The organism is Microbacterium mitrae (assembly GCF_008017445.1).
In the GTDB taxonomy this organism is placed as follows: Bacteria; Actinomycetota; Actinomycetes; order Actinomycetales; family Microbacteriaceae; genus Microbacterium; species Microbacterium mitrae.
The window spans coordinates 115,344-229,771 of sequence record NZ_VRSW01000001.1 but is presented as its reverse complement, the minus strand read 5'-3'; the positions used below and the strand labels follow the sequence as shown (position 1 = coordinate 229,771).

Below are 114,428 nucleotides of genomic sequence, written 5' to 3'. Positions count from 1 at the left end.
GTGACGCGCTGTTGCGCTCGAAAATCATCGTGCGCGTCATGAGTAACACCATGGTGAAGACGAAGAATAAAGAACTGCGCGCCTTCGTACACGAGCAGCATGATCTCTACTTCTCACGCTTCGCAGACCGCGATACGCTCCACGACGCGTTTGTCACCAGCGTTTCGCATGACGTGAGTCAGGTCGCACCGCAACTGCGGGTTCCGACTCTGTTGATCGCAGCGGAGAAAGACGACATCACGCCGATCGAGGCCGAGCGCATCCTGGTGCAGCGCATTCCGCAGGCGATTCTGGTGGAAATCCCTGGCGTCGGGCACCTGATCCATTACGAAACGCCCCGGCAGGCGGCCGGAGCGATCGAAGACTTTCTGTCGGGGCTTTAAGCCTCGCGGCGAGCAAGCTCCATCAGACCGCCAAGGCGAAACGGAATGACCTCGCCCATGACGAGCGATGTTTCGGTGCGCTCAACGCCCTCAATCGCCAAGATGCGGGCGTCGGTGTCAAAGAGGTGACGAGCGTCACGGCAGGAGACGCGCACCAGAAGATCAATCTGACCGGACAGGCCGTGAGCCTGAACGACCTCAGGAATGCGCGAGATCTCGGCGATGATGCGTGGCAAATCGCTCTGACGTACCCCGACACTCACGAAGGCCTCCAACGGATAGCCCAGCGCGGCTGACGATACCGAACGCTCGAACGAGAGAAACACGCCAGCCTTCTCGAGGCGGGCCATGCGCGCCTGCACAGTATTGCGGGAGAGTCCCAGTCGTTCGGCAAGGGCAACGACGGTTGCACGGTGATCCACTGCGAGGGCGTTCAACAGTTCGAGATCGGTGCGGTCAAGAGCGGTCATACTGCGAAAGAATAGCAGGATCATCGACCGTCTTCATGCGCAACATGCTCAGGCGAGGCTTAAATGCTTGAGCGAGGTGCTGGATCGGCATACGCTCAGAACGTCCGGCGGAGTTGCCGGTAACGCGAGGGGTGCCCCACAAGGGCGTCCGGAACGGAAGGTCGAGACGATGGTGTACGCCCTGAATCCGAGTGCAGAGCCCGCCACAGCGAGCACCGATATCTCCCAGGTGCTCACGCCCGATGGCGTGCGGGTCGAAAATGTTGAGCTTGATTCATACCTGGAGTCGGTGACTCCGCAGGAAGTGCTCGCGCTCTACCGTGACATGGCGATCGTTCGCCGCATCGACAAAGAAGGCTTCTCGTTGCAACGCCAGGGGCAGCTGGGCCTGTGGGCACCCAGCCTCGGACAGGAAGCGGCCCAGGTGGGCACCGCGCGCGCATTGCGCGACAGCGACTTTGTCTTCCCCAGCTACCGCGAGACCGGCGTCATCTACGTGCGCGGCGCAGAAGACCGCGATTTTGTCGGCACGTGGCGCGGCGAGACCAACTCAACCTATGACCCGTACCGCATCAACACCGCGACGATGCAGATCATCACCGGTGCGCAAACCCTGCACGCCGTGGGATACGCCATGGGCATCACGGCAGACAACGCCGACGACGTCGCCGTTACCTACTTCGGGGACGGGGCATCGAGCCAGGGTGATGTCAACGAAGCCATGATCTTTGCGTCGTCGTTCAAGGCGCCCGTCGTCTTCGTCTGCCAGAACAACCAGTGGGCAATTTCGGAGCCGGTGCGCGTGCAGTCAGAGTTTCCGATCGCTGGCCGCGCCCCGGCCTTCGGTATCCCCAGCATGCGCGTGGATGGCAACGACGTGCTCGCTTGCCTTGCCGCGATGCGCTGGGCAACGGAACATGCCCGCAACGGCCACGGACCGGCATTTATTGAGGCGGTCACCTACCGCATGGGTCCGCACACCACGAGCGATGACCCCACGCGCTACCGCGACGAGGCTGAGCTGGACAGCTGGCGTCAGCGCGACCCGCTTGACCGTGTGGAAAAGTACCTCCGCGACCTTGGCGTGCTGACCGAAGCGGCCGAGGCCGAGATCGCTGCCGAAGCCGACCGCGTCGGTGCCGCAGTGCGCGAGGCGGCGCTCACCATGCCAAACCGTGCCCCGATGGAAGTTTTTGATCACGCATACGCAACGCCTCACACCGGCGTTGACGCCGAGCGTCGCGCATACGCTGCGTATCTCGCTCAGTTCGAAGGCGGTGCGGCATGACCACCATGACGATGGGCAAGGCCCTTAACCAGGCGCTTCGCCAGGCGATGACAGACGACGACAAGGTCGTGCTGATGGGTGAAGACATCGGTCCGCTTGGCGGCGTGTTCCGCATCACCGATGCCCTGCAGGACGAGTTTGGCGAGCGTCGCGTGATTGACACGCCGCTGGCGGAGTCGGGAATCGTCGGAACCGCGGTCGGTTTGGCCATGCGCGGCTACCGTCCGGTTGTCGAGATTCAGTTCGACGGTTTTGTTTACCCCGCCTTCGACCAGATCGTGTGCCAGGTGGCAAAGCTGCACTATCGCACGCTTGGCCGGGTGAAGATGCCGATCACGATCCGCATTCCGTGGGCAGGCGGCGTCGGTGCTGCCGAGCACCACTCGGAATCACCCGAGGCGTACTTCGTGCACACCGCGGGCCTGCGCGTTATCGCGGTATCCAACCCGCAAGATGCCTACACCATGTTGCAGCAGGCCATCGCGTGCGATGACCCGGTGATCTTCTTGGAGCCCAAGCGCCTCTACCACGCAAAGGGTGAGGTTGACCTGGACGCGCACCACACGGATGCCGCGCCGATGGGACTGGCGCGTGTCGCTCGCGAAGGCTCCGACGTCACCGTCGTCACCTACGGTGCGCAGGTCAAGACGGCTCTCGATGCCGCCGAGGCCGCGTCTGACGAGGGCGTTTCCATTGAGGTTATTGATCTGCGCTCGCTGTCGCCGATCGACTACCCGACCATCGATGCCTCCGTGCGCAAGACCGGTCGCGTCGTGGTGACGCATGAGGCTTCTCGCGAGGCGGGTGTTGCCGCTGAGGTCATCGCGAGCATCACGGAGCGCTGCTTCGACTGGCTCGAAACGGCCCCGGTGCGCGTGACCGGCCACGATATTCCGTATCCGCCGTCAAAGCTGGAAAAGCAGCACATTCCTGACCTTGACCGCATTCTTGACGGTGTTGACCGCGCCCTCGGTCGCCGCAACAGCATGACGGGAGTGGAGCTGTGAGCACGTCTTTTCTCCTACCCGACCTGGGCGAGGGTCTTCCCGAGGCTGAGATCGTGTCGTGGCACGTTGCCGTGGGCGATGAGGTTGCGCTGAACCAGACGATCGCCGAGGTCGAGACGGCTAAGGCCATCGTTGAATTGCCATCGCCGTACGCCGGAACCATCGCTGAGCTGTTCGCGAACGCGGGGGATGTTGTGGAGGTTGGCAAGCCGTTGCTTGCGTTCAACCTCCCGGGTCAAGCCACGACGCCGACTGCCGCGCCGGCAGCCAACGCAGCCGATGACGACGAGGAGGAAGTGGTTCCGCCCAACCTGGTTGGTTACGGAGCAGCGCCCACCTCGAAGGCACGCCCCGCTCGTCGTGCCCGCGGTGGCGCACCGGTTGCGACCGCACCCGTTGCATCCGCTACGGCACTCGTGGCCGCGCCTGCCGTTGAGGTTCCTGCTGAACCCGCTGCGCCCCTCGAGCGGCCCCGCTCGACACCGCCCGTGCGCAAATATGCGCGCGACAACGGTGTCGAACTCACGGACATCGCGGGAACGGGGGAGTTCGGTCGCATCACCCGTGCCGACGTCGAGGCATACATTGCCGGCGAGGTTGCGCGCGTGAGCGATGCCCCGGTTGCGCAAATTCAGGCCGTCGGAGCACGTGAGACGCGCACCCCCATCAAGGGTGTTCGTAAGTTCACGGCCGCGGCGATGGTCTCCAGCGCCTTCACCGCACCGCACGTCACCTGCTTCCACACGGTTGACGTCACCGAGACGATGCAGTTCATCGCGCGGTTGAAAGAAGATCGTTCCCTCGCCGGCAGCCGTATTGGTGTCATGGCCGTGATCGCGAAGGCCGTGTGCCTCGCGCTTCGTGCCACGCCGTCGTTGAACGCGAAGTGGGACGAAGCTGCCGGCGAAATCGTCGAGTACCACTATGTGAATCTCGGCATTGCGGCCGCCACGCCCCGCGGGCTTGTGGTTCCGAACATCGTCGACGCCGATCGGCTCACTCTCGCCGGCATGGCACAGCACCTGGGCGAGCTCACCGCGACTGCTCGTGAGGGCAAGTCGACGCCGGCGTCACTGAGCGGAGGAACCTTCTCCATCAGCAACATCGGAACCTTCGGTATTGAGGCCGGAACACCCATTCTCAACCCCGGCGAGGCCGGAATCCTCGCCGTCGGTGCCGTTCAGCGCCGACCGTGGGAGTACCAGGGGGAGATCGCGTTGCGCGACATCATGACGCTGAGCCTGTCGTTTGATCACCGCCTGGTTGACGGACAACAGGGTGCAGAGTTCTTGCGTAACGTCGGCAACCTGCTCAGCGACCCGGGTCGCGCAATGCTGTTCTAAGACGCGAGCTGGCTCAGAAGGTGGCGGGTGCGAAAACGTACCCGCCATCTTCGCGCGAGGCCAGGAGCGCAGCCGTCGTCATGGCGATCAGCGTGGCCGCCGTGTCTGGCGCGTGGGTGTTGGAGCCGACGCTGTGAGGCGTGGAGTTGATGAGGCCGAACCCTGCCTGCACGCGCAATCGCAGTTCTGACGCGTCGAGCGACGGAACCACGTCGCTGAGCGCGTTCATCCACGACTGAATGTAGGCGCGCTGCAGGCGGCGAACGCTGTCGTGATCGGTCGGCGACAGCTGGGCGAGATCGCGATCCTGCACCCGAATCACATCGCTTTGGGAGAGCGCGAAGGTGACGTGAAACTGAATCAACTCGCGCAGGCGTTCGCGAGGCGTGACATCGCGCGCGATCACCGCGGCTCCGCCATCATGCAAGCGCTGACTGACGTCGATGAGGAGCGCTCCGAGCAGCGCCTGTTTGCCGCTGAAATGGCGATAGACGGCGGGTCCGGAAACGCCGACGGCCGCGCCAAGGTCTTCGAGCGACACCGCGCTGAAGCCACGCGTGGCGAAGAGTCGGGCAGACTCGCGCAACAGTGCCTCGCGACGGAGCGCCTTTGCTCGATCTCGATCAGTAACCTCGATTGCCATTTCAGTTAATCCTCGCTAACCTGAAATCTCAGTTAGTGAACACTAACCAATGAAGATCATGCCAGACAAGGGTGTGATCGGATTGTGACGTCGACGGAGACCCCATGATCACGCTTTCCAGCAGCGCAACCCGTGATGCCGCCTTCCTCGAAAACGAACGCGCGCAGCTTGCCCTCCGCGATGAACTGCGGGAGCGCTTGGCAACAGCCGCGCTCGGTGGGCCAGAATCGTCGCGCGCGCGCCACGTCGCGCGCGGCAAGATGTTGGCGCGCGATCGCATCACCAGACTCCTCGATGAGGGCAGCCCATTTCTGGAAATCGGAGCGTTGGCCGCCTTCGGGCTGTACAACGATGACGCGCCGGCCGCTGGAGTTGCCGCGGGTATTGGCGTCGTGCACGGCCGCCTCGTGATGGTCATCGCCAACGATGCAACGGTCAAGGGCGGAACCTACTATCCGATGACCGTGAAGAAGCATCTGCGCGCCCAGGAGATCGCCCGCGAAAACCGCCTGCCATGCATCTACCTCGTCGACTCGGGCGGCGCCTACCTGCCGCGGCAAGATGAGGTCTTTCCCGACCGCGAACACTTCGGCCGAATCTTCTTCAACCAGGCCAATCTGTCGGCCGCCGGAATCCCGCAGATCGCCGCGGTGATGGGCTCCAGCACAGCCGGCGGCGCGTACGTGCCCGCGATGAGTGATGAGACCGTCATCGTGCGCCGACAGGGCACGATCTTTCTCGGCGGCCCGCCGCTGGTGAAGGCAGCCATCGGCGAAGAAGTTTCTGCCGAAGACCTGGGCGGCGGCGATGTACACGCCAAGCGCAGCGGCGTCGTCGACCACCTCGCCGAAAACGACGAGCACGCGCTCGAAATCGTGCGCGACATCGTGAGCACATTGCCGCCGACCGCGAGCCCGATCTGGCCCGTCGCCGAGGTGCGCGAGCCCGTCGTGGCTCCCGACGATCTCTACGGTGTCATTCCGGTGGACGTCAACCAGCCATACGACCCGCGCGAAGTCATTGCGCGCCTTGTCGATGGTTCCGAATTTCGCGAATTCAAGCGGGAGTACGGCGACACCGTTGTTACCGGCTTCGCCCACATTCATGGTCACCAGGTGGGCATCGTTGCGAACCAGGGCGTGCTGTTTCGCGAGTCTGCGCTCAAAGCTGCGCACTTCGTTGAGCTGTGCGATCAGCGCGGCATTCCGCTGATCTTCCTGCAGAACATCTCGGGCTTCATGGTGGGCCGCGACGCCGAATCCGGTGGCATCGCGAAAGACGGCGCCAAAATGGTCACCGCGGTGGCGACCACCCGCGTGCCGAAAATCACCATCATCGTCGGAGGCTCCTTCGGCGCCGGAAACTACGCCATGAACGGGCGTGGCTACGACCCACGCTTTCTGTTCACATGGCCGAGCAGCCGCATCTCGGTGATGGGCGGCGCACAGGCAGCGCGCGTGCTGTCAACCGTCAAGGGCGATCAGCTCGAAAAGGCCGGAACGCCGTGGTCGGCCGAAGACGAGGCCGCATTCCAGGCGCCGGTGCTTGCCCAGTATGAACAACAGGGCAACCCCTACTACGCCACCGCCCGACTGTGGGACGACGGCATCATCGAGCCGGGCCAGACGCGCCGAGTATTGGGCCTCACTCTGGACATCGTCTCCCGTGTACCTCTCGCCGAGCCCCGCTTCGGCCTGTTCCGAATGTGAGCGCCATGTTTCGCACTGTCCTTGTCGCGAATCGCGGCGAAATTGCCCGCCGCGTGCTTCGCACGTTGCGCCAGGAAGGCATCCGTTCGGTTGCCGTTTACAGCGACGCCGATGCTGACGCGCCCTTCGTCGCCGAGGCCGATGTTGCCGTGCGGATTGGCCCGGCCGCCGCGCGCGACAGCTATCTGAACATCGAGGCTGTCATTGCTGCAGCAATCGAAACGGGTGCCGAGGCGATTCACCCCGGCTACGGCTTTCTCTCCGAGAACGTTGCATTCGCCGAGGCGTGCGAGCGCGCCGGCATTGTCTTTATTGGCCCTAGCACCGACGCGTTGACCGTGATGGCCGACAAGATCACGGCCAAAAACCACGTCGCCGAGCACGGCGTTCCGGTGGTTCCGGGGTTCAGTGCGGTCGGCATGGACGATGAGGCGATCGCCGCTCGCTGCGCCGAGGTGGGTTTTCCGCTGCTGATTAAGCCGTCGGCGGGCGGCGGCGGCAAGGGTATGCAGGTGGTTGAGGCGCCGGCAGACGTTCTCGAGGCGCTGGCCACGGCACGCCGCATCGCGAGCGCCTCATTTGGTGACGACACGCTGCTGATTGAGCGCCTGGTAGTGCGGCCTCGGCACATTGAGGTGCAGGTGCTCGGCGACAATTTCGGATCGGTCGTGCATTTGGGGGAGCGCGAGTGCACGCTGCAGCGTCGCCACCAGAAGGTGATCGAAGAGGCGCCGTCCGCGGTCATTACCCCCGAAATGCGTGAACGACTGGGCGCCGCGGCGGTGGCCGCCGCTCAGAGCGTGAACTACCGCGGCGCCGGAACCGTGGAGTTTTTGGCCTCGGGCGACGACGTCTCGGAATTCTTCTTCATCGAGATGAACACGCGCCTGCAGGTCGAGCATCCGGTGACAGAACTGGTGACCGGCGTTGACCTGGTGCGCGAGCAGCTGCGTATCGCGGCCGGCCTACCGTTGGACTTTACTCAAGACGAGGTCACCATCACCGGCCACGCGATTGAGGCACGCGTATATGCGGAGTCGCCCGAGCGTGGGTTCTTGCCTGCGACCGGAACCATTGTGCGGTTCACACCATCGGCACGAGCCCGCAATGACAGCGCCATCGAATCGGGTTCGACGATTTCAAGCGACTATGACCCGATGATCGCGAAGGTGATTACCGCCGGCCGCACCCGCGAAGAAGCCCTCACAAGCCTCATCAGCGCGCTGCAAGAGACGGTGGTGTTTGGCGTCGAGACCAACATCGAGTTTCTGATTTCGCTGCTGGCCCGCGATGAAGTTCGCGGAGCGACCTTTGACACCGGCCTCCTGGACCGACTCGGCACCCCCGAGCGCGTGCCGACGGCACCGGAGCTCATCACGGCGGCGGCCGACGCAATGGTGCGTCCGCCGGAGAACGGCACCTGGGGTGCGCGCGATGGTTGGCGCTCCGCTGGCCCTGCCGCTGTGATCGTCTCGCATTTTCTCGACGGCGACGAAGTTGTCTCGGGCACCGCAGACGACGGCAATGCGGCCGCTCAGGCAAGCTTCGCGGTCGATACGGATGGCGGACTCTGGGTGCACGCGGGGGCGCAGACGCGACGATTGGTTCCGCTTTCGCGACGTGCGCTCCTGGAGCGGCACCTGGCATCGCTCGAAGAGGCGGAGCATCCCTCAGACCCGCAAGCGCGCGCGCCGATGCCGGGCAATGTGGTCGCCCTCCACGTCGCCGACGGTGACACCGTCGCCGTCGGCGACCGCCTGGTCACCATTGAAGCCATGAAAATGGAGCACCCGGTGGTTGCGACCGCGGCCGGCATCGTCACCATTGACGTGGCGATGGGCGAGCACGTGCGCCGCGACCAGCCGCTCGCTCACATCACAGCACCAACCACCGATTCAGCCCCCACCACCGATGCAGGAGAAACCGATGCTTGATCTCACCCCCGACGAGCGCGATTTCGCCGAGCTCGTGCGCGACTTCGCCGACCAGGTCGTCGCGCCCCAGGCCTACGAGGCAGACCGCACCCACACGCTCAACCTCGATGTCGTCGCGCAGATGGGTGAGATGGGCCTGTTTGGCCTGCCCTTCCCCGAAGAGCTCGGTGGTCAGGGCGGCGATTACATGGCGCTCGGTCTTGCAATCGAGGCGCTCGGTCGGGTTGACCAGTCGATCGCCATCACGCTGGAAGCCGGCGTGAGCCTCGGCGCCATGCCCATCTTCCTGTTCGGCAACGAGGAGCAGAAGCAGCGCTACCTACCCGAGCTGTTGGCGGGTAAGGCACTCGCCGGATTCGGGTTGACGGAACCAGAAGCCGGGTCCGATGCAGGAGCCACGCGCACCACCGCGCGCCTTGACGGCGACGAATGGGTGATCAATGGTTCCAAGCAGTTCATCACCAACTCGGGAACCGACATCACCCGCTTCGTGACGGTGACGGCTGTGACCGGCGAGCGCGACGGCAAGAAGGAGATCTCGACGATTCTGGTGCCCAACGGCACCCCCGGGTTCACCGTCGAGCCCGCGTACGACAAGGTCGGCTGGAACGCGTCAGACACGCACCCCCTCACGTTTGTGGACGCGCGCGTGCCCGCCGAGAACCTCATTGGCGAGCGCGGACGCGGCTTCTCGAACTTTCTCAAGATTCTGGACGAGGGTCGCATCGCGATCGCCGCTCTCGCGACGGGAGCAGCAGAAGGGTGCCTCGAAGCAGCCGTCGACTACGCCAAGAAGCGCAACGTGTTTGGCACGCCACTGTCGACGCGGCAGAACGCCCAGTTCACACTGGCGCGCATGCAGTCGCGCGTACACATGTCTCGCCTGGCCTGGCACTACGCCGCTCGCTTGCGCGACGCGGGGGAGAGCTTCGCCGTTGCGGCCGCTCACGCCAAGTTGGTCTCCAGCGAGGCTGCGATGGACAACGCCCGCGATGCGACGCAGATCTTCGGCGGCAACGGCTTCATGAACGAGTACCCCGTCGCTCGTCACTACCGTGACTCTAAGATTTTGGAGATTGGCGAGGGAACCACCGAAGTGCAGTTGCTCGTGATCGCGCGCTCGCTCGGGGTAGCGTGAAACCATGACCGACACGCCCCGCGAGATCGTGCAACGCGGACTGTATTTTGACGAGTTCGAAACGGACGTGCTGTACCGGCACACGCCCGGTCGCACGGCGACCGAAGCCGACAACGTGCTGTTCACGACGCTCACCATGAACGCTCAGGCCCTGCATCTGGATGAGGCGTATGCCCAGACCCAGCCGTTTGGTCGGCGACTCATGAACTCGATGTGGACGCTCTCGACGCTGGTGGGCTTGTCGGTTGCGCAACTGACCCAGGGAACGCTGGTTGCGCAACTCGGGCTGAAGGATATTTCTTTCCCGCACCCGCTATTCGCGGGCGACACCCTCACCTGTGAGACCGTCGTCGTCGACAAGCGCCTGTCGAACTCTCGCCCCGGTGAAGGAATCGTGACGCTACAGCACACCGGTCGCAATCAGGACGGAACCGTCGTGGCGTTGGCAACACGCATTGCCCTGATGCGGGTGAGGGAGGCCGCATGACCTTCGTACTCGGACCATCGATTCTGTTCTGCCCGGCAGACCGACCAGAACGCTACGCCAAGGCCATCGCGGCAGCAGACACCGTCATCATCGACCTGGAGGATGCCGTCACCCCAGATGCGAAGCCTGCCGCTCGCGACGCGCTGCGCGCTGCCGAACTTGATCCCACCCGCGTCATGGTGCGCGTAGACCCGGCGTCAAGCCCCGAGTTTGCGCTCGACGTTGCGGCCCTCGCGCACACCGAGATCACAACGGTCATGCTCGCGAAGGCAGAATCTGTCGCCGACGTTGACGCGGTTCCGTCTCACCTGAACGTCGTCGCCCTCTGCGAAACCGCTGCCGGAGTGGTGAATGCGGCAGCGATCGCCGCTCACCCGCGTGTGATCGGCCTGATGTGGGGTGCAGAAGACCTCATCGCTTCGCTCGGCGGAACCGGCTCTCGCCACGCGGACGGAACCTACCGTGACGTCGTGCGGGCGGCCCGCTCGACCGTGTTGCTCGGCGCCGGAGCCTCGGGCAAGGCCGCGATTGATGCCGTCTACATGGCGATTGCGGATCACGCGGGGCTCGCGGCGGAGTGTGAAGACGCGGTGGCGAGCGGATTCAGCGCCACCGCCTGCATTCACCCATCGCAAGTGGCCGTGATTCGAGCCGCGTACCTGCCAAGCGACGACCAGATTGCGCACGCCACGGCGCTCCTCGGTGCGGCCGAGGGCGCGCACGGCGCGTTTCAGTTTGAGGGCGCGATGATTGATGAGGTCATGCTGCGCCACGCCCGCCGCGTGCTGGAGCGCGCAAACGGCTAATCAGCGACTACGGGTGAGAGCCAGCGGATGTCATCGTCGGTGACGAAGAAATCGTGGGCAGATCCGTTGGCAATGCCCTCACCGGGCAGCGGGTAGGCGCCGTCGGTGAGCGAACGCAGCAACTCGGCGATCATCGCGCCGTGACTGACAGCGATGAGACGCGTGGTGGGATCGATGCCGAGTGATTCGGCATGCGCGACGACGTCACGAAGCGCGGCAGAAATGCGAACCCGAATCTCGGCACGCGTTTCGGCACCCGGAACCTCTGCGGTAGCCCACGGCCCAAACCGCTCCAAGAATTCGTGATTGTAGAGGCCTTCGGCTTCGCCAAAAAACCGTTCGCGAAGCGGTGCGATGATGTGCGGTCCGTTCCATCCGTGGGCGGCGGCGATGATGCGAGCCGTCTCGTTCGCACGCTGAAGGTCGCTGGAATAGACAGCCGTGGCAATCGACGGATCCAGGGCAGCGGCGGCGTCGCGCGCCTGTTGCCTGCCCGTCTCGTTTAATGCGATGTCTGTTGAACCTTGAATGCGCCCCGCCAGGTTCCAGTCGGTCTGGCCGTGGCGGATGAGGGTCACAATCATGCAATCTCCATGGCTTCTGCCAGCGCTGTAAGGGTGGCGCTGGTTCCGTCGTCAATCTTCACGGCGGCCTGCGAGTCCCACTTGGTCGCGCCACGGTTGATGATCACGATCGGCAGACCGCGACGTCGTGCACGGTCAAGAAGGCGGATCGGGGTGTTGACCGTGAGCGAGGTGCCGGCGACCACGATGGCCTCGGCGGCTGCCACCATTCCCTCCGCCCTGGCAAAGCGTTCGCGCGGAATGTACTCGCCGAAGAACACCACATCGGGGCGCAGAATGCCGCCGCAAATGGTGCATTCCGGCACCACGAATTGGTCGACGTTTTCGGGGATTGAGTCGCCATCGGGGCCGAGCTCTGCGGCAGGTGCCGACAGCAGCCAGGGGTTGGCGGCTTCAATGCGTGCGCTGATATCGCGCCGATCAAAGACCTGACCGCACGTGGTGCAGACAATGCGCCGCGCGGTTCCGTGTAGTTCGACGACGTGGGCGCTACCGGCCTTGAGATGCAAACCGTCAACGTTCTGCGTGATCACGCCAAGGGCGGCGCCAGCACGTTCGAACGCGGCAATTGCCTCATGGGAGGCATTGGGCTGCGTAGCCGAAAACGCCTGATATCCGCGATGCCCGCCCGCCCAGTAACGCTGGCGCGCCTCGTGACTTGTCAAAAACGCCTTGATATCCATCGGTGAGCGCGGGATGCTGCCGGCACCGCGGTAGTCCGGAATGCCGGAGTCTGTCGAAACACCCGCACCGGTGATAAAGGCGATCTTTCGCCCCTGCAACACCGCCTTGGCATCGGCAATCGCGCGATCCGTATCTGGCGTCGGGGTGTCGGTCACCCGTCAAGTCTATGGCGAAATGAGCACCCGATCTCAGTGGGGACGGTGCGAGGGCGTGTATCGCATTTCTGGCCGACCCGCACTGCCGTACCGTGGTTCCACATCGGCGCGACCAGCGTCAACGAGGCGCTGCAGGTACCGCCTCGCGCTGACCCTCGACAGCCCGGTGGCCTCTGCAATATCAACCGCGGAGGCGGAGTCGGAGACGCCTGCGAGCGCCTCGGCGACGCGGTCAAGTGTGATCGAGGAGCCGTCGCTCGGAGCGGCGAGTGGTGCGCGAACGTCTGTCAGCAGCCGGTCGATATCGCCCTGGCTGAGTTCGGTCATGGTCAGCACCTGTTCGCGCTTCAACGACTGACTCACGGCATCAAGGCGCTCGTGCATCGCGCTCATGGTGAACGGCTTCACGAGGTAGTGCCGCACCCCGAGCTGGCGCGCGCGGCGCACAGTTTCGACCTCGCTGGCCGCGGTGACGGCGACCACCTCACCCGTGTAGCCGCGAGCCCTGGCGGCGCGCAGTACGGCGATACCCGTCATATCGGGCAGGTAAATGTCCAGCAGCACCAGATCGGGTACGAACGCGACGATGGCCTCGAGGGCTGCGCGCCCCGTGCCGGCTTCGGCGACAACCACAAATTCCGGGTGGCGCTCGACAAACCCGCGCGTTACCCGCGCGACGTCCTTGTCGTCCTCGACGATGAGAACGCGTTGCTTGGTCATGAGAGAGTCTCCACACGAGTTGGGGTGGGTAGCGTGACGGTGAATCGGGCGCCGCCCATGGGGGAGTCATCGATGATGACGGAACCATCGAGGCGGTCAACGACGCGGCGCACCAGGGTGAGTCCATAGCCGCGGGGGAGTCCGCCCGCCGGGCGTTTGGAGGATTGAGCCAGGTCAAAGACGCGCGGGCGAAGTTCTGGCGCGATACCTGGGCCGTCGTCTTCAACGATCACCGTGGTTGCGTCATCTGCCTCTCGCAGACTGACGACGACCGTTCCGCCAGAGCCGGCCGCCTCAATCGCGTTGTCGATGAGATTGCCGATGATGGTGACCCGATCGTCACTTCCGTGCTCAGCGTTGCCGCTGGGGGCGAGCGTTGACTCTGGCGCGACCACGAGATTGACCGACTGTTCGCGCGCCCACGCCCGTTTGACGAGCAGGAGGGCGCCGACCTCAATATCGCGCACGGCCGCGCCCGTCGGTCGTGGGCTATTGCCGGTTCCGGCGCCGGCGCGTTCCAGCACGCGGATCGCGGCCTCCGTTTCGCCCAGTTCTAGCAGGCCGCCGAGGGTATGCAGGGTGTTGGCGAACTCATGCTGCTGGGCGCGGAGCGCTTCGGTGAGGCTTTGCGAACCCGGCCAATTCCCGCATTGCCGTGTCGAGGTCGGTGCGATCCATCAGGATGATCACGATGCCCACTTGGCGTCCGCTCACCACGACGGCGTCGGCGCGGGCGAGGAGCACCCGTTCTCCCGCGAGCGCGAGCTGTTGATGACCGGAATGCTCCAACAACACGTCCATGTCGATGGCGAGCACGTCGTGCATTTCGCTGCCAATGGGCGAGTCGTTCTCACCGCGGCCTAGCAAACGCAGGGCGGCGTCATTACACATCGCGATGCGGTGATCGTTGCCGAGCACCACGATGCCGTCACCGATTCCGTGCAGGGTGGCATCGCGGGTGTCGAGCATGGCCTTGATTTCGTCTGGCTCAACGCCGTACGTCTTTCTCCGCACAAAACTCCGCCACGATCGTCGACAAGACAACGCCGATGAGGGTGGCGATGCCGAGGGCAATGGCCAGCAACACGATGTTGTCTTGGTTTTCTTCGGCGATCTGTGATTCCAGCGTTCCCACCGATACTTGCCCAATGACGCGATAGTCTGCGCCATACACCGGCACCTTCACGCGCCACGATTGCCCGAGCGTTCCGACCTCTGTGCCGCTCCACACGGTTCCGGTCTCTGCGGCCGTCGGCTTGGTAGAAACGGGCTCACCAATGCGATCTGCGTTGGGATGCGAATAGCGAATGCCGTCAACGTTAGACACGACGACGTAGGTGACGCCGGCGGCTTCGCGCACCAACTCTGCCAACGGCTGGATGACGAGCGATGGATCCGAGTCATCAAACGCGTTGATGACGGTCGGTACCTCGGCGACCGAGAACGCCAGCACCTTCATACGCTCGGTGTAGGCCTCGCGCAGCTGCGCCTGCTGAATGAGGGCAACGGTGACTCCGGTACCGACGATGACGACGACCATGATCACGGATTGCAACAGCGCAATCCAGGTGCGTAGCGTCATCGCCCGTTTCATGGTTCCATTCTAGATTTTCGCGCTGAACCAGACCGCGCGAGGTGACCACAACGACCACATCAATCACAAAGAACGAAATGCTCGTTACCTCCACAACCTCAAGCGAGCGCTGGCGCAACCGTAGCGTCTGGACATCGCAACTCAGCAGGGCGCTGAGTCGACTCAAGGAGGAGAAGTGCGATCTCACACTGCTGGCGCGCGAAACCGCGTCGCCACGGCTCTGGCACTGGGTGCCGTCACCGCTCTCGCGCTCACGGCGTGCTCGTCTGGAGCAGGCGGGCAGGATTCGGGCGCGAGCGCAGAATCTGACGCGCCGGTCACGCTCAGCGCGGTCAATGTCATCGCACCGGCCGATGCCGGCGGCGGATGGGACCAGACGGCGCGGTCGATCGCGCAGGTGCTGACCGACGAGAAGATCGTTGGCTCGGCTCCCATGACGAACATTGGTGGCGCCGGCGGAACCGTCGGCCTCGCGAAACTGGCAACGGAAAAAGACCCGGCAACGCTCATGATCACCGGATCGGTGATGATCGGCGCCGTCGAAACGAATGCCAGCAGCGTTCGCGTTGAAGACATGACGCCGATTGCTCGCCTCACGGAAGAGGCGCTCGTTGTCGTTGTTCCTAAGGACAGCCCCTACACCGACATCGAATCGCTTCTCGACGCGATCGTCGATAAGGGCCCCGAGGTTGCCGTCACCGGTGGTTCCGCCGGCGGTATCGACCACATTCTGGCGGGCCTGCTCGTGACTGACGCTGGCGTCTCGCCCGACAAGGTCACCAGCACCCTCAACTACATCCCCAACTCCGGTGGCGGCGAGGTCCTCACGATGCTGCTCGGCAACACCGTGCAGGCCGGAATCTCGGGAGTCGGCGAGTTCTCAGAGCAGATCCTCTGCGGCGATCTGGTCGCCCTCGCCGTTTCCGGTGGCGAGCGGCTCGAGCAGCTTCCTGACGTGCCGACCCTGACCGAAGAGGGGATCGACATCGAACTCACCAACTGGCGCGGCGTGATTGCACCCGCAGGCATCAGCGACGCCGAAAAGCAGGCGCTGCAGGACGTCGTGGCAGAGCTGCACGACTCGGCAGGCTGGACCGAGACCCTCGCCGCCAAGGGCTGGGCAGACGCCTACCTCGCCGGTGACGAATTCGAGACGTTCATCGGTGAAGAAATTGCGCTGACGCAGGAGACGCTGAAGACGATTGGTCTGATCGAATGACCTCCGCGCCTGTCGCCGCACCAGCAACTGGTGCGGCGACGGCGCCCTCTCGCGGTTTTCGCATTGAGGCGATGATCTTTGTCGGATTGTTCGTCATTCTCGCGATTGCCGTCATTGTGGGCGCCTTCAGCATTCGAGAGCCACTCGGCTCTGCCAACACGCTCTCAGCGCGTGTGGTTCCCATTGCGATCGGAGCCATGATGCTGATTGCCGCCCTCGCCGTGCTGATCGAACAGCTGCGCGGCAAGTTTGGTGAACCCGATGGTGGCGAAGACATTGATCTAGACGCCAGCACATCGTGGATCACGGTGCTGATCGTTATCGCTGCCTTTCTCTCCCTGATCGTCACGATTCCGGGCCTCGGTTGGCCGCTCGCGGTCACCATCCTGTTCTTCGCGACAAGCATCGCGCTTGGCGCGAAGGGGTGGGTAAAACCGCTCATCGTCGGCGTGGTGCTAGGAGCTATCACACAGTTCCTGTTTGGCACACTGCTCGGGCTTTCCCTGCCGATCACCGGCACCCTCACCCAGTGGATTGGACTGTAATGGACAGCTTCCAGGCTTTGCTTGAGGGCTTCGCCAACGCGGCCCAGCCCATCTACCTGCTGTACGCGCTGCTGGGCGTGCTGTTGGGAACCGCCGTCGGCGTGTTGCCAGGCATCGGCCCTGCCATGACGGTCGCGCTCCTGCTGCCGGTTACCTACGTTTTGGAGCCGACCGCAGCGCTTATCGTCTTCGCCGGCATCTACTACGGCGGCATGTATGGCGGATCAACCACCTCCATCCTGCTGAACACACCCGGTGAGTCTGCCTCGATCGTCACGGCGATGGAGGGCAACAAGATGGCGCGAGCGGGGCGCGGTGCTGCGGCCCTGGCAACCGCCGCCATTGGCTCCTTCGTCGCCGGAACCATTGCCACCGTGCTACTGTCGCTGGTCGCTCCCGTCATGGCGCGGTTTGCCGTTGGCCTCGGCCCGGCCGACTACTTTGCACTGATGGTGGTCGCCTTCCTCACGGTTGGCGCGCTGCTGGTTAGCAGCGTTTCGCACGGCCTGTTCTCGCTTGCGATCGGCCTGTTCATCGGCATCGTGGGTGTTGACTCGCTCACCGGGCAAACGCGCTACACCCTCGGTGTTCCCGAGCTCGGCGACGGTATTGATGTGGTTATTGTCGCTGTCGGTCTGTTCGCACTGGGCGAGGCGCTGTACGTCGCGTCCCGCTTGCGCAACGGCGAGATTCCGCTGATCCCAATCACGAAAGGCTGGCGCACCTGGATGCGCCGCTCCGATTGGAAGCGCTCGTGGAAGCCGTGGCTGCGCGGTACCGCTATTGGCTTCCCGATCGGAACCATCCCCGCCGGTGGCGCAGACGTGGCAACCTTCCTGTCGTACGCGACCGAGAGGTCGCTGGCCAAGCCCAAGTACAAGAAGCAGTTCGGCAAGGGCGCCATTGAGGGCGTTGCCGGCCCCGAGGCTGCCAACAACGCGGCGGCAGCCGGCGTCTTGGTTCCACTGCTCACCCTCGGCATCCCGACTACCGCAACCGCCGCCATGATGCTGTACGCGTTCACGTCGTACAACATCGCGCCGGGGCCGCGGTTGTTTGAAACCCAGCCGGTGCTGGTGTGGACGCTTATTGCCAGCCTCTACATCGGGAATGTGATGCTCCTGGTGCTCAACCTGCCGCTGGTGGGTGTGTGGGTGAAGCTGCTTCAGATTCCCCGCCCGTACCTGTACGCGGGCATCCTGGTGTTCGCGGCCCTCGGCGCGTACGCTGCGAACTTCACCGTGTTCGACATCGGTATTCTCGCGATTCTCGGTGTGCTCGGATTCTTCATGCGCAGGCAGGGTTTTCCGGTCGCGCCCCTCGTGGTCGGCGCGATCCTCGGACCCATGGCCGAAGAGCAACTGCGCAAGGCGATGCAGATCGGTTTGGGCAACCCGGCCTACCTCGTGCACTCCACGTTCTCGATCGTGGTGTACTCGATTCTCATTGTGATCGTCGTGCTCGCGCTGTGGCTGAAGAGCCGGCGCGCGCGCTTCGAGCGTGTCGTCGCTGAGGCCGCCGCAACCGCATCGACCGCGACCATTCGCACGCTTGACCTCGACATTGAGGCGACTGAGCCGCACCCGGAACCGGAGCGCGGCATTCTCGCCACGCGTACGGTGACGACGGTTGACCCTGACAAGCCTGCCGACGCGTCACAGAAGCGGAACAAGCCCCCGCGGAGCTGAGACGCCGCGGGAGAGGGAGGCGGGGCCTTGGGCTCCGCCTCCCTCGTTTTTCTTTGCCGCGCGCACCACAGACAATGGTGAGATGCGCGCAATTGCAATCGATGATGGTTCCGATGCCCGACTCGACGGTTTTCGCACGCTCACCGACCGGCAGGCGCGGCACAGTCATGAGGCAGCAACCGGCACCTACATCGCCGAATCGTTCGTGGTGCTTGAGCGGGCCATCGCCGCGGGACACCTCGTCATCGCGGCGTTGGCACAAGACAAATGGGTTTCGCAATTGGAACCGCTGCTTGCGGACGAGACACCGGTGTATGTCGTGCCCGCGCCCGTTGCGGAGGCAGTGACGGGGTTCGCGGTGCACCGCGGCGTGATGGCTGTCATGGAGCGACCGGCGCCTCGCGCGCTGGGTGACGTGCTGGCCGGAGCGCGCACCGTTGTGGTGGCCGACGACATCACCGACCACACGAACATGGGTGCGCTGTTTCGCGCGGCTGCCGCGTTGAACGCTGACGCCGTGGTGCTGTCGCGAGTGTGCGCTGATCCGCTGTATCGCCGCAGCGTGCGGGTGAGCATGGGCACGGTGTTTCAGGTGCCGTGGGCGCGCGCCGTGTCATGGCCGCTGCTTCGCACCGCGCTGACCAAGGCGGGTTTCGAGATCGTGGCGCTCGCGCTCACCACCGATGCCGTTTCGCTTCGCGATTTTCGTCCGGCAGAGAAGGTGGCGCTCGTGGTCGGCACCGAGGGTGACGGTCTCAGTGATGTCGCCCTCGCGCACGCTGATCACACCGTGATGATTCCGATGCGCGAGGGCGTTGATTCCCTCAACGTCGCGGCAGCGGCCTCCGTCGCGTTGTGGGCGGTGCAGGGCCGGTAGCCGCGGCTACGCCTGGTCGTCGTCGATCTTCGGCGGCACGATCGGCATTGCCTCGGGGCGTTTCGCCGTCATGTTGTCGCCGGAAGACTGGTGGCGCACGCGCCGAAGGACCCACGGAACCAGGTGGCCACGTGCCCACAGTAGGTCGTCGGTTCGTGCCGCGCGCCACGTACGCACCGGGTGGGGCTCTGGTTCCATTGGCTTCAGGTCGTTGGGCACGTTGAGCGCGCGAAGCACCATGCGAGCAACCTCGTGGTGGCCGAGCGCATTCATGTGAAGGCGGTCAGGCGCGAAGAATCGGGTGTCTTGAATCGTCTTGAGCGCCCACTGGTCGGCCACGATGCAGTCGTACTTGTCGGCCACCGCGCGGATGTTCTCGTTGTAAATTGCGACCTTGCCGCGGAAGGGACGAAACACCGGAGTGAAATTGACGTCGATGCCGGTAAAGACCACAACGGTGGCGCCATTGGCGCTGAGGCGCGCGACAACCGTTTCGAACTGCTGAGTAATTTCGTCTGGGTCTGTACCAACGCGAATAACGTCGTTGCCGCCGGCCGAGAGCGTCACCAAATCGGGCTTCAACGCGACAGCCGCGTCGAGCTGTTCGTTCATGATCTGTGCGATGAGCTTTCCGCGCACGGCGAGGTTGGCGTACGCAAAGTCGTCTGAGCTGGAACCCAGCACCTCGGCGACGCGGTCTGCCCAGCCGCGCACGCCATGCGGTGACGATTCGTCGTCATCTCCGACGCCCTCGGAGAACGAATCGCCCAGGGCAACATAGCGACGCCACGGATGCGGCTCGTTGTTTTCAACAAACGGGCTGCGTGTCTCGTCGTTGATCGATCGGTCGGTCATCACGTGCTCCTCGTACCATCGGCCTTCAGCAGTCCACCATAGTCCGGCTCGCCCAACTCACACCGACTTTTGAGCGAGTGTCCGCGCGGGCGACTATCGTTATGCAGGTGCTGTCACCGTCCTATCCTCAACGCGCCCCATGGGGTACGGCAGGAAAGCTTCGGGCGTGGCAGCAGGAGGCGCTTGAGGCGTACTTCGCGCAAGACAAACGCGACTTCCTCGTGGCCGCAACGCCGGGCGCCGGAAAGACGACCTTCGCGTTGACCCTGGCGCAAGAACTGTTGCGCATGCGAATCGTGAATCGCATCGTTGTTGTGGCGCCGACAGAGCATCTGAAGACCCAGTGGGCAGATGCTGCCGCGCGCCTTCACATCCGACTCGACCCACGGTTCCGCAATTCGCACGTCGCACCGTCTCGGCAGTACCACGGCGTTGTTGTCACCTATGCGCAGGTTGCCGCGCGCTCCTCGGTGCACAAACACGTCACCGAGGGCGCCCGCACCCTGGTGATTCTTGATGAGGTGCACCACGGCGGAGACGCGCTCAGCTGGGGTGATGCGATTCGCGACGCCTTTGGTTCCGCCGTCAAGCGCCTGTTGCTCTCCGGCACGCCATTTCGGTCAGACACCGCACCGATTCCGTTTGTCGAGTACGCGCCCGATGAAACCGGCGGCCGCGTCTCCCGCACCGACTACAACTACGGCTACGGGCGGGCGCTTGCCGATGGTGTTGTGCGCCCCGTGCTTTTTCACGTGTACTCCGGAACCATGCGCTGGCAAACCAGCATGGGCGACGAGTTGGAGGCGCACCTCAGCCAAGACAACACAAAAGACGTCACATCGCAGGCGTGGCGTACCGCGTTGGATCCGGAGGGGGAGTGGATTCAGGCGGTACTGAAATCTGCGAACGACCGGCTCACGGAGGTGCGCCAGCACATTCCTGACGCCGGCGGCTTGGTGATCGCTACCGATCAGACCGTGGCGCGCGCGTACGCGAAGATCCTGCACGGCCTGACCGGGCAATCGCCAACCGTCGTGCTCAGCGATGAGAAAGAAGCGTCGAGCCGCATCGAGAAGTTCGCCGAAGACACCAGCCGGTGGATGGTGGCCGTGCGGATGGTGTCGGAAGGCGTTGACGTGCCGCGCCTCGCCGTTGGGGTTTACGCGACGAGTTCGTCTACGCCGCTGTTCTTCGCGCAGGCGATCGGTCGCTTTGTGCGTGCGCGGCGCCGAGGCGAGGCCGCGAGCGTATTCTTGCCGCATGTTCCGCCGCTGCTCAAGCTCGCCAACGAGATGGAGCGAGAGCGCGATCACGCGCTCGATCGAAAGCAGAAAGACGACGACGGTCTTGAGGACTCGCTACTGGAGTCGGCAAACCGTGAAGACCAGGCATCAGACGCGCTGACCGAAGAGTTCAAGTACACGCCTCTGGGCTCGACCGCGCACTTTGACAGCATCGTATTTGAAGGCAAACAGTTCGGTGAGCTGGCGGAGCCCGGATCCGATGAAGAGCGTGAATTCATCGGCCTGCCTGGGTTGCTTGAGCCCGAGCATGTTCACGAACTCTTGATGCAGCGCCAAACCCGTCAAACCCGCCATCGCGAGGCGCGTGAAGCGCGGGAACAAGCGGGCGGCGAGCCCGAAACCACGCTCCCCGCGCCGCTTCACCGCACGCTTCGTGAACAGCGTCAGCTACTCAATAGCCTCGTCGGCCTGTACGCCCGCCAGACGGGGGAGCCGCACGGACTGGTACATGCGGAGCTTCGTCGCATTTGCGGTGGCCCAGCGGTGGGCACCGCAACCGTTGCCCAGTTGCAGTCTCGCATCGAGCACCTTCGGCGTCGCGTTCACTCCTAACCGTTGCCCCAGCGGCCTCTCAAGCGTTGTCTGATTTCGGGTCTCCGAATGATTCGGGGTGCCGAATCTACCGAAATCCCGGGGTTGAGGTGCGCCAAAACGCTAGCGTTGAAGCATCCCGAGAGACTTTATGGAGCACGATGAACGCGCCAACAAACGCTACCGCCGCCGATCGCAAACGGTGGGCAAAATACCTCGTCGACGAACGAGCAGAAGCCAAGGTTTACCGCCGACTCGCTGAGCGCAAGACCGGAGAAGAGCGTGAAATCCTTCTCGCCCTCGCCGATGCCGAAGGCCGCCACGAATCGCACTGGCTCACCCTCCTCGGTGGGGAGCCCGCGAAACTTCCGCGCCCCGGCCTTCGCACACGCATCCTGGGCAGCATGGCCAGCGGGTTCGGATCCATCTTCGTGCTTGCCCTGGCGCAAGCAGCCGAAGCCCGCTCGCCCTATGGTTCCGAGGCCGACGCCACCCCGGCCATGGCCGCCGATGAGCAGGTGCACCACGAGGTGGTGCGCGGACTCGCCGCTCGCGGTCGGCGTCGACTTTCTGGCACGTTTCGCGCCGCCGTATTCGGTGCCAACGATGGCCTGGTGAGCAACCTTGCCCTGGTCATGGGTATCGGCGCGACCGGCGTTGCGCCCGCGTTCGTGCTGTTCTCCGGCGTCGCGGGCCTTCTCGCGGGTGCGCTTTCGATGGGCGCCGGCGAGTTCGTCTCGGTGCGCAGCCAGCGCGAGCTCCTCGAAGCGACCAAGCCCAGCGACTTCGCCGAGGTTCCGCTGACCGAGGTCGATATTGATGCCAATGAAGTCGCCCTGATCTACCGTTCGCGCGGCGTTGACGCCGATGAGGCGTTGGATCGCGCCCGCAAGGTTCTCGCCGCCGCCCACAACGGTGCAACACCGCAACGCGTCGTCACCGTCGACGAAGACGATATCGTCGGCAATGCCTGGGGCGCCGCGATCTCGAGCTTCCTGTTCTTCGCGTCAGGAGCGATCATCCCGGTGCTGCCGTGGCTGTTCGGCCTGAGCGGCGTTGCGGCGCTGGTATTGGCGCTGGTGCTCGTCGGCATCGCGCTGATGGCAACGGGCGCGATGGTCGGCGTACTGAGTGGCACCTCGCCCCTGAAGCGCGCCCTCCGACAGCTCGCCATCGGCTTCGGCGCGGCAGCCGTCACGTACGTGCTTGGTCTGGTGTTCGGCGTCTCCGTGGCGTAGCGCGTCGGCGGAACCACTAGCGTGACGATCATTTTGTCGTCGCTTTTGGTTCCGCGGGCCGGATTCGAGCATTTTCCGACGACAAAATGATGTTCTGCCTGCAAAATGCGCTGGCGGAACCATGAAAGGCGCGGAACCTGGGAGTCGCGGAGCCTCGGGCGGCTGGGGCCCAACCCCGGAGTTGTGCGCGAAGGGGGACTTTCCCTGCCGCCTCTCCACCCACCGCTGCGCGGTGCGCGGAGCCTCGGGGCGGCCGGGGCCCAACCCCCCGAAGGGTTCGCGGCACCGCGTGCGCGAGAAAAATGAAAATGGCCCGGATCTTTCGATCCGGGCCATTCTCATTTTGTGCGCGAAGGGGGACTTGAACCCCCACGCCCTATCGGGCACTAGCACCTCAAGCTAGCGCGTCTACCTATTCCGCCACCCGCGCATTTGGGTGATTGGCTCTCACCAACGAGAACTTAGCCTAGCACGGCCGCAGGGTGCCGACGAACCCATACGAACGTCGGGCGTGGCGTAACGTGGAGCCATGACCGCTGAGCTCTCCGACGTTGTTCGCATCGCCCGTGACCTGATTCGTTTCGACACCACAAACTACGGAGGCGGCCGAGCACATTCGGAGCGCGCGGCTGCCGAATACGTCGCTGCCATCCTCGAAGAGCTTGGTATCACCGTCGAGCTGTACGACGCCGTTCCCGGCCGAACCAACGTGCACGCGCGTATTTCTGGCCAAGACCCCACCCTGCCGGCGCTCATTCTGCACGGCCATCTCGACGTGGTTCCGGCGATAGCAGAAGACTGGACACACGACCCGTTCTCGGGTCACATCGACGCCGATGGCTTGCTGTGGGGGCGCGGTGCGGTGGATATGAAGGGCATGGACGCGATGATTCTCGCGGCCGTCGCCGAGGTGCTTCGCGCCGGCGAGAAGCCGCGTCGCGACATTATCTTGACCTTCTTCGCCGACGAAGAAAACGGCGGCGTCGAGGGATCTACCCAGGTCGTTGCCCAACGCCCCGACTGGTTTGCCGGCGCGACCGAAGCGATCAGCGAGGTGGGCGGCTACTCCATCACGGTCGCGGGCCAACGCGCCTATTTGCTGCAGGTGGGGGAGAAGGCGCTGCTGTGGCTCCGGCTGTCAGCCAAGGGTCGCGCGGGTCATGGTTCCGGCTTTCACCCCGACAACGCCGTCACCCGGCTTGCCGAGGCGGTGGCGGCACTGGGCCGCACCGCCTGGCCCGTATCGCTCACCCCCACGACGGAGGCGTTGCTTTCGGAGTTTCAACGGATGAGCGGAACCACGGAGACAGACCCCGACGCACTGGCCGCGATGTCCGGCAACGCGCAGGGCTTCATCCGCTCCTCCCTGCGCACCACAACCAACCCAACCGGGCTTGAAGCGGGCTACAAGCACAACGTGATTCCCGACAAGGCTCACGCGCTCATTGACGTCCGCGTATTGCCAGGAACCGAGGCGCAAGCATTGGCCGACATTCAGCGCATCGTCGGCGAAGACATCGAAATTGACGTCGTCGTGGGTGAAGTGGGGCTGGAAGTGCCGTTCGCCGGCGACCTCGTTGACACCATGGTCGCGTGCATTGGCGATCATGACCCGGGTGTTCCGGTTATTCCGTATCTGCTGGGCGGCGGAACCGACAACAAGGCGCTGTCTTCGCTCGGTATCGCAGGCTACGGCTTCGCGCCGATGCGACTGCCCGAAGGTCTAGATTTCACCGGAATGTTTCACGGCGTCGATGAGCGAGTGCCGACAGAGGCGCTGGAATTTGGTCAGCGGGTGCTGGCTGACCTCATCCGCCGCTACTGACGCTCGCGAGGCTGCCCGCCGGTGCGGGCAGCCTCGTAGCCAACGCAAAACCTCGCTCGGCTGCCGCGCGCTGTTGGAATCCCCAGCGCGTGGCAGGTAATGTCCTACCTTGGCGTGCCCACCGGCTCGCGCAGAAGTACGGAGCACGTCTTGGAAATCATTGAAGTAATCATCCTGGGCATTGTTCAAGGGCTCACGGAGTTCTTGCCGATCTCATCGAGCGCGCACATTCGCATCGTGGGCGAGATGTTCCCCAATGCGGCAGATCCGGGCGCCACGTTCACCGCCATCACGCAGATCGGCACGGAGCTTGCGGTGCTGGTTTACTTCCGCAAGAAGATCGCCGCGATCATCAAGGCCTGGTTCTTGTCGTTGAGCGGCAAGGTGCCGCGCAACGACCCGGACGCACGCATGGGTTGGCTCGTGATCATCGGATCTCTGCCGATCGCCGCCCTCGGCTACTTCGGTCAGGAATACATTCGAGGCGCATTCCGCAACCTGTGGATCGTTGCGGTCGTGCTCATCGTGTTTGGTATCTTGCTCGGCATTGCCGACCGATACGGCAAGCGCACGCGTGACCTCAGCGACATCACCTACCCGCACGGCATCCTGATGGGCTTTGCTCAGGCGCTGGCACTGGTTCCGGGTGTCTCCCGCTCCGGCGCCACCACGACCGCGGCGCGCGCGCTTGGCTACAACCGCACCGCGGCGGCCGAATACGCGTTCCTGCTGGCCGTTCCCGCCGTGTTCGGTAGCGGACTCTACGAGCTGGTATCCAGCATCGACGAGCCGATGGTTCCGTACGGCATGTTTGAAACGGCCATCGCCACCGTCGTCGCCTTCGTTGTTGGCCTGCTGGTGATCGCGTACCTGATGAAGTACCTCAAGAAGGGCAGCTTCATGCCGTTCGTGATCTACCGCATTCTGCTCGGCATCGTGCTCATGGTGTTGCTGGCTACCGGCGTGTTGCACGCGTTCTAAACCCGCACGCCCATCTACGAACGACGAAGGCCGCGACAACAATCGCGGCCTTCGTCGTATGTGCAGGGTTAGGCAGGATCACCCGGACCCGAAGCCGGCCCTTTGCGTGGCCCATCGGTGTCGCGCCGCAGAAACTGTTCAAACTCGCGGGCAATCGCATCGCCCTTCGCAGCGGGCGTATCCCATGCGTCGCGGGCCGCCTCAAGCGAACGTATGTACTCGATCATTTCGGCGTCGTCATTCATGGCGGCGTCGATCGATGCCTCCCACTTCAGCGCCTCCGTATCGAGCTCGTCATGCGTCGTGACGATCCCGGTGATATCTGCCACCTTGTCCAGCAGTGCGATGGTCGCCTTCGGCGCCTTGGCCTGCATCGACAGGTAGTGCGGAATGCTGGCCCACTGGCTCATCGTCGGGATTCCGGCGGTCTCCAGCGCGTCAGCCATCACCGAGAGCATGCCGACCGGCCCCTCGTACCGGCCACGCTCAATGGTCGAGTTGGCGCGTACAAAGTCGTTCTCGCTCCACGCATGCACCAAAATCGGTCGCGTGTGGGGCACGTCTCCCATCATCGCGCCGAGCAGAATCACGCCGGTGATGCCCTCATCGCGGGCGGTCGCCACGAACTCAGAGGCAAAGCGCTTCCAGCGCCTGGCCGGTTCTTGCCCGCGCAGCAGCCACAGGCCGGAACCATGCCGAGGGCTCCAGAGCGTCGCGCCCGGCCACATCAGGCGGCGCACGCCCTCTTCGTCGCGGTAGACGCTGGGGCGCGTGTATTGAAAGTCGAAATACGATTCGGGGTCAACGCTGTGCGCCAACACATAGTCGCCGTTCTCCTTTATCACGTCGACGGCTGACGTTGCGGCTTCTGCCGCATCATTCCAGCCCTCAAAAGCGACGATGAGAACGCGGTCTCCTAGTAGCTGCACGGTACCTCCTTCCTTCAGCGTAGCGTCAGCGTCTGGGCGACGCGCGGGCTAGCATGGTGAAGTGAAATCGGCTTCAATGCGCGCAGTGCTCTGGGACATGGACGGCACCCTCGTCGACACGGAACCATATTGGATGCGAAGCGAGGAGGAGCTGGTGGGCGAGTTCGGCGGTCACTGGACCGACGAAGACGCGAAGAAGCTGGTTGGGCTTGGCCTGGACACCTCGGCACGCATTCTGCAGGGCGCTGGCGTTCGGATGGATGAAGACGCCATCATCAACCACCTCACCGACCAGGTGACGTACAAGCTCGCAACCGAAGGTGTTCCGTTTCGCCCCGGCGCTCGCGAGCTTCTTGCCGATCTCAAAGCGGCAGGTATTAAGACCGCGCTCGTCACGATGTCATTGCGCCGCATGGCGGCGGAGGTCGTAAACCTCATAGATTTTGATGCGTTCAACGTTATCTTTGCCGGTGACGATGTCACGCGCCCGAAGCCATTTGCCGACCCCTATCTGATGGCCTGCGAGGCACTGCAGGTGCGACCAGACGAATGCGTCGCGCTGGAAGACTCGCCCAACGGTGTCGCATCTGCCGTGGCCGCCGATATTGTCACCATCGGCATTCCACACATCGTTTCGTTGGACGACTCTGGCGCGACCGGAACCATTCCAACGCTGGTCGGGGTCACCGCCGCCGACCTGATCGCTTTCCACGAAAGGCACACTTCATGAGTTCTGCTCGCCCCAGCGGCCCGTTCCGCATCGGCGATCGCGTTCAGCTAACGGGTCCGAAGGGCAAGTTGCACACCACGACGTTGCGCGCCGGCGGTGAGTTGCACACGCACCACGGCGTACTTCGTCACGAACAGCTCATTGGCTCACCCGATGGTTCCGTGCACACCAACAGCGGCGGCCACGAGTATCTCGCGCTGCGCCCGCTGCTGCGCGATTTTGTGATGTCCATGCCGCGCGGCGCTGCGATCGTGTATCCCAAGGACGCCGCGATGATCGTCACGCAGGCCGATATCTTTCCTGGCGCTGTCGTCGTCGAGGCCGGCGTTGGCTCTGGCGCCCTGTCGCTTTCGCTGCTGCGCGCGATCGGCTCGGAGGGACGTTTGCACTCCTTCGAACGTCGCGAAGAGTTTGCCGATGTGGCCAAGGGCAACGTCGAAACCTTCTTCGGTGAGGTTCCCGAGACGTGGTCGGTTCACCTCGGTGACCTCGCGGAAGAGCTTGAAAACGTTGTTGAGCCCGGAACCGTTGATCGCGTCGTGCTCGACATGCTCGCCCCGTGGGAATGCATGGAGACGGTCGCTGAGGCGCTCACACCCGGCGGCGTTGTGATCTGCTACATCGCCACGGCAACGCAGCTGTCGCGCGTTGCTGAGCACATTCGCAACCTCGGGGTGTTCACCGACCCAGAAGCGAGCGAGACGATGGTTCGCGGCTGGCATGTCGAGGGGCTCGCCGTTCGCCCCGATCACCGCATGGTCGCTCACACCGGCTTCTTGCTCACGGCTCGTCGCCTGGCGCCCGGCGCGATCGCGCCCGAGGTCAAGCGTCGCGCCTCCAAGACCAGCTTCAGCGATGCCGACGTTGAGGCCTGGACCCCGGGAGCTGTCGGTGACCGACAGATCACCGATAAGAACCTCCGCAAGCGGGTGCGCGATGCAGAAAAGCATGCCGCCGCCGCGCGCATCGCCGCCGCCGCAAACCAAATTTCGGAAGACGAGAACTAAGCTGTGCACGTGCGTAAACCTGTTGTAGCTCTGACCGCTGTTTCTGCTCTGGCCCTGGCTCTGGTTGGGTGTACCGCTGAGACTCCCAACACCACGAAAGTCGCCGCCAGTAGCTGCGCCACGGCGTTCGACGCGGAGACCCCGCTGCTTGACACGCTGACCGTGAACAGCGAGGGGAGTGAGTCACCGTCCGTCGCGCTGCCGAACCCGCTGCAGGTGCCGCGCAACGAGCGCAAGATCGTCGTCGAGGGTGACGGCCAACGAATCACCGACACGACCCAGCTTGCTCACCTCACGGTGTGGGGCGGAACCAGCACCAGCGGTGACATCATTGGCCCGCTCGGCTCGCCAGACGGCACGATGGACGCGGTCGACTCGTGGGCGCAGGTATTGCCCGGCCTTCCCGAGGAACTGCTGTGCGTTCCGAGCGGATCTCGCGTCATCATCTCGGTTCCCTTCGATGACCTCACGCCGACGTTTGCCGAATACTACGAGTTGACGCCGGAGCAGGGCGCCATCTTCATCGTCGACGTCGGACAGGTCGTGCCTCTCGCTGCGAACGGTTCCGATGTGTTCAACGCAGATCACGGCCTCCCCGCCGTCATCCGTGACACCACCGGCCGCCCCGGCCTCATCATCCCCTCGGGAGACGCGCCGACTGAAGTTCGAACGCAGACGCTCCTCAAGGGTGATGGCCCGGCCATTACAGCCGACACTCCGGTATACATGCAGGCGCTGGCCGTCGCGTGGCGCGCCGATGAGCCCTTCATCAATACCTGGGCGCAGACGCAACCCGCCGCCATGCCGTTGGCGCAGGCCTTCCCCGAAGTCGTCGCAACCGCCCTCGAAGGTGCCACGGTTGGTTCGCAGGTGATGGTGGTGATCCCCGCCGGCTCAATCCCAGCGGAGGCGCTGACCGGCTCAAACATTCCGGCCGATGAAGCGCTCGTCTTCGTCGTCGACGTTCTCGCCGTAGCGGAGTAAGCACGCCTGTCGCTCATCCTGGAGGCCGCCTCGCGCCTCTAGGATGAGCGTGTGGCATCGAACATTCCTCCCGAAGAGCGGCTCACCAATCTGGTCGTTGCGCTGATGGCGACCGACCGTGGGCTCACAAAGGCGCAGATTCTCGAATCGGTCTCCGGCTACCGCCAACGCGCGGAAAGCGGAACCGGCGCTGATGCGCTCGAAAAAATGTTCGAGCGTGACAAGGATGACCTGCGTGGTCTCGGCATTCCGGTGGAAACGCTCGGCGACCACGCCGACCCGAACGATCTGCGTGAGGCACGCTACCGAATTCCGAAATCGGAATATACGTTGCCTGACGACCTCACCTTCACGCAGGAGGAGCTCGCGCTGCTGACATTGGCGGCCACCGTCTGGCGTGAGGGATCGATGTCAGACGATTCGAACGCGGGAATTCGCAAGATTCGTTCGCTCGGAATCGATGTCGATGAGCCGATTATCGGATTCGCCCCAGAACTGGGGCTGACGACCAACGCCTTCGTGCCGTTGAAAAACGCCATCGAGGCCAACCGCGCGGTCACGTTCACCTACATCAAGCCGGGGGAGAAGCGCGCCCTGCTGCGGCGCGTGCAACCCCTCGCGTTGGTCGAGCAAGAAAATCGATGGCATCTGTTTGGATTCGACACCGACCGGGGCGCGGAGCGCACGTTTTTGCTGAGCCGAATCGGCGATGACGTGAAGATCACGAGACTCGCGTTTGACCCCGCACTCAAGATCGATGCGGGTCAGCGAGCTCTCGCCGGCCTCGCCGAAGTCGCAGCCCGCAACGTCGCGCACCTCGAGGTGCACCCTGGTTCCGAAGCGGATCTTCGTCTCGCACGCCGTGCGAGCGCCGCGGCCCAGGGCATCGATGTGCCCTTCCTTGACCTGCACATTTTCGCCGATGAGTTGGCGTCCTACGGCCCGGAAGTCCGCGTGATTTCACCAGACGACCTGCGCGAGCAGGTTATTGTGCGCCTGCAGGCAACGCTTGATCGTCACCAGGAGGCCGCTCATGGCTGATCGTTCCAAACCGTTGCTCGCCCCCGACCGGGTGCGTATTTACCTGACACTGGTGCCCTACCTTGCCGAGCGCGGGCAGGTCAGTCTGGCTGACGCTGCGGGCGACTTTGGCGTCTCGGTCGATGAAATGCGTGCGATGGCCGAGAAGCTGACGGTCATGGGACTGCCGGGAGACAACGGTTTCTACCAGCTTGATCCTGACCTATTCAACATCAACTGGGATCTGCTCGATGAAGAAAACATGATCGAGCTCACCAACACAGTCGCGCTCGAGCGCGCACCCAAGCTGTCATCACGCGAAGCGGCTGCCCTGCTGTCTGGGCTACAACTGACGCGTGCAATCGCCGGGGTCAGCGCCGAGCTGGTTGACGGACTGATCACCAAACTCACGGCAGGCTCCGCACCCGACCCGGTCAATGTCATTGTCGCCCCGCCGCAGGCAGATGCCGTGCGGACAGTCGTTGCCGATGCCCTGAGACAGCGTCGCGCCGTGTCGTTCACCTACCGCGCGCCCGACGCCGAGCCGACGACCCGGACCGTGGACCCGGTGCGGGTGCACATCACCAGCGGCGAATGGTATTTACAGGGCTGGTGCCACCTGCGTCACGCGATGCGAACGTTCCACCTTGATCGCGTGTCTGATGTCGCCGTGACCGATATCGCGATCACCCATACCGCCGATGACACCTCGCTCGCGTTTAGCGACACGAGCGAGGGCACCGATGCCGTCATCCGCTACCCCTCACAGCTTGCGTCTCTCGTTGGTGATTATTTGCGCGGCGCGCAGATCACCGTTGACCACGCGAATTCGATCGCGCGCTTCAGCGTTGGTGACCCCCTCACACTGAAGCGGCTCGCGGCGCTGCGAAGCGGAACCATTGAAGTGCTTGAGCCAGAATCGGCACGCGCCGCGACGGCCGACTGGGCAAAGCGGGCGCTGGAGCAGTACCAGGTTGAGCCAGATTGACGGGTGCCGTACCCGGCTCAGACAAAACGTATAGCGGACGCCAAGGTACGCCGGGATGCCCCGGGGTAGACTGAATCACCCGCACCCCCGAAACAAGGAGCGCTCACATGGGCAACGCCCTTCAGCCAGCACACCTCTTGATCCTTCTTCTGATCATCCTGTTGCTGTTCGGTGCAGCCAAGCTTCCCGCTCTCGCAAAGAGCCTTGGCCAGTCGGCGCGTGCATTCAAGGGTGAAATGAAGGCGATGAAGGAAGACGACGCGACCGATGCCGCAACGTCTGCCGCACCGGTCGTGACGTCGGAAGCCGCACCCCAGGCGGGCGCAACCCCGGCCCAGCCCCAGTCGCCGAGTACCAACCCTGACGGCTCGCGCCAGTAACAGAGCGTGACCACCGAAACTCCCGAGTCGGCTCTGGAGGGCGACCGGAAGCGCGACAAACGCATGTCGCTCGCGCAGCACCTGGTGGAGTTGCGTCGCCGATTCATGATCGCGGCGATCGCCTTCATCGTCTGCATGGTGGCGGCGTTCTTCATCGCCGACTGGGTTATCGATCAACTCGATAACCCGATTGACGTCATCGCGGCCGACGGCCACGGTGAAGCGGCGCTGACGTTCACGCGCATCACCATGGCGTTTGATATGAAGCTTCGCATTGCCGCGTCTATCGGCCTGATCTTGTCGGGCCCGATCTGGATCTGGCAACTGTGGGCATACATCATGCCGGCGATGACGAAGAAAGAAAAGATCTACACGATCAGCTTCGTCGGCGTTGCCGTACCACTGTTTTTCGGCGGGGTAGCAACCGGTTGGTTTGTGCTCCCACACATCATCGAGGTGATGGCGTCGTTCGTGCCCGACGGCGCCTCGTACAACCAGTTCTTCGAGGCCAGCTACTACTGGGACTTTGTCTTCAAGCTCTTGCTCACCGTTGGCATCGCTTATGTGCTGCCGCTGTTTCTCGTGATCCTCAACCTCGCCGGCGTCATGACCGGAAGAGACATCTTGAAGGGGTGGCGAATCGCCGTCTTGATTGCCTCGGTTTTTGCCGCCGTCGCAACCCCTGGTTCCGATATCGTCTCTATGCTCTTGCTTGCGGCAATCCTTGTCGTGTTGTACCTCCTGGCCGCCGGCGTCGCCATGTTGTTTGATCGCCGTCGCCGCAAACGCGAAGGCGATTTGATGACTCCAACGGCAGCTCCGTGAGCGCGGCCGATCAGTACGCCGCCGCCGAAAAGCGGGCGGCTCACCCCCTCACCGCTGAGTTTGCGGCGCGCTTGTCGTTCGAGATGGACGAGTTTCAAATCGAAGCCTGCCATGCGCTGGAAAGCGGACACGGTGTCTTGGTGGCCGCTCCCACGGGTGCGGGCAAGACCGTCGTTGGCGAGTTCGCAATCTTTCAGGCGATGCGCACGAAGGGTGACAAGGCCTTCTACACCACGCCGATGAAGGCGCTGTCTAACCAGAAATTTCGCGAACTGGTTGACGTTTATGGCGCCGACGAGGTTGGTCTGCTCACCGGAGACACCAACATCAACCCGCACGCCCGCGTTGTCGTGATGACGACGGAGGTGCTGCGCAATATGCTCTACGCCGACTCCGAGGCGTTGCGCGGCTTGCGGTTTGTGGTGATGGACGAAGTGCATTACCTCGCAGACCGATTCCGCGGCGCCGTGTGGGAAGAAGTGATCATTCACCTTCCCGAAGAGGTGCGTGTGGTGGCGTTGTCGGCGACGGTGTCGAACGCCGAAGAATTTGGCGACTGGCTGGCGGCAGTGCGCGGCGACACCGAAGTCATCGTGTCTGAGATTCGTCCGGTTCCGCTGGAACAACACGTGCTGGCACGGGGAGATCTGCTACCGCTGTTCGACGAGCGCTCCGGTGTTGCGACTCAGCACGTGAATCGCGAGCTGGCGCGCCTGCGCACGCTGAAGGGCGTGGCGTGGGAAAACAACTCCCGCACCCTCAATGCCAGAGGGCGCGGTAAGCCCAAGTATCAGAAGCCATCGATGGCGGGTCGCGGCAGCAGACTTGACCGCGCGCAAGCCATCGAGCTCCTGCAGCGCGATCAGCTCTTACCCGCCATCTTCTTCATCTTTTCGCGCGTCGGTTGCGAACAGGCCGTTCAACAGGTCGCGCGCGACGGAATCTCCCTCACCACGGCAGAAGAGCGTCGTGAAATTCGGCGATACGTCGAAGAGCGCATCTACATGCTGCCCGACGAAGACCTCTCGGTGCTGGGGTATTGGACGTGGCGGGAAAATCTTGAGCGCGGCGTCGCCGCACACCACGCCGGCATGTTGCCCGCCTTCAAAGAGATCGTCGAGCAGCTTTTTCAGCGCAAGCTCGTGAAGGTCGTTTTCGCCACGGAGACTCTCGCACTCGGCATCAACATGCCTGCGCGCACCGTGGTGCTGGAGAAACTGGAAAAGTTCAACGGCGAAGCACGCGTGCCGATCACGTCGGGGGAGTACACCCAGCTCACCGGGCGCGCTGGTCGTCGCGGTATCGATGTCGAGGGTCACTCGGTCGTGGTGTGGAACGAAGGCATGGACGTGGAGGCGGTGGCAGCGCTCGCGTCGCGCCGCACGTATCCGATGAACTCGTCCTTCCGCCCCACCTACAACATGGCGGTGAACCTGATCGACCAGTTCGGTCGCTCCCGGGCGCGCGAGATTCTGGAATCGTCGTTTGCGCAGTTCCAAGCCGACCGCGCGGTCGTTGGGCTGGCCGTCAAGGTGCGCGAAGCCGATGAATCATTGAACGGCTACCGCACGTCGATGACGTGCGAGCGTGGGGATTTTCTCGACTATTCGCGCCTGCGTCGCGAGCTCACCGAGGTCGAGAAGCAGGGGCGCGGCGAGCTCTACGGTAGCCAGGACCGTGCCGAAAAGCGCCGCAACGAGATCAATACTCTTCGCAGCCGCATGCAGAAGCATGCCTGCCATTCGTGCCCTGACCGGGAGAAGCACGCCCGCTGGGCCGAACGCTACTGGAAGCTTGAGCGGCAGGTGGCCCAGTGGCGTTCACAAATCGATCGCCGCACGGGCACCGTCGCCCGCATCTTTGACCGCGTCGTTGATGTGCTCGACGAACTCGGCTACGTCGATGTCGCCCCCAATGGTTCCGCCACTCTCACGCCCGCTGGTCGCACCATGCGCCGCATCTACGGCGAGCGCGACCTGCTGGTCGCTGAATCATTGCGCACCGGAATCTGGAAGAACCTCGATGCGCCGTCGCTCGCCGCACTCGCGTGCGCCCTGGTGTACGAGCCGCGCCGCGATGAGAACGGAACCGGCATGCGGGACTTGCCGAAGGGCGCGTTCCGCATCGCACTCGATGAGACGGCGATGCTGTGGGCCAAACTCGACGATGTGGAGCATGACTTCGATTTGCCCGGCACCGAGCCGCTTGCGCCGGGTCTGTCGGCGGCAATGCACTCGTGGGCGCGTGGGGCAACGCTTGACCGCGTGCTGACTCAGGCCGATATGGCGGCCGGCGATTTTGTGCGCTGGACGAAGCAGACGATCGACCTGCTCGATCAGCTCAGCATCGTCGCCGACGGCGATATCGGAACCACGGCCCGCCGTGCGCTGGATCTGGTGCGCCGCGGCATCGTCGTGTACTCGGGAGTGTGATGTGACGTTGTCTTCACCGGCGCCGACGAAGGCGCTGCTGCCGCTGTGGCTTGCGGCGATTGTGGCCCTTGTCGGCGGCGCGGTCCTCGACCTTGCGTTTCCGTCGGTGGGCATCTGGCCGCTCGCGTTCGTTGGCATTGCGATGGCGCTGATCTCGCTGATTGGGCGCAGCATCGGCGGCGGCCTGCTGGTTGGGCTGCTCTTCGGTTTTTCGTTCTACCTGATTCATGTGCTGTGGGCCACGCGCTACCTTGGCGTCATTCCGTGGCTCGCGCTCGGCGGCCTGCAGGGCATCTTTTGGGGCGTGGGTTCCATCCTCATCGTTCTCGTCTACCGCTGGGTGCCGCGCCTATCTGCGCGCCCCGTGGTGGCACACGTCGTGACCGCCGCCTTGGTCGGCGGGGTATGGACCGCGCGAGAGCTGTTCATGGGGTCATGGCCGTACAGCGGCTTTCCCTGGGGTCGAATGGGTATCAGCCAATCAGAGAGCCCGCTCGCGCACCTCACGGCGTGGGTTGGCGTCACGGGCCTCTCCTTTCTGATGGTGACGTTCACCGCACTCGCCATTGAATGGTTCCGCTTCGCTCGCCAGCGTCGTTCAGCGAGCGGAACCACTCAGCTGGCCACGAAGCGCCCGGACTTGCGAGGCGGCTGGGGCGTCTTCGGAGCACCAATCGCGGCCATGCTGGCGTTATTCTTGGTGTTGCCCGCGTTTCCCACGACGCCCAACGGAACCATGACGGTCGGCTCAGTTCAAGGCAACGGACCGGCTGGCTACTTCGATGACCGCTCGGAGAGCAGCGTCATGCAGGCGCAGCTCGACGCCAGTGAGCCGTTGCGCGGCGAAGACCTCGACGTGCTGTTGTGGCCGGAGGGCGGGGTCGACTGGGATCCCCAAGTCGAGCCCATGGTTGCCCGGCTTCTTGACCGGCTCTCAATCGACGTCGACGCGCCGGTGCTGATGAACGCTGTCACCGAGCGCGGCGAACTCATCTACAACACCTCGATGCTGTGGGAGGCCGGTGAGGGCGCGGTCGCGTTTTACGACAAGCGCAACCCCGTGCCTTTTGGCGAGTATGTTCCCGACCGCTGGTTCTACGAGATGATCGTGCCCGACCTGGTCGGGCTGATTCAGCGCGAGTACACCGCCGGAACCAATAGTCCGGTCTTTGATATCGATGGCATCAAGGCGGGGCTCGCGATTTGCTTTGACGTGATCTACGACGCCGTCGTGTGGGAAGGCGCAGCCGATGGCGCCGAGGTCTACATGTTTCAAACCAACAATGCCGACTTCCGTGGCACAGACGAGAATCTGCAACAGCTGGCCTTCGCGCGCATGCGCGCGATTGAAACGGGACGATCGGTCGTCAATATCTCCACCGTCGGCACCAGCCAGGTGATCGCTCCCGATGGCAGCACGATTGATGAGATCGCCGAGGCCGAGGCGGGGCTCATGCTCACCGAGGTTGAGCTGCGCACCGGGCTCACACCGGCCGTTGTTATTGGCGGTTGGGTGCAGTTCGTGTTGCTGTGGGGGAGCCTTGCGGGCCTTGTGCTCGTTGGCGTTGCCGTGCGGGTGAAGCGCCGAGCGACGACGGTTGCGGCCGCGGCTGACGCAGACGCTGCGGCGACGGTTGACCCGGACGCGGCGGGCGTCGCGGCCACCGAATAGGCGCGCTGTTGAGTCCTGCATTCCCGCAGGCAACGAAAAAGGGCGTCACCCGAAGGTGACACCCCGTTCGTAGGAGTTACGCGCCGATCCGTGCCGGAGCTTCTCCGCGACGCTCACGGAGATACGCGAGTCGTTCTGCCAAAATCTCTTCGAGTTCTTCACGGGTGCGACGCTCCAGCAGCATGTCCCAGTGGGTACGAGCTACCTTGTCTTCGCTGTGGTCGACGGCGACGGCTGTACCGTCAACGACGAGCAACGCTTCACCACCGCAGGTGCGGCATTCCCACGTTGCTGGCGGCTCAGCATCAGCCGCAAACGTGAGCGTGGTGTCACGCCCACATTGGGTACACGTATACGTGTGGTTCGTGCGGTCCATGAGCACGACGCCCTCTTCGCTTTGTAGGCTCTGAGCGCCGAGTCGGATGCCACGCAGGCTACGTTCTGCCATGGGTGAGTCCTCTCGTCAGTCCCCAGTTGTAACGTCTCCGCCTGTGCAGATCATCCAAAGCATGACCAATTCGCCAAGTTTCCCAGGCAACGCACAGCGCGTAGGCGTTGAACCGATGATCTCAGAGCGCTAGCGCGACATCAATACGGTCGGTGACAAGCCCATCAACACCCATGGCGAGCAAGCGGCGCATCTCGTCGGGCTCGTTGATCGTCCAGACGTGAACCAACGTGGCGAAGCGATGGGCGGCGGCAACCAGACGCGGCGTCAACACGCGTACCGGGCCGAATGATTCGGGAATCTGCAGGGCATCAAACCCGCGCAGCAAGCGCTTCTGCCACGGCCCAATACGCAGTGCCACGGCGAGCACGATCAGCGCCATGGTTGCTTTGCCGGGGGAGTAGGCGGGGAGCGCGTCTAGGTGCTTCAATCGTGCAGCCGCGCGTCGTCGAGCGCGATCGCTAAAGCTCGTGAGCAAGACGCGATCCGCGTGTTTCGCGACAATGTCGGCAACCGGTACGGCGGCGGCTTCGGCCTTGATGTCGATGTTGAATCGCGTCTCGGGAAACGACACCAGCGCTTGCTCGAGAGTGATCAGCCCACCACGCTCGAGCATGAGATGTTCCAGCTCAACTGTGGAAACATCGGCGACGAGCCGCTCGTCGCCGGTGACCCGCAACAGCGAAGAGTCATGGAAGAGAACGACAACGCCGTCTGATGTGAGGTGGCAGTCAGATTCGATGTACTGCGCGCCAGCCGCGTGCGCGGCAGCGATCGCGGCGAATGAGTTTTCGACAACGCCAGCCGTGGCCTCGTCAGAATTGACGAGGCCACGGTGAGCGAGCAACTGCGGGGCAGTTCCTGCGAGGTACGGATGAGTAATCAAACACCCGGATTCTGCGGGGGCAGCGGCGGGATGGGCGGAACTCCCGGCGTCGTGCCGTCAATGTCATAGACCTCAGGCGGAACGGCGCCAGAGCGCACATCGTTAGCCTGTGCCTCCGCGATGAGGTCGCGAACGGACGGTTCACCGTCGAGAACACTTTCCACGACGGCGTCAGCCGCGGTCTTCAGCTGTTCAGCCGAAACCACAGGTTCCGAAGGCGTCACCGTCGGCTGCGGACGAAATGCCGCCGCGGGGCCAGCGCCGGGCGTCGGAGCTGGGCCGCCAGCCTTGGGTGTGAACGCACCACCAATACCCTTGAGTGCCTCGGTGAGCTCGCTGGGGATGATCCACAGCTTGTTGGACTGACCCTCGGAGATCTTCGGCAGCATCTGCAGGTACTGGTACGCGAGCAGCTTGTCGTCGGGCTGGCCGACGTGAATGGCACCAAAGACCGTGGTGATTGCCTCGGCCTCACCCTGCGCACGCAGCACGGCAGCTTGCTTGTCACCCTCGGCGCGGAGAATCTCGGCCTGTCGGGCACCCTCAGCCTCAAGAATCGCCGACTGCTTGGTTCCTTCTGCCGTCAAGATGGCGGCACGACGGTCACGCTCAGCGCGCATCTGCTTTTCCATCGAGTCTTGGATCGAGAGAGGCGGGTCAATCGCCTTCAGCTCGACACGGGAGACGCGAATACCCCACTTGCCGGTCGCCTCATCAAGCACGAGGCGCAACTGGCCATTGATCTCATCACGGCTGGTGAGCGCTTCTTCGAGGTTGAGGCCACCGACGACGTTACGAAGTGTCGTCGTGGTGAGCTGCTCGACGGCGCCCAGGTAGTTTGCGATCTCGTACGTTGCGGCGCGAGCATCGGTCACCTGGAAGTACACCACGGTGTCGATGGAGACGACGAGGTTGTCTTCGGTGATCACCGGCTGCGGCGGGAACGAGACAACCTGCTCGCGCATGTCAATGAGCGGGCGGAGACGGTCGATGAACGGAACCAGCACGTTCAGACCCGGGGTGAGGGTCTTGTGGTACTTGCCCAGTCGTTCGACCACGCCTGAGGCGGCCTGAGGAATAATGCGAATAGACCTCGCCAGAATCGTGATCGCGATGATCACGAATGCGATGGCAATGATCCACCCGATCACGCTGGGGATGATGTTGTCATCCATAGTGCGGGTCTTTCCTTTCTCTGAAGACGATGCCGTGACTGCGAGAGACGGCTGAATCGGTGGTTGTCAGTGTTGCGCGGTCGGGGCGTTGGCGGGAACCACGACGGCGACGGCGCCGTTGATGGACGACACCACGACCGGAGTCTGCGGCGAGAGCATTTGGTAACCGGTGCGAGCGGTCCACAGGTCTCCGTTTTGGAGCTTGACCTGACCCGCCGTCGTGGTCACCGTTTCGATCACCATGCCGTGCATGCCGATAAGTGCATCAACATTGCTTTTCGCTGGATCTGCGTTCTTCGCAAGGCGCGTCAACAGCGGCGGCTTCAAGAAAAGAATGAGCAGCACGGCGATGACCGCGGCGATCACCACCTGCAACCAGAACTCGGCCCCGGTGAGCGAAACGATGAGTCCCGCGGCACTTGCCAACGCCAGCATGAGACACGTGAACTCGAGAGTGAACATCTCGATCACGATGAACAACGCGATCAGCACGAGCCAAACGACCCAGGCCCAATCGGTTAAGAATTCGACGATTTCCATAGAAACCTCCCCTTGGCAGTGAACTTACCACGAGGCATCGACACACTTCTTGTCGACGCCCTACGTGGGGCAGACGCACAGCGTTGATAGTCTCAGAGGGCGCGTTTCCGGCGCCTGTAATCAAAGGAGTTTCTGTGACCACGCTGCTTGCCCCCGGATCTTTGAGCGGAAAGGTGGCTCTGGTCACCGGTTCTTCACGTGGCATTGGTGCCGACACCGTGCGCTACTTTGCCGAGGCGGGCGCCGACGTTGTCATCAACTTCCGTAACAAGGCCCCCCGTGCCGAGAAGCTTGCCACGCAGCTGCGCGAGCTGGGCGTGCAAGCCATCACCGTCGGCGCCGATCTGACAGACCCTGATTCCGTTGATGCGATGGTCGAGGCCGTGCGCGAGGCGTACGGCAAGATCGACGTTCTCGTTCTCAATGCCTCCGGCGGCATGGAGTCTGGCATGGCCGAGGACTACGCACTCACCCTCAACCGTGATGCGCAGCTCAATATGCTGAACGCGGCCCGAACGATCATGCCGCAAGGCTCGCGCGTTGTGTTCGTCACGAGCCACCAGGCCCACTTCATCCGCACGACCCCGACGATGCCCGAGTACGAGCAGGTCGCGCTCTCCAAGCGTGCAGGCGAAGATGCACTGCGCGAGTTGATTCCTGGTCTCGAGCAGGACGGCATCGAATTTGTGGTCGTGTCGGGTGACATGATCGAGGGTACGATCACCGCCACGCTGCTGGAGCGCGCCAACCCCGGGGCGATCTCAGAGCGTCGTGAGTCGGCCGGCAAGCTCTACAACGTGTCAGAGTTTGCGGCCGAAGTTGCCCAGGCCGCGATCGATCCGATCCCGGCCGACAACACCCGCCTCGTCGGAGACGTGTCGGCGTTCGAAAGCGAGTAATCACCGTTATGAAGCCTCAAGACATCTCGCACCTCGTTGCCGTTTCGCGCCCAACCATCGCGCCTGATGGTTCCTTCGCGATCTTTGCAACCTCACGGCCAGACGCCGCCGCAAACCGCAATGTCGGCCAGCTGTGGCGTACCGATTTCGCCGCGCAACCGCGTCGCATCACGCGCGGTGTTGCCGATTCAGCGCCCGTACTGTCGCCCGACGGCTCCCTCCTCGCCTTTCTGCGTGGCGTCGAGAAGAAGGGTGCGCAGCTTCACATCGCCGATGCCAATGGCGGCGAAGCCGTGCAGGTCACCGATGTTCACGGTGGCGTCAGCGATTTCGCGTGGGCTCCCGACGGCGCGTCCTTCGTGTTCTCCGCTCGTGTCGCCGAGAACGGTCGTTACGGAACCGTTGACGGGCTTGGCGACGCTGCGGAGGCGCCCCGACGCGTGACCGGCTATCGCTGGCACGCCAACGGCCTCGGCTACACCATCGATCGCCCCAGTCACCTCTTCGTGGTTCCGGTGCCAGACGTTTCGGCAGAGCCGTTCTACGCTCCCGCGCCCGCGGTTGTGCCGGAAGGCTCCGAAAAGCCTAAGCCGCAGGTGGTTTATGCCGAACCGCGTCAGCTGACGGCGGCAGAGGGTGTGACCTACGCGGGCATCGCGTTTACGCCCGATGGTTCCGAGGTGTTGACCACGGTCTCCGAGCTTCAGCCCATCACGGTCGATCTCACAAGCACGGTGGTCGCCGTGGCGATTGCCGACGGCGCGGAGCGTGTTGTGGTGGCGCCCGAGGCGTCGTTGTCGGTGGCCGACATTGCAGTTGCCGATGACGGAACCATTGCACTGCTGGCATATTCGGTCGGACCGTCGCGCACGGATTTCGTTGCGCCCGGAATGGGGCTGTGGATTCTGGACGGCGAATCGCCCCGCGCCCTCACCGACGCTGCAACAATCGATCTCGGTGAGGTCGGTAGCCACATCACCGTCGTCGGCGAGGACTTCCTGGTGCTCAACCGCACGCGCGGTCGCGTGCATGCGCTGCGGGTGACGCGAACTGGCGACATCTCCACCGTGATCGACGGCGATGTGGAGATCGGTGGGCTTGCTGCGGCTCAAGCCCCTGCGGGCTTGCGCGTCGTGGCGACAATCGCCTCGCCAAACTCGTACGGCGAGTTGCTCGTGGTGGATGACTCTGGTTCCCGCGTTGTCACCAACTTTGGTGAGAACCTGCGGGCGCAGGGAATCTCGACGCCAACCGAGCTGACAATCACCGGCCGCGATGGCTACCCGGTGCACGGCTGGCTCGCGACCCCGGAGGGCGATGGCCCGCACCCCGTGATTCTGATGATTCATGGCGGTCCATACGCAAGCTACGGCGTGCATGTCTTCGACGAAGTACAGACGCTCGTCGACGCCGGCTACGCCGTCGCTTTCTGCAACCCCCGTGGTTCCGCCGGCTACGGCACCGCACACGGACGATCGATTCGACAGGCCATGGGCACCGTCGATTTCACCGATGTCATCGACTTCTTGGAGGGCGCCGTCGCCAGCGATCCGCGCCTGAATGGCGAGCGCGTCGGCGTCATGGGTGGCTCTTATGGCGGGTACCTCACCGCCTGGGTCACCACGCAGGATCACCGCTTCGCGGGCGCCATCGTCGAACGCGGTTTCTTGGAGCCGGAGTCGTTTGTCGGAACCAGCGACATCGGGTCGTTCTTCGGCGTCGAGTACGTCGGCGCCGATCCCGCGCAGATTGCCGCGCAGAGCCCCTATGCCCAGGCCGACAACGTCACTACGCCGACGCTGGTGATCCATTCAGAGCTCGATTGTCGGTGCCCGTTGGAGCAGGCGACGCGGTACTACTCCAAGCTCAAGCACAACGGCGTTGAGACCGAAATGCTGATCTTCCCGGGGGAGAACCACGAACTGACGCGTTCGGGTCAGCCTCGTCACCGTCTGGAACGCTTCGAAGCCGTTCTCGACTGGTGGCAGCGCGTCCTTCCCGTCACGTCGTAACTGACGACAATATTTGGGGCATCGGCGAGCGCTGATGCCCCATTTTGTTGTGTACGTGAGTGTGGTGTCGGTGCATACTTATAGGCTGAACAGCCGACGAACTGTATGGAGCATGCATGGCGCACCCCGCTGACAATCACGACTACATTCGCGTGCAGGGTGCGCGCGAAAACAACCTCAAGAACATCTCGGTGGAGATTCCTAAGCGCCGCTTGACGGTGTTCACCGGGGTATCTGGTTCGGGCAAGTCGTCGCTCGTGTTCGGCACCATCGCTGCCGAATCGCAGCGAATGATTAATGAGACCTACAGCTCTTTTGTGCAGGGCTTTATGCCGTCAATGTCTCGCCCCGATGTTGATGTGTTGGAGGGGCTGACCACGGCGATCATCGTGGATCAGGAGCGGATGGGCTCGAACTCCCGATCCACCGTTGGCACCGCAACCGATGCCAATGCGATGCTGCGTATTTTGTTTTCGCGTATGGGCGTGCCGAACGCGGGAGGTCCGCAGGCGTACTCGTTCAACGTGCCCAGTGTTTCGGGCGCGGGTGCGGTGACCTTCACGAAGGGCGGCGAGACCACCAAGGAGCGACGCAGCTTCTCGCAGGTCGGCGGCATGTGCCCCCGATGCGAGGGCATGGGTTCAGTCACCGACCTTGATCTCACGCAGTTGTATGACGAGTCGAAGTCGCTGCTTGAGGGTGCGATTACGATTCCGGGGTACACCGCTGACGGCTGGTCTGTGCGTATTTATGCCGCCTCCGGATTCTTCGATCCGAACAAGCCAATCAAAGACTTCACCGAGCAAGAGCTCAACGATTTTCTCTACAAAGAGCCAACCAAGGTCAAAATCGAGAGCATCAACATGACCTACCAAGGGTTGGTCAACAATGTGCAAAAGTCGATGCTGTCTAAGGATCGCGAGGCTATGCAGCCGCACATCCGCGCGTTCGTGGAGAGGGCTGTCACCTACACCGCGTGCCCCGAATGCGACGGAACCAGGCTGGCGGCGCATGCGCGGGAGTCGAAGATTGATGGCGTGAGCATCGCCGATGCCTGCCGCATGCAAATCTCTGACCTGGCACAGTGGCTCCGCTCGATCGATGAGCCGTCGATTGCGCCGTTGGTGCAGGCGTTGCAGGAGTCGCTTGATTCATTTGTCGAGATCGGTCTTGGTTACCTTTCGTTGGAGCGACCGAGCGGAACCCTGTCTGGGGGAGAAGCGCAGCGCACCAAGATGATTCGACACTTGGGTTCGTCGTTGACCGACGTGACGTACGTGTTTGATGAGCCGACGATTGGTCTGCACCCACACGACATTCAGAACATGAATGGGCTTCTTGAACGCCTGCGCGACAAGGGCAACACGGTGTTGGTCGTCGAGCACAAGCCGGAGGTAATTGCGATCGCCGATCACATTGTCGACCTGGGGCCGCGAGCCGGCGTCAACGGCGGCGAGATCTGCTACCAGGGCGATCTCGCGGGGCTGCGAGCAAGCGAAACGTTGACGGGGCGTCATCTCGATGATCGTGCCCAGTTGAAGGAATCGGTCCGCTCGGCGACCGGCGCGTTCTCGGTCCGCGGCGCCAACACGCACAACCTGCAAGACGTTGATGTCGAGATCCCGCTGGGAATCTTGACGGTTGTGACCGGCGTTGCCGGCTCGGGCAAGAGCTCGTTGATCCATGGCGCGCTGCCCGCGCACGGCGACGTTGTCGTGGTCGACCAAGGCGCCATCCGTGGTTCCCGTCGCAGCAATCCTGCGACCTATACGGGCTTGCTTGAGCCGATTCGCAAGGCCTTCGCGAAGGCGAACGGCGTGAAGCCCGCGCTGTTTAGCGCGAATTCCGAGGGCGCGTGCCCAACGTGCAACGGCGCCGGCGTGATCTATTCAGACCTTGGCGTGGTCGCGGGCGTGTCTACGATTTGTGAGACCTGTGAGGGCAAGCGCTTTGCCGCCAGTGTGCTCGAGCTGACCTACGCGGGCAAGAACATTAGTGATGTGTTGTCGATGTCGGTGAGCGACGCGCGTGAATTCTTCTCGGCGGGGGAGGGGAAGCTCGCGCCCGCCGCTGCGATCCTGGTACGCCTTGATGAGGTGGGCCTCGGATATCTGGCGATTGGTCAGCCGCTAACGACGTTGTCGGGTGGCGAGCGACAACGACTCAAGCTTGCGACCCACATGGCAGATAAGGGCGGCGTTTATGTTCTCGACGAGCCGACCACGGGGTTGCACCTGGCCGACGTGCAGCAGCTTCTCGCGCTGATGGACCGCCTGGTCGAGGCGGGTAAGTCGGTGATTGTCATTGAGCACCATCAGGCTGTGATGGCGCACGCTGACTGGATCATCGACATGGGGCCGGGTGCGGGGCATGACGGCGGCCGCGTTGTGTTTGAAGGCACGCCGCGAGAGCTCGTTGATGCGCGGAGCACGGTCACGGGGGAGCACCTGGCTCGATACGTCGGAGCTTAGGCGCGGCAGAACGGAACATGAGAAAGGGGTGGGTGCGCCGGTTTGGCGCGCCCACCCCTTTCTGGCCTCGTGTTAGTCGCGGTCGATCGTGAAGGCGCGAACCACCTGAACGATACCGATGACAAACAGCGAGATGCCAAGCCACATCCACAGCACGGCGGCGGCGAACAGCGGCGAGAGCAGAACAGCGATACCAGCGAGGATGCTGACGATCGCGAAGAAGATCGCCCAGCCCTTGCTCGGTGCAAGATCAAGCGCCGTGAGGGCTGCGATACCCTCGAAGATCCACGAAACACCGATGAAGATGATCACGATGAACGCGAACGTTACGGTGCTTTCCGCGGGGTTCATGAACGCGATGATGCCGGCGACAATGAAGATGATGCCGGCGAGGGCCTGACCGATGCGTGCGCCGGTCGAGAGCCCCTTCGTCGCGAAGGCGATGATGAGGTAGAACACGCCACCAACGAGGGCGTAGGCGGCGATAATCATCGTGATGACGACGGCCGACTTCGTGGGCCACAAGAAGATCAGCGCGCCAACGATGATTGCGAGGGCTCCACCAAGGCCGAGTAGCCACTTGAGACTCTTGAGTGCAGCAGACTTGGTCTCGGGGGAGATGATGGACGGTGTGTCGAGTGGATCAGACATATTTTCCTCCTGGGCAACGGATTGACACCTTAAAGTAGCGGTTTAAGGTCCCGAACTTGAGTATTTCCGGTGAATTTTCGCAATTTATTTCACTTTCCGTGTCATTTGTGAGTGCCCGACGGGGTTGTCGGCAGACACGCTACGCAGCCACGTGAGGCTCGTTGTGGGGGAGCTGTGGCATGTTGGAGGGGTGAACTTGACTGACGTTTTCGCGCCTCTGGGCGTTCGAGTCGATGCTGGGCCCGTCAGCCTGGTTCCAATCACCGACGATGTACTGCCGGCGCTCGTCGATCTCGCACTGGCGGGTATTCACGACGCGGGCTTCATGCCATTTGCGATGCCGTGGACCGACGCGCCCGAGGAAGAGTTGCGCGCGGCGTACCCCAAATATCACTGGGGTAATCGCGCGCGCTGGTCGGCGGATGCGTGGACGCTGGAATTCGCCGTCGAGTTCAACGGAAACCTGGTTGGTGTGCAAGGAATTAGTACATCCAACTATTTGGTGACGCGAACCGGTGAGACCGGGTCGTGGCTCGGTCAAGAGCATCATGGGCGTGGCATTGGAACCAGGATGCGTCAGGCAATGTGCGCCTTCATGTTCGACTACGCTGGCGCAGCCGAAATTACGTCGACGGCATTCATTGATAACCCGAACTCGCTGGCAGTGAGTCGCAAGGTTGGGTATCGCGCTGATGGCGAGGTGCGAGTGAAACGTCGGGATGAGATGGCCATCAGCAAGCGACTGGTACTTACGCCCGATGCGTTCGTTCGCGGCGAACCGATCACCGTTACCGGCGCCGAGGCGTTTCGTGCGTACATCGGCCTGGAAAACTGACGCCGGCGCCCGGGTCTCCGCGATTCGATCAATAATCCGATAATGCACATTATGTCAGAACACGTTTCAGCAACGGGTCCACTGCTGCTCCACGGTCAGGCGTAGGCGCGAGGTGTCAACGTACTGGCGCGTTGTTATTCTGGCTGCTGTTCGAACGTCCGTTGCGTTTGTCGCACTGGCGGTCGCGGCGACTACCGTGATGCAGCTTCAGAACGGGTTTGACGGATCAGCCTTGCTACGCGGAATTGGCTACGCGTTAGCCGTTGCCGCGATCACCTCGCTCTTTGGGGGCCTCGGCACACTGACGCTATGGCGCCGGCCTGCCATCCCCCGTCGCTACGTCGTGCTTCCGGCCGGTGTCGCCACCTTTCTGGGATGGATAGGTCTTGGCCTCACCACGACATTCGTGTCCGGCACGACAACGTGGCTCGTCGGGTATATCCCGGCGGGACTACTCACCGCCGTCACGACAATGCTCTCCACAGACTCCGCCTTGAGAAAAGTGGACGCTGACCAAAAAACTAGCGAACTCGACGCATGAGAGCCCATTCGATCGGCGCGCGACCCTTGTGCGTTCCCCGGCGACATCGCTAGGTTGGGGCGATGCGTCTTCGCTCAACGTGGTTTGTGGTTCCGCTTATTTTGCTCACGCTCACGGGTTGTGCCACGTCGTCAGCGACGTCGAAACCGTCTGAGCCCTCGGACTCCGCCAGCCCAGCAGCATCTGTCACCATCGCTCCCCCGGTTGATGGCGCAAGTTCGCAGGCACTCGCACCCGTCCCGACGTGGGGCCCGCCCGATGAGGCAGCGATTGCGCAGGCGCAAATGTGGCTCGACACAGCGTCACTTCCTCCGTCTGCTGTGCGCTCCGACACGCAGGTCGGCGGATACACGACGACTACCGGGTGGCCCTGCGGACCGATTGCTGAAGCCACGGCGTATTGGACGATCCCCGATGTAACGGTTGCTGAGGCGGCGAGATGGATGGTCGACAACCCGACGCCAGGACTCATTTCAACCGCAAGTTGGCCGTTCGATGACACGTGGCGTGGGCCTGCGCTCATCGGGTTCATTCCAGAGGCTGGCGCGCAAGAAGGCATCGTTTTCGAGGTAGTTGGCTGGGACGACGGCGTTGCCGTTCGAGCGCAGATCGCGGCGCTCGCTGCGGACTCGACGTGTCTCCCGATTCCCGACGGCGACCACTGGGGCGCGCCAGGCCAGGGCTAACACCCAAAACCATCCTGTATCTGAGCGAATAGCCGCGAGAGGAAAACATGACCGACTACGAAGTCATCGAAATTGGCAACCCCGATGAGTGGCACTCGCACTTTGGCGGGTTTGTGCCCGCCCGATCCCGTGACGGTCGCCGCGTTGTCGATCATGAGCTCGACGCGCAGTTCATCGGCATGACCGCCAACGCGTTACAGCCTGGCGAAGAAGCGGGGTACTGGCACACCCACTCGCGACTTGAGGAGCTTTACGTCGTGCTCTCTGGTTCCGGTCAATTCGCGCTCGACGATGATGTCGTCGACGTCGGGCCCGGAACCATCGTGCGCGTTGGGCAGAACGTATGGCGAAACTGGCGCGCGACCCCCGACAGCGAGGGCGAACTGCGCTGGCTGTGCATTCGAGCCGGCGGCGAGCCGCTACAGCGCATTCCCGACGACGCGACCCGTGACGCCGATCGCCCGACACCCTGGTAGTCCGAGGCCCTGGTGGTTGGGCACCGCGGGCTTCGCTGGCCCTGATGTCACCGCGAAGCGCGAGCATCGCCACCTACCTGGCGGCAGGAGATTACGCCGGCGGACGGAGATTATCCCCAAAATCTCCGTCCCTCAGCGCAATCTCCTTCTCTCGCGTCAGGTCGGCATGCCGCCAAGCATATGTGTCACGGCCTCGTCATGACAGCGGAATCGGTCAACCTCTGGCATTGAGCGCAACCCGCGCCCCGGCATCACCACCTGTGGCGTTGGCGGAGGCAGAAGCGGAGAATGAAACCATGAGCACACATCCACGGTCGGCGGTTTTTCAAGCGGCTGGTAGCGCTGAAGACCTCACTCTCACCGCTCTGCAGAAGGCGGTCAACCTGTTGCGCGAGCATCCGGCAACCGTCATTGAAATCGTGGTTTCTGGCGCTGCCGTGCGCGGACTCGTCGCGGGCCACGTCACCTCGATGACGGTTGAAATGATGCTCGAAGAGAACCTCTCCGTCACGGTGGTGGCATGCCGCAATGCCCTGCGGGCATACGAAATCGATGAGGCGACTCTCGCTGATCCGATCGGCGCGGTTCCGGCCGCCGTCGCACGCATCGCCGAACGTCAATGGGATGACTGGGCGCTGATCGTCATCTGATACTCGGCCACTCGGAGCGACACCGGTCGCAACTTCTGCACCATCGCGCACGGTTCACCGGGATAATGGACGAATGCCGAAGATCTCCGCGTCGACCGTTGCCGAGCATCGTCACGCGCAGCACTCGGCACTCCTCGCGGCCGCTGAGCAGATTCTGCTCGAGCATGGCGTCGACGCGGTCACCCCCGGCAAGGTCACGTCGGCCGCTGGGCTCGGCCGATCAACGTTCTACGAGTACTTCCCCTCGCGCGACGACATTCTCGTCGCACTCGCACGCGTTGCGTTTGAGCAGTGGAACGCGGAGCTTCAGTCCGCCACGGATGCGGCCCCCGCGGGGGCCGATCGGCTTCGCGTGTACGTCGAAAAGACGCTCGCCATGACGGCGGACGGCCGGCACCACCTCGCCACCGCTCTACGCGATGTTGACCTCTCCCCGAAGGGGCGCGAAGACATCGCAGCGCTTCACGATGCTCTCGCCAAACCGATCATGGAGCTGATGGCGAGCCTGCCATTTCCGACTTCTCCCCTCTCCCCCATGTTCGTCCGCGGTGCCCTCGGTTCGGGCATGACGCTGGTGAATCACGGGGTTCCTGCAGCGCAAGTCGCCAGCCAACTCACGCCCTTTATCCTGGGCGGTTTGGAGAAGTAGATCTTTCCGACACCCTGTCGCTAAAATAGCGGTATGGAGATCCTCAAGAACGTCATCCTTGCGTTCCACATCATCGGTATTGCCAGCCTGCTCGGCGGCATGCTCGTTCAGATGAAGAGCATGAAGACGGGTGAAACCAAGATCGTTCCGGCCATCATGCATGGCGCGTGGACGATGCTCGTCACCGGCCTCTTGCTCGTCGGAATGACGTACGCCATGGGCGATGGCGAGTACGTCAACAACGCCAAGATCGGCGTGAAGACCGTGGTGCTCGTCGCGATCTTCGTAATCGCGTTCATGAACAAGAAGAAGCCGACGCTTGCCGGCTGGGTGCTGCCCTCACTGATGGTGCTGACACTCATCAACATCTTTCTCGCGACCGTCTGGAAGTCGTACAACTAAGCACTTCTCCGCCTTGACCCGCGCCCATAGAGGTGCGGGTCATTTGCGTCTCGTAGGGTGAATGACATGACAGAACTTGTGCGCCCGCTGCTGGCAGCGCTGGTCAATGATGACCTTCGTCTGGTGTTGGCGGAGGCGATGGTTACCGGCGTCGAGCCGCTATCCCCCGCACGTCGGGAACGGGCGATCAGCAAGTTGGTAGCGACGGGCGTGCTCGACGATACCGGCGACGCGGCCATGTTTGACGTTGCGAAGGTGCGCGACGCTCTGCGCTCGCTCGCGGTACCACGCGCAACCGGAGTGGAGCGCTTTCTCGCCGCTGACGGCCGCATCGATCGCTACCCGACGGATCATGACACCCGCGTCGAACTCCTCACCATGATCGCTCATCGCGCACTGCAACCCGATGAGCGTGTGACGGAACCAGTGCTCACCGAACGCCTTGAGGCGCTGGCTGATGACGCCGTGCTTCTCCGGCGTCATCTCATTGATTACGGCATCGCGCAACGCACTCCGGCCGGAACCGAGTACTGGCTTACCCCTCGACCGTGACCCATTCGCCGAACTTTGGTGCACGACCGTCGCCTGAGCTGGTTTTGGTGACGCGTCGTTTGACCCACGGAACCAGGTACTCGCGCACGTAGACGCTGTTACGCACCGGCGCTGTAGCGACGTCGGCAGGTAACGACCACCAGCCCTCCGGAACCCGCTGCCCCAGCGCCTTCAGCATGCGTGCAGCCACACGGTGATGGCCACGGATGTTCATGTGGAGGCGATCTGGCGCCCAGTAGCTCGGCCGAGACAACTCGCGATCGGGCCAGTTCAGTGCTCGAATAATGTCGGGTCGATAGGCAAGACGACCAATTACCGCATCGGAGAGCTGGTCTCCGCGGCGGCTGATGAGGCGCGTCATGGGTAGCCCGCTCGCCGGAAAAGCGCCCGAAAGGACGATGAGTTGCACGCCCTCTTCATCGCAGCGACGAATCACGCGCGAGTATGCGTCAGCAATATGTTCGGGGTCAGTGCTCGGCCGCAACATGTCGTTGCCGCCGCCGTTGAACGACAGGTGTGTTGGCCGCAGCGCGAGCGCTGCCTCTAATTGCTCCTCGACTACGGGCCACGCAAGCTTGCCGCGAATCGCGAGGTTGGCATAGTGAATCGGGGCGCCGAGTGAGCGCGCCCATCCTTCTGCCGTCAGGTCGGCCCAGCCACGCGGCGTACCGTCGGCACGCTCATCCCCCACGCCCTCGGTAAACGAGTCACCGATCGCGACATAACGCACCTCTGTCATGGTTCAAATTCTAGGAGTGCATTTGACATGAGGGCCCCGCCACTCAGTTCTCAAAAGTCACATCGGCCGTCGACACGACCCGCGCCGTTCGACCGGGTGCCTTTTGGTTCGCCCAATACGCATTGGTGTGTGCGATCAGCTCAGCCGGCGACGGCACGCCCTGCACCCACTGCCGAATGTCCTCCGTGCTGTGTGCGTCGCCGATCAACGTCACGTCGTAGCCACGCACGAAGCCGCCGTGCAACGTCGATCGCACGCAAAAGTCGGTTTGCCCACCCGTGACGATCAGCTCACCGACGTTGAGCTCACCGAGCACTGACTCCAACGTCGTCGCCTCGAATGAGTCGCCGTACAGCTTTTCAACGATGGCCTCACCCTCGCTCGGTGCCAGCTCGTCGACGATCTGCCAGCCGTCTGAGCCAAGCTCCAAGCCTGGATCTGAATGTCGCACCCACACCACGGGCACGCCGGCATCTCGTGCACCGCTCACGAGCTCGGCAATGCGGCTCACCACGCCGTCGCGGTCGTAGGCATCGGCAAAGACGCCACGCTGAACGTCAATGACGAGAAGTGCGGAACCATCGCGATTCGAAAGTGTGCTCATGGCGTTATCTTGCCACGTGGTTCCGACATTCGTCAGCGGTCGTCGAGCGCCACCCCGGAACGGTCAACCAACCCCCAGGTCGCGACAGCTGCAATGGCAAACGCGATCGCGAAGATGACAAACAGGGTCGGCGCTCCCGCATTCGCCAGAATGATCGGCACCATGATCGGGGCGATGATCGACGCGATGCGGCCGATGCCCGCAGCCCAGCCAGAACCGGTGGCGCGCATTGAGGTGGGATACATTTCCGGGCTGACGGCGTAGAGCGCGCCCCACGCGCCCAGGTTGAAGAAGCTCAGCGCCATACCGGTTGCAATGATCATCGTCTCGGTTGTTGCTGTACCGAACAGCATCGCCGATGCAGCGGCCCCCACGAGAAAGACCGAAAGGGTGAGCCTGCGGCCCCAGACTTCAATGAGCCACGCGGCCACGGCGTAGCCGGGAAGCTGCGCAAGGGTGATGATGAGCGTGAAGCCGAACGACTTGACCAGATCAAAGCCTGCGCCAACCAGAATCGACGGAATCCAGATGAATGCGCCATAGTACGAGAAATTGACGCAGAACCACACCACCCACAGGCTGATGGTGCGCGAACGGAACTCGCTCGAGAACAGGGCAGCGAGGCGCTCCCGCGGTGACGTAGCGACGGCGGCAACGGCGGTGGGCGGAGCCGGTTCTGTGGGCGGTTCAACGCCTGCAGAACGCTCGAATTCTTGCACGATCGCTTCTGCCTCGGCGGTGCGCCCCTTGCGTTCCAGCCATCGTGGCGACTCAGGCAGACCCCACCGCACCACGAGTGCGTAGATGGCCGGCACCGCACCGATCGCGAACGCCCAGCGCCAACCTTCCGGCATATTCGGAATGACGAAGTACCCGATCAGCGCCGAGGCCGTCCAGCCCACCGCCCAAAACGCCTCAAGCCACACGATGATGCGGCCGCGATTTCGCGCCGGGGCGAATTCGCTCACGTAAGTCGACGCGACCGGCAGCTCAGCGCCGAGGCCCAGCCCCACAAAGAAACGCAGCACGAGAAGGGCCGCTACTCCCCCAACGAGCGCGCTCGCACCGGTGGCGATGCCGTAGACCAAGAGGGTGAGGGCAAAGACGGAACGCCGGCCGAATCGATCGGCGAGCAAGCCACCCAGCGTGGCACCCAGTGCCATGCCGACGAAGCCGATCGACGCGATCCAGCCTTTCTCCTCCGGTGTGACGTTCCAGACCGCAGGCAACGCCGCCAAGATGAAGCTGATGAGGCCCACATCCATGGCGTCAAGCGCCCATCCGAGGCCCGATCCGGTGAGGATCTTGCCGTGCTTGCGGGTGAACGGAAGGCGGTCGAGGCGAGCGTTTCGACTCAGCGGCGTTACTTGCGTGTTGGTCACGCACTCAGCCTAGGGCATTAATACCCAAACTGAGAACAAAGGTGGCGTCGTGTTACTCCCCGAGCAATTCCCGCACGCGAGGGATGACCTGAGTGCCATACAGCTCGATCGACGACATGAGGTTTTCGTGCGGCATCGGGCCGCTCGCATACTTGAAGTCGAAGCGGTCAATCTCCAGCGCGCGCGCCGTTGCGGCAATCTTTTGCGCGACGCGTTCCACCGAGCCCACGTACTGCGCGCCGTCAGGGCCAACCTCGTGCTGAAACTGTGCGCGCGTGTAGGGCGGCCAGCCGCGCTCGGCGCCGATCTTGTCGCTCATGGCCTTGACATGCTCGTACGTTGCATCCCACGCCTCTTCATCGGTGGCGGCAATGTAGCCCGGCGAGTGCACAGCAACCGGCTGCGGGCTAAACCCGAACGTCTGCACCGACTTGTGAAACAAGTCAACGAAGGGGCGGAACCGCTGGGCTGAGCCGCCGATGATCGCCAGTGCGAGACCGTGGCCGTATCGTGCGGCGCGAACCACCGACTCAGGGCTACCGCCGACGCCCACCCAGACCGGCATCTTGTGCTCAGTCTTGGGGAATAGTTCAACGTCAGTCAGGGACGCGCGCGTGTGGCCGGTCCAGGTGATGGAGGGGTTGTCGTTGAGGATCGTTGTCAGCAGCTCAAGCTTCTCTTCGAACAGCACCTCGTAGTCGTTAAGCGAGAACCCGAAAAGAGGGAAAGACTCGATGAAGCTGCCGCGCCCAACCACGATTTCAGCCCGGCCGCTCGAGACGGCGTCAAGGGTCGCGAACTTCTCATATACGCGTACCGGGTCATCAGACGACAACACGTTGACGCCGGTTCCGAGCTGAATGTTCTTTGTGACCGAGGCGATGGCCGAAAGCACCATCTCCGGGGAAGATACGGCGTACTCGGCCCGGTGATGCTCACCGATGCCGAAGAAGTTGATGCCCAGTTCATCCGCCAGTCGCGCCTGATCGACGACGTTGCGGATGGTCTGTGCGTCGGAGATTCGCTCGCCATCGGCGCCGCGCGTTACGTCGCCAAAGGTGTCAAGCCCGAACTGTAGTGCCATGAGTGCTCCTTCTGTCTGACAAACGAAACCGCTGCTCACCGATATTCATTCCCGTGAATACGATTTAACGCAAAAGGGGTGGTCGGGAGCGGAACCTCCCGACCACCCCTGTGGGGCATGATCCTAGCCCAGGAGCGCCTTCTTCAGGGTGTCAAGTCCGACGCCACCGATGTCGAGCGCACGCTTGTGGAACTCCTTGATCGAGAAGTCTGCACCCTGCTTGGCTGCATACTCGTCGCGAACGTTCTCCCAAATGCGCTGGCCGACCTTATAGCTGGGCGCCTGGCCCGGCCATCCGAGGTAGCGGTTGACCTCAAACTGCACGAACTGGTCGCTCATGTTGACGTTCTTGCGCATGAACTCGAGTGCGTAGTCAGCGTCCCAGACGCCGGAACCGTCGAGGCGCGGCTTGCCGAGATGAACACCGATGTCGAGCACCACGCGCGCCGCGCGCATGCGCTGGCCATCGAGCATGCCGAGGCGGTCGGCGGGGTCAGAAAGGTAGCCCAACTCCTCCATCAGTCGCTCTGCATACAGCGCCCAGCCTTCGGCGTGCCCCGAGGTTCCGGCGAGCACACGACGCCACGAGTTCAGCTCGGCGCGGTTGTAGGTTGCCTGCGCGATCTGCAGGTGGTGACCGGGAACGCCCTCGTGGTAGACGGTCGTCAGCTCGCGCCACGTGTCAAACGTGTCTACGCCCTCAGGCACCGACCACCACATGCGGCCGGGGCGGGAGAAGTCATCCGTCGGACCGGTGTAGTAGATGCCGCCCTCCTTGGTGGGGGCGATCATGCACTCGAGCTCGCGGATCGGGGCGGGAATGTCGAAGTGCGTCGCACCGAGGTCGGCGATGGCCTTGTCGCTGGTGGCCTGCATCCACTCCTGCAACGCCTTGGTTCCGTGCAGCTTGCGCTTGTCGTCTTGTTCCAAGAACGCAACGGCTTCTTCGACCGAGGCGCCAGCCTTGATCTCGTTGGCAATCGCCGTCTGCTCGGCGACCATGCGGCGCAGCTCGTCGATGCCCCACTCGTAGGTCTCGTCGAGGTCGATCGTGGCGCCGAGGAAGCTGCGCGAGTGCAGCGAGTACAGCTCGCGGCCGACCGCGTCAGCGTCGCCGGCGACGGGTGCGAGTTCGTCGGCGAGGAAGGTCGCCAGCTTGCCGTACGCGGCACGTGCGGCGTTCGCGTTGGCGGTCAGTTCACGCGAAAGCGTTGCGGGCAGCTCACCTTCGGCCGGCGCCGCTTCGGCTGCGAACTCGGCGAAGTAGCCGTTGTCTGCGGCATAGCGCTCGACCTGAGTGATGACCTCGCGCACCTGGCGGCGCGCGGGTACGGAACCTTGCGAGATGCCTTCGCGGAGCGTCTCGATGTAGCCGTCGATAGCGCCGCCGAGGTTGCTGAGACGAGTCGAAATCGTCGCCCAGTCGTCGTTGGTTGCCATCGGCATGAGGTCCAGGATGTTGCGGATCTCCTGAGCCGGCGATGCGATCACGTTGAGATCGCGCAGCGGCCACTTCGCCTCGTCGAGTTCAAGCTGAAGCTCAAGCGTTGCCGAGAGGTCTGTCTTGGTGACCTCGTCGATTGCGTCAACCGGGGTGGCCGCGTTGAGCTGGGCGAGAGTCGAGCGCGTCTCAACAGCGAGAGCCTCGAGCCCCGCGGGGCTGTAGTCGCCGTAGCGATCGTTGTACTCGGTGCGACCGAGGTACGTGCCGAGAGTCGGAATCTGTTCCGCGAGCGTGTCGACCCACGCGTCGGCGATCTTGTCGATCTCCGTGGGAGTGCGTTGTTCAGTCATGATGCTGAGCCTATCGAGAAAGTGCAACCGCGGCAGGGCAAGCCCGGCCGTCGGCAGGTCGCGCGCCCTGCGGCTCGGATCGCGCGCGGTGCGTCGCGGGGCGCGCGCCGTGGGTCGCGGGTTCCCTCCCGTTTGTGCAGGAAAAACTGACTTCGCCGCGAAGCTGACCAGGGGTTTTCTGAGATGCGGGCGAATTTTTCCTGCACAACCTGTTGATGGTCAGGTGCGGGCGTACGGAACCACGTGGCAACGCCCGGGCTTCGGGCCAGATCGCGCGCCGCGAACCTTTTCACGGTTGTGCAGGAAAAGAAGGGCTTGGCGGGATGCTGACCAGGGGTTTTCTGCCTGGGCGGCGAAAATTTCCTGCACAGCAATCGTGAGGTCGGACGGGGCGCCCGGAACCTCGTGGCAGCGCGAGGAAACTCGTGGCAACACCCGGGCTTCGGGCCAGATCGCGCGCCGCGAACCTTTCCACGGTTGTGCAGGAAAAGAAGGGCTTGGCAGGACGCTGACCAGGGGTTTTCTGGCGTAGGTGCGAATTTTTCCTGCATAACCAGTGGGAAGTCCGGGTACAAGCCCGCGGAACGGCACCGTGGCGCAGGAAAGACACCACGGCGCAGCAAAGACATCACGGCGTGCGGAACCATGCTGCCGCGTGCGGAACCAAGCCGCAGCGCCGACGCCGCCCGCGCGCCGGTGACGTCGGATTCCACGGTTCTGCAGGAAATTCTCACTCTCGCACGCATCTGACCTGGGGTTTTCTGGAACGGGCGTGAGTTTTTCCTGCACAACCAATCGTTTTCCGACACAACCCGCACCCGCCGCGAACCCGCACCCGCCGCGAACCTGCACCCCGGAGCGAACCAGCGCCCCTCCGCAACGGGTGACGGGTTAGTGGCCGGCGGCGTCCCAGTTGGGGCCTTGGCCCACCTGTACGTCGAGCGGAACCGAGAGGCTCGCGGCGTCGCCCATGCGGGTGCGCACGATGGCCTCGGTTGCGTCCCATTCCCCCGGCGCGACCTCAACGACCAGTTCGTCGTGAATCTGCAAGAGAACGCGCGAACGCAGGTCTGCTGCTTGCAGGTCTTGGTGAATGTGGAACAACGCGATCTTCATGATGTCGGCCGCGCTGCCCTGAATGGGCGAGTTGAGCGCCGCGCGTTCTGCGTTCTCGCGCAGCACGCGGTTGGGGCTAGACAGGTCGGGGAACGGACGCCGGCGGCCGAAGATGGTCTCGGTGAAGCCGTCGATCTTCGCCTGCTGCACTGACGCGCGCAGATAGTCGCGCACCGCGCCAAACCGGTTGAAGTACTCGAGCATGAGCTGCTTCGCCTCCGACTGCTCAATGCGCAGCTGCTTGGAGAGGCCAAACGCCGACAGGCCATACACCAGGCCGTACGACATCGCCTTGACCTTGGTGCGCATCGCCGGGGTGACATCGCTCGGCTCGACGCCAAACACACGGGCACCAACAAAGCGGTGGAGGTCTTCGCCAGAGTTGAAGGCCTCGATCAAACCGGGGTCTTCCGACAGGTGGGCCATGATTCGCATCTCAATCTGCGAATAGTCGGCCGTGAGAAGCGTCTCGTAGCCCTCGCCCACTTGGAACGCCTGACGAATGCGACGTGACTCCTGAGTACGCACCGGAATGTTCTGCAGGTTCGGGTCGGTGCTTGACAGGCGTCCGGTCTGGCTGCCCGTCTGCACATACGTGGTGTGAACACGGTGGTCCGGCTTGATCGCCGAGTCGAGCGACTCGATGATCTGGCGAAGCTTGGTTGCCTCGCGGTGCTGACCGAGCAGATCGAGGAACGGGTGCGGATTCGACTCCTGCAGGTCGGCGAGGGCCGCGGCGTCTGTCGAGTATCCGGTCTTGGTCTTGCGGGTCTTGGGCAGTTCAAGCTCGTCAAACAAGACTTCCTGCAGCTGCTTCGGCGAACCGAGGTTGACCTCGCGGCCAATGGTCGCGAACGCCTCTTGCGCAATACCATCCGCGCGCTCGGCCAGTTCGCCGCTGAACTCGCTCAGCAACTCGTGTGACACGGCGACGCCGGCAAGTTCCATGTCGGCCAACGCCAACAGGGTAGGCAACTCGATGTCAACCAATACTCCGAGAATGCTCTCGGGCATGTCGGCGCGCACGGCATCGGCAACGCGCAGCGTGAACCAGCTCAGTTGACCGGGCGTGGCGCCTTCGGTCTCCGGAACCAGTTGCGTCGGGTCTGCTTCGGGGAGCTTCTCCCCCAGGTATCGGTCCACCAGGTCGCCTAGCGTCTTGTCTGGGTAGCTCGGGCGAAGCAGCCAACCGGCGAGGTTAGTGTCAAACGTCAACCCGCCCAGGTCTGCGCCGGCACGCCGAACAGCCTTCACCTGCGGCTTGGCATCGTGCAGCACCTTTTCGGCGCTAGAGACGAGCCAAGCCAAAACGGCGTCGTCGTCGGTCCAGTCAAACTCGATAGCCTCCGACAGCGTCGCAACGCCAACGCGCTGCGGCGCACCATCGAGCACGTTCACCGTGACGCCAACGGGCGCAGCATCATTGGCCGCGAGCCATTCGGCAGCAGCCACGGCATCAACCTGACGCGCAACGGGCACCGGCATGGATGGTTCCGGCGTGCTGTCTTCTGCCACAGCGCCCGTCGCCTCAAAGACGCGAGGCAGCAGGGTGCGAAACTCCAGGCGCGCGAACATGTCGCGCACGGCCTGAGCGTCGATCGGCTGCACCGCGAGGTCGGCGGGCGTGACGTCGAGCTCAACATCGGTGAGAAGGCGGTTGAGCTTGCGGTTGCGGCGCACATCGTCGAGGTGCTCGCGCAGGTTGTTGCCGACGACGCCCTTGATTTCGTCTGCGCGCTCCAAGATCGCGTCGAGCGTGCCGAACTGCGTGAGCCACTTAACGGCGGTCTTCTCCCCCACCTTGGGAACGCCAGGCAGGTTGTCGCTGGTTTCGCCGACCAGAGCCGCAATATCGGGATACTGGTGCGGAGGCACACCGTAGCGCTCCATCACTGTCGCCGGGTCGTAACGCTTGAGCTGCGAAACGCCCTGCACAGACGGGTACAGCAGCGTGACTTCGTCATTGACCATCTGAATCGAGTCGCGGTCGCCCGAGACGACGAGCACGTTGTAGCCGTCGGCCGCGCCCTGCGTTGCGAGCGTGGCGAGAATGTCGTCGGCCTCGAAGTCTTCTTTCGTCAGCACCGTGATGTTCATCGCGCGAAGCGTCTCTTGCAGCAGCGGAATCTGACCAGAAAACTCGGGCGGTGTCTCGTTGCGCGTGCCCTTGTACTCGGCGTATTCGCGCGTACGGAACGACTGGCGCGACACATCAAACGCCACCGCGATATGCGATGGCTTCTCGGCCTTGATGAGGTTGACGAGCATTGACAAGAAGCCGTAAATCGCGTTGGTGTGTTGGTTATCTTTGGTCGTGAAGTTTTCGACCGGAAGCGCGTAAAACGCGCGGAAAGCCAGCGAATGGCCGTCGACAACAAGAAGGGTAGGCTTTTCGGAGTCCGTCACCCCTCCAGCCTAACGAGGGATACCGACATGCGCTGGAGGAACATCATGCCCACGAACAACGAACACCTCGCCGAACTGTACGCCAACCCGCTGGAATGGGTGAAGTTGCGAGGCATGGGGGCACTCGCCGAGCGCATGGGCATTGAAATGGTCACGTTTGATCAGGAGCAAGCTGTCGCGACGATGCCTGCTCTGGGCAACACGCAACCGGTTGGCCTCATTCACGGCGGAGCATACGTCGTGCTCGGCGAATCGCTCGGTTCGATGCACGCCAACCTGCTCGCCGGCCCCGGCAAACTCGCGGTCGGCGTCGACATCAACGCCACCCACACCCGCTCGGTGCGCAGCGGAACCGTCACCGGCACCTGCGTACCCGTGCACGTCGGCCGCAGCCTCGCGGTGCACGAGATCGTCGTCACTGACGAAGAGGGTCGCCGCTGCTCGACGATCCGCATCACAAACGCAATCATCGACCAACGCTAGCCGCTGCTCGCGACGCTCCCCTGGTTCCGGAACCACGGGTTGCTCCCCGGAGGGCGCTGCGGAACCAGCGGCCTGGCTTTGCAGAATTGCCCGGCAGATACACGAATGGCCACCTCGCGGGTGGCCATTCGGAGAGGATTGCTGTTAGTCCTTCTTACGTGACAGCTGCTCGATGATCGCCTTCGCGACGTCTTGCATGGTGAGGCGACGATCCATCGATGCCTTCTGAATCCAGCGGAACGCTTCGGGCTCGCTGAGACCCATCTTCTCGTTAAGCAGGCCCTTGGCACGGTCGACGAGCTTGCGGGTTTCGAAGCGTTCAACCATGTCGGCAACCTCGGCCTCGAGCGTAATAATCTGCTCGTAACGGGCGAGTGCGATTTCAATCGCCGGCAGCAGATCGTTGGGCGTGAAGGGCTTCACGACATAGGCCAAAGCACCGGCTTCGCTTGCGCGTTCGACCAGTTCTTTCTGGCTGAAAGCGGTCAGCAGCACGACGGGCGCGATGTGGCTCTTGCTGAGCTTCTCGGCCGCAGTGATGCCATCCATCTGCGGCATCTTGACGTCCATGATCACGAGATCCGGGCGAAGCTCGGTTGCCAGTTGAACGGCGGTCTCGCCGTCGCCCGCCTCGCCGACAACGTCAAAACCGTTGTCTCGGAGAATCTCGACGATGTCGAGGCGAATGAGCGACTCGTCTTCTGCAACAACCACGCGACGGGGTGCGGGCGCTGAGGTGGCTTCGGTTTGTTCCTGATCGGTCACCGCTTAATCCTATGGCACACCCGCCGTTCAATCGTTGTTTCGCGCGCGGTCCATCACTTTTTCTCCTGAGCGGCTCGGGTGCATCGTCAATCTCCGTCATAGTGATCGCGTGGGATTGCCGAATTGGCGCGGCGTGCCGCATTCTTAGGCGATAGAGAAGGAGGCGCCGATGGCACGCTCGTTTGGGGTCGAGGAAGAGTTCATCCTCGCTGATGCAGAATCGCTGACTCCGGTCAACGTCGCGCATGACGTGATCGATCATCTGCTCGCGCTGAGGCTGCCCGGAACCATCACGACAGAATTTCTGGACTGTCAGATCGAGTACGCGACAGGAATATGCACAACGGCCGAGCAGGCCGTCGACGAGCTCTCGGCGTTTCGTCTCGCCTTGCAATCGTGGGCGGAACCTCGGGGGCTTGTCGTGGTTCCGTCCGGCACTCCTTTTCTGACAGGAAACCCGCGCCTCACTCCCGCAATCGAGCGTTATCAGCTCATCAGCGACGACGTCGGCATTCTCGCGGGAGAACACATGGTCAATGGCATGCATGTGCACGTTGGCATCGACAACGCCGCTGATCGAGTGCGCGCGGTAAACATCATTCGACCGTGGCTGCCGCTGCTGCTGGGGTTGTCGGCGAATTCGCCGTTTTGGCAAGGAACCGACACGGGCTTTCACAGTTGGCGCACGGTTCACCAGCGGCGATGGACGACCAACGGCATTCCACCGATCTACGTCGATGAGCACGAACATGAGCGAATGCGCAAGCGCATGATTGGTGTGGGTGCGACGCGGTCGTACAACACCGCCAATTGGGGTGTTCGCGTGTCGGAAAATTTGCCGACGGTGGAGCTTCGCATCGGTGATGTGCAACTGACCGCGGCGACGGCAGTGTCGCTGGCGCTGGTGGTGCGTGCTCTCGTCGATGATGGGCTGCGTCGCGCGGACGATGAGCCACCCGAGGTGCACCACGTTCTCGACGCCGAGCTGTGGCATGCGGGCCGGTACGGCATCGAGAACGGCGTCTACAACCCGCTCACCCGCGAACACGCAGACGCCTCCAAGCCGGTCGCTCACCTGTTGCAGCTTCTCGCCGAAGACTACGACGGGCCGGTGCCCGCCTTCGTCACGGACGAGCTCGCAACGCTCGCCGCAGGCCGCGATGGCGCCACGAGACAACGTGAAGCGCTCGCCGGCGGTGTTGAAGGGCTGTCGGCGTTCTACCGCGACCGCATGCACGAGGGTGCGGCGTAGATCGCTCACCTCTCCGCGCGCCCTTCGTCATTTGGTGCCGGAGTGGGCCCACCCAGCGCACTCCACCCGCCGCCGAGCGGCGCGCGGAGCCTCTGGTGCGGTGCGCTAGCGCTGCTCGCCGGGTGCCGGTGGTGGGACTCTCCCCAGCGCCCTCCACCCGCCGCACAGCGGCGCGCGGAGCCTCTGCGCTGTGGGCCCACCCAGCGCCCTCCACCCGCCGCACAGCGGCGCGCGGAGCCTCTGCGCTGTGGGCCCACCCAGCGCCCTCCACCCGCCGCACAGCGGCGCGCGGAGCCTCTGCGCTGTGGGCCCAACCCTTCATTGAGTCCTCGCCCACGCACGCGACAAATGATGAAGGACGCACCTTGCGGTACGTCCTTCATCATTTTGTGCCGGTGGTGGGACTCTCCCCAGCGCCCTCCACCCGCCGCAGAGCGGCGCGCGGAGCCTCTGCGCTGTGGGCCCAACCCTTCATTGAGTCCTCGCCCACGCACGCGACAAATGGGAGAAGGGCGCACCTTGCGGCGCGCCCTTCTCCCATTTGTGCCGGTGGTGGGACTCGAACCCACACGCCCTTTCGGACAAAGCATTTTGAGTGCTCCGCGTCTGCCATTCCGCCACACCGGCAAGTGTTTTGAGGCAGTTTGAGACTATCGCAATCCGCGCGCGGTTCCGAACCAACAATCCCTCGCGCGCGTCGGCCTATGGGGTCGGCGCCAGACCAGGCAACCGTCCCAGACCGTCGGGCAACGGAATCGAGGCCAACAGCGTCTGCGTGTATTCGTGTTGCGGGTGGTTCCATACCTGCTCGGTCGGACCCTCCTCCACAATCTTGCCTGCCTTCATCACCATGATCCGGTCGGCGATCAGGCGCACCACGGCGAGATCGTGGCTAATGAACAACATGCCGGCGCCGCTATCGCGCACCAAACGGCTCATGAGGTCGGCAATCTGCGCTTGCAGCGAGGCATCCAGCGCCGAAATCGGCTCGTCGGCAATCAGCAGCGTGGGCTCCGCAGCCAACGCGCGCGCGATCGCAATGCGCTGGCGCTGGCCACCGGAGAACCGGTGCGGAAACGCCGTCGCATCGTCCGCAGACAGCTCCACCTTCTCCAGCCAGTCCGTCGCACTCATGGGCGAGGTTCCGCCCAGACGCTTCGCCAACGCGACGCTGTCGGCGATCTGCGACCCAACGGTGCGACGAGGGTTTAGCGAGTTGAACGGGTCTTGAAACACCATCTGCATGCGCAATTGATCGTCAGCGCGTTTGCGCATGCCGAGGTGCTTCACCGATTGACCCTGAAAGTCGATGGAACCTTCAGAGGGCGACTCGAGACCGCAAACGGTGCGCGCAATGGTCGATTTGCCACAGCCAGACTCACCAACGAGCCCGACCACCTCACCAGGAGAGACGGTGAGTGAGACACCCTTCACCGCCGTGAACGGCTCCTTACCGAACGACTTGTACGTGACAACCAGGTCATCAACCTGCAGCAGCGAACTCACGATGCACTCTCCAACTCGTCAGGAATCTCATCAGCGTTACCGTGCTCCAGCGGGTCGGCAATGCGATTGCCAGGCAACGAAGCAATGAGCTCGCGGGTATACGGATGCTGCGGGTTTGTCAGCACATCAAAACGCGGGCCGTGCTCAACAATTGCCCCACGGCGCATCACCGTAACATCATCAGCCACCGCGCTCATCACACCGAGGTCATGCGTCACCAGCATGATTGCGACACCGAGGTCATCGCACAGGCGACGCAGCAGGCGCAGGATTCCGGCCTGCACGGTCACGTCCAGCGCCGTGGTCGGTTCGTCGGCAATCAGCACGTCCGGGTCACACGCCAGTGCCACCGCGATGGCAATACGTTGACGCATGCCACCGGAAAACTGGTGCGGATACTTCGAAAGTGCCTCACGTGGTTCCGGAATCGCCACCATTTCAAGCAGCCCCTCGGCCTTTGCCATGGCGGCCCGCTTCGAAAGCCCCAAGTGCTTGCGCACGTGGTCGGTGAGCTGCACGCCCACCTTGATCATCGGGTGCAGGCTCGTCGACGGATCTTGGAACACCATCGCAATTTTGCGACCGCGCACGCCGTTCAGCTCGCGGCTACCCAACTTCAGCAGGTTGCGGCCCTCGAACTCAATGGTTCCGTCAACCGCCGCACCCGGCGGCAGCAGGCCCAACACAGCAAGGCCTGTCATCGTCTTGCCAGAGCCGCTCTCCCCCGCAATGCCTGAGATCTTTCCCGGGCGCAGCGTCAGGTCAACGCCGTCAAGAATCTGCTTGCGCGGGTCTTTTTTCGACGGCCCAGGCAGCGTCACCCGAAGGTTACGAATCGTCAGCTTCGCGGTCGTGTCGACCACCATGTCATTCGTCATTACGCGGCCCTTGCCGTTCCTGCGGTGTACGGGTCGAGTGCGTCTCGCAGCGCATCGCCGATGAAGTTCACGGCGAGCACGACGGTCAAGATCGCAAGACCGGGGAACACTGCGATCCACCATTCGTCCATGTTCTGTGTGCCGACAGCGATCATTGAACCCCACTCGGCGGTGGGCGGAATCGCGCCAAGGCCAAGATATGACAGGCCAGAAAGCAGGAGAATCGCGGTGCCAACGTCGAGCGTTGCCAGCACCAAAATGGAACCAGCGACGTTCGGCAAGATGTCTTTGCCCAGCACACGCCACGGTGAGGCGCCGAGCAGTCGGTCGGCGAGCACAAACTCGCGGGTGCGCAGGCTGATCACCAGCGACCGCATCACACGGGCGTATGACGGCCACGTCACAATCAACATCGCGATCACAGCGTTCTGCAACGACGGGCCAAGAACGGCGGCAATCACCATCGCCAAAATGATCGTCGGAAAGGTGAACACCAGGTCGGTGATGCGCATGATGACCTCGTCGACAACGCGACCGAAGTAGCCGGCGATCGCGCCGAGCACGCTCCCCAGGGTCATGGAGAGCAGCACGAGCAGCAGCGACAGCGGAATTGAGGTCTGCGCGCCAAAGATGACGCGGCTGAACACGTCGCGGCCCAGGGTGTCGGTGCCCATCAGGTGCTGGCCACCGGGCGCGGCAAGACGATCACCCACCGGTTTGATCGGGTCAAACGGTGCAATGACGGGCGCGAGAATCGCGATCAGTAGCCACGCTACGGCCACGACAATACCGATGATGGCAAGCGGCGAACGCACCGCTCGCGGAATACGGAGGCGTGCCGGCCGTACGGCACCGTTGAGGTCTACGCGGGCGGTCATGCCGTCCTCACTCTCGGGTCAATGAAGCCGTACACAAGGTCGACGATGAGGTTAATGCCGATGTAAATCACGCCGACGACGAGGCCCACACCCATCACGGCCGGCACGTTTAGATTGCTCGCGGCGTTGTAGGCGTACTGGCCGAGACCGTTCCACGCAAATACCGACTCCACGAGCACGGTGCCCGAGAGCAAGCCTCCGAACACCAGGCCAACGACGGTGACGATCGGAACCGCGGCGCCGCGTAGAACATAGGCGGTCACGATGCGCGCGGGGCTGAGACCCTTGGCACGTGCGGCACGCACGTAGTCCTGGTTCAACACTTCCAGCACGGAGGTGCGCGTGAAGCGAACCATGAGACCCATCGAATAGAGCGTCAGCACAATCGCGGGGAGCATGAGGTGGCCTAGCGCGTTGACGAAGACCTCCCAGTTTCCGGTCAGCGCAGAGTCAACCAGGTAGAGCCCCGTGATGTGATCGGGCGCCCACATGGTGGGGTCAAGGCGACCGCTACCGGGCAGCAACCCCCACTGGTAAAAGAGGAAGTAGTAGGCAACGAGCGCCAGCCAGAAGGTCGGAACCGAGATGCCGGCGAGGCTGATGACGCGCAACAGCTGGTCAGAAAACTTGCCGCGCCGATAGGCGGCGAGCGTGCCGAGGCCAACGCCGAGCACGACCGAGAGAATGACCGAGACACCGGCCAGTTCGATCGTGGCGGGCAGTGCCGCTGCAAGCTCGCCAGCGATGGGCTGGCTCGTTTGCAGCGACACACCCAGGTCACCCTGTAGCAGGTTGCCCATGTAGATCAGATACCTCATGACCACGGGCTGGTCCAGCCCATGCTCTTTTCGGTACTGCGCCACGATTTCTGGATCAGCCGCCGCATCATCTCCCAATGCCAAGTTCACTGGGTCGGCGGGAACCAGATTGGTGAGCGCGAACGTGACAATCGTCACGCCCACCAACAGGAGTACTGCGATACCGATCCGCCTGAGCAGAAATAGCGTCAGCGGATACTTGGCGATAAATGCATTCACAGTGTTACTTCGTGCCCAACTGCGTGATGTCGAAGTCGCCCGATGGCAGCATGGTCAGGCCCGTCACGTTGTCGGTGGTGACAATCGTGGTCGGCGGCAAGAACAGCTGAATGTACGGGCCTTCCTCGTTCATGAGCACCTGGAATTCACCGAACAGTTCGACACGCTCGGCGTCGCTTGCGTTACGAATCTCTTCGCCCAGCGCCTCGATGTCCGGAGCAGCACCTGCCGGCCAGCCGGCGCGCTTGCCCATCTGGTCATCCGGCAGGTAGTTCAGCGTCTCGAAGTTGTGCGGCTGGCTGGGCTGCACGTACCACAGCGCCATGCCCTGCTCGCCAGCACGGTAGGGGCCAAGAGCCGTGGTAACCGGCTGCGGGTTGAGCTTGAGGTTGATGCCCAGCTCCTTGAGCTGTGCCTGGATAGCCTCGGCAATGGTCAGCAGCGAAACACCACGAACCACCATGTCGTTTGCCACGTGGAACTCAACTTCTTCGCCCTTGTAGCCTGATGCCGCCAGCGCAGCCTTCGCAGCCGCAACATCCGTCTTCGGCGCCTCAGACACATCAAGCGCACCCGGAATCATCGGAGCAATGATGCCAGCCGCACGCACGGTTCCGGGGCCCGCGATTTCCATCAGTGCGTCATAGTCGATACCCGCGCGCACCGCTGCCAGGAAGTCAGCGTTGGAGGTCCACTCGTTGATCGCCGGGTTCTGGTTCATCAACACGTAGAGCATCTGGTTAGATGCTTCGCTGGTGACCTGAAGCGAGTCGTCGAGCTTGGAGGCTTGCTCACCCGAGAGTCCGTCAACGATGTTCGCGGTGCCGGCCTTGATATTGATCAGCTGCGTTGCCGCGGCGACGTTGCGGAAGACGAGGCGGTCAAGCTTCGCAGGCTCGCCCCAGTACTCCTCATTCGGAACCAGGGTCACCTGCGATGCGATCTCGGCCTTTTCGATCTTGTACGGGCCGGAACCAATGCTCTCGGTGTTGAAGAAGGCCTCCGCCTTGTCGGTGGCAGCGTCAAGCGTCGCACCGTTCTCTTCGGCAAGGCTCTTCTGCACGATGCCGAGCGAGGGGTTGGCCATCGTGACCGGCAGCTGCGGGTTGGGAGAATCTGACGTCAGTGTCAGCTGGTTCTCGCCCACCTTCTCCACCGTGATGCCGTCAAGGTTGGGTGACGGGTTGCCCTTGAGGCCGATCAGACGCTGGTACGTGAAGACCATGTCGTCTGCGGTGATGGGTGATCCATCGGGCCACGTCGGCCCCTCCTTGACGGTCAGAGTGAGAACCTTTTCGTCCTCGCTCATCTCGTAGTCAGCCAGCCACGGCTCAATCGAGCCGGCGTCTGCGGAGGTGAATCGGAGGGCGGTCTCGTAGACGCCGCGAAGAATGCGAATACCGCTGGGCTCGTTCATGCGCTGCGGGTCAAGGGTGGTGAGGTCAAACGCCGTGTCAATGACAAGCTGGCCTCCACCGTCGGAGGAGCCACCGCCATTGCCATTGCCGCCCTGGTTCGCTCCCCCGGCGCACGCGGAGAGTGCGATGGCAAGGAGGGCGACACTGGCGACGGCTATACGTCGAAGCTTCATGCTGTGCCTTTCGGTTTGGATCGCGGATGCGATTAGTGCTGCGATTTGCGGAACATGTGGATGGTGGGGATCAGAGCTTGCGTAATTGCTTCGGCCTCGACAACGGCTGCCGGCGAGTACACGTTTTCATCGTGAAAGAAGTTCACCGCGGCAATCAGTTCGCCATTTTCGACCACCGGAACATTGATGCCGGCCGAGCCGCCAAGCGACAAGATCAACTCCTGCTCGGGAAAAACCGCCACGATAGCCGCGCGATTCGGGTGATACGCGGTTGGGGCGTTCGGGTTGACGGCGCCAACCGGCTTGAGGCCGCCCAGCGGATAGACCTCTTCGTGGGAGGTGTATGCACGCGTGACAAAGTGCCGATCCGCGGTCACGATCGAGATCGTGAACAGCGTCACACCGGGATTTGTGCGAGCGCGATCATAGGCTTCGGCGAAGCTCAGCGATTGGATCATTGACTTATCCATTCATAGCAGGATTTCGTTGACACTACCGATGCCGCGGGGCTCCGCGAAATAGCCGCGCACCAGAGGGCGGTGGGTCGTCAAAGTTGACCAGAGTTGTGCGTAACAATGAAAAAACGGCCCAACAATCGCGTCCAAATGTAGTGAATCCTGCAACTGACACGTCGCGATGCGTCATTTCAGTAGCGTCATCGCTGTGACGACACCATCTGCAGGCGGCGCCGAGGCCGCAGTCGACTCCCCCACGGTTCACGAGCAAACGCCCGATCCAACCATGATTCTCGGCGACTCGGTGACCACCAACCACCGCATCGACACGGTTGGCGGCGAGCTGAGCTACACCGCAACAGCCGGTCGAATGACCATCGGTGCCGAGGTTTTTGACGACGGCAAGTTCAAGGGCAACCAGGCTCGGGCTCGCGTCTTCGTCGCCTCGTACGTGCTGGACGCCCCCGATGACGAACGCGCGAAACGCCCCGTCACGTTCATCTTTAATGGTGGTCCTGGCTCCCCCACCGTCTGGCTGCAGTTCGGCTTGTTCGGTCCCCACCTGGTGTCAACGGGCGACGTCGACTCACGTGTGGCTCCGCCCTACGCGCTCACTGAAAACGCGCACACCCTTCTGATCGACTCCGACCTGGTGTTTATCGACCCGATGACGACGGGCTTTTCCCGGGCAACCGCCGACAGCGACCCGTCGCAGTACCACGGCTACATCGGGGACCGGGATCTCATCGCCGATGCCATCCGGCTGTGGAGCACCGTCAATCAGCGTTGGGTGTCGCCCAAGTTCTTGGCCGGAGAGTCATACGGAACCACGAGGGCTGCGGCGCTGGTCGGCTACCTCCTGCGACGACACGGCATGGCGTTCAACGGCGTGATTCTGATTTCGTCTGTCTTGGACTTTCACACGATCGATGACGCGGATGAAGGCAATGACGATCCGTTCGTCTTCTATCTGCCCACTTTTGCAGGGGCCGCGCACTATCACGGCAAACACGGTGACCGCGACCTGCGTGATCTCCTGGATGAGGTACAGGCTTTCGCCGAGACGGACTACCGGCTGGCGCTCGCGCGCGGGTCACGGTTACCTGCGGCTGAGCGCCGAGAGATCGGGGCGAAGGTTGCCGGCTACCTCGGGGTATCTACCGAATTCGTATTGCGGGCAAACCTTCGCGTGCAGCACGGCCACTTCGTCACCGAGCTGCGTCGTGACGACGAGCTGACCGTTGGCCGCCTGGACACGCGATTCACGCAGTCGCCGGGGCGCAACAACCAGGCGGCGATGGAGGTTGATCCGTCGCTCGATTTCATTCTGCAGCCCTACGCCTTCGCCGCCAACCACTACTTCCGTTCCGTTCTGGGGTATGAGACAGAACTCACCTACGAGTTGATGTACGGCCGCGTATTTCCGTGGTCGTACCGCGAATTTGAGAACCGATCCGTTTCGAGTGCCGACGACCTGGCGGCAGCGATGCGCTCCAATCCCGACCTCAAGGTCTATCTCGCAAGCGGCTTCTATGATGCGGCGACGCCGTACGCGGCGGCCGAACATGTCTTTGCGCACCTGCGAATCCCGGCTGGCGCATACGACGGCATCGTCTCGTACTACTACGAGGGCGGCCACATGATGTACGTCAACGGCGCCATTCGCGTCGCGCAATCCGACCACATTCGTGAGTTTGTGCGCTGGGCGAGTGGCAATGCCGAGAAGCCCATCGTGGCCGGCGAATACCGCTTTCACGACATCCGAACCGGGCTCGGGTGATCGAACCCACGCGTACCCGAGCCCCGAGGGGTCACCGATATTCTGGTGAGGTGAATGAGCTGGACTACGGCCTCCTGGAGGCGCTGACGCTGCGCCCGCGGGCGCCGTGGTCTCAGGTCAGCACGGCGCTCGGCGTGAGTGCGGCAACGGCCGCCCGCCGGTGGGAGGCATTGCGCTCTCAAGGACTGGCGTGGATGAGCGCATTTCCCGGGCCGCGCTACGCGCCCGGCTCCCGTATTGTCGAGATCCATATCGCGTGCACGCCGCACCGGCGCAAGGATGTCGCGCAAGCCCTCGCCGAACATCCCGACATGCTCTCCATCTCGGCAATGGTTGGCGATTGGGATCTCGTCATCAACACGCAAACGAACGCGGGCATTGCCGGTATTGAGGCGCTGCTTGATGACCCGATCTGGTCACACCCCGGTATTCGTGGGCGCTCGGTTGCGCAGGCGGTTCGGCTGTTCAGCCAGGGCAACGACTGGCGCATTGGCGCGCTCGCGCCAGCACAGACCGCCGAGTTGCTTGGTGCCCGCACCGCTCGCAATGAGGTTGTCAGCGACAGCGCACGAGAGCACATGACCCGGCTGCTGCATGAAGACCCGCGAATGAGTGCGTCTAGCCTTGCCGAGGCGCTACGCACCAGTGTCGCAACCGTCGGACGGCGCCTGGAGACCCTGTTGCACGAGGGAGCGATCTCGGTACGCACCGAGGTCGCGGCGTCGGTGTCTGGCTGGTCATCCGGGGGCTACCTCTACCTCGATGTGCCGCCCCGCCTGCTTGACGCTGTCGGCCAGTACATTTCTCACCTGCCATCGACCCGCCTCAGCATGGGCGTTCTCCACAGCCGCTGGAACCTCTCGACAGTCTTCTGGCTCAACCGCATTGAGCAGCTGCTCGACATCGAAGAAACCATCACGTCGCAGTTTCCCGAGGTGCGCGTGGTGCACCGTGCCACGCGATTGCGCGAAATCAAGCGACTCGGCTGGTTGCTTGACGATGATGAGCGCGTGAAGTCGCGTGTGCCGATCCGGTTCAGCGCGTAGAACGCTCCAGAAACGCCGAAGGGGCTGGGCTTGATCCTGACGATCGAGCCCAGCCCCTTCTCCGTCTTACTTGACCTCTTGGTAGATGGGCGCTGCGCCGTGAATGGCGTCACCCACCTTGTGCACGCGAAGGTCGTTGGTTGACCCCACGATTCCGGGAGGGGAACCAGAGATCACCACAACCTTGTCGCCCACCTCGGCCAACTTGTTGCCGAGCAGGTAGTTGTCTACCTGCACGTACATCAGGTCGGTGTGCTTGACCATCTCGACCAGGGTTGCGCGGATTCCCCAGGTCAGCGCCAGGCGGCGCTGGATGCCCTCAAGCGGCGTAAACGCCAGCATGGGGATCTTGGAACGCAGGCGAGACATGCGACGCGCCGAGTCGCCCGACTGCGTGAACACGCAGAGGAACTTCGCGTCGACGAAGTCAGCGACCTCCGCGGCAGCGAGCGTAATCGCGCCACCCTGCGTGCGAGGCTTCGTGGTCAGCGGCTGGATACGCTCCAAGCCGTGATCCTCGGTCGACTCAATGATGCGGGCCATGGTCTCAACAGCGACCGTCGGGTATTCACCGACAGACGTTTCGCCGGAGAGCATGACGGCGTCTGCACCATCAAGCACGGCGTTGGCGACGTCACTGGTCTCAGCGCGCGTCGGCACCGGGCTGGTGATCATCGATTCGAGCATCTGCGTGGCAACGATGACAGGCTTTGCCATGCGGCGAGCAAGCGCCACCGCATCCTTCTGCACGATCGGCACCGCCTCCAGCGGAAGCTCAACACCGAGGTCGCCGCGGGCGACCATGATGCCGTCAAACGCATCGACGATCTCTTCGAGCGCGGCAACAGCCTGCGGCTTTTCGATCTTTGCGATGGTGGGAATGAACTTTCCCTCTTCACGCATGATCTCGTGCACGCGTTCAATATCGCGAGCGTCACGCACAAAGCTCAGCGCAATGAGGTCTGCTCCGATGCGAAGACCCCAGCGGAGGTCATCCTCATCTTTTTCGCTCAGCGCCGGCACGTTGACGGCTACGCCGGGAAGGTTGATGCCCTTGTTGTTAGACACCGCTCCCGCGACAATAACCTTCGTGACAACGTCGACGCCGTCGGTCGAAACGACCTCGACGCGTACCTTGCCATCGTCAATCAGAAGGAAGTCACCCGGCTTGACGTCTTGGGGCAAACCCTTAAACGTCGTGCCAACGCGCTCCTTGGTTCCGAGGATCTCCTCGGTGGTAATGGTGAAGAGGTCGCCCTCTGCGAGTTCGTGGGGTCCGTCGGCAAACTTACCGAGTCGAATCTTGGGACCCTGCAGATCCACCAGAACGGCAACGGCCTTACCGATGTCGTCTGCCGCACGACGCACGTTGGCAAAGTTTGCCTCGTGCACCGAATAGTCGCCGTGGCTGAGGTTCAGCCGTGCGACGTCAACGCCCGCTTCAAGAAGCGATCGAACGGTTTCATATGTGGATGTTGCAGGACCCAGGGTGGCGACGATTTTTGCGCGTCTCATCCGTATGTGCTCCGGTTGTTAGGGTTCTGTGGCCATCAGCTGGCCATCTCCAGCCTACTGATGCGGTAGTCCGATAGCGACATCACTCGCCCGGACAGGCGCAGGCAACGACGTTGTACCCATCAGGTACGCGTCGGCATGCGCCGCTGCCGCACGCCCCTCGGCGATTGCCCACACGATGAGCGACTGGCCGCGGCCAGCGTCACCGGCGACAAATACACCAGGGAGGGACGTGTGGAAGTCATCTTCGCGAGCGATGGTTCCGCGCGCGGTAAAGGGTGCCTTGACCTGGGGTTCCAGCGTGTCACGCTCGGGGCCGGTGAATCCCATGGCGATGAGCACCAGGTCAGCAGGAATCTCCCGCTCGCTGCCCGACTTTGGCACGCGCTTACCGTCGATGAATTCGGTTTCAGCGACGCGAAGGGCACGCACCTCCCCCGCCTCGTTCGCCAAGAATTCAACGGTCGAGGCGAGATAAACCCGCTCGCCACCCTCTTCATGTGCCGATTGCACTTCGAAAAGTGTCGGCATCATCGGCCAGGGCTGGCTTTCGGGGCGCTCTTCGCCGGGCTGATGCCCGATCGCGAGGTTCGTTACGCTGAGCGCGCCCTGGCGGTGCGCGGTTCCGATGCAGTCGGCTCCGGTGTCACCACCTCCGATGACGACAACGTGCTTGCCTTCAGCGGTGATTTGGTTGGTGACCGTGTCTCCGGCGATCGCCTTGTTCGATTCGACGAGATACTCCATGGCGAAGTGCACGCCGGGCAGATCGCGGCCAGGAATTGCCAGATCTCGCGGCACGGTCGCACCGGTCGCAACGATCACCGCGTCGTAGCGGTCACGCAGTTGGCTCCAGGTGATGTCTTTGCCGATCTCAACCCCGGCGCGAAAACGCGTACCCTCGTCCTGCATCTGGCGGATGCGATCTTCAATGTGCGACTTCTCCATCTTGAAGTCGGGGATGCCGTACCGCAGCAACCCGCCAATGCGGTCATCGCGTTCAAACACGGCAACCGTGTGGCCGGCGCGCGTCAACTGTTGCGCCGCGGCAAGGCCCGCGGGGCCGGAACCAACGACAGCGACCGTCTTGCCGGTGATACGGCCGGGCGGTTGTGCCTGCACCCAACCGTTAGCGAACGCCTCATCGATAGTCGACACTTCGATCTGCTTGATGGTGACGGCCGGCTGGTTGATTCCCAAGACGCACGAACTTTCGCACGGTGCCGGGCACAGCCGCCCGGTGAACTCGGGGAAGTTATTCGTGGCGTGCAGACGCTCGATAGCCTGGCGCCCTTCGCCGCGCCACGTCAGATCGTTCCACTCGGGAATCAAGTTGCCCAGCGGGCAACCCTGGTGACAAAACGCGATACCGCAGTCCATGCAGCGACCGGCCTGGCGACGAAGCACGGCCTTGTCGCCAGGCTCGTACACCTCTTTCCAGTCCATGATGCGAACCGGCACCGGCCGACGCTTGGGGAGCTCGCGCTCCGTAACCTTCAGGAAGCCCTTCGGATCAGCCACCTGTCACCTCCAAAATGCGGTTCCAGACAACCGTGCCATCGGGGTCCAACCCCTCGGCCGCGGCGTCCTGACGAGTCTTGAGTACGGCCGCGTAGTCACGCGGCACAACACGAACGAAGTTCGGCGCTTCGTCGTGGAAGTTGGCAAGCAGCGATGCCGCGCGAGACGATCCGGTCGTTGCCTGGTGACGGGTAAGCAGGTCACGCAGAATCTCGCGATCGGCTGAGCCGAGCGACTGAATCTCCAGTTCACCCGAGCGCAGCGCGTCGCGATTCACCAGTTCACGGCGCAGGCGATAAACGTACGCGGTTCCGCCCGACATTCCGGCGCCAAAATTGCGGCCGGTGGAACCAAGAATCACCGCGAGACCGCCGGTCATGTATTCCAAAGCGTGGTCTCCGACACCCTCAACCACGGCTGTCGCGCCAGAGTTGCGCACCAAGAATCGCTCACCAACAACACCGCGCAGGAACATGGTTCCCTGCGTCGCACCGTAGCCGATGACATTACCGGCAATCACGTTGCGTGCGGCATCGAACGTGGCTCCGCGCGGCGGCAGCACGGCGATCTGGCCGCCGGAGAGACCCTTGCCGACGTAGTCGTTCGAGTCGCCCTCAAGGCGAAGAGTGATCCCTGCGGGCAGGAATGCGCCGAAAGACTGACCGGCTGAGCCCGTGAGGTTCACCACGATCGAATCGTGCGGCAGACCGTGCTCGCCGTGCTTCTTCGTCACGAAGTGGCCAAGCATCGTTCCGACCGCGCGTTCGGTGTTGCGGATGGGGAGGTCGATGGTGACCTGTCCGCCGTATTCGATCACGGGGCGCGCGTGCTCCAGGAGCGCGACGTCAAAGTGCTTGTCAAGCTCGTGGTCTTGTTCACGGAGGTGCTTGCGCGGCGCATCGTGCGGCAGTTCTGGGCCCACCAGAATCGGCGTGAGGTCAAGACCACGTGCCTTCCAGTGCGCGATAGCGCCGTCGGTGTCAAGCAGTTCGGCGTGACCGACAGCCTCGTCGAGCGTACGGAAGCCGAGCTCTGCGAGGTACTCCCGCACCTCCTGGGCGATGAACTCCATGAAGTTGATCACGAACTCCGGCTTGCCGGTAAAGCGTGAGCGCAGCACCGGGTTCTGGGTCGCAACGCCGACCGGGCAGGTGTCCAGGTGGCAGACGCGCATCATGACGCAGCCGCTGACAACGAGGGGTGCGGTCGCGAAACCAAACTCCTCCGCTCCCAGTAGCGCGCCGATCACGACGTCGCGACCCGTCTTCAGCTGGCCATCGACCTGCACCACCACGCGGTCGCGCATGTTGTTGAGCATGAGGGTCTGCTGCGTTTCGGCAAGCCCCAGCTCCCACGGCGAGCCGGCGTGCTTGAGCGAGTTCACCGGGCTCGCGCCCGTTCCGCCGTCATGGCCCGAAACCAGCACCACATCGCTCAACGCCTTAGCGACACCGGCTGCAACCGCACCGATACCCGACTGGCTGACGAGCTTGGTGTGAATGCGAGCCGAGGGGTTCGCGCGCTTGAGGTCGAAGATGAGCTGCTTGAGGTCTTCGATGGAGTAGATGTCGTGGTGCGGCGGGGGCGAAATGAGGCCCACGCCGGGGGTACCGCCGCGCGTGCGAGCGACCCACGGGTATACCTTCTCCGGCGGGAGCTGGCCACCCTCACCGGGCTTCGCTCCCTGCGCCAGCTTGATCTGAATGTCTTCTGCCTCGGTCAGGTACAGGCTCGTGACGCCAAATCGGCCCGACGCGACCTGCTTGATGGCGCTACGGCGTTCCGGGTCGAGCAGGCGCTCAACATCCTCGCCGCCCTCCCCCGTGTTGCTTTTGCCGCCTAGACGGTTCATCGCGATCGCGAGCGTCTCGTGCGCCTCTTGCGAGATCGAACCGTAGCTCATCGCACCGGTGGAGAATCGCTTCACGATTTCTGACACCGGCTCGACCTCATCCAGCGGCACCGGCGGACGCACGCCGGTGCGCAGCGAAATCATGCCGCGCAGGGTCTTCAGTTCGGACGCCTGGTCGTCGACAAGCTTGGTGTACTCACGGAAGATGTCATAGCGACGCGTGCGCGTTGAATGCTGCAGACGGAACACCGTCTCCGGGTTGAAGAGGTGAGGCGGACCCTCGCGACGCCACTGATACTCGCCGCCGGTCCACAGCCGCTCGTGGGCGCGAACGGCGGTGTCTTCCGGGTAGGCGTAGTCGTGACGGGCCTGGTTTTCGGCCGCAATTTCGTCAATTCCAATGCCACCGAGCTTGGACTCGGTGCCGGTGAAGTATTCGTCGATGACCTCTTGCGACAGGCCAATCGCCTCGAAAACCTGAGCGCCGGCGTATGAGCGCACGGTCGAGATGCCCATCTTGCTCATCACCTTGAGCACGCCCTTACCGAGCGCGTAGATCAGGTTTTGCACGGCCTTCTGCTCGGTGACTCCGGAGATACGGCCGGTGCGCACCAGCCACTCAACGGTCTCCATCGCGAGGTACGGGTTAACCGCCGAGGCGCCGTAGCCGATCAGAGTGGCCACGTGATGAACCTCACGCACGTCGCCGGCCTCGATCACCAGGCCCACCTTCATGCGCGTCTGGTTGCGGATCAGGTGGTGTTGAACTGCAGCGGTCATCAGCAGCGAGGGAATCGGAACCAGGTCTTTGTTGCTGTCGCGATCGCTGAGGATCAAGAACTCGGCACCGTCTTCGATGGCCGCATCTGCCTCCGCGCACATTTCTGCCAGACGCTTCTGCATGGTTCCGGGGCCGGCATCAAAGTGGTACAGGCCGCGAATCGTCACACTCTTGCGTCGCGGAAGCGCCTTGTTGATGTGCTGAATCTTCGCGAGCTCGTCATTGTCAATCACCGGGAAGTCCAGCGTGACACTCTGTGCGTGTTCCGGGCCCCACGTGAGGAGGTTGCGCTCCGGCCCGATGCCGATGCGCAACGACGTGACAACCTCTTCACGAATCGAATCCAGCGGCGGGTTGGTGACCTGAGCGAACTGCTGCACAAAGTAGTCAAACAGGAGGCGCGGCCGGTCGCTCAGCACCGCGATTGGCGTGTCTGAACCCATGGCGCCCAGCGGCTCAGCACCGGTCTGGCCCATCGGGGCGAGCAGCGTGCGCACCTCTTCTTCGGTGTATCCGAACGTGCGCTGGCGGCGCGTGATGGACGCGGCCGGGTGCACGATGTGTTCGCGCTCGGGTAGCGCATCGAGGCGCACCGCACCCTCAAGCCAGTCCTCCCACGGGTGCAGGTTGGCGAGGTCTTCTTTGATTTCGTCGTCCTTGATGATGCGGCGCTGGGCGGTGTCAACGAGGAACATGCGCCCGGGTTGCAGGCGACCGCGACGCTTGATGCGCTCGGGCTCGAACTCGAGCACTCCCGTCTCCGAGCCAATCACGATCAGTCCGTCTTTCGTCTCCGTCCACCGTCCTGGACGCAAACCGTTGCGGTCAAGAGTTGCGCCCACAACGGTTCCGTCGGTGAAGATCAACGCAGCGGGGCCGTCCCACGGTTCCATCTGCATGGAGTGGAATTCGTAGAACGCGCGCAGCTTCGGATCAATATCTGACTGCTTCTCGTACGCCTCCGGAACCATCATCATGATGGCGTGCGGCAGGCTACGACCGGTGAGGGTCAGCAGTTCCAACACCTCATCGAACGACGCAGAGTCACTCACGCCGGGAGTGCAGATCGGAAGCAGCGGCGCCATATCGCCAAGCAGTTCAGACTCCAGTTGCGACTGGCGCGCCCGCATCCAGTTGCGGTTGCCGCTGACGGTGTTGATCTCGCCATTGTGAGCGAGCATGCGAAGCGGCTGCGCAAGCGGCCACGACGGGAAGGTGTTGGTCGAGTAGCGAGAGTGCACGACGGCGAGCTCGCTGGCAAAGCGGTCGTCGCGCAGATCGGGATAGAACGGCTCCAACTGCAGCGTGGTGACCATGCCCTTGTAACCGAGCGTGCGAGAGGAGAGCGAAACAAAATACGCGCCTTGCTCAGTACGAGCACGGACGCGCAGACGGTAGGCAAGACGGTCAAGGTCAAGACCGCTCATTGCCGGAGCGCCGCCGATCGCGGGGCGCGACAGAAACAGTTGCTCGCACTGCGGGCGTGCGTTGTAGGCGAGCTTGCCGAGGTTTTCTGGCGCGGTCGGCACCAGGCGCCACCCCAACACGGTCAGCCCCTCAGACTCGGCGATCGCCTCAATGCCGCGCTTCTGTGCCTCACGCTCATCGTCATCAAGCGGCAAGAAAGCCATACCGGCGACGTATTCGCCTACGGTCGGCAGCTCAAACTCCAACACCTCGCGGAAGAACGCGTCGGGCATTTGCGTCAGAATTCCGGCACCATCACCGGTGCCGGCATCGGAACCAATGGCACCGCGGTGCTCCAGATTGCGCAACGCCTCGAGCGCGAGCGCAACGATGTCGTGCCCGGCCTCGCCGCGAAGCGTCGCGACCATCGCCAGGCCACAGGCGTCCTTTTCGAACGCAGGGTTGTACATGCCCTGTTTGGCGGGAAAGTTGCCAACGAGAGCTGGTTGAGGGGTCGAAGACATAAAAGTCGTCCTCACAAAAAGTGGCGGTCAGTAACTGGGACGACGTTGGCCCAAGTGCGGAAGGCCCGATAAAGAATCAGGCAAATTCGGGCGAGCTTGTGGCGACCGGTGGGGAAATGAAAGTCAGGAGGAGGTTCGCTCACAGTGACTCATCGACAGATTGTTTTGAAATCCTAGCATTTTCATTTCGGGTTGCTGACCACTCACAATTCCGCAAACGAAGAAAGTCGTGAAGATGGGCATCTTCACGACTTTCTTCAGACAGCGTTGAGCTAGGCCTTGGCCACTTCTCGGGCTTCTTCTGCCTCTTCTGCTTCGGTGGGAGCAGAGGTGTCGACGTACTCCACCTCGGTCGCCTGCGGCACGCGCCCCGGAACGTACGGTGATGGTTCCGTACCGTAGTGGCGGCGCTGAACGAAAAGCACGATCAATCCGACGACAACGCCGAGAATCGCCGACCATACGTTGGTGCGCAGGCCCAGAATGATTTCGCTCGGGTCGATGCGGATCGACTCCCATACGATGCGGCCGGCGGAGTACCAGATGAGGTAGACCGCGAACAGGCGGCCCCACTGCATGCTGGCCTTGCGGCCGAGCCACAGCAGCACCAGCACGCCGAGGGTGTTCCAAATCACTTCGTACAGGAACGTGGGGTGATACAGGGTGTCGGGTGCCGCACCGATGGGCAGCGCGGGGTTTCCTGGCGAGATTTCCAGACCCCACGGCAGGTCGGTTGGCAAGCCATAGAGCTCCTGGTTAAACCAGTTGCCGAAGCGTCCCATCGCCTGGGCGAGCAGCATGCCGGGTGCCAGTGCATCGGCAAACGCCGTGAAGCGAATGCCCGTCCAGCGGCAGCCGATCCAGGCACCCACGGCGCCACCGATCAGGGCGCCGTAGATGGCAATGCCGCCCTCCCAGATCTTGATCCACGCCCACGGGTCAGTAACCTCAGGGCCGAAGTAGTCCCCCATGTGGGTGAACACGTGGAACAACCGGGCGCCGACGAGGGCAAGGGGCACGGCGACGAGGATGATGTCGATGACCACCCACGGCTCAGCACCACGCTTGGTGAGGCGGTGATTCGTCATGAACGTCGCGACAATAATGCCCGCGATGATGCACAGCGCGTAGAAGTGGATCGTGAACGGTCCCAGCGTGAAACTGCTAATTTCCGGGCTGGGAATACTCGTGGCAACGCTATGTGCGAAGGACTGCATGTGAGAAGTCTACTTCCGTGATTTTGACGGCGCGTTACGCGCCAGGACGAGGGGTTCCGGCTGCCAGCGCACGCGTGGTCTCAGCCAGACCGGCGACACCATGATCGCGCAGCGAGCGTACCAACGCGGTTCCGACGATGGCGCCGTCGGCATACTCAAGCACGCCGGCAACCTGTTGCGGCGTGGAGATGCCAATGCCTACGCATGCCCGCAACGGGCCATACTGGCGCAACCGACCGACGAGCGTGCGCGCAGCAGCGTCAAGCTGAGCGCGCTCCCCCGTGATGCCCATGGTAGAAACCGTGTAAACGAAGCCCGTGGAGTTCTCCACGATCATCTTGAGGCGTTCGTCGGTTGAGGTCGGTGCCGCGAGAAAGATGCGGTCAAGCCCGGTGCGCTTGCTGGCGGCAATCCACTCGCCGGCAGCTTCTGGCGTAATGTCTGGCGTGATGAGTCCGGCTCCGCCCGCGGCCAGCAAATCGTCGGCGTATCGATCGACGCCGTACTGCATGACCGGGTTCCAGTAGGTCATTACAACGACCGGAACATCGACGCGCTCCGTGATGGCCTTGATCGCTGGAAAGAGGTCGGCAAGGCGGAAGCCGGCGGCCAGCACCTGCTGCGTCGCCTGCTGGATAATTTCGCCATCCATCACCGGGTCAGAATACGGCGGGCCGAGCTCGATGATGTCGGCGCCGTTCTCTGCCAATGCGACGGCTGCCTCAATGGCGGTCTCCGCGTCAGGAAAGCCAGCGGGGAGATAGCCAATCAGCACGCCGCGCCCCTGGGCCTCGGCTGCGGCAATCGCCGCTTCTACCCGGCTCATGCCTGCTCCTTGTCGTAAAGATCGAAGTACCGCGCCGCGGTCTCCATGTCTTTGTCGCCACGGCCCGACAGGCACACCGCAATGATGGCGTCCGGTCCGAGCTCGCGGCCCAGGCGCATCGCGCCCGCAAGGGCGTGTGCTGATTCAATCGCCGGAATGATGCCCTCGGTGCGGCTGAGTAGGCGCAGCGCCTGCATCGCTTCGTCATCGGTGGCCGGAATGTACTGCGCGCGACCGATGGAGGCTAGCCACGCGTGCGCGGGTCCAACTCCGGGGTAGTCGAGACCCGCCGAGATCGAGTGCGATTCGATCGTCTGACCGTCTTCGTCTTGCAGCACGTACGTTTTTGAGCCGTGTAGCACGCCTGGGCGCCCGCGCTCAATCGAGGCCGCGTGACGGGGCGTGTCAACGCCGTCGCCTGCCGCCTCGACGCCATACAGGGCAACGCCCTCGTCATCGAGAAACGCATCGAACATTCCGATGGCGTTGGATCCGCCACCAACGGCGGCAACAACCGCGTCGGGGAGCTTCCCGGTCAGGTCGAGAATCTGCGCGCGGGCTTCTTCACTGATGATGGCTTGGAACCCCTGCACCATCGCCGGGAAGGGGTGCGGGCCGGCGGCGGTGCCGAAAATGTAGTTGGTGGTCTCGACGGTGGCTACCCAGTCACGGTAGGCATCGTTGATCGCGTCTTTCAACGTGCGTGATCCGGTCTTCACCGCGATCACTTCTGCACCCAGCAACCGCATGCGCGCCACGTTCAGCGCCTGACGTTCGGTGTCGACCTCGCCCATGTAGATGGTGCAGTCAAGGCCAAACAGCGCGGCAGCCGTCGCCGTTGCAACACCATGCTGACCGGCACCGGTTTCGGCGATCACACGCGTCTTGCCCAGGCGCTTGGTAAGCAATGCCTGACCGAGCACGTTGTTGATCTTGTGTGAACCGGTGTGGTTGAGGTCTTCGCGCTTGAGGATGATGCGCGCACCCCCGGCGTGTTCGGCAAAACGCGGAACCTCGGTGATGACCGAGGGACGACCGGCGTACGAGTGCAGCAGGCCTCGATACTCCGCGATGAATGCGGGATCGGCCATCGCCTCTTCCCACACCGCGGTCAGCTCATCGATGGCCGCGATCAGAGATTCCGGCATATACCGGCCACCGAAGTCGCCGTAGAAGGGTCCGTGTTCGTCGCGAAGACTCATGATTTATACCGCCAGAAATTGTTTCAGTGTGGCGACCGGATCACCGGTTACCAGGGCCTCGCCCACCAGCACCACATCGGCGCCCGCGGCGCGATAGTGGGCGACGTCGGCCGGGGTGAGCACCGCAGACTCGGCGATCTTGATGGCGTCTGCCGGGAAGGCATCAACCAACGTGCCAAAAAGGTTGCGATCAAGCTCAAAGGTTGACAAATTGCGGGCATTCACGCCGATCAGCTTCGCGCCGATCGCCTTGGCCCGCTCCAGCTCCTCGGCCGAATGCGTCTCAACCAGCGGCGTCATGCCGAGCGAGACGATCAGCCGGTAAAGGCGATCAAGCGTGGCCTGGTCAAGCGCGGCAACAATCAGCAAGACGAGGTCGGCGCCAGCTGCGCGCGCCTCAAACACCTGATACTCGGTGGCGATGAAATCTTTGCGCAAGACGGGCAGCGAGACACGCCCGCGAACAGCCTCCAGATCGGCAAGGCTCCCCTTGAACTTGCGGCGCTCGGTCAGCACGCTGATCGCCGACGCGCCGCCCTGCTCGTAGAGCGCAGCCTGATGCGCCGGGTCTGGAATGTCTGCCAGATCGCCCCGCGACGGTGAGGCTCGCTTCACCTCGGCGATGATCTTGACGACATCGGCCGGCGCAAGCGCGGCGAGCGCATCGATTGCTGCCGGGCGCGCAAGAGCGTCGCGTTCCACCTCAGCCAGCGGCCGTTGTGCTTCGCACTCCTGAGCGTCAGCTACTGCGCCGGCCGTCAGGTCGGCGAGTGCCATCAGTGACCCTTCGGAACGTACTTCGGGCCCTTAACACCCCAACCCAGCTTGGCCATCAGCCAACCAACGAGCAGTCCGACGACCAGCAGGCCAGCCGAAACATAGACGCCGATTTCGTTGTGGGAAACAAAGAAGTAGGTTCCGACAACGAAAGCAAGGAGCATGATCGTCACAGCGGTCCACGCGGCAGGTGAGTGTCCGTGGCCGGGGTCGTCGATCGGGTTGCTCATAGTTGTCCTCCGAGGAAGTCGTTAGGGAATTTTCAGTCTATCGGGAATGTGGGCTGACGCCCGTCAGGCGCTCTGCGTTGGGTCATCGCCGCGGCTCAGCTCGTCCCATGAGTCGATCTTGTCGAGTGGCCCGGAGTGGTGTGCTCCGCCAGCCGCGACGCGATATTTTTTGCCGGAAGCCGGCCACGATCGCGCCGTGATGAGGGTGATGACGCCGCCACCGATCACGAGCAACCAGGCGATGATCGTCACCAGTACCCACGGGGTTTGCGTGAGTGAGGTCACCATATCGGCGATCGCCGACTCCCCCGCGATACCGGTGGCTTCGGTCACGGCCGCCGCCACGTCTTGCGCGGAGGCGCCGGTCAGCAGACGCACGTTAAACGTGAGCAACGCGATGCCGATGATGACCACGAGCGCGCCGATGAGATAGCGAAACGCCACCCCCGCGATGCTGAGGGTCATGGCTGCGGCGATCGCGGCCAGGCTCAGGGGGGCGAGGAGCGGAATTGCGTCGGCACCCGGTACGTGGATCGCCTCAGCTGCGCCGTCGTTGATCGTGGCGTCAAGCCACGTTTGCGTAGACGCGATCAGCCCAAAGAGGCCACCGGCGAGAATGCTCAATACGCTCAGCAGACGAGCACGCTTCATCATGCGGTGCCCTCGATACGCAACTCTCGCTCGTCAAAGCAGGTGTGGGTTCCGGTGTGACATGCCGCGCCCGTCTGGTCAACCAGGAGCAGCACGGTGTCGCCGTCGCAGTCGTACGAGGCCGACACGAGCGTCTGAATGTGGCCCGACGTGTCGCCCTTTCGCCAATACTCCCCGCGCGAGCGCGACCAGTAGGTGACGCGCCCCTCGGTGAGGGTTCGGCGTAGCGCCTCCTCATCCATCCACGCCAGCATCAGCACCTCTTTGGTGTCAGCTTGCTGAACGATGGCCGGAACCAGGCCGTCGGCGTTGAAAACAACGCGCGGAAACAGCGGTGCGGTCATCGAACCAGCACCCCCTCATCACGAAGTGCCGTCTTCACATCGGCGATGGTGAACAGACCGGAGTGAAACACGCTGGCGGCCAGGACTGCGTCTGCTCCCGCCTCGACGGCTGGTGCAAAGTGTTCCACCGCACCGGCACCGCCGGAGGCGATAACGGGCACGTAGGCAATTTCGCGCATGAGACGAACCAACTCCAGATCAAAGCCCTCGCGGGTTCCGTCTGCGTCGATGGAGTTGACGAGCAACTCCCCCACGCCGCGCTCCATCGCTTCGCGCGACCAATCCAGCGCATCGATCATGGTCTCTTTGCGACCGCCGTGGGTCGTTACAACGAAGCCGCTCGGCACGACATTGGAGCGCTTCACATCCAGCGAGAGCACCAGCACCTGCGAGCCAAAGCGGTCGGCAATGTCAGAGATCAGTTCGGGGCGAGCGATCGCCGCAGAGTTCACGCCAACCTTGTCGGCACCGACCGCCTGCAGTCGGGCAACGTCGTCAACGCTTCGGACGCCCCCGCCAACGGTCAGCGGAATGAACACCTGCTCGGCGGTGCGGCGCACGACGTCGTACATCGTGGAGCGGTTATCAACCGTGGCCGTCACATCAAGAAAGGTGAGCTCGTCTGCGCCTTGGTCAAAGTAGCGAGCCGCCAGTTCAACCGGGTCCCCCATCTCCTTCAGATTCTGAAAGTTGACGCCCTTGACCACTTTGCCGTCGGCGACATCAAGGCAGGGAATGACGCGGGTTGCGACAGTCATCAGAGCCTCGCGGCGTCAATGGCGGTGACCAGAATCGCTCGCGCACCAATGGCGTAGAGGTCATCCATCACCCGGTTGACCGACTTGCGGGGGCTCATCACACGCACCGCAACCCAGGCCGGATCGCGCAGCGGTGAAATGGTTGGCGATTCGATTCCCGGTGCCAGGGCGACGGCCTGGTCAACGAGGTGCGATGGCAGGTCGTAGTCGATGAGCACATAGCGTCTGGCGACCATCACGCCGCGCAGGCGACGCAGCAGCGTTTCGGTGCCGTCCACGTCGTGCGGGCCGGCGATCAGTACCGCCTCCGACTGCAACAGCACCGGGCCGAAGATCTCCAGCCCTGCTTGCCGCAGCGTGGTTCCGGTCGAGACGACGTCTGCGACGGCATCAGCGACTCCGAGCTCGACGGCCGACTCCACGGCACCGTCGAGCGGAACCAGGTCAACGGCAACACCGTGTTCGTCGAGAAAACGGTCAACGAGACCCGGGTAGGCGGTGGCCACCCGGAAGCCTTCGAGGTCTTTCAGCTCGGAGAAGCGGCCGGGGCGGCTTGCGAAGCGAAAGGTCGAGTCACCGAACCCGAGTGCCTCAATTTCGCGCGCTGGCATGCGCACATCGAGCAGCAGGTCTCGGCCCGTGATGCCGACGTCGAGTGCGCCAGAGGCAACGTAGGTAGCGATGTCTCGGGGGCGGAGGTAAAAGAATTCGACGTCGTTGGGGGCGTCGATAACGTGCAGGTCTTTAGGATCGCGACGACCGGTGTAGCCGGCTTCGGCCAACATCGATGAGGCGGTCTCGGAGAGGGATCCCTTATTGGGCAGGGCAATTCGAAGCATGGTGGGCTTTCGGTGAAGTTTTTACAGGTGACGGTATACGTCGGCGAGGGTGATTCCCCTGGCCAACATCAGAACCTGGGCGTGGTACAGCAGCTGGGAAAGTTCCAGCGCGAGGTCGTCGTCTGACTCGTACTCGGCGGCCATCCAGGCTTCAGCGGCCTCCTCCACGACCTTCTTGCCGATGGTATGCACCCCGGCGTCCAAGAGTTCGACGGTGCGAGAGTTGGATTCTCTCGCCGTCGCCTTGTCGCTGAGCTCTGCAAACAGATCGTCGAAGGTCTTCACTCCTCTAGGTTACTAGCCGTGAGGGTGGCGGTGATACGCGGTTTCACCGAGCTCACGAAGCATGATGATTGCGGCGTCCGGGTCTGCTGCGCCAAAAACGGCAGAGCCTGCCACAAACGTGTCGGCGCCGTTTTCGGCGGCGATCGCAATGGTGTCGGCGTTGATGCCGCCATCCACCTGCAACCAGACATCAGATTCGACCGCGCGAGCGTGCGCTGCCAGCGCCGACAATTTCGGCATGGTCTGCGGTTGAAATGCTTGACCACCGAAACCGGGTTCGACCGTCATCACCAGGATCTGATCGAATTCACCGAGGATGTCGTAGAGAAACTCGGCCGGGGTTCCGGGGCGTAATGCGATTCCCGCACGCGCGCCGATTTCTCGCACCCGGCGCGCGGTGGCGACCGGGTCGGCCGTGGCCTCGGCATGAAACGTCACCGACGCAACGCCAAGCTCGGCATAGGTCGGTGCCCACCGATCACAGTCGTTGATCATGAGGTGAACATCAAGCGGCACGGGGCTCGTCTCTTGCACCCGCTTGGTCATCTGCGACCCGAACGTGAGGTTCGGTACAAAGTTGTTGTCCATCACGTCGACATGTACAAAGTCTGCGGCACCGATGCGCTGCAGATCACGCTCCATGTTGACAAAGTCGGCAGACAGAATGCTGGGGTTGATGCGCACGTCGCTCACATTTCTCATTATCGTGCGCCTCACGCCTTCTTCTGCAGCAGAGACAGAAACATGCCGTCGGTGCCGTGGCGGTGCGGCCACAGTTGCGCACGCCCGGAACCATCGAGCGGGGCGGGCAGGTCAAGCGGAGTGCGAGACACCGTTTGCACCGCGGCGCGGGCATCGAGCTCGGTGTACTCGTCACCGACGGCGCGGTTCAAGTGCGTGAGCACGCCTGTGGTCTCACCCAGGTGCGGCGAGCACGTCACATAAGCGAGGGTTCCGCCGGGCTTCAGCGCCATCAGCGCCGCGTCGAGAAGCTGGAACTGCAGGTCGGCGAGTTCTGCGACGTCGCTGGGTTGCTTGCGCCAGCGCGACTCGGGGCGCCGTCGGAGTGCGCCAAGGCCCGTGCAGGGCGCATCAACCAGAATGCGGTCGTACGTGTTGGGGCGCATGGCGGCGAAGTCGCGGCCATCTTCTTCGTGGACGACAACGTCAAGAGGGATTCCTGCAATGGCCTGGCGCACCAAGCCCGCGCGGGCAGGGGTGACCTCATTCGCCTCGAGCGTTGCTCCGCCAGCGAGCGCCTCGGCAGCGAGAATGGCCGTCTTTCCTCCGGGGCCTGCGCACAGATCCAACCACTTCTCCCCCGGTTTGATCTCACTCGAACGCGTGAGGGCCAGGGCAACGAGCTGAGAGCCTTCGTCTTGCACGCGAATCCGGCCCTCAGACTCACGAACGGTGGCCGCCGGGTCGCCGCCGGGGCTTTGGAAACCGACGGGAGATCCGGCGGTTCGGGTGGCGTCGGCTGGAATCTCGGCGAGGCCGGGCAGCGCCGCCATGACGACCGACGGCGATGCGTTGTCGGCGGCGAGCAGAGCTTCGAGCTCGTCGGCTCGCCCTTCTGCGGCCAGGGCGCGACGGAACGCGCGAATCACCCACACCGGGTGGGATGCGATTACAGACAGACGCTCGTCGTCGGAGCGGGCGGCCTCTTCCAGACGCGCAAGCCAGGTTTGCAGGTCTGCCTCAACGACGCGACGCATCACCGCGTTCGCGAATCCGGTGGCCCGGTTTCCGACCATGTCACGCACCAATTGCACGGTCTCGTTGACGGCGGCGTGATCGGCAACGCGCGTCGCCAACACCTGGTGAATGCCGAGGCGCAGGGCATCGCGCACCGCGGGTTCAACGGTGTCGATATCGCGCTTGGAGGCCATCTCGATAATGGCGTCATAGGTGCCGAGGCGGCGCAGGGTTCCGTAGGTCAATTCGGTCGCAAAGCCGGCGTCTTGCGGGCTCAGCGCCTGCCTGCGGATGGCGACCGGCAGAGCCAGGTTGGCATAGGCATCTGAGGTGGATACGGCGTGAATAACCTCATAAGCCACGCGGCGAGCGGGTGCGGCGTAGGTGGTCATGATCCTGCTTTCAAAGTTTCGGTGCGTAGTCCGCGCCACCAGTCTGCGGCAGCCATTGCCGCCTTGCCAGCGGGCTGAACGGTCACGAGGATGAGCGGCGCCGTGGCCGTGCCGATGATGACGGAACCATTGTCGAAGGTCAACTCCCCCGGCGCGGGACGCCGGGTGCTTGCCGAACGCGCCGCACGAAGCACCTTGAGCGGCGTACCGTCGATGGTCGTGAAGGCGCCGGGCTCGGGCGTTACGCCTCGAAGGTGGGCGTATACGGCACCCGATGCCTGGTTCCAGTCGATGCGGCCGTCTTCTCGCTCCAGCTTGGCGGCCGTCGTGGGCTCACCGACCTGCGCGCTGGCGACCGCCGATCCATCGGCGATCTGCTGCACCACATCGACGACAACCGGCGCTCCTCGCTCGGCAAGTTCGGCAAGAAACTCACCGGCCGTCGCGTCTTTAGGCATCGGAACCTCGTCGATCGCGAAGAGATCGCCAGCGTCGAGTGCGGGAACGAGCTGGAACACGGCGACGCCCGTCACCGCATCGTTCGCCATCATCGACCGTTGCACGGGCGCCGCTCCTCGCCACAGCGGGAGCAACGAAAAGTGCAGGTTAATCCAGCCATGTGTTGGCGTGCTCAGCAGCGGCTCACGCACCAGCCCGCCGTAGGCGACGATGACGCCAAGGTCTATGTTGTGTGCGGCGATCTGTGCGGTCGTCGCGTCGTCGAGCCGAGCCGCCTTGATCACCTCGATACCGAGTTCAGCCGCGGCCTCGGCGACAGGCGACGGCGTCATGACGCGCTTGCGACCGAGAGGCGCGTCGGGTCGGGTGATCACCACAGCTACATCGTGACCAGACGCGACGAGCGCTCGAAGCGTTGGCACGGCGACGGCCGGCGTTCCGGCGAAAGCAATACGCATGAGAGTCCTTACAGTTGCGGGTCTGCGACATCGGCGCGCAACTTGAGCGTCGCGCGCGGGGGGCGTTGCGGGCGGGTTCTGGTGCTTCTTCTGCCGGCAACCGCGGCGGCGATGACACTCGCCCGCAGCGAGGTGATGACGGCATGACCCAGGGCATAGTCGTAACGAATCAGGGCTCGTGCCAACTCGTCAGCGTTGGCCTCGAGTGCGAGCGGCCCGAGAACAGCGTCGCGCGGCAGGGCTGGCACATCCTCGCGCAGGGTACGAAGCGCGGTGGTCAGCGACTCGTGGTCACCCTCCAGCATGGCGACGCGCACCGTCGGTGGCATCCGCAGCGGTGCCCGCTCGGTGAGCTCGGCCTGGGCGAACGCCACCTGAGACCACGTGGCAAAGGCTCGGGCGATGAGCCCCGTCACACCAACCAGGTGCACCGGTGCTCCCGGCGCGGCCAACGCGGCGGCGTTTGACCACCAGCGCAAGCAGGATTCGGCAACCCGGAGGTCATCGCTCATCAGCATGCGGTCGCCGTCAAGCAGCAAGACGGCGTGGTAGCCGCCGGCGGCGACCGGTTCCGCGCCGCGCGTTGCCACCACCAGTACCGGTAATTCTCCGACTTCCATCACGGTGTGTTCGCCGTCAGAAACCACGATCCGCACACCGGGGAAGGCGCGACCAAGGTCATCTGCCGTGCGTTCACTGCCGGAAGAGGCCAGCCGCACCTGAACAGAGTTGCACTCCGAACACTTCCAGCCGTGAGCGGTTCGCCCGCACCAGCGACACTGTGGCGCCGCGCCGCGCGATTTCGCGTGCAGCGGACCGGAACAGTGCAGGCACTTGGCGGGTGCGCGGCACTGCGCACACACCAACACCGGGGCGTACCCGGGCCGAGATACCTGCACCAGCACGGGGCCGGTGGCCAGCGCCTCCCGCACCGCACGATAGGCGCTAGACGGAATACGGGTTCCGGGCGCTTCGGTGTCGGTCGATGCCGTGAGCACCGTGCTCGGCGCATAACGCCGTGCCGCAGAAATCGACTGAACGTATCCCAGGCCGACCAACCGCTCCACATCAGTCGTGCGGGTGTGCCCGGCAAACACCAGAGCACACCCGGTCAGCTCTTGCCGCACCAGCGCAGCATCGCGCGCGTGAACGTAGGGCGCCAGCGGCTCCTCCAGCAGGCTGTCGCCGTCGTCCCACATCACGATCAGGCTGGCACTGACCGGGGAATACACCGCCGAGCGGTTGCCCACCACGATCACCGGGGCCGCGGCAAGGGTTCGCAAGAAGTTGCGGTAGCGGTCGGGGCCCGATTGCCGGGCGTCAACGCGTGCGATCGCGTCGTCGGAGACGAAATCACGAAGCGCGGTCATGACCGCATCCTGGTCGCGATAGTCCGGAACGACGACGACGGTGCTCTCCCCGTGGCTGAGTCGTTCGGTCGCCATCGCGGCAACCAGCATCGCCCACGCCCCCACGGTGTCACCATCAGACGTTGTCACCGGGTGCGCGATCGCCGTGAGCGCCAAGCGTCCGCGCTCTGCAATGCCGTCGGCAAGCCCCGGATAGTCGTCGATCAGAGTCTTTGCGTATGAAACCGCGTCATCGGCAACGGATGCAGCCTCTGGTTCCGGGGCAGCCATCCATTGCTTCTCGACCCGCACCTGCCGCTTGGGCACCGCGAGACGAAGAATGTCGCCCGCAGAGCCGCCGGCACGGTCAGCGACCTTGCGAGCGAGGGCGTACAGCGGGGGCGGAACCACGCACGCCGCGGAAACGACGCTGTCGATTTCGCTGAGCGGCCGGTCTGTTGTGGTTGCCGAGGCCACCTCAATCGCGATGGCATCGACAATTCGCCCCACGGTGCGCAACGGCACTCTGAGGCGAACGCCCGGCTGCACCTGGCTTTCGAGTGCGTCCGGAACCGTGTAGTCGAACAGTCTGTCCAGCTGAGGCAGGGGCGAATCGATCAGAACGCGAACGACTCGCTGCGACATGTTAGAGGCCAGCGGCGGTGCGCAATTCGTCGACGCGCGTGGTGTTCTCCCACGTGAAGTCGGGCAGCTCACGACCGAAGTGACCATACGCTGCGGTTGCCGCGTAAATGGGGCGCAACAGGTCGAGCTCTTCGATGATGGCGCTCGGACGAAGATCGAAAACGCTGGTAATCGCCTTCGCGATTGCGTCGTCGTCGATCTTTCCGGTGCCGAATGACTCAACGTAGAGGCCAACGGGTGCTGCCTTGCCGATGGCGTAAGCGACCTGCACTTCAAGGCGATCGGCGAGACCCGCAGCGACCGCGTTCTTCGCAACCCAACGCATCGCGTAGGCAGCCGAACGGTCAACCTTCGAGGGGTCTTTGCCGCTGAATGCGCCACCACCGTGGCGGGCTGCGCCGCCGTAGGTGTCGATGATGATCTTGCGGCCGGTGAGGCCCGCATCACCCTTGGGGCCACCAATTTCAAAGGGGCCAGCCGGGTTGAAGTAAAGCTTGTAGTCCGGCGCGTCCAGGCCAGACTCGGCCAGCACGGGCTCGATCACGTGGGTGCGCACGGCTTCGCGAAGCGCCTCCTGCGTGACGTGCGGGTTGTGCTGCGTTGAAACCACAACCGCTTCAATGGTCTTGGGAGTGAAGCCGTCGTAGCCGAGCGTCACCTGCGTCTTGCCGTCGGGACGAAGCTCAGCAATGGTTCCGTCGTGTCGAACGGCAGCGAGTCGCTCAGCAAGGCGGTGAGCCAGCCACGCCGATGCAGGCATGAGCTGCGGGGTTTCGTTGGTGGCAAAACCGAACATGATGCCCTGGTCGCCTGCGCCCTGCAGGTCGTGGCGATCAGCGGAACCCTCGCGCGCCTCCAGCGCCTGCGAAACGCCCGCGTGAATGTCACCGGACTGCTCGCCAACCGACACGGTCACACCACACGAGTCGCCGTCAAAGCCGGTCTCGCTTGAGGTGTAGCCGATGGTGTTCACCACACGACGTGCGATTCCCGAAATGTCGGCGTAGGCGTCGGTGCGAAGCTCACCGGCAACGTGAATCAGCCCCGTGGTCACGAGCGTCTCAATCGCGGCGTGCGTGTTGGGGTCTTTGCTCAACAGATCGTCGAGAATGCTGTCCGAGATCTGGTCACAGATCTTGTCGGGGTGTCCTTCGGTGACAGACTCCGAGGTGAACAGGCGCAGGCTAGTCATTACAGGCTCCAGTCGTATGTGTCACACACAAATATGCCCGCCGCCACGGACATTCCATGACGGCGGGTCATAAAGCGAGATTTACTCGGCAGCGCGCAGGCGCAGCTTGTCCTCGTTGATCTCGTGAAGGGCGATCGTCAGCGGCTTGTCTTCAACAGACGAGTCAACGAGCGGTCCGACGTTGTCGAAGAGGTTGCCCTCCTGCAGGTCGGAGTAGTAGTCGTTGATCTGGCGCGCACGCTTGGACGCGTAGATGACCAGTTCGTACTTGGACTCAACCTTGCTGAGCAGGTTGTCGATGGGCGGGTCAATAATGCCCTGGTTGGTGCCGGCCATGGCGAACCTCCTGTGTCGGAGTGGAAAAGACGTGGCGTGGCGGAATCCGCGCATACGCAAGAAGCCAGTCTACGCCCTTTTGGCGGTGACTGTTCGCTGCCCGCAGCATGTTGCCGCGGGCAGCGTCACAATCACGCGGTGGTGGCGAGGGAAACGATTTCTTCGGCGGCACGAGCCACGTCGTCGTTGATCACGCGGTGATCAAACTCGTTCTGCGCCGCCAGCTCCACCTTTGCGGTGCGAAGGCGACGGGCGCGCTCCTCCTCATTCTCGGTTCCGCGACCGACGAGTCGGTCTACCAACTCATCCCATGACGGCGGCAACAGGAACACGAGTGATGCGCTCGGCTCGGCCCTGCGCACCTGACGAGCACCCTGCAGGTCAATCTCGAGCAACACGGTCTTGCCTGCGGCAATCGCGTCAAAAATCGGACCACGCGGCGTGCCGTAGCGATGGGAGTTGTGAACCGTCGCGTATTCGAGCAGTTCGCCGGCGCCAATCATGCGGTCAAACTCGGCGTCGTCGACGAAGAAGTAGTGAACCCCGTCAACCTCGCCCGGGCGCGGAGCGCGGGTGGTGGCAGAAACCGAAAGGTGAATTTCCGGGTGCGCCTCACGGATGTGCGCGGCAACCGTTCCCTTGCCGACAGCCGTGGGGCCGGCGAGTACGAGGAGGCGGCTGCGGTGAGGACGTGCCGTCGGCTCCGGGAGACGTGCGTCAAGCCAGTGCGCAATGTCGCGACGCTGACGTGCGCCGAGACCACCGAGGCGCTTCACCGGTGAGATCGCAAGGTCCGCAAGAATGCGGTCACGCTTTCCCTCACCGATCGCCGGAATCGCGGTCAGAAACTCCGTCACACGAAGCGTACCGGGCGCCGAGGTTGGGTCGGCGTATGCCCGCCGGGTGACCTCCTGCGGCGTGACAACGCGATTGGCGATGTCACGCTTCAGGGCGGCGCGAGCGCGGCGTGCCGCAACGGCCTTCTGAGAAGCGGCGATTCGATCCACCTCGGGGGGACGCTGAGCGTCAGCCACGGGTAACCTCCAGTTCGTTTTTGCGCGAGCGAATAGCATCTTCGAGGCCGACGGGTCCGGCTCGAAGAATGCCGCGGCTTTCGCTCGCAATGACGGACGGTGCGTTTGCACCGAACAACTCCCCTAGTTCTGCCAACGCTGGGCCCTGGGCACCAAAGCCCGGGGCAAGAATTGGCGCACGCGGCGTCAATTGCGCGGGCAAACCAAGCGACGCCTGATCCACCGTTGCACCGATCACGAATCCCATGGATCCCCACCCGTGACCGTCCGCGGTGTCGGCATTAAATGCAGACACCGACGAAATGACCGCTGCCGCGACACTTTCCTGACCCGTACCGGCCGACACAACAGCACGTTGCAACTCCCCCGCTTCCGGGTTGCTGGTTGCCGAAAGCACAAAGAGCCCCTTGCCGTGCTGGTGCGCGAAGGTCATGGTTTCGCGCAGCGACGTTGGCCCAAGATACGGGCTCACCGTCAACGCGTCAGCTTCCAGGGGTGAGCCCGGAGCCAACCATGCTTGCGCGTAGCCAGCCATCGTGGTTCCGATATCGCCGCGCTTCGCGTCGGCAATAACCAAAATCCCCGCGGCCCGCGCGGCACGCGTGACGTCTTCCAGGGCGGCAAAGCCCGCGGAACCAAAGCGCTCGTAAAACGACGCCTGCGGCTTGACGAAGCCAACTTCGCCAGCCGAGGCGTCTACGACGCGCAGACCGAATTCGCGCGCGCCGGCGGCAGACACCGGCAGGTTCCAGTCGTTCAAAAGGGACTCGTGGGGGTCGATCCCAACGCACAGCGCACCGTGCGTCAGAATCGCCTCACGAGTTTTCGTGCCAAACGCAATCGTCATGACAGCGCGGCTACCCGGTCGTTCTGGTATTCCTGCAGGCTACGCACCTCAAACGGTGCTCCCAGCGCGTCCATCGCCGAGACCGCGGCGCCCAGCACCGCCATCGTCGTGAACAGCGCCTTGTCTGCGGCAACAGCGGCGGCACGAATCTCATACCCGTCGGCGCGGGCAGCAACCCCACTGGGGGTGTTGACCACGATGTCGATTTCGCCTGCGTTGATCAGGTCGACAATGTTCGTTGCACCAGATTCGACCGTCTCGCTGAACTTGTGCACGATGTCAACGGCGATGCCGTTGCGCGCGAGAACCTCAGCGGTTCCCTCAGTCGCGACCAGCTTGTAGCCCAGCTGCTGCAGGCGGTGCGCGGGCAGAATTACGGCGCGCTTGTCAGAGTCAGCAACCGAGATGAAGACGGTGCCGGAACGCGGGATTCCGCCGTAAGCGCCGGCCTGGCTCTTGGCGAAGGCGGTCGGGAAGTCGCGGTCGATACCCATGACTTCACCCGTGGACCGCATCTCCGGGCCGAGCACGGAGTCAACAGTCTGGCCGTCTTTCGTGCGGAATCGCTTGAACGGAAGAACCGCCTCTTTCACGGCGACCGGCGCATCCAGCGGCACGCGGGAGCCATCCTGCGCGGGCAGCAGGCCTTCGGCCTTCAGCTCGGCGATGGTGGAGCCGGTCATGATGCGGCTGGCTGCCTTGGCGAGCGGAATTCCCAGGGCCTTGGAGACAAACGGAACCGTGCGGCTGGCGCGGGGGTTTGCCTCGATGACGTAGAGCACGTCGGCGGAGATCGCGAACTGCACGTTCAGGAGTCCGCGAACCCCAACACCCTCGGCAATACCGAGTGTTGCCGTGCGCACCCGATCGATGTCACTGCGACCGAGCGACATCGGCGGCAGCGTGCAGGAGGAGTCGCCGGAGTGGATGCCCGCCTCTTCGAGGTGTTCCATCACACCACCGATGTAGAGCTCGTGACCGTCGTACAGCGCGTCAACGTCAAGTTCAATCGCGTCGTCAAGGAAGCGATCGACCAGGAGCGGTCGGCCTTCGCCGATGATGGCTTGACCATCCATGCGCACGAAGTAGTCGCGCAGCGAGGCGGTGTCGTAGACAATCTCCATGCCGCGTCCGCCGAGCACGAAGCTCGGGCGCACCAGCACCGGGTAGCCGATCTCCTCGGCAATCTTCACCGCGCCGGCAACGTCGGTCGCGGTTCCGTGGCGGGGCGCCACCAGACCAGCGTTGTCGAGAATCGCGCTGAATTGAGCGCGTTCCTCCGCCGCGTCGATGGCCTCCGGGCTGGTGCCGAGAATCGTGTAGCCGGCGTCTTGAATGCCCTGGGCAAGACCGAGCGGTGTCTGGCCGCCCAGCTGGCACACCACGCCCAGAATCGTGCCGGACTGCGATTCTGCGTGCAGAATCTCCAGCACGTCTTCCAGCGTCAGCGGCTCAAAGTACAGGCGATCGGAGGTGTCGTAGTCAGTCGACACCGTCTCCGGGTTGCAGTTGACCATGATCGTCTCGTAGCCGGCGTCTGAGAGCGCAAACGAGGCGTGCACGCACGAGTAGTCAAACTCAATGCCCTGACCGATGCGGTTCGGGCCGGAACCAATGATGACCACCTTGGTGCGGTCGGAGGCGGCAACCTCGGTCTCCGTGTCGTACGACGAGTAGTGGTACGGCGTGAGCGCCGGAAATTCGCCGGCACACGTATCGACGGTCTTGTAGACCGGCCGCACGCCGAGCCCGTGGCGTACGCCGCGAACCTCGGCCTCCGTGGTTCCGCGCAACTGCGCAATCTGCGTATCGCTGAAACCGTGATCTTTCGCGACCCGCAGCACGTGCTCCGAAAGCTCCGGCTCCGCCGCGATGCCGGCGGCAACCTCGTTGATCAATGCGATCTGGTCGAGGAACCACGGGTCAATCGCGGTGGCGTCAAACGCCTGCTCAATCGTCGCGCCCTTGCGCATCGCCTGCTGCAGCGTCACGATGCGACCATCGGTGGGCGTCTGCGCGATGGTCAGCAGTTCGTCAACCGAGCGCTCTTCTGCACCCCAGTGGAACGAGGAGCCACGCTTTTCGAGGGATCGCAGCGACTTCTGCAATGCGGTGGTGAAGTTGCGCCCGATGGCCATGGCCTCGCCCACCGACTTCATGGTGGTCGACAGCGTCGCATCTGCGGCTGGGAACTTTTCGAAGGCAAAACGCGGTGCCTTAACGACGACGTAGTCCAGGGTCGGCTCGAAGCTTGCCGGGGTGACCTCGGTGATGTCGTTGGGGATCTCATCGAGGCGGTAACCGATGGCCAGCTTCGCGGCGATCTTCGCGATCGGGAAGCCCGTCGCCTTCGATGCCAGCGCCGACGAACGCGAAACACGCGGGTTCATTTCAATGACAATGACGCGACCGTTGGTCGGATCAATGGCAAACTGAATGTTGCAGCCACCGGTGTCGACGCCAACGGCGCGGATGATCTCGATACCAATGTTTCGCAGGTTCTGGTACTCGCGGTCGGTGAGGGTCAACGCCGGCGCAACCGTCATCGAGTCGCCGGTGTGCACACCAACCGGGTCAACGTTTTCAATCGAGCAGACGACGACCGTGTTGTCGGACGTGTCGCGCATCAGCTCAAGCTCGTACTCCTTCCACCCGAGGATTGACTCCTCAAGCAGCACCTCGTTCGTGGGTGAGTCGTGCAGGCCAGCGCCACCAATCAGGCGCAGGTCTTCTTCGTTGTAGGCGAAGCCAGAGCCGAGACCGCCCATGGTGAAGGACGGGCGCACCACGAGCGGGTAGCCCAGCAGTTCAGCACCGGCAAGCAGCTCGTCCATGGTGTGGCAGATGACCGACTTTGCGACGTCGGCGCCGCATTCGAGCACCAGATCCTTGAAGATCTGGCGGTCTTCGCCCTTCTTGATCGCTTCGACCTTGGCACCGATCAGCTCGACGCCGTACTTGTCGAGAATGCCGAGTGCGTCCAACTCCATCGCAGCGTTCAATGCCGTCTGGCCGCCGAGCGTCGGCAGAATCGCGTCGGGCTTCTCCTTCGCGATGATCGTCTCGATGACCTCGGGGGTGATCGGTTCGATGTAGGTCGCGTCCGCGAAGTCGGGGTCGGTCATGATGGTGGCCGGGTTGGAGTTGACCAGGATGACGCGCACGCCCTCCTCGCGCAGCACACGGCACGCCTGGGTGCCGGAGTAGTCAAACTCGGCAGCCTGGCCGATGACGATCGGACCGGAGCCGATCACGAGAACGCTGTTGATATCGTCGCGCTTCGGCATTACTTCGAGTCCTTCGTGTCGTTGTGCGCGATGACCATGTCGCGGAAGCGGTCAAACAGGTAGTTGGCGTCGTGCGGACCTGCCGCAGCTTCCGGGTGGTACTGCACGCTAAAGGCGGGAATGTCGAGCGCGCGCAGGCCCTCAACGACCTGATCGTTCAGGCCAATGTGGCTGACTTCGACCTTGCCGTAGCCGTTGGGGCTGTCAAACGCGCCATCGATGGGCGCATCAACGGCGAAGCCGTGGTTGTGTGCGGTGATTTCTACCCGGCCGGTCGTCTTATCCAGCACCGGCTGGTTGATGCCACGGTGCCCAAACGGCAACTTGTAGGTGCCGAGTCCGAGCGCGCGCCCCAGCAGCTGGTTGCCGAAGCAGATGCCGAAGAAGGGGTAGCCGGCGTCGAGCACGCTGCGCAGCAACGCCACGTGTCCGTCGGATGCTGCCGGGTCACCCGGGCCATTGGAGTAGAACACGGCGACGGGTTCGATTGCCGTGATGTCTTCAATCGAGCTGGTCTGCGGCATCACGTGTACCTCGAAGCCACGCTCGGCGAGGTTGTTGATGGTCGCTTGCTTCACGCCCAGGTCGATGACGGCAAGGTTGCCGATGCGCTCGCCCACCGCTGCCGTCACTTCTGCCACCGCAACGGAGACGTCGGCTGAAAGATTTTGACCGGCCATCAGTGGCGCTTCGCGCACGATGCGCATTTGTTCTTCGTCGGCGATGTTTGCGGCGTCGCCGGAGAAGATCGCGCCGCGCATGCTACCGACGGAACGGATGATGCGCGTCACAGCGCGGGTGTCGATTCCGCTGATGCCGACGATGCCGTCGCGCTCCAGCGCCGCATCCAGCGACTCATCGGCACGCCAGTTTGATACCACGCGGGAGGGGTCACGCACGATGTAGCCCGCAACCCAGATGCGACGCGACTCCGGGTCTTCGTCATTCATTCCGGTGTTGCCGATGTGCGGCGCGGTCTGCAGCACGATCTGCCCGGCATAACTCGGGTCGGTGAGGGTCTCTTGGTAGCCGGTCATGCCGGTGGAGAAGACAACCTCGCCGATCGTCGTGCCACGGGCACCGTAGGCGGCACCCGGGAAGCGGCTGCCGTCTTCGAGAACGAGAACGGCGGGTTCAATTGAAAACAAAGACATTGCGTCAGATTCCTGTTGCAGTGGTGTTCGGAAGCACGCGATCGAGCGCCTCCAAGAAAGAGGTGGGGTTGGACTCCTGCAGGCGCAGATAGGAGTCTGCGACGGTGGTGTCGTTGACCTGCCACGAGATAAAGACGAGGCCGTCCTTTTCGACCACCCGGTCGATGGTCCACGTCGCGCGGCCGGCACCGATGAGTGAGGCTTTTGCCAGACCGATGGTCGGGCTGCCAGGCATCACGAGGTTGATGCCTTCGGTGGTGACGGTAGCCGTCACCTTGGAGCGGAACGCGAGGTGCCTGATCGCGAGGCGGTTAAGCGGCTCATCGTGCTCGGTGGTCGCAACGTAGAGGCCGGAGAACGAGCCCACGACGTCGCCGCCGAGCTCACCAACCGGCGCCTGTAGCGCCGAGTCGCGCCGGGATCGTCGTCGCCAACCCCATGCCATGCCAGCCAAGATCAAGACGCCGACACCGATCGTGATGCCGATGGCAAGTTCGCGGGTCATGCGTTCACCTCCACCAACTCGCCGTCGGCGACCGTGAGGTATCCGCGATGAATGGTGAACCGAACCTGACCAGGCAGTTCGGTGCCGAGGTAGGGCGAGTTGACGCTTCGGCCGCGCAGGTCACCGACCTGGAACGTGCCTCGAACGGACGGGTCGTAGAGCGTGAGTTCTGCCGGCTCCCCTGTCGCGATCGGTGTTCCGTGACCGGCGAGGCTACCGATGCGCGCGGGTGCGCTTGACATCACGCGAGCAACGTCATCCCAGCCCAGCAGCCCGGTCTCCACCATCGCCGCGTGAACTACACGAAGGGCGCTTTCCAGCCCGACCATGCCGTTTGCTGCGGCGGACCACTCGCACGTCTTGTTCTCGGAGGGGTGCGGCGCATGATCCGTCGCGACGATGTCGATGGTTCCGTCTGCCAGGCCTTCGCGCACCGCGAGAACATCCTCGTGACGACGAAGTGGCGGATTCACCTTGTATCGAGCGTCATAGCCACGCACCAACTCGTCGGTGAGCAGGAGGTGATGCGGGGTGACTTCTGCCGTCACGTTGATGCCACGCTTCTTGGCCCAGCGAATGATGTCGACCGAGCCAGCGGTAGAGAGGTGGCACACGTGCAGGCGTGAACCAACGTGTTCGGCGAGGAGCACGTCACGCGCAATGATCGACTCTTCGGCAACCGCGGGCCAGCCGGTGAGCCCGAGCTCAGCCGAAACGGCACCCTCGTTCATCTGGGCACCTTCGGTGAGGCGCGGGTCTTGCGCGTGCTGCGCGATGACGCCGTTAAAGCTCTTCACATACTCGAGCGCGCGACGCATGATGAGCGGATCGAAAACGCAGAAACCGTCGTCACTGAAAACGCGAACGTTGGCGCGCGACGCGGCCATCGCGCCGAGCTCGGCAAGGCGCTCACCCTTTTGACCAACGGTGACCGCGCCAATCGGCTGTACCGTTGCGTACCCGGCGGCCTCGCCGAGAGCAAGCTCCTGCTCCACGACACCCGCGGTGTCAGCGACCGGCGAGGTGTTCGGCATGGCGAACACGGCGGTGAAACCACCGGCGGCCGCGGCACGCGTGCCGGTCAAGATCGTTTCAGACGCCTCGTAGCCCGGCTCACGCAAATGCGTGTGAAGATCAACAAGACCGCGAAGGGCAACCAGGCCGTCGGCGTCGATTCGCCGCGCGTCTTTGTCGCTCAGCGCCGTTCCAACTTCAACGATGCGGCCATCTGCAATCAGGATGTCGGCGGCCGCGCCGCCTTCGATCTGTGCTCCCGAGATGAGAATCCGTTCGCTCATCGGTCATCCTCTCGTTCCTCGTGGGTTCGTTCTCCGGCCAGCAGGAGATAAAGCACAGCCATGCGCACGGCAACGCCGTTCGCGACCTGTTCTAGCACCGTCGAGCGCGCAGAATCAGCAGCGGCGGAGGAAATTTCCAGTCCGCGGTTCATGGGGCCGGGGTGCATAACCATCGTACCCTCTGGCAGAGCGTTCAATCGTTCCGGATCCAGACCCCAGAGGCGGGAATACTCCCGCTCAGTGGGGAAATATGCCGCATTCATGCGTTCGGATTGGATTCGCAACATCATCAGCGCGTCGGGCGCGGCCGCGATCGCCGCATCCAGCGAGTACTCGACGGTGACCGGCCACGCACGCACGTCTTGCGGAACCAGGGTGGGCGGCGCGACAAGCGTGACGGCGGCGCCCAGCGTGCGCAGGAGCCATACGTTGGAGCGGGCAACCCGCGAGTGCAGAATGTCGCCGACAATCGTGACCTTGGCTCCCGAGAGGTCTTTGCCGCGGCTCGCCGCGCCGTGCAACCGCTTGCGGATCGTGAACGCGTCGAGCAGCGCTTGTGTCGGATGCTCGTGCGTTCCATCTCCGGCATTCACCACGCCGGCGCTGATCCAACCGCTCGTTGCCAACGTGCGCGGCGCGCCGGAGGCGCCGTGTCGAATCACGACAGCATCGGCGCCCATGGCTTGCAGGGTTTGTGCGGTGTCTTGCAGGCTTTCGCCCTTAGAAACGCTGGAACCTTTGGCCGCGAAGTTGATGACGTCGGCGGAGAGTCGCTTGGCTGCCGCCTCAAACGAGATTCGGGTGCGCGTGGAGTCTTCAAAGAAGAGGTTGACGACGGTCTTGCCGCGCAGGGTCGGAAGTTTCTTGATCTCGCGAGTCTGCGAGTCGACCATGTCTTCGGCCACGTCGAGAATGCGCAGCGCATCATCCTTGGCGAGAAACTGGGTGTCAAGCAGGTGCCTCATGATTCGATCGTCACCTCGTCAATGCCGTCGGTTTCAACCAGTCGCACACGCACGCGTTCCTCACGCGCGCTGGGAAGGTTCTTGCCGACAAAGTCGGGACGAATCGGCAGTTCGCGGTGCCCACGATCGATCAGCGTCGCGAGTCGCACGACCTGCGGACGCCCGACACTGCCGAGCGCGTCAAGCGCCGCGCGAATGGAACGACCGGAGAACAGCACGTCGTCGACAAGAACGACGGTCTTGGCATCAACGCCGCCGTCGGGGATGATCGTCGGCCCCGGGCTTCTCACCGGCTGGCGGGCGAGGTCATCACGAAACATCGTGACATCGAGGGATCCGGTGGGGATCTCTTCGCCCGAGATGGACGAAATCAGAGCACCAATTCGCTGGGCGAGATTCACGCCGCGGGTGGGGATTCCCAACAGAACGAGGGAATCCGTGCCCTTATTGGACTCGATGATTTCGTGTGCGATACGGGTCAAAGCCCGTGTGATATCGGCTTCCTGAAGCACAACACGCGTGCTCATTCCGCTCCCTTCTCCGCCTCTCTGGACGGTGTTAAAGGTTGCTGACTCTGTCAGTCTACCGCGCCCACATATGCGCAAAGGACCCACCAGGTGGTGAGTCCTTTGCGTACGATCGCGTTAGACGTTCGCGGGTGCGAGGGCGGCGTGGGAGACCTCGTCGCCCATCTTCTTCGCCCGAATCGGGTGGCCCTGCGTGGTGAGGCACTTGCCCGTGTTCAAGTCCCACTTCCAGTCATGCAGCGAGCACGTCAGAACGCCGTCTTCGTCGATCTTGCCGGTCTTGGTGAGGTCTGCGCGCAGGTGCGGGCAGCGGCGTTGTACGATCCAGTCGCCAACCTCGGCGTCTTCGGTCTGGTCGGTCTGCTCGGAGTACCAGTTCTCGGTGTACTCGATACGGTCACGCGAGAGGCATTTCATAAACGTGTAGATGAACTCGTTGAACTTGCCCTGACGCGTCGTTTCGAACTGCATCGACAAGAAGATGGAGTTTGACCAGTCGATTTCGCCATCGCGAATGTTGGTCGAGACGAGGTCAGCGGGAATGCGGAACCAGAACTCGCACTCCTCCCCCGCATACTCGCGGATCTTCGCCTTGGGAAAGTCCACCACCATGTCGAGCTCGCCAATGGTGTAGCGCACCGGGCCGCCGACGCCGTTACGCATGATGCGCGCGCGACGCATCAGTGGTTCCCACCATTCCTTCAAGGCCGCCATCATTTCGGCCGGCTCCAGCACCGCCGCACGCGAGGCGATCTCGTCGGCGATCTCCTGCTGGCGCGAGGCGCGCTGTTCGTCAAGGTAGGCCCACTTGTCGGCGAAGATGCGATCGATCTCCTCCTGTGAGAAAAACGTCTGCTCGACGGAGATGTCGGAACCATTGACCTCGACGACGGTGCCGGGGAAGAACACGTGCCCCTCGTACTGCGGGGCCTCCTGCTTCATCCGGTCGATGAATTCGACCTGGTCGGTGAAGATGCCCACCGACCCGTTGCGGCCGAGCCCGTTGTTGTCGATCAGATCGTCGCGGAGGAACATCGGCGGACCCGCCATCGGGAAGACGTGCGGGGCATCGACCTTCTCGATGTAGAACATCGCGCGCTTGTGCTGCGCTTCGCGCTTGAGGTGCGCGAAGTTCTGCTTTGCGTCGGCCGGCAGGTCGTAGACCATCGGCCACCAGATCGCGCCGGAGAACTGCGTGAAGTAGGCGTCGGGCTTGCCGAACGACATCAGCGCTTCCAGGTCGAGTGGGTGCGAGTCGTTCTGGTTCAGGATCGAGGCGGTGCCGTCATCGATGGACAGCGACGAGTCGCCGATGGGGCCGTCGGACGGCGCGCGCAGCGGCGTGATCATGAGTCGCAGCGGACCACGTTCGATGACTTCGCCAGCCTGCGTGTAGGTGATGTTGGTGAAGCCGAGCGCACGAATGTCTTGCTCAAGGTCGTCTGTCGGGTAGTCAGGCAGCAGCACCTCAATGTCTTTAGAGACGTAGGTCTGCAGCAGCCACGGGTCAAAGTGATCGCGGTGGCGGTGGCTGATGTAGAGGAAGTCAGCCTCGCGGCCGTACTTCTCCCAGTCGAGGCCGCGGTTGTCTGGGAAGGGGAACCAAGAACCGAAGAACGCGGGCTTTACCCACGGGTCAGCGAGGATGTTTCCGCCCGCCGTTTCAATGAACATTCCGGCATGGCCGAGCCCTGTGATCCGCATTTTCTACCTCCTGTGTGGAACGAATTGAGTCTACGCGTGCCGCCCAGCGATCACGCTGAATGCGGCCGTGACAAAACGCTGAGGCCCCGACGAGTGGTCGGGGCCTCAGCGTTGAAGCGTCGTGATTACGAAGAGCGTGCGATGCGTGCCAGCACGCCATGAACGAACGGACCTGCCTCGTCGGAGGAGAACTCCTTGGCAAGATCAACCGCTTCATCGATAGCGACGGCGGTCGGAATCTCCTCGTTGAAGAGAATCTCCCACACGCCGATACGCAAAAGTGCACGATCGACGACGGGCATGCGCTCAATCTTCCAGTCGCGGCTGTGCGTCGCGATCTGCTCATCAATTTCGCTCTGGTGGTCGATGACGCCGTCAACGATTTCGCGTGCGTACAGCCAGGAGGCAGCGCGTGCGGGCTCAGCCGCAGCGCGCGTCGCCTCGGCGGCAAGCGTTACGCCAATGTCGTCGCCGCGAACGTCGGCCGAATACAGAATGTCGAGCGCGCGTTTGCGCGCCTTCGTACGAGCGCCCAATTTACTTTTCGCGACCCAGGTACTCGCCCGTGCGAGTGTCAACCTTGATCTTGGTTCCGGTCTCCAGGAACAGCGGAACCTGAATCTCGTAGCCCGTCTCAACGGTTGCAGGCTTGGTGCCGGCAGATGTGCGGTCGCCCTGCAGACCGGGCTCGGTGTAGGTCACTTCGAGAATGACGGACGCCGGCAGGTCAAGGTACAGCGGGGTGCCATTGTTGAGCGCGATGGTGACCATCTGGTTTTCCAGCAGGAAGTTGGCGGCGTCGCCAACGGTCGCGGCCGGAACGGTGAGCTGGTCGTAGTCTGCGACGTCCATGAAGACGAAGCCATCGCCATCGTTGTAGAGGTACTGGAAGTCACGGCGATCGACGTTCTCGATCTCGATCTTGGCGCCAGCGTTGTAGGTGCGGTCAACGGTCTTGCCCGAAACGACGTTCTTCAGCTTCGTGCGAACAAACGCGCCACCCTTGCCAGGCTTCACGTGCTGGAACTCAATAACGCTCCAGAGCTGTCCGTCGATCGAAAGGACGACACCGTTTTTGATGTCTGCGGTCGATGCCATAAGGAATGTATGTCCGTTCGTGAGGTTGGTGGACGAATGCGTCCAGCCAAACAGTCTACGTGATTGTGCCTGAGCGCTGTTTGAGCGCGTCAGTGGGCGTTGATGTACTCGATGAGTTCGCGCGTCGCGCGTGCGTAGCCGTCGATACCCTCGCCCACCACATGCACGGCGGCAACGTCGGTGAGATAGGAGTGATGGCGGAACGACTCACGCTCGTAAACGTCAGAAATGTGCACCTCAGCGAAGGGCAGCGATACGCCGGTGAGTGCGTCGCGCAGCACGACGGAGGTGTGAGTCAGCCCACCCGGATTGATGACAATGCCGGCACACGTGGTGCGGGCGTCGTGAATCGCGTCAATCAGGACACCCTCGTGGTTGCTTTGGATCGCACGCACCGCGTAGCCAGCCTCAGCAGCAACCCGCTGCACGAGGGCTTCAACGTCGGCCAGCGTCGTGGTTCCGTAGACCTCCGGCTCGCGCACGCCCAGCAGGTTGAGGTTCGGCCCGTTGACGAGAAGGATTGTGGCGCTGCTCATGATCGGAGGCTACCAGCGCCGACTACTCGGCGATCTCTTGGTAGGCGGCAAATAGCAGCGACTCATCGGGCGCCTGCATGACAGCGGGCCGACCGATCTCGTCGAGCACAATGAAGCGCAGCATGCCGCCTCGCGACTTCTTGTCTCGTTGCATCGTGGCAAGCAGAGCGCTCCACGCGCCGCCGCGGTAGGTTGTCGGCAGCCCGAGCGACTCGAGAATCGAGCGGTGGCGGTCGACGGCCTCGTCACTGAGTCGGCCTGCCAGGCGCGAAAGCTCGGCAACGTACATCATGCCGATTGAGACGGCGGCGCCGTGACGCCACTTGTAGCGCTCCGAGTGTTCGATCGCGTGGCCCAGGGTGTGGCCGTAGTTCAGAAATTCGCGCTTGCCTGCCTCGCGAAAGTCTTCGCCGACAATGTCGGCCTTCATCTGAATCGCGAGCTCAATGCAGCGACGGAATTCTGCCGACGTGACATCGGTGGCCCGCGTGGGGTCGGCCTCAATCAGATCGAGAATCTCGGGGTAAGCGATAAAGCCCGCCTTGACCACCTCGGCGAAGCCCGCCGTCGCCTCATTTTGCGAGAGCGTGGTGAGGTAGTTGAGGTCGCAGATGACCGCGGTTGGCTCCCAAAACGCGCCAACCAGGTTCTTACCCTCGTTGGTGTTGAGCCCGGTCTTGCCGCCGACGGCAGCATCGACCATGCCCAGCACGGTGGTGGGAACCTGCACAACGGCGATGCCGCGCAGCCAGGTTGCCGCGACGAAGCCGGCGACGTCGGTGGTTGCGCCGCCGCCGAAACCTACGATCGCGTCGGAGCGGGTGAAGTCAGACTGGCCGAGAATCTGCCAGCAGAACGCGGCCACCTCGATGCGCTTTCCCTGCTCGGCGTCGGGAATCTCGGCGAGTAGCACCTCACGGTCGGCCGACAATTGTGCGCGCAACTTTTCGGCTTCGGCGCCCACGGTGGCGGTGTGCACGATGAGAACCTTCTTCGCGCCCGCGGGTAGCGCCTCACCCAGCTGGGAGATGACGCCATTGCCGACCGTGATGTCGTAGCCGGGCGTGCCCGCCACAGAGATCGTGGTGATCTCACTCATTGTTCTTCCTCCTGAACCCACTCGGCGATAGCCGATACAACATAAGCAATGTGGCCGCGCGACGTATCAAACGTCACATCGGCGAGCGACTCGTAAACCGGCCAGCGCTCCGCTCGAATGCGCTTCCACCTGATCATCGGATCTTCATCCACGCCGGACAGCAGTGGCCGCCCCTCGCCGTGGCCGATGCGTCCGGCGACAACCGCCTCAGAGACATCCAGCAACACGACACGGTGCTCGCGCAGCAGCTCGCGCGTGCTCTCGTTCAGCACCGCGCCGCCACCGAGGGCGACAACGCCGCCGTCTGCGACGGCTCGAGCCACGGCCTCGCGCTCCACCTCGCGAAAATAGGCCTCACCGTGCTGCGCAAAGATCTGCGGAATCGGGCCATGCTCGCGAGCAATCACGCTGTCGGTGTCTAAAAACGTGCGCGACAGCGTTTTGGCGAGCTTTCGACCGATGCTGGACTTACCAACACCCATCGGGCCGATCAGCACGACCGCGCGCGTCGTCATGCCAGCGACGCGTCGCTCGCGTCTGCCGTCTTCAGCGTCTCGGGAATGTGATCGAGGTAGCTGGCAATGTTGCGCCGCGTCTCCCCCAACGAATCGCCGCCAAACTTTTCCAGAATCACGTCGACGAGGGTAATCGCGACCATCGCCTCGGCGACGACGCCCGCCGCTGGGACGGCACTGATATCTGAGCGCTGGTGGTGCGCGGTTGCTTCTTCACCCGTTGCCACATCAATGGTTCGTAGCGCATGCGGAACCGTCGCGATCGGCTTCATGCCGGCGCGTACCCGCAACAGCGTGCCCGTCGACATGCCACCCTCGATACCGCCAGCGCGGTCCGACGAACGCGTGATGGTTCCATCCGACAGGTGAAGCTCGTCGTGCGCGGCAGAACCGCGTCGGCGCGTGGTCTCAAAACCATCACCGACCTCGACCGCCTTAATCGCCTGAATGCTCATCAGCGCTTGCGCAAGCTTCGCGTCAAGACGGCGGTCCCACTGCACGTGCGATCCGAGCCCGGGCGGCAGACCGTAGGCGAGTACCTCGACAATGCCGCCGACGGTGTCGCCAGACTTACGGGCGTCATCGACCTCGACAACCATGGCTTCGCTCGTGGCGGGGTCAAAGCATCGCAGCAGATCGGCGTCGAGCGCGGCGACATCGGCGGGGGTCGGCAGCGGCATGTCCTCTGGCACGCGAACCGGACCCATCGACAGCGTGTGGCTCACTAGGCCAATGCCCAGCTCGCTGAGAAAGGAGCGGGCGATGGCGCCAAGCGCGACGCGAGCCGCGGTTTCTCGGGCGCTTGCGCGTTCCAGAATCGGTCGCGCCTCGTCGAAATCGTACTTCTGCATGCCAACGAGATCAGCGTGCCCGGGGCGCGGGCGCGTGAGGGCGGCGCCACGACCGCGAGAAAGATCGGTCGCCTCAACAGGCTCGGCGCTCATCACTTCGCGCCACTTCGGCCATTCAGTGTTGCCAATGCGAATCGCAATGGGGCTGCCCAGGCTTGAGCCGTGACGCACGCCGCTGGAGATGGTGAGTTCGTCTTCTTCGAACTTCATGCGCGAGCCGCGGCCATAACCGAGCTTGCGACGCGCCAGGTCAGCGCGAATCGTGTCCATCGCGATGGGAACGCCCGCGGGCAGACCCTCCATGATGGCAATGAGCTCGGGGCCGTGAGATTCACCTGCGGTCAGAACACGAAGCATTGTTCTAGTCTCCCATGAGCGCGGCACGCATCGCCGCCACGATGACGTCTTCGTTCGGCAGCGGGGCGTGCACATCTTCGTTAACGAATACCCGCACCTGGAGCACCGCCTGATGCAGCAGCATGAGTTCGCCCGACGCTGCTTTCAGACCGGCGGAACCAAAAGCGTCGGCAAGTTGCGTTGGCCACGGCGCGTAGACGGCATCGAGCAACACTCCCCCCGTCTCGGCGATTCGCGCAGCGCTGACCTCTGACACCGTGGTTCCGCCCGGCAGCGTTGCAATCGTGGCGTCAACGGTACTGAACCGGGTGACGTCGTCGATCGCGATTGCCGTGGCCGTGATGCCGAGGCGCGCGGCGGCATCGAGCAACGGCATCGCCTTTTCGGGCGTGCGAGCGATAACTTCCACCCGCTCGGCCCCCGCCTCGGCAAGAGCCACCAGGGCGCTCGCCGCGGTTGCTCCGGCGCCGACAATACGTGCGCTGGTGAGGTTGGAAACGCCGTTTTCGCGCAGGGCGCCGAGAAACCCGCCGACATCGGTGTTGTATCCGCGCACGGCGCCCTTGCTCAGCAACAGCGTGTTGACGGCTCCGGTACGTTCTGCGCGCTCATCACACCAGGAGGCCGCAGCGTACGCAGACTCTTTCAGCGGCATGGTGAGCGAGAGTCCGCGATACGACGAATCAAGGCTCGCAAATTCGCTGGCAAATTGGTCGGCGCTCACTTGTCGGCGAGTGTATGACCAATCCAGCCCGAGCGCAGCGTACGCCGCCGTGTGAAGGCGCGGTGAGCGGCTGTGCTCGATGGGGTCTCCCCAGACCTGCAGCGAGGTCATGACGAATAGCATCCCGAGTCTGGGTGGTCTTCACACCACTGGTGCCAGAGCTTTTCAGCCTCCAGCTGTTGCGCATACGTCTCGGAGAAGATCGTTTCGCCCGTGTCGAGGTTAACGGTGACGAAGTAGAACCAGGGACCGGGCTCCGGGTGCATTGCGGCGTCGATGGCTTCATCACCGGCGTTTGCGATGGGGCCGGCGGGTAGTCCCGGGTGCAGGTATGTGTTGTACGGGTTGTCGTTGGCGCGATCTTCGTCGGTGGTGGCGACGACACCGTCATGGAGCTTGCCGACACCATACGCGACGGTGGAGTCCATCTGCAGCAGACCGTAGGTTTCGACGTTGTCGGGTCCCAGGCGGTTGTAAATGACCTGCGCCACCTTGCCCATGTCTCCGGCTCCCGCTTCACGCTGGATGATGGCAGCAACCGTGAGGATGCGCTGGCGGTCATCAACCGGCACACCCGCCTGATCAAGCGACTCGATAGTGCGGTTCACCATCGTGGCAATGACGTCCGTTGCCGTCGCGCTTTCATTGAAGTCGTACGTGGCGGGAAAGAGCCAGCCCTCAAGGCTGGCAGCCGGAATGCCATATGCTGCGGGGTCAGCCGCGGCGGCCTCCAGATCTTCGATCGGGATCTGAAGCGACTCGGAAATCGTCGGCAGAATCGTCTGCAGAGTCTCCCCTTCACGCAGCAGCACGGCGTTTGACACCTTGTTGTTGACGTCGCCCAGCACCGCGGCTGCCGCCGCCGCCGTCATCTTCTCCTGCAATTGGTAGGTGCCGGGGTAGAACGTCGGAGTCGGTGGGTTTTCACGCAGCCAGTCGTAGAAGATCTCGTCGGACTTCGTCACGCCCGCCTCAAAGAGGGCGTACGAAATCTGCAACCCGCCATCACCGGGGTGAATAGTGAACATCACTTCGCCCTCGGCCAGGCCCGCTTCGTAGTCTTTGGACTCGCCGGTGCCGAGGAATTCTTGGATCTTCTCGCCATAGGTGTTCCACACCCAAACGCCGCCGGCCGTCAGGCCACCGAGAATCGCCAGCACAACGACGAGCGCAACAATGCAGCCCGCCCGCTTCTTCTTCGGTCGAACAGCGTGAGCGTCATCGAAAATATCGGTCAACGTTTGCTCCGGGGTAACGTCGTCATTGGCGTTGGTGGGTACCGAACCGGTTCGCATCGCAAAGGAGGCGACATCAGACCGGCGCGGAAAAAGTTCGGCGGCTTCACGCGCGAGATCGACGTCGACCTCGGCGGGCGGAACCACGGTGCCGTCTGCGGGCGGAACCACGGTGTCGGCTGCGGGAGGAACCACGGCGGCCGCTGCGGGCGCGGCCTCGGTGGGGGTTGGCTGCGCTGTCTCGGCTGTTGCGGGCGAGTTCTGCTGGGCGGCGGCTTCACGCATCTCGCGGCGTGACAGCGGGCGCGGCTGATCGTCGTTGGTGGGAGTCGTCATGATGCAGGCTCCGATTCGGGGGAAATCAGAAACCCAGGGGCGGCTCCTGAACGCTTTTCGGTGTCGATGGCGTGCTGCAGAATCACCACGGCCGCGACCTGATCGACAATGTTACGGGAGTTTTTTTGGTTTCGGCCGGAGGCACGAAGCGCGGAGTGCGCGGTAACCGTGCTGAGCCGTTCATCGACCATGCGGACCGGCGCTGAGGTGCGGGAAGCGAGCGCTGTGGCGAAAGCCCGGGCGTCAGCCGTGGAGGGCGTCTCCTCGCCTCGCAGATTCATCGGCAACCCGATGACGAACTCCAACGTGCTGTAGTCGTCTGCGATGGCGAGAACCCGGCTGACCGCATTCTCATCGCGCACCACCGTCTCCACGGGGGTTGCCAGCAGGCCGTCGGGGTCGCATTTCGCGACCCCGACGCGCGCTTTACCCACATCGATACCGATGCGGGTGCCACGCCGAAATTCGCTCACGCGGCCCCTACGGCACGCGTGACAGCCTCAAGCGCCGCGGCAATGGCGTGAACGTCTGTTCCGCCGCCCTGTGCCATATCGGGCTTTCCGCCGCCACCGCCGCCGAGCACGCCGGAGGCAATCTTGACGAGCGCGCCCGCCTGAGCTCCGGCGTCGCGGGCAGTCTGAGTGGTTGCTACAACGATCACGGGGCGATCCCCCGCAACACCTGCGAGTGCAACAACAGCCTGCTGCGATGACAGTCGCTCGCGCACCTGCGTCACGAGCGCGCGCACATCGTCAGCCGAGCCCACGGTTCCGAGGTTTTCGGCAACAATCGTCCAGCCGTCGCGGGTCGTGGCGCTGTTCACGAGGTTCGGCACGCGGTCGGCAAGCGCGCGCGATTCAAACGCGGCAATCTTCTTTTCTGCCGATTTGAGGTTGGCGCTGAGCTCGGCGATGCGGGCAGCCAGCTGGTCACGCGGAGTCTTGAGAGACGCCGTCAGCTCGTGCACGAGGGCACGTTCTGCCGCAAGCTCCCGGAAGGCATCTTGACCGACCAGCGCCTCGATGCGGCGGTTTGAGGCGCCAACAGATGCCTCGCCGATCACGCTGACCAGACCGATTTCCGCCGACGATGACACGTGCGTGCCGGCGCACAACTCGCGCGACCACGGGCCGCCGATGTCGACCATGCGCACCGTGGAACCGTACTTCTCGCCAAAGAGCGCCATGGCGCCAGCAGCCTTGGCATCGTCCAGCGACATGATGCGGGTGGTGACCTCAAGGTTGTCTTGCACCGCGTTGTTGGTGATCTCTTCGATCTCGGTCTTCGTCTCGGCACTCAGCGCCTGGTTCCACGCGAAGTCGAAACGCATGTAACCAGCACGGTTGAGCGAGCCAGACTGCGTTGCCGTCTTGCCGAGTGTGTCGCGCAACGCGGCGTGCACCAGGTGGGTTGCGGAGTGTGCCTGCTGAGCGGCGCGACGATTTGCGGCGTCAACGACGGTCGTCGCGGGCGCGTCAATCGTGACTTCACCCGTTAGCACCTCAACCGTGTGGCTGATGAGCCCAGGAACCGGCTTTTGCACGTCAATGACGTCAAGCTCAAACCCGTCGCCAACAATCGTTCCCTTGTCGGCAACCTGGCCACCAGACTCGGCATACAGCGCGGTCTCGGCCAAAATCACTTCGGCAATCTCGCCGGCACGGGCAACCGTGACGGGCAACCCGTCAACGAGAATGCCGAGCACGCGAGACGAGGTCTCTAGGTCGGTGTAGCCGGTAAACGTGGTCTCACCGAGCGAGCGGAACTCCGAGTAAACGGTGAGATCGGCGATCTGACGCTTGCGCGACTTGGCGTCGGCCTTGGCACGCGTACGCTGCGCCAGCATGAGCTCGTCAAAAGCCGCACGGTCAACAGAAACGCCAGCCTCTTCTGCGATCTCCAGCGTCAGGTCAATCGGGAAGCCGTACGTGTCGTGAAGCAGGAAGGCCTCGGGGCCGGCCAGCGTCGTTGTGCCCGCCTTCTTGGCAACGTCAATCGCCTCATCCAGGATCGCGGAACCAGCGACCAGCGTGCGCAAGAAGGTTTCTTCTTCGCCGAGTGCGTAGCGCTCGATTCGTGCCCAGTCGGTGAGCAGAATCGGGTAGCTGTCTTTCATCGCGTCGCGTGAAGCGGTGAACAGCTCAAGGAAGGTGGGGCCGTCAACGCCGAGCAGGCGCATCGAGCGGATGGTGCGACGCATCAGGCGGCGAAGAATGTAGCCGCGACCCTCGTTGGAGGGCGTGACGCCGTCGCTCAGCAGCATCATGGCACTGCGCACGTGGTCAGCGATAACGCGGAATCGAACGTCGTCTTCGGCATTCTCGCCATACGCGCGACCCGACAGCTCAACAGCCTTGTCCAATACCGGGCGAACCTGGTCGATCTCGTACATGTTCTCGACGTTTTGCTTGATGAAGGCAACACGTTCCAGACCCATGCCGGTGTCGATGTTCTTGTTGGGCAACTCACCGACGATGTCGAAGTCAACTTTCGAGCGCACGTTGGCGATCAGATCCTGCATGAACACGAGGTTCCAGATCTCCAAGAAGCGGTTGTCGTCAACCGCCGGTCCGCCGTCTTGGCCGTAGGCCGGGCCGCGGTCGAAGTAGATTTCGGAGCAGGGGCCGGCGGGGCCGGGCTGGCCGGTGTGCCAATAGTTGTCTTCTGCACCCAGACGCTGAATTCGTTCAGCCGGGAGGCCTGCGACCTTCTGCCAGAGCTCTGCTGCCTCGTCGTCAGACTCGAAGACGGTGACCCAGAGGTCGTCGGGGCTGAATCCCAGACCGCCGTCGGCTTCTGAGGTCGTCAGTAGACCCCACGCCATGCGGATGGCGTCTTCTTTGAAGTAGTCGCCGAATGACCAGTTGCCGAGCATCTGGAAGAACGTACCGTGACGTGCGGTCTTGCCGACCTCTTCAATGTCGTTGGTGCGGATGCACTTTTGCACGTCGGCCGCGCGCAAGAAGGGCGCCGGAACCACTCCGGTGAGGTAGGGAATGAACGGAACCATGCCGGCGATCGTGAACAGAATCGACGGGTCATCGCTGACCAGCGATGCCGAAGGCACGATGGTGTGGTCGTTCTTCTTGAAGTAGTCCAGGTAACGCTGTGCGATTTCCGCGGTCTTCATAACGTGAGGAGTCGTTCCTTAGAGAGCTCGGGTGCTCGGTGAATCAGTTGGATGGCTGCTGGCGCGATGACGCATCGGCAACGGTTGCCGCCGCGTCATCAACAATGCTGTGCAACGCAGACTGCTGGTCGTGATAGGCGTCGGACATGCGGTCGGTGAACTCAGAAATGCGAGCATCAACCTGTTCCAGCAGTTCGTGGCCACGCGGATCTTTATTGACCAAATGGGCCGCCACGAAGCCGCCGATAATGCCAAACATGAACCAGAGCAGGTTCTTCATGTCTTAATCCTCGTCGTCGGGGGCAATACGCCAGTGCGTATCCA

The 114,428-nt window shown here is 63.2% G+C and carries 109 protein-coding genes and 2 tRNA genes (1 of these 111 only partly in view); 41 read left to right on the top strand and 70 right to left on the bottom strand.

Features of this window, described 5'->3' with window-relative positions; translation table 11 throughout:
* On the top strand, positions 1-383 hold the 3' portion of the coding sequence (locus tag FVP60_RS01050) for an alpha/beta fold hydrolase (RefSeq protein WP_147824424.1). Its footprint begins 493 nt before the window's first position; 383 of the gene's 876 nt are visible here — the last part of the coding sequence; its start codon lies off the left edge, out of view; the stop codon is at positions 381-383.
* Here the strand turns inward: FVP60_RS01050 and FVP60_RS01045 are convergent.
* Positions 380-853, bottom strand: coding sequence for an Lrp/AsnC family transcriptional regulator (locus FVP60_RS01045; protein WP_147824423.1), 474 nt, complete (start codon positions 851-853; stop codon positions 380-382). The genes FVP60_RS01050 and FVP60_RS01045 overlap by 4 nt on opposite strands.
* Positions 854-1,022: 169 nt before the next feature.
* Between FVP60_RS01045 and pdhA the strand changes: the two genes are divergently transcribed.
* Genes pdhA through FVP60_RS01030 form a run of 3 tightly spaced genes read left to right on the top strand, consistent with a single transcriptional unit; the run spans position 1,023 to position 4,491 of the window.
* Positions 1,023-2,141, top strand: a complete 1,119-nt coding sequence (pdhA, locus tag FVP60_RS01040; protein WP_147824422.1) for a pyruvate dehydrogenase (acetyl-transferring) E1 component subunit alpha — start codon at positions 1,023-1,025, stop codon at positions 2,139-2,141.
* Positions 2,138-3,148 carry an alpha-ketoacid dehydrogenase subunit beta gene (locus FVP60_RS01035; RefSeq protein ID WP_147824421.1) on the top strand — a complete coding sequence of 337 codons (1,011 nt, stop codon included), beginning with the start codon at positions 2,138-2,140 and terminating at the stop codon, positions 3,146-3,148. Before pdhA ends, FVP60_RS01035 begins: the two co-directional genes overlap by 4 nt.
* On the top strand, positions 3,145-4,491 hold the full coding sequence (locus FVP60_RS01030) for a dihydrolipoamide acetyltransferase family protein (protein ID WP_147824420.1): 1,347 nt from the start codon (positions 3,145-3,147) through the stop codon (positions 4,489-4,491). The genes FVP60_RS01035 and FVP60_RS01030 overlap by 4 nt, the downstream gene beginning before the upstream one ends.
* A gap of 13 nt (positions 4,492-4,504) precedes the next feature.
* Here FVP60_RS01030 and FVP60_RS01025 read toward each other — a convergent pair whose 3' ends face one another.
* Positions 4,505-5,134: a TetR/AcrR family transcriptional regulator gene (locus FVP60_RS01025; RefSeq protein WP_147824419.1), complete on the bottom strand. Its 630-nt coding sequence runs from the start codon at positions 5,132-5,134 to the stop codon at positions 4,505-4,507.
* A 104-nt stretch (positions 5,135-5,238) separates the two neighbouring features.
* On the opposite strand from FVP60_RS01025, the gene FVP60_RS01020 reads away from it, so the two are divergent.
* From FVP60_RS01020 to FVP60_RS01000, 5 genes are read left to right on the top strand one after another with little or no spacing between them, the layout of a single operon-like run.
* Positions 5,239-6,843 carry a carboxyl transferase domain-containing protein gene (locus FVP60_RS01020; protein ID WP_147824418.1) on the top strand — a complete coding sequence of 535 codons (1,605 nt, stop codon included), beginning with the start codon at positions 5,239-5,241 and terminating at the stop codon, positions 6,841-6,843.
* A gap of 5 nt (positions 6,844-6,848) precedes the next feature.
* Positions 6,849-8,777 carry an acetyl/propionyl/methylcrotonyl-CoA carboxylase subunit alpha gene (locus FVP60_RS01015; protein ID WP_147824417.1) on the top strand — a complete coding sequence of 643 codons (1,929 nt, stop codon included), beginning with the start codon at positions 6,849-6,851 and terminating at the stop codon, positions 8,775-8,777.
* A complete protein-coding gene (locus FVP60_RS01010) occupies positions 8,770-9,915 on the top strand; it encodes an acyl-CoA dehydrogenase family protein (RefSeq protein WP_147824416.1) in 1,146 nt (381 codons plus the stop codon). The genes FVP60_RS01015 and FVP60_RS01010 overlap by 8 nt, the downstream gene beginning before the upstream one ends.
* Before the next feature lie 4 nt (positions 9,916-9,919).
* Entirely contained in the window at positions 9,920-10,402 is a 483-nt protein-coding gene (locus FVP60_RS01005; RefSeq protein ID WP_147824415.1) for a MaoC family dehydratase, read from the top strand.
* Positions 10,399-11,208 carry an HpcH/HpaI aldolase/citrate lyase family protein gene (locus FVP60_RS01000; RefSeq protein ID WP_147824414.1) on the top strand — a complete coding sequence of 270 codons (810 nt, stop codon included), beginning with the start codon at positions 10,399-10,401 and terminating at the stop codon, positions 11,206-11,208. The genes FVP60_RS01005 and FVP60_RS01000 overlap by 4 nt, the downstream gene beginning before the upstream one ends.
* On the opposite strand, the gene FVP60_RS00995 is transcribed toward FVP60_RS01000, so the two are convergent.
* The 6 genes from FVP60_RS00995 to FVP60_RS00970 all read right to left on the bottom strand — a co-directional run bounded on the left by FVP60_RS00995 (position 11,205) and on the right by FVP60_RS00970 (position 14,945).
* Positions 11,205-11,792: a histidine phosphatase family protein gene (locus FVP60_RS00995; RefSeq protein ID WP_147824413.1), complete on the bottom strand. Its 588-nt coding sequence runs from the start codon at positions 11,790-11,792 to the stop codon at positions 11,205-11,207. The genes FVP60_RS01000 and FVP60_RS00995 overlap by 4 nt on opposite strands.
* Positions 11,789-12,631, bottom strand: a complete 843-nt coding sequence (locus FVP60_RS00990; RefSeq protein ID WP_147824412.1) for a Sir2 family NAD-dependent protein deacetylase — start codon at positions 12,629-12,631, stop codon at positions 11,789-11,791. Before FVP60_RS00990 ends, FVP60_RS00995 begins: the two co-directional genes overlap by 4 nt.
* Before the next feature lie 33 nt (positions 12,632-12,664).
* On the bottom strand, positions 12,665-13,351 hold the full coding sequence (locus FVP60_RS00985; protein ID WP_147824411.1) for a response regulator: 687 nt from the start codon (positions 13,349-13,351) through the stop codon (positions 12,665-12,667).
* Positions 13,348-13,875, bottom strand: coding sequence for a sensor histidine kinase (locus FVP60_RS00980; RefSeq protein WP_147824410.1), 528 nt, complete (start codon positions 13,873-13,875; stop codon positions 13,348-13,350). Before FVP60_RS00980 ends, FVP60_RS00985 begins: the two co-directional genes overlap by 4 nt.
* A gap of 67 nt (positions 13,876-13,942) precedes the next feature.
* A complete protein-coding gene (locus FVP60_RS00975; protein ID WP_187240525.1) occupies positions 13,943-14,365 on the bottom strand; it encodes a PAS domain-containing protein in 423 nt (140 codons plus the stop codon).
* Positions 14,340-14,945, bottom strand: coding sequence for a hypothetical protein (locus tag FVP60_RS00970; RefSeq protein ID WP_147824408.1), 606 nt, complete (start codon positions 14,943-14,945; stop codon positions 14,340-14,342). Before FVP60_RS00970 ends, FVP60_RS00975 begins: the two co-directional genes overlap by 26 nt.
* Positions 14,946-15,120: 175 nt before the next feature.
* On the opposite strand from FVP60_RS00970, the gene FVP60_RS00965 reads away from it, so the two are divergent.
* The 4 genes from FVP60_RS00965 to FVP60_RS00950 all read left to right on the top strand — a co-directional run bounded on the left by FVP60_RS00965 (position 15,121) and on the right by FVP60_RS00950 (position 19,274).
* On the top strand, positions 15,121-16,164 hold the full coding sequence (locus FVP60_RS00965) for a Bug family tripartite tricarboxylate transporter substrate binding protein (protein ID WP_147824407.1): 1,044 nt from the start codon (positions 15,121-15,123) through the stop codon (positions 16,162-16,164).
* The gene (locus tag FVP60_RS00960; protein ID WP_147824406.1) at positions 16,161-16,709 is read left to right on the top strand and encodes a tripartite tricarboxylate transporter TctB family protein; all 549 of its coding nucleotides are present in this window, start codon (positions 16,161-16,163) and stop codon (positions 16,707-16,709) included. Before FVP60_RS00965 ends, FVP60_RS00960 begins: the two co-directional genes overlap by 4 nt.
* The gene (locus FVP60_RS00955) at positions 16,709-18,397 is read left to right on the top strand and encodes a tripartite tricarboxylate transporter permease (RefSeq protein WP_147825461.1); all 1,689 of its coding nucleotides are present in this window, start codon (positions 16,709-16,711) and stop codon (positions 18,395-18,397) included. Before FVP60_RS00960 ends, FVP60_RS00955 begins: the two co-directional genes overlap by 1 nt.
* A gap of 82 nt (positions 18,398-18,479) precedes the next feature.
* Positions 18,480-19,274, top strand: coding sequence for a TrmH family RNA methyltransferase (locus FVP60_RS00950; RefSeq protein ID WP_147824405.1), 795 nt, complete (start codon positions 18,480-18,482; stop codon positions 19,272-19,274).
* Between the two features lie 6 nt (positions 19,275-19,280).
* On the opposite strand, the gene FVP60_RS00945 is transcribed toward FVP60_RS00950, so the two are convergent.
* Positions 19,281-20,129: an SGNH/GDSL hydrolase family protein gene (locus FVP60_RS00945; protein ID WP_147824404.1), complete on the bottom strand. Its 849-nt coding sequence runs from the start codon at positions 20,127-20,129 to the stop codon at positions 19,281-19,283.
* A 101-nt stretch (positions 20,130-20,230) separates the two neighbouring features.
* On the opposite strand from FVP60_RS00945, the gene FVP60_RS00940 reads away from it, so the two are divergent.
* Together FVP60_RS00940 and FVP60_RS00935 are read left to right on the top strand one after the other, a co-directional pair.
* Positions 20,231-21,985, top strand: a complete 1,755-nt coding sequence (locus tag FVP60_RS00940) for a DEAD/DEAH box helicase (RefSeq protein ID WP_147824403.1) — start codon at positions 20,231-20,233, stop codon at positions 21,983-21,985.
* Positions 21,986-22,125: 140 nt separating this feature from the next.
* Positions 22,126-23,202, top strand: a complete 1,077-nt coding sequence (locus tag FVP60_RS00935; protein ID WP_147824402.1) for a VIT1/CCC1 transporter family protein — start codon at positions 22,126-22,128, stop codon at positions 23,200-23,202.
* Between the two features lie 346 nt (positions 23,203-23,548).
* Here FVP60_RS00935 and FVP60_RS00930 read toward each other — a convergent pair.
* Positions 23,549-23,632: transfer RNA gene (locus FVP60_RS00930), tRNA-Leu, on the bottom strand.
* A 99-nt stretch (positions 23,633-23,731) separates the two neighbouring features.
* On the opposite strand from FVP60_RS00930, the gene FVP60_RS00925 reads away from it, so the two are divergent.
* Positions 23,732-25,027, top strand: coding sequence for a M20/M25/M40 family metallo-hydrolase (locus FVP60_RS00925; protein WP_147824401.1), 1,296 nt, complete (start codon positions 23,732-23,734; stop codon positions 25,025-25,027).
* Between the two features lie 150 nt (positions 25,028-25,177).
* The gene (locus FVP60_RS00920; RefSeq protein WP_147824400.1) at positions 25,178-26,008 is read left to right on the top strand and encodes an undecaprenyl-diphosphate phosphatase; all 831 of its coding nucleotides are present in this window, start codon (positions 25,178-25,180) and stop codon (positions 26,006-26,008) included.
* A gap of 68 nt (positions 26,009-26,076) precedes the next feature.
* Here FVP60_RS00920 and FVP60_RS00915 read toward each other — a convergent pair whose 3' ends face one another.
* A complete protein-coding gene (locus FVP60_RS00915; protein WP_147824399.1) occupies positions 26,077-26,937 on the bottom strand; it encodes a PAC2 family protein in 861 nt (286 codons plus the stop codon).
* Between the two features lie 61 nt (positions 26,938-26,998).
* Between FVP60_RS00915 and FVP60_RS00910 the strand changes: the two genes are divergently transcribed.
* The 9 genes from FVP60_RS00910 (at position 26,999) to lnt (ending at position 36,975) form a co-directional block, all read left to right on the top strand.
* A complete protein-coding gene (locus FVP60_RS00910; protein ID WP_425463437.1) occupies positions 26,999-27,667 on the top strand; it encodes an HAD family hydrolase in 669 nt (222 codons plus the stop codon).
* Positions 27,664-28,674, top strand: coding sequence for a tRNA (adenine-N1)-methyltransferase (locus FVP60_RS00905; protein ID WP_147824398.1), 1,011 nt, complete (start codon positions 27,664-27,666; stop codon positions 28,672-28,674). The genes FVP60_RS00910 and FVP60_RS00905 overlap by 4 nt, the downstream gene beginning before the upstream one ends.
* Positions 28,675-28,683: 9 nt before the next feature.
* Positions 28,684-29,658, top strand: coding sequence for an FKBP-type peptidyl-prolyl cis-trans isomerase (locus tag FVP60_RS00900; RefSeq protein WP_147824397.1), 975 nt, complete (start codon positions 28,684-28,686; stop codon positions 29,656-29,658).
* A gap of 51 nt (positions 29,659-29,709) precedes the next feature.
* Positions 29,710-30,699: a helix-turn-helix transcriptional regulator gene (locus FVP60_RS00895; protein WP_246132413.1), complete on the top strand. Its 990-nt coding sequence runs from the start codon at positions 29,710-29,712 to the stop codon at positions 30,697-30,699.
* Positions 30,692-31,666 carry a helix-turn-helix transcriptional regulator gene (locus tag FVP60_RS00890; RefSeq protein ID WP_147824396.1) on the top strand — a complete coding sequence of 325 codons (975 nt, stop codon included), beginning with the start codon at positions 30,692-30,694 and terminating at the stop codon, positions 31,664-31,666. The genes FVP60_RS00895 and FVP60_RS00890 overlap by 8 nt, the downstream gene beginning before the upstream one ends.
* A gap of 107 nt (positions 31,667-31,773) precedes the next feature.
* Entirely contained in the window at positions 31,774-32,046 is a 273-nt protein-coding gene (gene tatA / locus FVP60_RS00885) for a Sec-independent protein translocase subunit TatA (RefSeq protein WP_147824395.1), read from the top strand.
* Between the two features lie 6 nt (positions 32,047-32,052).
* On the top strand, positions 32,053-32,871 hold the full coding sequence (gene tatC / locus FVP60_RS00880; RefSeq protein WP_342779416.1) for a twin-arginine translocase subunit TatC: 819 nt from the start codon (positions 32,053-32,055) through the stop codon (positions 32,869-32,871).
* 83 nt (positions 32,872-32,954) lie between these two features.
* On the top strand, positions 32,955-35,303 hold the full coding sequence (locus tag FVP60_RS00875; RefSeq protein ID WP_147825457.1) for a DEAD/DEAH box helicase: 2,349 nt from the start codon (positions 32,955-32,957) through the stop codon (positions 35,301-35,303).
* 7 nt (positions 35,304-35,310) lie between these two features.
* On the top strand, positions 35,311-36,975 hold the full coding sequence (lnt, locus tag FVP60_RS00870) for an apolipoprotein N-acyltransferase (protein ID WP_147825456.1): 1,665 nt from the start codon (positions 35,311-35,313) through the stop codon (positions 36,973-36,975).
* A 76-nt stretch (positions 36,976-37,051) separates the two neighbouring features.
* Here the strand turns inward: lnt and FVP60_RS00865 are convergent, their stop codons facing one another.
* The 4 genes from FVP60_RS00865 to FVP60_RS00850 all read right to left on the bottom strand — a co-directional run bounded on the left by FVP60_RS00865 (position 37,052) and on the right by FVP60_RS00850 (position 40,024).
* Complete coding sequence (locus tag FVP60_RS00865) at positions 37,052-37,423, bottom strand: RNA polymerase-binding protein RbpA (RefSeq protein WP_147824394.1); 372 nt, start codon at positions 37,421-37,423, stop codon at positions 37,052-37,054.
* Between the two features lie 121 nt (positions 37,424-37,544).
* Positions 37,545-38,306, bottom strand: a complete 762-nt coding sequence (locus tag FVP60_RS00860; RefSeq protein WP_147825455.1) for a glycerophosphodiester phosphodiesterase family protein — start codon at positions 38,304-38,306, stop codon at positions 37,545-37,547.
* Complete coding sequence (locus FVP60_RS00855; protein ID WP_147824393.1) at positions 38,306-39,484, bottom strand: SPFH domain-containing protein; 1,179 nt, start codon at positions 39,482-39,484, stop codon at positions 38,306-38,308. The genes FVP60_RS00860 and FVP60_RS00855 overlap by 1 nt, the downstream gene beginning before the upstream one ends.
* Before the next feature lie 66 nt (positions 39,485-39,550).
* The gene (locus FVP60_RS00850) at positions 39,551-40,024 is read right to left on the bottom strand and encodes an NfeD family protein (RefSeq protein ID WP_147824392.1); all 474 of its coding nucleotides are present in this window, start codon (positions 40,022-40,024) and stop codon (positions 39,551-39,553) included.
* A 134-nt stretch (positions 40,025-40,158) separates the two neighbouring features.
* Here FVP60_RS00850 and FVP60_RS00845 point away from each other — a divergent pair, with 134 nt between their 5' ends.
* From FVP60_RS00845 to FVP60_RS00835, 3 genes are all read left to right on the top strand, one after another.
* Positions 40,159-40,923 carry an SDR family oxidoreductase gene (locus FVP60_RS00845; protein WP_147824391.1) on the top strand — a complete coding sequence of 255 codons (765 nt, stop codon included), beginning with the start codon at positions 40,159-40,161 and terminating at the stop codon, positions 40,921-40,923.
* Positions 40,924-40,931: 8 nt separating this feature from the next.
* Positions 40,932-42,935, top strand: a complete 2,004-nt coding sequence (locus FVP60_RS00840; protein WP_147824390.1) for a S9 family peptidase — start codon at positions 40,932-40,934, stop codon at positions 42,933-42,935.
* Between the two features lie 116 nt (positions 42,936-43,051).
* Positions 43,052-45,406: an ATP-binding cassette domain-containing protein gene (locus FVP60_RS00835; RefSeq protein ID WP_147824389.1), complete on the top strand. Its 2,355-nt coding sequence runs from the start codon at positions 43,052-43,054 to the stop codon at positions 45,404-45,406.
* A gap of 72 nt (positions 45,407-45,478) precedes the next feature.
* Here the strand turns inward: FVP60_RS00835 and FVP60_RS00830 are convergent, their stop codons facing one another.
* Complete coding sequence (locus FVP60_RS00830) at positions 45,479-46,057, bottom strand: HdeD family acid-resistance protein (protein ID WP_147824388.1); 579 nt, start codon at positions 46,055-46,057, stop codon at positions 45,479-45,481.
* Positions 46,058-46,253: 196 nt separating this feature from the next.
* On the opposite strand from FVP60_RS00830, the gene FVP60_RS00825 reads away from it, so the two are divergent.
* The 8 genes from FVP60_RS00825 (at position 46,254) to FVP60_RS00790 (ending at position 50,848) form a co-directional block, all read left to right on the top strand.
* Complete coding sequence (locus FVP60_RS00825) at positions 46,254-46,892, top strand: GNAT family N-acetyltransferase (RefSeq protein WP_222705883.1); 639 nt, start codon at positions 46,254-46,256, stop codon at positions 46,890-46,892.
* Between the two features lie 112 nt (positions 46,893-47,004).
* Positions 47,005-47,433 carry a hypothetical protein gene (locus tag FVP60_RS00820; RefSeq protein WP_147824386.1) on the top strand — a complete coding sequence of 143 codons (429 nt, stop codon included), beginning with the start codon at positions 47,005-47,007 and terminating at the stop codon, positions 47,431-47,433.
* 62 nt (positions 47,434-47,495) lie between these two features.
* Positions 47,496-48,119, top strand: a complete 624-nt coding sequence (locus FVP60_RS00815) for a hypothetical protein (protein ID WP_147824385.1) — start codon at positions 47,496-47,498, stop codon at positions 48,117-48,119.
* Between the two features lie 47 nt (positions 48,120-48,166).
* Positions 48,167-48,595 (top strand): cupin domain-containing protein, encoded by a 429-nt coding sequence (locus FVP60_RS00810; protein ID WP_147824384.1) that lies wholly within the window; start codon positions 48,167-48,169, stop codon positions 48,593-48,595.
* 296 nt (positions 48,596-48,891) lie between these two features.
* Positions 48,892-49,245 (top strand): DsrE family protein, encoded by a 354-nt coding sequence (locus FVP60_RS12960; protein WP_187240524.1) that lies wholly within the window; start codon positions 48,892-48,894, stop codon positions 49,243-49,245.
* A 73-nt stretch (positions 49,246-49,318) separates the two neighbouring features.
* On the top strand, positions 49,319-49,894 hold the full coding sequence (locus FVP60_RS00800) for a TetR/AcrR family transcriptional regulator (protein ID WP_147824382.1): 576 nt from the start codon (positions 49,319-49,321) through the stop codon (positions 49,892-49,894).
* A gap of 33 nt (positions 49,895-49,927) precedes the next feature.
* Positions 49,928-50,296, top strand: coding sequence for a hypothetical protein (locus tag FVP60_RS00795; RefSeq protein WP_147824381.1), 369 nt, complete (start codon positions 49,928-49,930; stop codon positions 50,294-50,296).
* 66 nt (positions 50,297-50,362) lie between these two features.
* Positions 50,363-50,848, top strand: a complete 486-nt coding sequence (locus FVP60_RS00790; RefSeq protein ID WP_147824380.1) for a DUF2087 domain-containing protein — start codon at positions 50,363-50,365, stop codon at positions 50,846-50,848.
* On the opposite strand, the gene FVP60_RS00785 is transcribed toward FVP60_RS00790, so the two are convergent.
* The 7 genes from FVP60_RS00785 to polA form a co-directional block, all read right to left on the bottom strand.
* Positions 50,832-51,587 carry an SGNH/GDSL hydrolase family protein gene (locus tag FVP60_RS00785; RefSeq protein WP_187240523.1) on the bottom strand — a complete coding sequence of 252 codons (756 nt, stop codon included), beginning with the start codon at positions 51,585-51,587 and terminating at the stop codon, positions 50,832-50,834. The genes FVP60_RS00790 and FVP60_RS00785 overlap by 17 nt on opposite strands.
* A gap of 43 nt (positions 51,588-51,630) precedes the next feature.
* Positions 51,631-52,191 (bottom strand): cysteine hydrolase family protein, encoded by a 561-nt coding sequence (locus FVP60_RS00780; RefSeq protein WP_147824379.1) that lies wholly within the window; start codon positions 52,189-52,191, stop codon positions 51,631-51,633.
* 32 nt (positions 52,192-52,223) lie between these two features.
* Positions 52,224-53,573, bottom strand: coding sequence for an MFS transporter (locus FVP60_RS00775; RefSeq protein ID WP_246132411.1), 1,350 nt, complete (start codon positions 53,571-53,573; stop codon positions 52,224-52,226).
* Between the two features lie 52 nt (positions 53,574-53,625).
* Positions 53,626-54,657 (bottom strand): LLM class flavin-dependent oxidoreductase, encoded by a 1,032-nt coding sequence (locus tag FVP60_RS00770; protein WP_147824378.1) that lies wholly within the window; start codon positions 54,655-54,657, stop codon positions 53,626-53,628.
* A gap of 123 nt (positions 54,658-54,780) precedes the next feature.
* Positions 54,781-56,451: a DUF885 domain-containing protein gene (locus tag FVP60_RS00765; protein WP_147824377.1), complete on the bottom strand. Its 1,671-nt coding sequence runs from the start codon at positions 56,449-56,451 to the stop codon at positions 54,781-54,783.
* Positions 56,452-56,670: 219 nt separating this feature from the next.
* Positions 56,671-57,240: a hypothetical protein gene (locus FVP60_RS00760; protein WP_147824376.1), complete on the bottom strand. Its 570-nt coding sequence runs from the start codon at positions 57,238-57,240 to the stop codon at positions 56,671-56,673.
* Positions 57,241-57,342: 102 nt separating this feature from the next.
* Entirely contained in the window at positions 57,343-59,973 is a 2,631-nt protein-coding gene (gene polA, locus FVP60_RS00755) for a DNA polymerase I (protein WP_147824375.1), read from the bottom strand.
* Positions 59,974-60,018: 45 nt separating this feature from the next.
* Here polA and FVP60_RS00750 point away from each other — a divergent pair, with 45 nt between their 5' ends.
* On the top strand, positions 60,019-60,456 hold the full coding sequence (locus tag FVP60_RS00750; RefSeq protein ID WP_147824374.1) for a hotdog fold thioesterase: 438 nt from the start codon (positions 60,019-60,021) through the stop codon (positions 60,454-60,456).
* Positions 60,457-60,600: 144 nt separating this feature from the next.
* Here the strand turns inward: FVP60_RS00750 and FVP60_RS00745 are convergent, their stop codons facing one another.
* Complete coding sequence (locus FVP60_RS00745) at positions 60,601-61,221, bottom strand: ANTAR domain-containing response regulator (protein WP_147824373.1); 621 nt, start codon at positions 61,219-61,221, stop codon at positions 60,601-60,603.
* Positions 61,222-61,390: 169 nt separating this feature from the next.
* On the opposite strand from FVP60_RS00745, the gene FVP60_RS00740 reads away from it, so the two are divergent.
* A complete protein-coding gene (locus FVP60_RS00740; RefSeq protein WP_147824372.1) occupies positions 61,391-62,473 on the top strand; it encodes a carboxylate-amine ligase in 1,083 nt (360 codons plus the stop codon).
* A 544-nt stretch (positions 62,474-63,017) separates the two neighbouring features.
* Here FVP60_RS00740 and FVP60_RS00735 read toward each other — a convergent pair.
* The 7 genes from FVP60_RS00735 to FVP60_RS00705 form a co-directional block, all read right to left on the bottom strand.
* Positions 63,018-63,100: transfer RNA gene (locus FVP60_RS00735), tRNA-Leu, on the bottom strand.
* Positions 63,101-63,175: 75 nt separating this feature from the next.
* Complete coding sequence (locus tag FVP60_RS00730) at positions 63,176-63,979, bottom strand: ABC transporter ATP-binding protein (protein WP_147824371.1); 804 nt, start codon at positions 63,977-63,979, stop codon at positions 63,176-63,178.
* Positions 63,976-64,857 (bottom strand): ABC transporter ATP-binding protein, encoded by an 882-nt coding sequence (locus tag FVP60_RS00725; RefSeq protein WP_246132410.1) that lies wholly within the window; start codon positions 64,855-64,857, stop codon positions 63,976-63,978. Before FVP60_RS00725 ends, FVP60_RS00730 begins: the two co-directional genes overlap by 4 nt.
* Positions 64,857-65,735, bottom strand: coding sequence for an ABC transporter permease (locus FVP60_RS00720; protein ID WP_147824370.1), 879 nt, complete (start codon positions 65,733-65,735; stop codon positions 64,857-64,859). The genes FVP60_RS00725 and FVP60_RS00720 overlap by 1 nt, the downstream gene beginning before the upstream one ends.
* Positions 65,732-66,772 carry an ABC transporter permease gene (locus FVP60_RS00715; RefSeq protein ID WP_147824369.1) on the bottom strand — a complete coding sequence of 347 codons (1,041 nt, stop codon included), beginning with the start codon at positions 66,770-66,772 and terminating at the stop codon, positions 65,732-65,734. The genes FVP60_RS00720 and FVP60_RS00715 overlap by 4 nt, the downstream gene beginning before the upstream one ends.
* Positions 66,773-66,776: 4 nt before the next feature.
* The gene (locus FVP60_RS00710) at positions 66,777-68,363 is read right to left on the bottom strand and encodes an ABC transporter substrate-binding protein (RefSeq protein ID WP_147824368.1); all 1,587 of its coding nucleotides are present in this window, start codon (positions 68,361-68,363) and stop codon (positions 66,777-66,779) included.
* Between the two features lie 32 nt (positions 68,364-68,395).
* Positions 68,396-68,833, bottom strand: coding sequence for a hypothetical protein (locus tag FVP60_RS00705; RefSeq protein ID WP_147824367.1), 438 nt, complete (start codon positions 68,831-68,833; stop codon positions 68,396-68,398).
* Positions 68,834-69,026: 193 nt separating this feature from the next.
* Here FVP60_RS00705 and FVP60_RS00700 point away from each other — a divergent pair, with 193 nt between their 5' ends.
* Both FVP60_RS00700 and FVP60_RS00695 read left to right on the top strand, forming a co-directional pair.
* Positions 69,027-70,598: a S10 family peptidase gene (locus FVP60_RS00700; RefSeq protein ID WP_222705882.1), complete on the top strand. Its 1,572-nt coding sequence runs from the start codon at positions 69,027-69,029 to the stop codon at positions 70,596-70,598.
* Between the two features lie 50 nt (positions 70,599-70,648).
* Positions 70,649-71,644, top strand: coding sequence for an AsnC family transcriptional regulator (locus tag FVP60_RS00695; protein WP_187240522.1), 996 nt, complete (start codon positions 70,649-70,651; stop codon positions 71,642-71,644).
* Between the two features lie 66 nt (positions 71,645-71,710).
* Here the strand turns inward: FVP60_RS00695 and pyk are convergent, their stop codons facing one another.
* From pyk to FVP60_RS00500, 39 genes are all read right to left on the bottom strand, one after another.
* Positions 71,711-73,159 carry a pyruvate kinase gene (gene pyk, locus FVP60_RS00690; RefSeq protein WP_147824365.1) on the bottom strand — a complete coding sequence of 483 codons (1,449 nt, stop codon included), beginning with the start codon at positions 73,157-73,159 and terminating at the stop codon, positions 71,711-71,713.
* 54 nt (positions 73,160-73,213) lie between these two features.
* On the bottom strand, positions 73,214-74,680 hold the full coding sequence (locus FVP60_RS00685) for a glutamate synthase subunit beta (protein ID WP_147824364.1): 1,467 nt from the start codon (positions 74,678-74,680) through the stop codon (positions 73,214-73,216).
* Positions 74,673-79,244: a glutamate synthase large subunit gene (gene gltB / locus FVP60_RS00680; protein WP_147824363.1), complete on the bottom strand. Its 4,572-nt coding sequence runs from the start codon at positions 79,242-79,244 to the stop codon at positions 74,673-74,675. Before gltB ends, FVP60_RS00685 begins: the two co-directional genes overlap by 8 nt.
* Positions 79,245-79,516: 272 nt before the next feature.
* Positions 79,517-80,461 (bottom strand): prolipoprotein diacylglyceryl transferase, encoded by a 945-nt coding sequence (gene lgt, locus FVP60_RS00675; protein WP_147824362.1) that lies wholly within the window; start codon positions 80,459-80,461, stop codon positions 79,517-79,519.
* 34 nt (positions 80,462-80,495) lie between these two features.
* On the bottom strand, positions 80,496-81,287 hold the full coding sequence (trpA, locus tag FVP60_RS00670; protein WP_147824361.1) for a tryptophan synthase subunit alpha: 792 nt from the start codon (positions 81,285-81,287) through the stop codon (positions 80,496-80,498).
* Positions 81,284-82,489: a tryptophan synthase subunit beta gene (trpB, locus tag FVP60_RS00665; RefSeq protein WP_147824360.1), complete on the bottom strand. Its 1,206-nt coding sequence runs from the start codon at positions 82,487-82,489 to the stop codon at positions 81,284-81,286. The genes trpA and trpB overlap by 4 nt, the downstream gene beginning before the upstream one ends.
* Before the next feature lie 3 nt (positions 82,490-82,492).
* Entirely contained in the window at positions 82,493-83,266 is a 774-nt protein-coding gene (trpC, locus tag FVP60_RS00660) for an indole-3-glycerol phosphate synthase TrpC (RefSeq protein ID WP_147824359.1), read from the bottom strand.
* Positions 83,266-83,496, bottom strand: coding sequence for an HGxxPAAW family protein (locus FVP60_RS00655; protein WP_147824358.1), 231 nt, complete (start codon positions 83,494-83,496; stop codon positions 83,266-83,268). The genes trpC and FVP60_RS00655 overlap by 1 nt, the downstream gene beginning before the upstream one ends.
* 63 nt (positions 83,497-83,559) lie before the next feature.
* A complete protein-coding gene (locus FVP60_RS00650; protein ID WP_246132409.1) occupies positions 83,560-84,150 on the bottom strand; it encodes a Trp biosynthesis-associated membrane protein in 591 nt (196 codons plus the stop codon).
* Complete coding sequence (hisI, locus tag FVP60_RS00645) at positions 84,147-84,491, bottom strand: phosphoribosyl-AMP cyclohydrolase (protein WP_147824357.1); 345 nt, start codon at positions 84,489-84,491, stop codon at positions 84,147-84,149. Before hisI ends, FVP60_RS00650 begins: the two co-directional genes overlap by 4 nt.
* Positions 84,488-85,249, bottom strand: a complete 762-nt coding sequence (gene hisF, locus FVP60_RS00640; protein ID WP_147824356.1) for an imidazole glycerol phosphate synthase subunit HisF — start codon at positions 85,247-85,249, stop codon at positions 84,488-84,490. Before hisF ends, hisI begins: the two co-directional genes overlap by 4 nt.
* Positions 85,249-86,088: an ATP phosphoribosyltransferase gene (hisG, locus tag FVP60_RS00635; RefSeq protein WP_147824355.1), complete on the bottom strand. Its 840-nt coding sequence runs from the start codon at positions 86,086-86,088 to the stop codon at positions 85,249-85,251. Before hisG ends, hisF begins: the two co-directional genes overlap by 1 nt.
* A gap of 21 nt (positions 86,089-86,109) precedes the next feature.
* Entirely contained in the window at positions 86,110-86,373 is a 264-nt protein-coding gene (locus tag FVP60_RS00630; protein WP_147824354.1) for a phosphoribosyl-ATP diphosphatase, read from the bottom strand.
* Between the two features lie 12 nt (positions 86,374-86,385).
* Positions 86,386-87,075 carry a ribulose-phosphate 3-epimerase gene (rpe, locus tag FVP60_RS00625; RefSeq protein ID WP_147824353.1) on the bottom strand — a complete coding sequence of 230 codons (690 nt, stop codon included), beginning with the start codon at positions 87,073-87,075 and terminating at the stop codon, positions 86,386-86,388.
* Between the two features lie 11 nt (positions 87,076-87,086).
* Positions 87,087-88,463 (bottom strand): RsmB/NOP family class I SAM-dependent RNA methyltransferase, encoded by a 1,377-nt coding sequence (locus FVP60_RS00620; protein WP_147824352.1) that lies wholly within the window; start codon positions 88,461-88,463, stop codon positions 87,087-87,089.
* Positions 88,460-89,380: a methionyl-tRNA formyltransferase gene (gene fmt, locus FVP60_RS00615; RefSeq protein WP_147824351.1), complete on the bottom strand. Its 921-nt coding sequence runs from the start codon at positions 89,378-89,380 to the stop codon at positions 88,460-88,462. The genes FVP60_RS00620 and fmt overlap by 4 nt, the downstream gene beginning before the upstream one ends.
* A gap of 8 nt (positions 89,381-89,388) precedes the next feature.
* Positions 89,389-91,374, bottom strand: coding sequence for a primosomal protein N' family DNA-binding protein (locus FVP60_RS00610; RefSeq protein ID WP_147824350.1), 1,986 nt, complete (start codon positions 91,372-91,374; stop codon positions 89,389-89,391).
* 1 nt (position 91,375) lies between these two features.
* Positions 91,376-92,566 carry a methionine adenosyltransferase gene (gene metK / locus FVP60_RS00605; RefSeq protein WP_147824349.1) on the bottom strand — a complete coding sequence of 397 codons (1,191 nt, stop codon included), beginning with the start codon at positions 92,564-92,566 and terminating at the stop codon, positions 91,376-91,378.
* An 81-nt stretch (positions 92,567-92,647) separates the two neighbouring features.
* Complete coding sequence (gene rpoZ, locus FVP60_RS00600) at positions 92,648-92,902, bottom strand: DNA-directed RNA polymerase subunit omega (protein WP_147824348.1); 255 nt, start codon at positions 92,900-92,902, stop codon at positions 92,648-92,650.
* Positions 92,903-93,033: 131 nt separating this feature from the next.
* Entirely contained in the window at positions 93,034-93,936 is a 903-nt protein-coding gene (gene gmk, locus FVP60_RS00595; protein ID WP_147824347.1) for a guanylate kinase, read from the bottom strand.
* Entirely contained in the window at positions 93,929-94,783 is an 855-nt protein-coding gene (gene pyrF / locus FVP60_RS00590) for an orotidine-5'-phosphate decarboxylase (RefSeq protein ID WP_147824346.1), read from the bottom strand. Before pyrF ends, gmk begins: the two co-directional genes overlap by 8 nt.
* Entirely contained in the window at positions 94,780-98,070 is a 3,291-nt protein-coding gene (gene carB, locus FVP60_RS00585) for a carbamoyl-phosphate synthase large subunit (RefSeq protein ID WP_147824345.1), read from the bottom strand. Before carB ends, pyrF begins: the two co-directional genes overlap by 4 nt.
* Positions 98,070-99,224: a glutamine-hydrolyzing carbamoyl-phosphate synthase small subunit gene (gene carA, locus FVP60_RS00580; protein WP_147824344.1), complete on the bottom strand. Its 1,155-nt coding sequence runs from the start codon at positions 99,222-99,224 to the stop codon at positions 98,070-98,072. The genes carB and carA overlap by 1 nt, the downstream gene beginning before the upstream one ends.
* A 4-nt stretch (positions 99,225-99,228) precedes the next feature.
* A complete protein-coding gene (locus FVP60_RS00575) occupies positions 99,229-99,729 on the bottom strand; it encodes a PH-like domain-containing protein (protein ID WP_147824343.1) in 501 nt (166 codons plus the stop codon).
* A complete protein-coding gene (locus FVP60_RS00570; RefSeq protein ID WP_147824342.1) occupies positions 99,726-101,027 on the bottom strand; it encodes a dihydroorotase in 1,302 nt (433 codons plus the stop codon). Before FVP60_RS00570 ends, FVP60_RS00575 begins: the two co-directional genes overlap by 4 nt.
* The gene (locus FVP60_RS00565; RefSeq protein ID WP_147824341.1) at positions 101,024-101,992 is read right to left on the bottom strand and encodes an aspartate carbamoyltransferase catalytic subunit; all 969 of its coding nucleotides are present in this window, start codon (positions 101,990-101,992) and stop codon (positions 101,024-101,026) included. Before FVP60_RS00565 ends, FVP60_RS00570 begins: the two co-directional genes overlap by 4 nt.
* Positions 101,989-102,519, bottom strand: coding sequence for a bifunctional pyr operon transcriptional regulator/uracil phosphoribosyltransferase PyrR (pyrR, locus tag FVP60_RS00560; RefSeq protein WP_147824340.1), 531 nt, complete (start codon positions 102,517-102,519; stop codon positions 101,989-101,991). Before pyrR ends, FVP60_RS00565 begins: the two co-directional genes overlap by 4 nt.
* Positions 102,520-102,636: 117 nt before the next feature.
* Positions 102,637-104,223 carry a Rieske 2Fe-2S domain-containing protein gene (locus FVP60_RS00555; RefSeq protein WP_147824339.1) on the bottom strand — a complete coding sequence of 529 codons (1,587 nt, stop codon included), beginning with the start codon at positions 104,221-104,223 and terminating at the stop codon, positions 102,637-102,639.
* Between the two features lie 125 nt (positions 104,224-104,348).
* Positions 104,349-104,759, bottom strand: a complete 411-nt coding sequence (nusB, locus tag FVP60_RS00550) for a transcription antitermination factor NusB (protein ID WP_147824338.1) — start codon at positions 104,757-104,759, stop codon at positions 104,349-104,351.
* Between the two features lies 1 nt (position 104,760).
* Complete coding sequence (gene efp, locus FVP60_RS00545; protein WP_147824337.1) at positions 104,761-105,321, bottom strand: elongation factor P; 561 nt, start codon at positions 105,319-105,321, stop codon at positions 104,761-104,763.
* Positions 105,322-105,410: 89 nt separating this feature from the next.
* Complete coding sequence (aroQ, locus tag FVP60_RS00540; RefSeq protein ID WP_147824336.1) at positions 105,411-105,857, bottom strand: type II 3-dehydroquinate dehydratase; 447 nt, start codon at positions 105,855-105,857, stop codon at positions 105,411-105,413.
* A gap of 22 nt (positions 105,858-105,879) precedes the next feature.
* A complete protein-coding gene (aroB, locus tag FVP60_RS00535; protein ID WP_147824335.1) occupies positions 105,880-106,956 on the bottom strand; it encodes a 3-dehydroquinate synthase in 1,077 nt (358 codons plus the stop codon).
* Positions 106,953-107,471 (bottom strand): shikimate kinase, encoded by a 519-nt coding sequence (locus FVP60_RS00530; protein WP_147824334.1) that lies wholly within the window; start codon positions 107,469-107,471, stop codon positions 106,953-106,955. Before FVP60_RS00530 ends, aroB begins: the two co-directional genes overlap by 4 nt.
* Positions 107,468-108,679 carry a chorismate synthase gene (aroC, locus tag FVP60_RS00525; RefSeq protein ID WP_147824333.1) on the bottom strand — a complete coding sequence of 404 codons (1,212 nt, stop codon included), beginning with the start codon at positions 108,677-108,679 and terminating at the stop codon, positions 107,468-107,470. Before aroC ends, FVP60_RS00530 begins: the two co-directional genes overlap by 4 nt.
* Positions 108,680-108,683: 4 nt before the next feature.
* Positions 108,684-109,514 (bottom strand): shikimate dehydrogenase, encoded by an 831-nt coding sequence (locus FVP60_RS00520; RefSeq protein ID WP_246132408.1) that lies wholly within the window; start codon positions 109,512-109,514, stop codon positions 108,684-108,686.
* Positions 109,511-110,974 (bottom strand): endolytic transglycosylase MltG, encoded by a 1,464-nt coding sequence (gene mltG, locus FVP60_RS00515; protein WP_147824331.1) that lies wholly within the window; start codon positions 110,972-110,974, stop codon positions 109,511-109,513. The genes FVP60_RS00520 and mltG overlap by 4 nt, the downstream gene beginning before the upstream one ends.
* The gene (gene ruvX, locus FVP60_RS00510; protein ID WP_147824330.1) at positions 110,971-111,447 is read right to left on the bottom strand and encodes a Holliday junction resolvase RuvX; all 477 of its coding nucleotides are present in this window, start codon (positions 111,445-111,447) and stop codon (positions 110,971-110,973) included. The genes mltG and ruvX overlap by 4 nt, the downstream gene beginning before the upstream one ends.
* Complete coding sequence (gene alaS / locus FVP60_RS00505; protein ID WP_147824329.1) at positions 111,444-114,104, bottom strand: alanine--tRNA ligase; 2,661 nt, start codon at positions 114,102-114,104, stop codon at positions 111,444-111,446. Before alaS ends, ruvX begins: the two co-directional genes overlap by 4 nt.
* Before the next feature lie 43 nt (positions 114,105-114,147).
* Positions 114,148-114,384 (bottom strand): ATPase, encoded by a 237-nt coding sequence (locus FVP60_RS00500; RefSeq protein WP_147824328.1) that lies wholly within the window; start codon positions 114,382-114,384, stop codon positions 114,148-114,150.
* Positions 114,385-114,428: the final 44 nt, after the last annotated feature.

What these genes read in the sequence shown, in the direction of transcription:
- FVP60_RS00840 (WP_147824390.1), top strand. Translation starts at nt 40,932, where the DNA reads ATGAAGCCTCAAGACATCTCGCACCTCGTTGCCGTTTCGCGCCCAACC.
- FVP60_RS00800 (WP_147824382.1), top strand. Translation starts at nt 49,319, where the DNA reads ATGCCGAAGATCTCCGCGTCGACCGTTGCCGAGCATCGTCACGCGCAG.
- FVP60_RS00865 (WP_147824394.1), bottom strand. Translation starts at nt 37,423, where the DNA reads ATGGCAGAACGTAGCCTGCGTGGCATCCGACTCGGCGCTCAGAGCCTA.
- aroC (WP_147824333.1), bottom strand. Translation starts at nt 108,679, where the DNA reads ATGCTTCGTGTTCTGACCGCAGGTGAATCTCACGGCCCCGAGCTCATT.
- tatA (WP_147824395.1), top strand. Translation starts at nt 31,774, where the DNA reads ATGGGCAACGCCCTTCAGCCAGCACACCTCTTGATCCTTCTTCTGATC.
- FVP60_RS00955 (WP_147825461.1), top strand. Translation starts at nt 16,709, where the DNA reads ATGGACAGCTTCCAGGCTTTGCTTGAGGGCTTCGCCAACGCGGCCCAG.
- FVP60_RS01015 (WP_147824417.1), top strand. Translation starts at nt 6,849, where the DNA reads ATGTTTCGCACTGTCCTTGTCGCGAATCGCGGCGAAATTGCCCGCCGC.
- FVP60_RS00815 (WP_147824385.1), top strand. Translation starts at nt 47,496, where the DNA reads ATGCGTCTTCGCTCAACGTGGTTTGTGGTTCCGCTTATTTTGCTCACG.
- FVP60_RS00520 (WP_246132408.1), bottom strand. Translation starts at nt 109,514, where the DNA reads ATGACCTCGCTGCAGGTCTGGGGAGACCCCATCGAGCACAGCCGCTCA.
- aroB (WP_147824335.1), bottom strand. Translation starts at nt 106,956, where the DNA reads ATGAGTGAGATCACCACGATCTCTGTGGCGGGCACGCCCGGCTACGAC.
- pdhA (WP_147824422.1), top strand. Translation starts at nt 1,023, where the DNA reads ATGGTGTACGCCCTGAATCCGAGTGCAGAGCCCGCCACAGCGAGCACC.
- aroQ (WP_147824336.1), bottom strand. Translation starts at nt 105,857, where the DNA reads ATGAGCAGCGCCACAATCCTTCTCGTCAACGGGCCGAACCTCAACCTG.
- FVP60_RS00570 (WP_147824342.1), bottom strand. Translation starts at nt 101,027, where the DNA reads ATGAGCGAACGGATTCTCATCTCGGGAGCACAGATCGAAGGCGGCGCG.
- FVP60_RS01025 (WP_147824419.1), bottom strand. Translation starts at nt 5,134, where the DNA reads ATGGCAATCGAGGTTACTGATCGAGATCGAGCAAAGGCGCTCCGTCGC.
- FVP60_RS00795 (WP_147824381.1), top strand. Translation starts at nt 49,928, where the DNA reads ATGGAGATCCTCAAGAACGTCATCCTTGCGTTCCACATCATCGGTATT.
- hisG (WP_147824355.1), bottom strand. Translation starts at nt 86,088, where the DNA reads ATGCTTCGAATTGCCCTGCCCAATAAGGGATCCCTCTCCGAGACCGCC.
- lgt (WP_147824362.1), bottom strand. Translation starts at nt 80,461, where the DNA reads ATGCAGTCCTTCGCACATAGCGTTGCCACGAGTATTCCCAGCCCGGAA.
- FVP60_RS00835 (WP_147824389.1), top strand. Translation starts at nt 43,052, where the DNA reads ATGGCGCACCCCGCTGACAATCACGACTACATTCGCGTGCAGGGTGCG.
- FVP60_RS01035 (WP_147824421.1), top strand. Translation starts at nt 2,138, where the DNA reads ATGACCACCATGACGATGGGCAAGGCCCTTAACCAGGCGCTTCGCCAG.
- FVP60_RS00655 (WP_147824358.1), bottom strand. Translation starts at nt 83,496, where the DNA reads ATGAGCAACCCGATCGACGACCCCGGCCACGGACACTCACCTGCCGCG.
- hisI (WP_147824357.1), bottom strand. Translation starts at nt 84,491, where the DNA reads ATGACCGCACCGCTGTTTCCGCGCGTTGTTTTCAACGCCGACGGCCTG.
- FVP60_RS00830 (WP_147824388.1), bottom strand. Translation starts at nt 46,057, where the DNA reads ATGTCTGATCCACTCGACACACCGTCCATCATCTCCCCCGAGACCAAG.
- FVP60_RS00530 (WP_147824334.1), bottom strand. Translation starts at nt 107,471, where the DNA reads ATGACGACGCGCGCGGTCGTGCTGATCGGCCCGATGGGTGTTGGTAAG.
- pyrF (WP_147824346.1), bottom strand. Translation starts at nt 94,783, where the DNA reads ATGACGATTGCGTTTGGCACGAAAACTCGTGAGGCGATTCTGACGCAC.
- FVP60_RS00875 (WP_147825457.1), top strand. Translation starts at nt 32,955, where the DNA reads ATGGACGAGTTTCAAATCGAAGCCTGCCATGCGCTGGAAAGCGGACAC.
- FVP60_RS00710 (WP_147824368.1), bottom strand. Translation starts at nt 68,363, where the DNA reads ATGAAGCTTCGACGTATAGCCGTCGCCAGTGTCGCCCTCCTTGCCATC.
- efp (WP_147824337.1), bottom strand. Translation starts at nt 105,321, where the DNA reads ATGGCATCGACCGCAGACATCAAAAACGGTGTCGTCCTTTCGATCGAC.
- FVP60_RS00925 (WP_147824401.1), top strand. Translation starts at nt 23,732, where the DNA reads ATGACCGCTGAGCTCTCCGACGTTGTTCGCATCGCCCGTGACCTGATT.
- rpoZ (WP_147824348.1), bottom strand. Translation starts at nt 92,902, where the DNA reads ATGGCCGGCACCAACCAGGGCATTATTGACCCGCCCATCGACAACCTG.
- FVP60_RS00810 (WP_147824384.1), top strand. Translation starts at nt 48,167, where the DNA reads ATGACCGACTACGAAGTCATCGAAATTGGCAACCCCGATGAGTGGCAC.
- FVP60_RS12960 (WP_187240524.1), top strand. Translation starts at nt 48,892, where the DNA reads ATGAGCACACATCCACGGTCGGCGGTTTTTCAAGCGGCTGGTAGCGCT.
- FVP60_RS00725 (WP_246132410.1), bottom strand. Translation starts at nt 64,857, where the DNA reads ATGACGAATGACATGGTGGTCGACACGACCGCGAAGCTGACGATTCGT.
- FVP60_RS00940 (WP_147824403.1), top strand. Translation starts at nt 20,231, where the DNA reads ATGCAGGTGCTGTCACCGTCCTATCCTCAACGCGCCCCATGGGGTACG.
- FVP60_RS00950 (WP_147824405.1), top strand. Translation starts at nt 18,480, where the DNA reads ATGCGCGCAATTGCAATCGATGATGGTTCCGATGCCCGACTCGACGGT.
- pyrR (WP_147824340.1), bottom strand. Translation starts at nt 102,519, where the DNA reads ATGAGCACGCGTGTTGTGCTTCAGGAAGCCGATATCACACGGGCTTTG.
- FVP60_RS00780 (WP_147824379.1), bottom strand. Translation starts at nt 52,191, where the DNA reads ATGAGCACACTTTCGAATCGCGATGGTTCCGCACTTCTCGTCATTGAC.
- FVP60_RS01000 (WP_147824414.1), top strand. Translation starts at nt 10,399, where the DNA reads ATGACCTTCGTACTCGGACCATCGATTCTGTTCTGCCCGGCAGACCGA.
- FVP60_RS01010 (WP_147824416.1), top strand. Translation starts at nt 8,770, where the DNA reads ATGCTTGATCTCACCCCCGACGAGCGCGATTTCGCCGAGCTCGTGCGC.
- mltG (WP_147824331.1), bottom strand. Translation starts at nt 110,974, where the DNA reads ATGACGACTCCCACCAACGACGATCAGCCGCGCCCGCTGTCACGCCGC.
- trpB (WP_147824360.1), bottom strand. Translation starts at nt 82,489, where the DNA reads ATGAGTCTTCGCGACGAACACGGACCCTTCTACGGCGACTTCGGTGGC.
- alaS (WP_147824329.1), bottom strand. Translation starts at nt 114,104, where the DNA reads ATGAAGACCGCGGAAATCGCACAGCGTTACCTGGACTACTTCAAGAAG.
- FVP60_RS01045 (WP_147824423.1), bottom strand. Translation starts at nt 853, where the DNA reads ATGACCGCTCTTGACCGCACCGATCTCGAACTGTTGAACGCCCTCGCA.
- pyk (WP_147824365.1), bottom strand. Translation starts at nt 73,159, where the DNA reads ATGAGACGCGCAAAAATCGTCGCCACCCTGGGTCCTGCAACATCCACA.
- FVP60_RS00750 (WP_147824374.1), top strand. Translation starts at nt 60,019, where the DNA reads ATGCCCACGAACAACGAACACCTCGCCGAACTGTACGCCAACCCGCTG.
- FVP60_RS00890 (WP_147824396.1), top strand. Translation starts at nt 30,692, where the DNA reads ATGGCTGATCGTTCCAAACCGTTGCTCGCCCCCGACCGGGTGCGTATT.
- trpA (WP_147824361.1), bottom strand. Translation starts at nt 81,287, where the DNA reads ATGAGCCGGGTAGAAGCGGCGATTGCCGCAGCCGAGGCCCAGGGGCGC.
- FVP60_RS00500 (WP_147824328.1), bottom strand. Translation starts at nt 114,384, where the DNA reads ATGAAGAACCTGCTCTGGTTCATGTTTGGCATTATCGGCGGCTTCGTG.
- FVP60_RS00850 (WP_147824392.1), bottom strand. Translation starts at nt 40,024, where the DNA reads ATGGAAATCGTCGAATTCTTAACCGATTGGGCCTGGGTCGTTTGGCTC.
- FVP60_RS00610 (WP_147824350.1), bottom strand. Translation starts at nt 91,374, where the DNA reads ATGTCGCAGCGAGTCGTTCGCGTTCTGATCGATTCGCCCCTGCCTCAG.
- FVP60_RS01005 (WP_147824415.1), top strand. Translation starts at nt 9,920, where the DNA reads ATGACCGACACGCCCCGCGAGATCGTGCAACGCGGACTGTATTTTGAC.
- trpC (WP_147824359.1), bottom strand. Translation starts at nt 83,266, where the DNA reads ATGGCACTCGCCGACCTGACGGCCGGCGCAGTAGCTGACGCTCAGGAG.
- FVP60_RS00705 (WP_147824367.1), bottom strand. Translation starts at nt 68,833, where the DNA reads ATGGATAAGTCAATGATCCAATCGCTGAGCTTCGCCGAAGCCTATGAT.
- FVP60_RS00960 (WP_147824406.1), top strand. Translation starts at nt 16,161, where the DNA reads ATGACCTCCGCGCCTGTCGCCGCACCAGCAACTGGTGCGGCGACGGCG.
- FVP60_RS00555 (WP_147824339.1), bottom strand. Translation starts at nt 104,223, where the DNA reads ATGCGGATCACAGGGCTCGGCCATGCCGGAATGTTCATTGAAACGGCG.
- fmt (WP_147824351.1), bottom strand. Translation starts at nt 89,380, where the DNA reads ATGCGTATTGCTTTCGCCGGAACGCCGGCCGTCGCCGTGCCAACGCTT.
- FVP60_RS00945 (WP_147824404.1), bottom strand. Translation starts at nt 20,129, where the DNA reads ATGACCGACCGATCGATCAACGACGAGACACGCAGCCCGTTTGTTGAA.
- FVP60_RS00770 (WP_147824378.1), bottom strand. Translation starts at nt 54,657, where the DNA reads ATGGCACTACAGTTCGGGCTTGACACCTTTGGCGACGTAACGCGCGGC.
- FVP60_RS00785 (WP_187240523.1), bottom strand. Translation starts at nt 51,587, where the DNA reads ATGACAGAGGTGCGTTATGTCGCGATCGGTGACTCGTTTACCGAGGGC.
- hisF (WP_147824356.1), bottom strand. Translation starts at nt 85,249, where the DNA reads ATGACTGTCGCAACCCGCGTCATTCCCTGCCTTGATGTCGCCGACGGC.
- rpe (WP_147824353.1), bottom strand. Translation starts at nt 87,075, where the DNA reads ATGAGAAATGTGAGCGACGTGCGCATCAACCCCAGCATTCTGTCTGCC.
- FVP60_RS00995 (WP_147824413.1), bottom strand. Translation starts at nt 11,792, where the DNA reads ATGATTGTGACCCTCATCCGCCACGGCCAGACCGACTGGAACCTGGCG.
- FVP60_RS00565 (WP_147824341.1), bottom strand. Translation starts at nt 101,992, where the DNA reads ATGAGGCACCTGCTTGACACCCAGTTTCTCGCCAAGGATGATGCGCTG.
- carB (WP_147824345.1), bottom strand. Translation starts at nt 98,070, where the DNA reads ATGCCGAAGCGCGACGATATCAACAGCGTTCTCGTGATCGGCTCCGGT.
- FVP60_RS00970 (WP_147824408.1), bottom strand. Translation starts at nt 14,945, where the DNA reads ATGAAACGGGCGATGACGCTACGCACCTGGATTGCGCTGTTGCAATCC.
- FVP60_RS00575 (WP_147824343.1), bottom strand. Translation starts at nt 99,729, where the DNA reads ATGACCCGCGAACTTGCCATCGGCATCACGATCGGTGTCGGCGTCTTG.
- FVP60_RS00650 (WP_246132409.1), bottom strand. Translation starts at nt 84,150, where the DNA reads ATGATGAAGCGTGCTCGTCTGCTGAGCGTATTGAGCATTCTCGCCGGT.
- FVP60_RS00935 (WP_147824402.1), top strand. Translation starts at nt 22,126, where the DNA reads ATGAACGCGCCAACAAACGCTACCGCCGCCGATCGCAAACGGTGGGCA.
- carA (WP_147824344.1), bottom strand. Translation starts at nt 99,224, where the DNA reads ATGTCTTTGTTTTCAATTGAACCCGCCGTTCTCGTTCTCGAAGACGGC.
- FVP60_RS01020 (WP_147824418.1), top strand. Translation starts at nt 5,239, where the DNA reads ATGATCACGCTTTCCAGCAGCGCAACCCGTGATGCCGCCTTCCTCGAA.
- FVP60_RS00740 (WP_147824372.1), top strand. Translation starts at nt 61,391, where the DNA reads ATGGCACGCTCGTTTGGGGTCGAGGAAGAGTTCATCCTCGCTGATGCA.
- FVP60_RS00720 (WP_147824370.1), bottom strand. Translation starts at nt 65,735, where the DNA reads ATGACCGCCCGCGTAGACCTCAACGGTGCCGTACGGCCGGCACGCCTC.
- FVP60_RS00855 (WP_147824393.1), bottom strand. Translation starts at nt 39,484, where the DNA reads ATGGATGACAACATCATCCCCAGCGTGATCGGGTGGATCATTGCCATC.
- FVP60_RS00765 (WP_147824377.1), bottom strand. Translation starts at nt 56,451, where the DNA reads ATGACTGAACAACGCACTCCCACGGAGATCGACAAGATCGCCGACGCG.
- FVP60_RS00905 (WP_147824398.1), top strand. Translation starts at nt 27,664, where the DNA reads ATGAGTTCTGCTCGCCCCAGCGGCCCGTTCCGCATCGGCGATCGCGTT.
- gltB (WP_147824363.1), bottom strand. Translation starts at nt 79,244, where the DNA reads ATGTCTTCGACCCCTCAACCAGCTCTCGTTGGCAACTTTCCCGCCAAA.
- FVP60_RS00985 (WP_147824411.1), bottom strand. Translation starts at nt 13,351, where the DNA reads ATGACCAAGCAACGCGTTCTCATCGTCGAGGACGACAAGGACGTCGCG.
- FVP60_RS00620 (WP_147824352.1), bottom strand. Translation starts at nt 88,463, where the DNA reads ATGACCACCTACGCCGCACCCGCTCGCCGCGTGGCTTATGAGGTTATT.
- FVP60_RS00790 (WP_147824380.1), top strand. Translation starts at nt 50,363, where the DNA reads ATGACAGAACTTGTGCGCCCGCTGCTGGCAGCGCTGGTCAATGATGAC.
- metK (WP_147824349.1), bottom strand. Translation starts at nt 92,566, where the DNA reads ATGACTAGCCTGCGCCTGTTCACCTCGGAGTCTGTCACCGAAGGACAC.